This window comes from Burkholderia cenocepacia (assembly GCF_014211915.1).
GTDB classification, from domain to species: domain Bacteria; phylum Pseudomonadota; class Gammaproteobacteria; order Burkholderiales; family Burkholderiaceae; genus Burkholderia; species Burkholderia orbicola.
Genome location: NZ_CP060039.1, coordinates 2,397,391 through 2,511,136, shown reverse-complemented (window position 1 = coordinate 2,511,136; position 113,746 = coordinate 2,397,391). Strand labels below are relative to the sequence as shown.

Below are 113,746 nucleotides of genomic sequence, written 5' to 3'. Positions count from 1 at the left end.
GTGGTTCGACGTGATGGCGATCCCGAAGGATGCGAAGAACAAGGAAGCCGCGCTGCAGTGGATCAACTACATCGAGGATCCGAAGGTGCACGCGGCGATCACCAACGCGGTGTACTACCCGAGCGCCAACGCCGAGGCACGCAAGTACGTGCGGCCCGACGTCGCGAACGATCCGGCCGTCTACCCGCCGGCCGACGTCGTGAAGACGCTGTTCCTGCTCAAGCCGCTGCCGCCCGAAATCCAGCGTCTGCAGACGCGTCTGTGGACCGAGCTGAAGTCGGGCCGCTGACGCGAGCCGAAGTGAATCAGCAGTCATGAAGCCCCTGGTGCCCCGGGGGCTTTGTTCGTCTAACGCAGGAGAGAAGCAGCACATCATGAATAGCCAGTCGGGCGCGCCGGTCGCGGGCGCGCCGTTCTCCGTTTCCTCCTCCGGCGCCGATGCGCGCGCCGAGAACTTTGTCCAGATCGTCGACGTCGTCAAGAAATTCGGCGACACCGAAGCCGTGCGCAGCGTCAACCTGACCGTGCGCCAGGGCGAGCTGTTCGCGCTGCTCGGCAGCTCGGGCTGCGGCAAGTCGACGTTGCTGCGGATGCTCGCGGGCCTCGAGACGGTCACGTCGGGCAAGATCCTGATCGACGGCGAGGACCTCGCGCAGATGCCGCCGTACAAGCGGCCCGTGAACATGATGTTCCAGTCGTATGCGCTGTTCCCGCACATGTCGGTCGAGTCGAACGTCGCGTTCGGGCTGAAGCAGGAAGGCACGCCGAAGGCCGAGCTGAAGGCGCGCGTCGCATCCGCGCTCGAACTCGTGCAGATGGGCAAGTACGCAAAGCGCAAGCCGCATCAACTCTCCGGCGGCCAGCAGCAGCGTGTTGCGTTGGCCCGCTCGCTGGTCAAGCGCCCGAAGCTGCTGCTGCTCGACGAGCCGATGTCCGCGCTCGACAAGCAGATTCGCCAGCGCACGCAGATCGAACTCGTCAACATCCTGAACAAGGTCGGCGTCACCTGCATCATGGTTACGCACGACCAGGAAGAGGCGATGACGATGGCGAACCGCCTGGCGGTGATGAGCGAAGGCCAGATCGTGCAGATCGGCTCGCCGAACGAAGTGTACGAATACCCGAACAGCCGCTTCTCGGCCGAATTCATCGGCTCGACGAACCTGTTCGACGGCGTGACGGTCGAGGACGAGCCCGATCACGTGTACATCGAATCGCCGGAACTGCCGAGCCGGCTGTACGTGAGCCACGGGATCTCGGGCCCGCTCGGGATGCCGGTCACCGTGTCGGTGCGCCCCGAGCGGATCGCGCTCACGCGCAAGCCGCCCGAAGGCGCGTTCAACTGGGCGCGCGGCCGGATCAGCAATGTCGCGTACATGGGCGGCTATTCGCTGTATCACGTGAAGCTCGACGGCGGCAAGACGGTGATCGCGAACGTGTCGAGCCTCGCGATTTCCGAACTCGACACGCCGGCGCTCGGCGACGAGATCTACGTGCGCTGGAGCGCGACCGCCGGCGTGGTGCTGACGTCATGAACGCGTTCAAGTCCCTGCTCGAGTGGCCGGTGCGGCGCTTCAACCTGACGGGCGCCACGGCGGTCGTGGCCGGGCCGTTCACGTGGCTCGTGCTGTTCTTCCTCGTGCCGTTCGTGCTGGTCGTGAAGATCAGCTTCGCGGAGCTGCAGCTCGGTATCCCGCCGTATACGGAGCTCGCGTCGTACGCGGACGGCGTCGTGCACATCGCGCTGAACCTGTCGCACTACGCGTTCCTGTTCACGGACAGCCTGTATTTCGCGACCTACGTGAACTCGGTGTGGGTCGCCGCGATCACGACGTTGCTGTGCTTGCTGCTCGGCTACCCGATGGCGTACTACATCGCACGCTCGAACCCGGCCACCCGCAACCTGCTGATGATGGGCGTGATGCTGCCGTTCTGGACGTCGTTCCTGATCCGCGTATATGCGTGGATCGGCATCCTGAAGAACAACGGGCTCCTGAACAACTTCCTGATGTGGATCGGGCTCACGCATACGCCGATCGAGCTGTACCGCACGAATTACGCGGTGTACATCGGGATGGTGTATTCGTACCTGCCGTTCCTCGTGATGCCGCTCTATGCGCACCTCGTGAAGATGGACCTGCGCCTGCTCGAAGCCGCTTACGACCTCGGCGCGAAGCCGTGGAAGGCGTTCGTGCAGATCACGCTGCCGCTGTCGAAGAACGGCATCATCGCGGGTAGCCTGCTGGTGTTCATCCCGGCGGTCGGCGAGTACGTGATTCCGGAGCTGCTCGGCGGCGCGAATACGCTGATGATCGGCCGCGTGATGTGGAACGAGTTCTTCAACAACGCGGACTGGCCGATGGCGTCTGCCGTGACCTGCGCGATGGTGCTGCTGCTGCTCGTGCCGATGGCGATGTTCCAGCACTTCCAGGCGAAGGAACAGGGAGGCCGTCGATGAAGCCGAATCGCTACCTGCAGTTCGCGGCGCTGTTCGTCGGCTTTGCGTTCCTGTACATCCCGATCATCAGCCTGATCGTCTATTCGTTCAACGAGTCGAAGCTCGTCACCGTGTGGTCGGGCTTCTCGTTCCGCTGGTACGCGGCGCTCGTCGAGGACGACGAGCTGCTGACGGCCGCGTGGCTGTCGCTGAAGATCGGCGTGCTGACCGCGTTCGCGTCGGTGTTCATCGGCACGTGGGCCGGCTTCGTGCTCGCGCGGATGGGGCGCTTTCGCGGCTTCGCACTGTTCAGCGGGATGATCAACGCGCCGCTCGTGATTCCCGAGGTGATCCAGGGGATCTCGCTGCTGCTGCTGTTCATCGAGCTGGCGAAGTGGATCGGCTGGCCGGCCGAGCGCGGCGTGTTCACGATCTGGCTCGGCCACGTGATGCTGTGCATCTCGTACGTCGCGATCATCGTGCAGTCGCGCGTGCGCGAGCTGAACCCGTCGCTGGAAGAAGCCGCGCTCGATCTCGGCGCGACACCGCTGAAGGTGTTCTTCACGATCACGCTGCCGCTGATCTCGCAGGCGCTGATCGCGGGCTGGCTGCTGTCGTTCACGCTGTCGATCGACGACCTCGTGCTGTCGGCGTTCCTGTCGGGCCCCGGCTCGACGACGCTGCCGCTCGTCGTGTTCTCGCGCGTGCGCCTCGGCCTGAACCCGGAGATGAACGCGCTCGCGACGCTGTTCATCATCGCGGTGACGGCCGGCGTCGTGATCGCGAACTTCGTGATGCTGCGTCAGGAGCGCAAGCGGCTGGCGGGGTTCGCGGCCTGACACGCCGATTGCGGCCATCATGAAAAACGCCCGGTGCCGACGACGAGTCGGCCCGGGCGTTTTGTTTTGGCGGCGCGTAACGATCGCCGGCGCGTCGCCGTCGTTCATGCGCCGAACGCCGCCTTGGCCAGCAAGCCGAGCGCGACACACACGAGCACGGCCGCGAAACCGGCCTGCACATGCCGTGCGGCGAGGTGGCGCGACGCACCGCGGCCGGCGGCCATGCCGAGCGCGGTCGCGACGGTGAACCACAGCGTCACGTCGAGCGGCGCGCGCGTGCCCGACACGAGCGTTGCAAGCACGCCGCCGGTGCCGACCAGCGCGATCACCATCAGCGACGTCGCGACCACGCCATGCATCGACACGTTCGTGAACTTGCGCAGCATCGGCACGATCACGAAGCCGCCGCCGACGCCGAGCAACCCCGTCATCAAGCCCGTGACCGCGCCGGTCGACGCCAGCGCGATGCCCACGGGCCACGACCACACGAGCCGGCCCGTATCGGGATTCACGCGGCCGACGCATAGCGGCGACGCGTCCGTATCGGCCGCCTGCCGCCGCAGTGCCTGTCGCAGCAGGCGAGCGGCGACGACCAGCATCGTCAGCGCGAACAGCGTGAGCAGCAGGCGCTGCGGCAGCACGTGCGCGAGCCGCACGCCGAGCGTGGTCAGCGGCACGCCGGCCACGGCCATCAGCAGCGCCGCGCGGTAGCGCACGAGCCCGCGGCGAAAACCTTCGAGCGCGCCGAGCGCGGCGCTGCCCGCCACCGCGACGAGCGCGACCGGCGTGGCCTGCTGCATCGGCCAGCTCATCCCGACGACGAGCGCGGGCACCGCGAGAATGCCGCCGCCGGCGCCGGTCAAACCGAGCACGGCGCCGACGAAGCCGCCGAGTACGAGGGAAATCAGCATGACGTCATCGTGCTCCGGTCAACGGGCGATCGCGGGCTTCGCGAGCCATTCGCGGCCCTTGAGCATCGCCTTCCAGTAGAGCGGCGGCAGCACGCGCTCCTTGAGCAGCCACGCGAGCCGCGACGGGCGTTTGCCGTCGATGAGCCACGCGGGGAAGGTCGGCGCGACCTTGCCGCCGTAGAGGAATTCGGCGAGCACGATCTTGCCGCGCTCGACGGTGAGCGGGCACGAGCCGTAGCCGTCGTAGGCGGCGTCGCCGTACGCGCGGCCGAGCGATGCGAGCAGGTTGTGCGCGACGACGGGCGCCTGCTTGCGGGCAGCCGCGGCCGTTTTCGCATTGGTCGTGTTGGTGACGTCGCCGAGCGCGTAGATGTCCTCGAACTGCTTGTGGCGCAGCGTCGCCGGATCGACGTCGATCCAGCCGGCCGCGTCGGCGAGCGGGCTCGCACGCACGAAATCGGGCGCCTTCTGCGGCGGCACGACGTGGATCATGTCGAACGAACGCTCGACGGTTTCCTTGCCGCCGTTGGGCAGCGCGTGCGAGAACGTCGCACGGCGCGCGGGCCCGTCGATCGCGACGAGGTTGTGGCCGAACGACAGCGCGATGTCGTAGCTTTCCACGTACTCCATCAGCGCGGGTACGTAATCGGCGACGCCGAACAACGCGCCGCCCGCATTCAGGAATTCGACGTTCGCGGCGTCGAGGCGCCCCGTGCGCCGCCAGTGATCGCACGACAGGTACATCGCCTTTTGCGGCGCGCCCGCGCACTTGATCGGCATCGGCGGCTGCGTGAAGAGCGCATTGCCGCCGCGGAACGCGCGCACGAGCTCCCACGTGTACGGCGCGAGATCGTAGCGATAGTTCGACGTGACGCCGTTGTGGCCGAGCGTGTCGGCGAGGCCGTCGATCGCGTGCCAGTCGAGCTTGAGCCCCGGGCATACGACGAGCTTGCGATAACCGATGCGCCGGCAGCCGTCGAGCACCACGACGTGCGCGTCGGGCTCGAAGCCCGCGACGGCGGCCCGGATGCGGTGCACGCCGCGCGGCAGCACGTCGGTCATCGGCCGCGCGGTAGTGCCGGGCTGGAACACGCCCGCGCCGACCATCGTCCAGCCGGGCTGGTAATAGTGGACGTCGGCGGGATCGATCACCGCGATGTCGAGCGACGCGTCGCGCGCGAGCAGGCTCGACGCGACGGCGATGCCGGCCGCACCGGCGCCGACGATCACGATGTCGTGCCGTGCGTCGACGGCCGGCGCCGTGTGGCGGCTGTTTTGCGTGACACGCGATGCAAGCGCGCTCAGGTCGTAGCCGGCTGCGCCGGCGGTGGCGACGAGGTGGTCCAGCGGACGCAGCCCCGCCTGCGACAGCGCCCACAGCGTGGCCGAGCGCGTGCCGCTGCGGCAGTACGCGAGTACAGGCCCGTCGAGCGACGCGACGAGCGCGCCGAACCGCGCGGCCTGGTCGTCGGTCACCTTGCCGGTATCGACCGGCAGGTAATGCACGTCGATGCCGAGCGGCGTGGCGGCCGCGCGGATTTCGGTGACGGTCGGCTGGTCGGCGCCTTCGCCGTCGGGCCGGTTGCAGATGATCGCGCGGATGCCCGCCGCGTGAAGCGCGGGCAGGTCGGCCGCCGCGATCTGCGGCGAGACCGACAGCGTGTCGGTCAGCTTGCGGATGGTGGTCATGTCGGGGTTCTCGGTGGGGTGCAGCACTCAGATCGCGTCGAGCGGAATCTTCAGGTAGCGCACGCCGTTGTTCTCGGGTTCGGGCAGGTGGCCGGCGCGCATGTTGACCTGCACGGACGGCAACATCAGCACCGGCATGTCGAGCGTCGCGTCGCGCGCGGTGCGCATCGCGACGAAATCGTCCTCGCTCACGCCGTCCTTCACGTGCACGTTCGCGCGGCGCTGCTCGGCGACGGTCGTCACGAACTGCACGTCGCGGCCGCCCGGCTGGTAGTCGTGGCACAGGAACAGGCGCGTGTCGGTGGGCAGCGCGAGCACGCGCGCGATCGAGCGGTACAGCGTGCGCGCGTCGCCGCCGGGGAAGTCGCAGCGGGCCGTGCCGTAGTCGGGCATGAACAGCGTGTCGCCGACGAACGCCACGCGCTGCGTCGCGTCGTCCACGCAGTAGGTCATGCACGCGGGCGTGTGGCCCGGCGTGTGCAGCGCGCGGATCGTCAGCGCGCCGAGCGCGAGCGTGTCGCCGTCGTCGACGAGCCGGTCGAACTGGCGGCCGTCTTCCGCGAAGCCCGGCCCCGCGTTGAACAGCGTGCCGAACACGTGCTGCACGCGGCGCACGTGCGAACCGATCGCGATCTGGCCGCCGACCCGTGCTTTCAGGTAGGGCGCGGCCGACAGGTGGTCGGCATGGACGTGCGTCTCCAGCAGCCAGTGCACGGTCGCGCCGAGTTCGGCGACGCGCGCGATCAGCCGGTCGGCGCTGGCGGTGCGCGTGCGGCCGGATTTCGGGTCGTAGTCGAGCACGCTGTCGATCAGCGCGCACGCGCGGCTCGCCGTATCGAGCAGGAGATAGCTGACGGTGTGGGTGGCCGGGTCGAAAAAACCTTCGACCGACAGGGCGGGGGCGTTGCTCACGGGGTGTCCTCGATCGGGTTCTGCATCTGCAATCGCGGTCTTTGTCTCAAGAAGCGTGCCAGTCTGCGACGCAGCATCTGCCGATGTGGCAGGGGCTTGATTCAGCACGGATTTTCGGGGCGTCGGCGGCCCTGAGGAAGTGGCGGCGACATCCGGCGGCAGACGAGGACTGCCACAACTGGCAGTGTCGTGGCAGAATTGGCAGCCAGCCTGGCAGTCCGTCCGGGCGCCCCTTCGCCGAGCGAGCCGCCGCATGAATCCGCACGACACCATTCCGATCGTCCCTGTTCCGCGCCGCGCCGCGATGCCGGACGTCCGCGCGCTCGTCGCGTATCTCGAGCAGGATCCGCAGCCGATGATCGTGGTCGATCCCGACTACCGGATCCTCGCGGCGAACGATGCGTACCGGCGCCAGTTCGGCGTGGCCGGCGTCGAGCATGTGGGCCGGCACTGTTTCCAGGTGTCGCACCACTACGACGTGCCGTGCGACCAGGCCGGCGAGCATTGCCCGATGAAGCAGGCGCTCGAGTCGCGCGGGCTGAACCGCGTGCTGCACATCCATCACACGCCGCGCGGCCCCGAGCATGTCGACGTCGAGCTGCGGCCGATCTTCGATGCACACGGCAACGTGATCGCGTACGTCGAGCGGCTGACGACGGTGCGTAGCGCGTCCGCGCAGCCGAGCGCGGAAGGGCTCGTCGGCGGCTCCGATGCATTCAACGCGGCGCTCGGCGCGCTGCAGCGCGTGGCACCCTCGACGCTGCCGGTGCTGCTGCTCGGCGAATCGGGCACCGGCAAGGAGTTGTTCGCCCGCGCGCTGCACGAGGCGAGCGACCGCGCGATGGGGCCGTTCGTCGTCGTCGATTGCTCGGGGATCGCCGAGACGCTGTTCGAGAGCGAACTGTTCGGCTACGAGAAGGGCGCGTTCACCGGCGCGAACCAGCGCAAGCCGGGCCTCGTCGAAACCGCGCAGGGCGGCACGCTGTTTCTCGACGAGATCGGCGACGTGCCGCTGCCGATGCAGGTGAAGCTGCTGCGGCTGATCGAATCGGGCACGTTCCGGCGCGTGGGCGGCGTCGAGGCGCTGCGTGCGGATTTCCGGCTGGTCGCGGCCACGCACAAGCCGCTGCGCGAGATGATCGACGACGGCCGGTTCCGGCAGGATCTTTACTACCGGATCAACGCGTTTCCGATTCCGCTGCCGGCGCTGCGCGAACGGCAGGGCGACGTCGCGCTGCTGGCCGAATCGATCCTGCGGCGGATCGCGAACACGCGCGGCAACGCGGGCGACGCGAATGCGCGGCCATTCACGCTGACCGAGCGCGCGCGGGCGTGCCTCGATGCATATGCGTGGCCCGGCAACATCCGCGAGCTGCGCAACGTGCTCGAACGCGCGTGCCTGTTCGCCGACGACGGGACGATCCGCGTCGAGCATCTGCCGGCCGAACTCGTCGCGGCAGCGGCGGCGCCGCACGCGCAGGCGGCGGACGCGCGCGGCGTGTCGGATGCCGAGCTGGTTCGTATCGCGCGCACGTTCGACGGCACGCGCAAGGCGCTGGCCGAGCAGCTCGGATTGAGCGAGCGGACGCTGTACCGGCGGATGAAGGCGCTCGGCCTCGGCTCGCGCGAGCGCTGAACGGGCGGGGCGCGCGCGGCTGGCGGCGGCACGCGGCTTTGTCGATAATGGCGCGTTCGATTTCAGCGCTTTCGCTCCCACCGATGAAAAGACATGCCCTTTCGCGTTGCCTGTGGCTCGCAGTCGCAGCGCTGGCCAGCCCGGCGCACGCCGCCGACTACACGTGGACCGATGCGGCCGGCGCACACGCGGTGACGCTCGCCAGAACCGCGGCCGGCGACGACGTCGAGCTCAAGGTGTCCGCGACGCTCGACGGCCACCCCGACTGGACGGTGCGCGACTACGTGAAGGATTGCCCGGTCGACGTGATTCTCGACGTCGTGCCGAAGTCGATCGAAATGCGCGACCTGCTCGGCAACGGCCGCAAGCAGTTCCTGTTCGCGTACAAGATCGGTTGCCGGGGAGACGTGAGCGCCGATCAGGTGAAGTACTTCCTGATCGACGCGGGCACCAAATACGTGCTGCGCGGCGAGGAAACCGTCATGGTCAACGGCAAGTTCGTCGACGGCGGCGCGGCGCCCGTGCCGAATGCAGATCTGAAGGCGCAGCCCGAGTTTCTGCGTCACATGATGAAGCGCTGGCGCGCGGTCAGCTTGCGCAACGACTAGGCGGGCGCCCGGCCGTCGTGCGCGCGATACCGGCTGCCCATGGTGAAACGGGCGGCACACGGGAACCCCGCCTGACGCCCGCCCGTCATGCGATCAACGCGCCGGCGCCAACTGCGCCATCGCTTCGCGCACGAAACCGAGCAGCGTGTCGTCGGTCCACGAATCCTTCGTCAGCGCCGGCTCGTTCATCAGCGCGTGGCGGAATTTCGCGTGCGTGGCCGGATCGTGGCCCGCGTAGCTGCAGAACAGCTCGAGCCAGCGCTGCGCGAGCGCGCGGCCTTGCGGCGAATCGGGCTGCGCGCCCGCATCGATCGCGTCGCGCACGTCGGCCATCAGTTGCGGCCATTCCATCGCGCGTTCGGCGTAGTGCGCCCGCATGAAGCGGACCTCGTCCGGCTCCAGATACTTCTCGAAGAGCCGCATCTTCGTTTCCGATGAAGCGCGCAGCACATAGTCGCGCAACGCGGTCGAAATGCCGATCTTCGACTGCATCGACGGTTCGTGCTCGTGCATCAGGTTCAGCTTCGCGAGCAGGCGCGGATCATTGTTCGTGTCGCGCACCAGTTGCGCCATCCAGCGCGAGGCGAGCGCACGGACGCGCTCGTCCTCGGCGGGCACGCCCGCCTCGTGCAGCGCGCGCACTTCGGCAACGAGCGCGGTCCATTCCGCGTCGCCCGCCTGGCTCTTCTGGTACATCGGCAGGCGCGCGAGTTCTTCCTCGGAGAAATATTTGTCGTACACGGTCATCAACTCCAGTGTGGTGAGCCAATCGGCCAGTTCCGGCTCGGTGCCCGCCGCGAGCTGCGCATGCAGGCTCGCGAGCCGCTCGCGCAGCTGTGCGGTTTGCGCGAGCTGGCGGTCGAGCGACGCGATCTGCTTCGCGACGAGATCGACGAGCGGGGTACCGGGCTGGTTCAAGTAATCGCCGATTTCGGCGAGCGACAGTCCGAAGCGACGCAGGGCCTGGATCTGGTGAAGCCGGGCGATGTCGTCGCGGTCGTACAGCCGGTAGCCGTTGTCGGCGCGCGCCGAAGGCGTCAGCAGACCGATTGCGTGATAGTGATGAAGCGTGCGGACGGTCAGCCCGCTGCGTTTCGCCAGGTCTCCCACTTTCAGCCGCATTCGTTCCTCCGTTCGGTGCGCACACTGGAGTCTCGAACGTTACGCTACGTGAGGGTCAAGCGGAAGATCGGCGATCGGACGCGCGTGTCGGGAATCCGTACGCGCGTCCGATCGAAGGGGCTGGTTATTGCGCCGAAGGGACGGCGGCGTCGGGCGTGGCGGCGCGTGCTTGCGTGCCGGCCGTGCCGTCGCCGGCCGCGTGGCCGGTTTTAACGGACTTGTCGCCGGTGTCGGCCGGCGGCGTGCCCATCGCCTGGTAAAGCCGCGCGGTATCCGCGAACCGTGCGCCGGTCGCGCGAATCTCGTCGAGCCGCGCATTGCGGTACTGCAGCTCGCTCGCGCGCGCCGCCGACGGCGGCAACGCACCGAGCCGCACGCGGGCGGCCGCGTCGTCGTACGCGCCCCGTGCGGACAGCGCGGCGCGCGACGATGCATCGAGCGCCTCCGCGTCGTGCTCGAGCGCCGCGAGCGAATCGGCGACGTTCTGGAACGCGCCGAGCACCGCCTGCTTGTACTGGTCGACCGCGGCCTCGTAGGTCGCTTTCGCCGCGCGGCGCTGGGCGAGCAGCGCGCCGCCATGGAAGATCGGCTGGCTCAGCGACGCGCCGACGTTCCAGATCGCGCCGGCGCCCGACAGCATCGCCGGCCAGCTGAAGCCGCCTTTGCCCATCGCCGCCGACAGCGACAGTTGCGGAAACATCTGCGCGGTCGCGAGGCCGACTTCGGCGGCGGCGGCCTTCAGCCCCGCGTCGGCGGCCTGGATGTCGGGGCGGCTTTGCAGCAGGTCCGACGGCACGACGACGGGCACCTGCTCGGGCAGGTGCAGATCGGTGAGCGCGAGATCGGCCGGCGGCCGGTCGGGCGTGCGGCCGACCAGCACCGCGAGCGCGTGACGCGCCGAGTCGCGCTGCTGGCGTAGCGCGGGCAGGCTCGCGGCGAACGTGTCGGCGCTTTGCCGGGCGTTCAACGCGTCGCTGCGCGAGGCCGAACCGAGCGCATGGCGGCGCTCCGCGTCATGCGCCTGGTCGTTCGCGAGCGCGACGAGCCGCTCGGTCGTGTCGATCTGCGCATTGAGCACCGACACGGTGATCGATGCGGTGACGATGTTCGCGGCCAGCGCGCGCCGCGCGGATTCGAGCTGGAACGCGCTGACGTCGACGCGTTTCGCGAGCGCGCGGTTCGCGAAGCGCGACACGCCGAACAGGTCGACCGTGTAGCTCGCCTGCAGTTGCCCGACGAACGTGTCGTACAGCAGCGTCGGCGCGCCGAGCGCGGGAATCGGCACGCCGAGCGCGCGCTGGCGCGTGGCCTGGCCGCCCGCGTCGATCGACGGCAGCATCGAGCTGCCGATCTGACCGCGCAACTGTTCGCGCGCGGCATCCAGCGAATGCGACGCCGCGCTCAGCGTCGGGCTGTTGCGCAGCCCTTCGTCGACGAGCGCGTTCAGCGCATCGGAACGGTACTGTTTCCACCAGTCCGGCACCGGCTGCGCGCCGACCTCGAACTGCTGCGCGACGCCGTGCGCGGACACGGTCTGCTCGACTTGCGGCGCGGCGCCGTAGTGCGCGGGCGACGGCATCGCGGGCGGCTCGCCGCTCGGCGCGAACCACGCGCAGCCCGCGAGCGGGCCGGCCAGGCTCGCCACCGTGAGCGCCCGCACGGCTTTCGTTTTCAGGGTCATCGATCGATCCATGGTCAGGCTCCCGACGGCGCGGCAGGCGTGCCGCCGGGCGGCGGGCCGTCCTGCGGGTCGCGTTCGTCGCGCTTCACGCGGAACCACGTCGCGTACAGCGCGGGCAGGTAGAACAGCGTCAGCACGGTCGCGCTCGTGATGCCGCCCATCAGCGCGGTCGCCATCGGCCCGAAGAAGTTCGAGCGCAGCAGCGGGATCAGCGCGAGCACCGCGGCCGCGGCCGTCAGCGTGATCGGCCGGAAGCGCCGCACGGTCGCGCCGATGATCGCGTCGACACGGCCGTGGCCGGCCGCGATGTCCTGCTCGATCTGGTCGACCAGGATCACCGAGTTGCGCATGATGATCCCGAACATCGCGATCACGCCGAGCATCGCGACGAAACCGAACGGCTGGCCGAACAGCAGCAGCGTCGCGACCACGCCGATCAGCCCGAGCGGCGCGGTCAGCACGACCATCAGCACGCGCGAGAAGCTCTGGAGCTGGATCATCAGCAGCGTGAACACGGCGATCGCCATCAGCGGCATCTGCGCGTTGATCGACTTCTGCGCCTTCGCGCTTTCCTCGACCGAGCCGCCGATGTTGATCTGATAGCCGACCGGCAACTGCGCGCGCAGCGCATTCAGCTTCGCGTCGACCGCATGCGTGACGTCGATGCCCTGGGCGCCGGCGCGCACGTCCGACTGCACGGTGATGGTCGGCTGGCGGTCGCGCTCCCACACGACGCCGTATTCGAGCGTCGGCGTGAAGCGGCCGAGCGAGCCGAGCGGCACGGGGCCGTTCGGCGTCGGCAGCGCGAGGCCCGCGAGCTTGGCCGGATCGACGCGGTCGGCGCGCGGCGCGCGCAGGTCGACGGCGATCAGCTTGTCGCGCTCGCGATACTGCGTGACGGTCGTACCGGACAGCGTCATCGCGAGGAAGCTCGACACGTCCTGCGACGTGACGTTCAGCTCGCGCGCCTTCTTCTGGTCGAGCTCGAAGCGCACCGAGCGCTCGGCGGGCTCGTCCCAGTCGAACTGCACGTTGACCGTGCGCGCATCGCCGCGCATCGTCGCCGCGACCTTCTCGGCGATCGAGCGGACCGTCGCGATGCTGTCGCCGCTCACGCGGAACTGCACCGGATAGCCGACCGGCGGGCCGTTCTCGAGCCGCGACAGGCGCCAGCGCACGGCCGGGAACGTGTCGCGCAGCGTGGTTTCGAGCCAGGTCGCGAGTTTCTCGCGATCCTCGACCGATTTCGCGGTGATCACGAACTGCGCGAAGTTCGGCAGTTGCAGCTGCTGGTCGAGCGGCAGGTAGAAGCGCGGCGCGCCGCTGCCGACGAAGTTCACCGCATGGTCGATCTCGGGCCGCTTGGCGATCACTTTCTCGAGACGCTCGGTCTCGCGCAGCGTCGCCGCGAACGACGCGCCTTCGGGCAGCCGCAGGTCGACCAGCAGCTCGGGCCGGTCGGAGCTCGGGAAGAACTGCTGCGGCACCAGCGAGAAGCCCATCATCGCGACGACGAAGAGGGCGCCCGTGATCAGCAGCACGACGAAGCGCCGCTCGATGCACCAGTCGATCCAGCCGCGCAGCCGCCGGTAGAAGCGCGTGTCGTAGATGTCGTGCTCGTGATCGTCGGGCAGGTGCGCCTCGTGCGCGTGCCGCTTGCGCTCGGGCAGCAGGTGGAAGCCGAGCAGCGGGATCAGCACGACGGCCGCGAACCACGACGCGACCAGCGCGATCGCCGACACCTCGAAGATCGAGCGCGTGTATTCGCCGGTGCTCGATTTCGCGAGCGCGATCGGCAGGAAGCCCGATACCGTGACGAGCGTGCCCGTCAGCATCGGGAACGCGGTGCTGGTGTACGCGAACGCGGCGGCGCGCGCGCGGGTGTAGCCCTGTTCGAGCTTCACGGCCATCATCTCGACCGCGATGATCGCGTCGTCGACGAGCAGCCCGAGCGCGAGCACGAGCGTGCCGAGCGACACCTTGTGCAGCCCGATGTCGAACAGGTACATGAACAGCGCGGTGACCGCGAGCACGACCGGAATCGAGATCACGACGACCATCCCGGTGCGCAGCCCCAGCGACACGAGGCTCACGACCAGCACGATCGCCACCGCCTCGGCGACGGCTTCGAGGAAGTCGTCGACCGAATGCGAGACCGCGTGCGGCATGCTCGACACCAGCGTCAGCTTGAGGCCGGCCGGCAGTTGCGCCTGCAGGTCCTTCGATTCGGCGTCGAGCGCCTTGCCGAGCCGGATCACGTCGCCGCCCGGCTGCATCGTCACGCCGATGCCGAGCACGGCATGGCCGTTGGTTCGCATCTGCGTGACTTGAGGATCGTCGTAGCCGCGTTTCACGGTGGCGAGATCGCCGAGCCGGAACGTGCGGCCGTTGATGCGGATCAGCGTATTGGCGATCGCATCGACGTTGTCGAACTGGCCGCTCGGCCGCACGAACACGCGATCGTCGGCGGTCGTCAGCACGCCGGCCGACGAGATGTCGTTCTGCGCGTTGATTGCCTGGCCGAGCTGCTGCGGCGAGATGCCGAGGCGCGTGAGCTGCGCGTTGTTGACCTCGATGAAGATCCGCTGGTCGGGGTCGCCGAAATAGTCGACCTTGCCGACGCCCGGCACGCGCAGCAGCACGGTGCGCAACTGGTCCGCGTAGTCGTGCAGTTGCGCGGGCGTGAAGCCGTCGCCCTCGAGCGTCCAGATGTTGGTGTAGACGTCGCCGAATTCGTCGTTGAAGAACGGGCCCTGCACGCCGGGCGGCAGCGTATAGCCGATGTCGCCCACCTTCTTGCGGATCTGGTACCAGGTTTCGGGCACGTCCTTCACGGGCGCCGAATCCTTCATCGTGAAGAAGATCAGCGATTCGCCGGGGCGCGAATAGCTGCGCAGGAAGTCGATGGCCGGCGTTTCCTGCAGCTTGCGGCCGATCCGGTCGGTCACCTGTTCCTGCACCTGTCGCGCGCTCGCGCCGGGCCAGAAGGTGCGGATCACCATCACGCGGAACGTGAACGGCGGGTCTTCGGATTGCGCGAGCCGCGTATAGGCGAGGATGCCCGCGAGCGTCGCGAGCGCGATCAGGTAGACGACCAGCGCCTGGTGGCGCAGCGCCCACGCGGACAGGTTGAAGCGGCCTTCTTCGTGGGAGACGCTCACGATGCGAAGTCCTCCGGGTGCAGCGGCGCGATCGCGCGCACCTTCTCGCCCGCGCTGACCGTATGCACGCCCTGCAGCACGACGCGCTCGCCCGGCTGCAGCCCGTGCGAGACGGTGACGGTGCGCTCGTTGAAGCGCGCGACGTCGACCCGTCGCAACTCGAGCGTGTCGTCCTTGGTGCGCACGATCCACACGGCCGGATGCGGGCCGTCGTGGAACAGCGCGGTCGCGGGCAGCGTGATCGGCTGCGCGTCGCCGGCGGCCGGCGCGCCGTCGAACGCGACGTCCGCGGTCATGCCGAGCCGGATCGCCGGATCGGGCGTGCCGAGCGTGAGCTTCACGCGGTAGGTGCGGCTTTGCGGATCGGCGGCCGGCGCGATTTCGCGCACCTTCGCGGCGAATTGTCGGCCCGGCAGCGACGGCAGCGTGACGGTGGCCGCATGACCGGGCGCGAGCGACGCGAGCGCGGCCTCGGGCACGTCGCTGACCACGTCGACGTCGCCCGACCACGCGAGCTGGTAGACCGGCTGGCCGGCCGACACGTTCTGGCCGGTATCGGCCTGTTCGGCGGTGATGGTGCCCGCATGATCGGCGACGAGCGTCGCGTAGCGCAGCTGGTTCTTCGCGAGCGCGAGCTGCTGCTGCGCCTGGTCGCGCTGCGCGAGCGCCGACGTGTAGCTGTTCTGGGTCTGTTCGAGCTGCGCGGTCGCGATCAGGTTTTCGCGGGCCTGCGCACGATCGCGATCGAGCTGTTGCTTCGCGAACGCGAGGCTGTGCGACGCGGCATCGAATTGCGCCTGCGCACTCGCGGCGTTCTTCTCGACGTCGGACGGATCGAGGAGCGCGACGACCTGGCCGACTTTCACCGTGTCGCCGAGCCGAACCTTGCGCTCGATGATCTTGCCGGCGATGCGGAACGACAGCGGCGTTGCATAGCGCGGCTGGATGTCGCCGGGCAGCGTGCGCGCGACCGCGGCGGTGTCGGCCCGCGCGGGCAGCGCGACGACGGGGCGCGGGGCGGGTGGTGCGGATTCTTTCGGATGACAGGCGGCAAGGACGAGCGCGGCGCCGATCAGCAGCGCGGCGCGGGAACCGGAGCGATTCACGAAACCCCCAGGTGAGGTGGAGCGGAACGAAGCCGGCAAGCGCGGCAGGCGCTTGCCCCAAGCGGCGCCGGCAGCGGCGCACACGGACAGACGAACGACATCGTCAGAAACTGTGGCGAATTCTAATACACACCTGTATCTGAATGCAAAGATGAATCTGAAAGGGAAGGGATGCTAGACTGCGCGGCATGAAACCACAGCGCTTAACTCGCGAGCAGAGCAGGGACCAGACGCGCGAACGTCTGCTGAAAGCCGCGCATCGCATTTTTCTGAAGAAAGGGTATGTGGCCGCGAGCGTCGAGGACATCGCGGCGGCCGCCGGCTACACGCGCGGCGCGTTCTACTCGAATTTCCGCAGCAAGTCCGACCTGTTGCTGGAATTGCTGGAGCGCAACCACGAGGAGGTGCAGGCCGACTTCGTCGCGATTTTCGAAGGGGGCGGCACGCGCGAGCAGATGGAATCGATGTCGCTCGCGTACTACCGGACGCTGTTTCGCGACGACGAGTACTCGCTGCTGTGGGGCGAGGCGAAGCTGCAGGCGGCGCGCGACGCGAAGTTCCGCGTGCGCTTCAACCAGTTCCTGCACGGCAAGCGCGTGCAGATGGCCGAATTCATCCAGCGCTTCGCCGAGCGCTCTGGCACGCCGCTGCTGCTGCCGGCCGATACGCTCGCGTTCGGGCTGATGTGCCTGTGCGACGGCGTGCAGTCGTACTACACCGCCGATCCGCAGCACGTGTCGGCCGACGTGGCCGAGTCGGTGCTTGGCGGGTTCTTCGCGCGGGTCGTGCTGGGGCGTGCGCCGGACTGACCAGCGCGGGCGGTGCGAGTGGAGCGGCGACGCGCGTCAGCGTTCGCCGGTCATCCGCCGGTACGCGTCGAGCAGCGACGTCTTGTAGACCACGCCCGCGAGCGTCGGCTCGGCTTCGCTCTCGATCACCGGCAGGCGTTCGCCCTGGAATGCCATGAAGCGCTGGAGCGCGGTCGCGAGCGGCATGTCGGGCGTGAGCAGCGGAAACGGCGTGTGCGCGTAGTGCGCGGCCGTCTTGTCGGTCGTGTCGCGCTTGTCGAGCAAATCGGACGTGATGTCCTTCAACGCGACCGCGCCGCGAAAGCGCCCGGCATCGTCGGTCACGTACAGATACTTCACCGGATATTCGAGAAACACGCGCGTCATGTCGGCGACGCTCGCGGTGAGCGGCACGACCGTCTGCGCGGGCTGGATCAGCTCGCGCATCTGCGTGGTACGCAGCCGCTGTCGCTCCTGCGCGTCCTGGTAGTGGTGCTGCGTGATTTCGTACATCGACGTCGTGCCGGTCGCGCGCGCGACGAAATACGCGAACACGCACGACACCAGCAGCGGCAGCACGACCTGATAGCTCAGCGTCATCTCGAAGATCATCAGGATCGCCATCAGCGGCGCCTGCGTGGCGCCCGCCATGAACGCGCCCATCCCGACGATCGCGTACGCGAAATACGCGGACGTATGGCCGGGCCACAGCGCGTCCATCGCGAGCCCGAACAGCGAGCCGAACACGGCGCCGACGAACAGCGTCGGCGTGAATACGCCGCCGATCGCGCCCGAGCCGGCCGTCGCGGCGGTCGCGATTACCTTGAACACGAGGACCGCGACGAGCGCCTGCCAGGTCCACGGCGCATGGAGGATGTGGTTCACGACGCTGTAGCCGTTGCCCCACACGTCCGGAATCCACACCGAGATCACGCCGACGACCAGGCCGCCGAGCGCGAGCCGCACGGGCAACGGCACGGGCAGCCGCTTGAACTGCGTCTTCGACGCGTCGAGCAGGTGCAGGAACTGCGGCGCGAGCACGCCGCACAGCGCGCCGAGCACGACGAACGGCAGCACCTCGGCGCCGGTCACGGCCGGAAACACCGGCATCTCGTACGGCGGCCGATAGCCGGCGAATTCGCGCATCACGATGTTCGCGACGACCGACGCGACGACCATCGGCCCGAAGCTCTCCATCGCGATCGTGCCGAGCACGATTTCCGACACGAAAAAGGCGCCGGCGATCGGCGCGTTGTACGCGGACGTGATGCCGGCCGCCGCCCCGCACGCGACCAGCAGGCGCAGGCGCGGCGGGTCGAAGTGCGCGAAGCGGCCGACGAGCGACGCGGCGAGCGCCGCGAGCTGCACCATCGGGCCTTCGCGGCCGATCGAGCCGCCGCTGCCGATCGTCAGCAGCGACGACACGCTGCGCCACAGGCTCTGCCGTACCGGCACGACGCCGTTGCCGAGCGCGACCGACTCCATGTAGTCGGTCTTGGCGGCCTCCTTGTCGCCGCGCGTCGCGAGCAGCAGCACGCAGCCGGCGAGGAAGCCGCCCGCGGCCGGCATCCAGAACCGCAGGTACCACGGCAGGCTCTTCGCCATCTGCACGAAGCTGCCGCTGTGCCCCGAGATCAACCGCTGCATCAGGTCGATGCCTTCGCGAAACGCCATCGTCGCAAAGGCGCCGCCGACGCCGACGATGGCCGACCAGATCAGCATCGTATGGGCGTCCGACAGGCGGAACAGCGTTCGGGCGCGAGTGCGCAGCTTCAGCAGGAACGAGAGCACGGCTGAAAGGGGGCGATGGAAAACGACGCGAAGCATAGCACTGCGCCGCGCCCGCGGGACCGCCTCGTGGGGCTTCCCGTCGGGCGCGGCGCGCGAACCGTCGCGGACGTGCGGCTCAGCCAAGCCAGTGCTGCACGGCCCAGGTGATCCCGTAGCCGCCGGCGATCAGCCACACGTTCAGGATCAGGCCGGTCATCAGTGCACGCGGGCCGGCTGCGCGGATCTGCGCGACGCGCGTCTCGATGCCGAGTGCGGTCATGGCCATCGTCAGCGCGAAGGTGTCGAGCACGTTCAGCGTATGCGTGACGTCCGCGGGCAATACGTTCAGCGAATTGACGATCACGAAGCCGAGGAAGCCGAGCGCGAACCAGGGCACCGCCACCTTGCGCTGGCGTTGCGTGCCGCCGGCCGTGTCGTGAGCCGCGCGCGCGGAACGGGACGAACGGGCGAGCCACCAGCCGAGCGCGAGCAGCACGGGCACCAGCAGCATCACGCGCGTCATCTTCACGATCGTCGCGACGTGCACGACCTCCGGGCTGATGTCGCTCGCCGCGCCGACCACCTGCGCGACTTCGTGGATCGTGCCGCCGAAGAACAGGCCGAGGCCGGCCGGATCGAGGTTCAGCAGCCCGGCGTGGTAGGCGAGCGGATACAGGAACATCGACAGCGTGCCGAACAGCACGACGCTGCCCACCGCCATCGCGCTCTGGTGCGGCTTCGACTGCAGCGTCGACTCGAACGCGAGCACCGCGGCCGCGCCGCAGATCGCGCTGCCGGCGGCGGTCAGCAGCGCGGCGTCGCGGTCGAGCTTCATCAGCTTCATGCCGACCCAGGTGCCGATCGCGAGCGTGCTGACGACGATCAGTACCGACACCGCGAGGCCCGGCAGCCCGACCTGCGCGATCTCCTGCAGGCTCACGCGCAAGCCGAAGAACGCGACCGCGATGCGCAGCAGCTTGCGGGCGGAGAAATTGACGCCGGCCGCCCAGCTGGCCGGCATGCCGTCGCGCAGTGCGTTGCCGTACAGCGCGCCGGCGACGATGCCGACGATCAGCGGCGACAGGCCGAGCCCCGCGATCGCGGGAAGCTCGGACAGGCTCGTGACGGCGGCGGCGAATAGCGCGACGAACAGCACGCCGTTCAACTGGCCGCGCATCGACGGCGCGGCGTGGCTGAGAGGGGGAGTCGGAGCAGTGGACATGGAGCACCGTGATGGAGCGTGTGGCGATGGTGTAATCCTAATTTCGTTATATCGATATGAAAAATTGTGATTTGTGACATAAACTATCCGGAAAGCCGATAATTCATACCCATGACCCCGGATCAACTGATAACGTTCGCCGCCGTCGCCGAGCATCTGAACATCAGCCGCGCCGCCGTGGCGCTGCATCTGTCGCAGCCGGCCGTGTCGGGCCAGTTGCGGCTGCTGCAGGATGAGTTCGGCGAGTCGCTGTACCAGCGCGACGGCCGCGGCATCCGCCTGACGCCGGTCGGCGAACAGCTCGCGCAATACGCGAAGGCGCAGCGCGACACGTTCGCGCAGGCGCGTGCGTTTCGCGACGCGGTGCGCGGGCTGGAAGCCGGCACGCTGCGCATCGGCGCGAGCACGACGCCCGCGAGCTACCTGCTGCCGTACCTGATCGCGGCGTTCCAGCCGCACGCGCCGCGCGTGTCGATCCAGACGATGAGCGGCAATACGGCCGACGTGGTCGCGGCGCTGCCGTCGCTCGACATCGCGCTGATCGAAGGGCCGCCCGGCGAGGCGCTGCCGCCGGGCACGGCCGTGCACGCGTGGCACGAGGACGAGATCGTCGCGATCGTGCCGGCCGGCCATCCGCTCGCGGCGCCCGGCTACGACGCGGGCGTGACGCTCGACGCGCTGGCCGCGCATCCGCTCGTGCTGCGCGAGGCGGGCTCCGCGGTGCGGCAGCTCGTCGAACGCGCGTTCGCGCATGGCGGCGCGCCGATGCGTGTCGCGTTCGAGATCGCGGGGGTCGAGGCGGTGAAGGAGGCCGTGCGCGCGGGGATGGGTGTCGGGTTCGTGTCCGCGATGTCGCTGCGTCACGAGGATGCGGCGCTCGTGCCGCGCTCGCTGGCGCCCGCGCCGCTCACGCGGCATTTCTCGATTCTCGTGCCGCATGGCGGCGCGCCGTCGCGGGTCGCCGCGCAATTCCTCGAAATGAGTCTCGCGCAGGACCTCGCATAGGCGCCGACACCGTGCCGGGAACGCGCGTTGCGCGCTGGCGGACGCGTATTCATGGGACAACCGGGCCTTAGGGATTTCCTCTATGGCGTGGGTCCGAAGCGAAGCGCACCATCCGTCTCAAGCAAATGGAACCGGTTCCATTCCGGTGAAAAAGGGCAACATGGCAGACATCGTGATCGTGGCGAGCGCATTCGGGATGGACCGGGTGCGCCAAGAGGGCCACAGTGCATTCATCGCGACCGTGGCGGCATCCGGCGCGACCGGTTTCGAGGTGCGGCGCGAACTGTTCGCGTCGGACGACGATACGGCGCCCGGCGCGCTGGCCGCGCTCGGTGCGCAGATCGCCGGCCACGGACTGTGGTCGGTCTATTCGACCCCCGACTCGCTGTATACCCAAACGGGTGCGCTCGACGTCGACGCCTTGCGCGACGCACTCGCGCAAGCCGACGCGCTCGGCGCGCGCTTCGTGAAATTCCAGCTCGGCGGCTTCGCCGGCGACGCGCATGCGGCCGAGATCGTCGCGCTGTCGCGCGGGGCGCGGGCTCGCGTGGTGGTCGAGAACGGCCAGCCCGAGATCGGCGGCGCGTTCGCGCAGTTCCGCGGGCTGTTCGACGCGCTCGCCGATGCCGGCCTGCCCGATGCGCTCGGGATGACCTTCGACATCGGCAACTGGCAGTGGCGCGGTGAAGCGCCGCTCGACTGCGCGCAGGTGCTCGCGCCGCACGTGGAATACATTCATTGCAAGACCATCGAAGGCGAGGGCGCGCGTCGTTTCGCCGTTGCGCCGGCGCCGAACGATCCGCTCGTGACCGGCGTGCTCGCGGCGCTGCCGCAGCACGCGCCGCGCGGCATCGAGTTCCCGTTCGACGCGGCCGACCTGGCGGGCGATGCCTGCCGGCGGGTCGCGTGGCTCGCGACCGCGTGACCACGTGACCGCAGCAGGATTCTGAGGAGTTCAGTCATGAAAGCAGCACTCGATGTCGTGACCTACGGCGAAGCGATGGCGATGTTCGTCGCGACGGAGCCCGGCCATCTCGCGCACGCCGGGCAATTCGCGAAGCGGATCGCCGGCGCCGACCTGAATGTCGCGATCGGCCTGTCGCGGCTCGGTTTCCGGGTCGGCTGGATGAGCCGGGTCGGCCGCGATTCGTTCGGCCGCTACGTGCTTGACACGCTGGCGCGCGAGGGCATCGACGCGTCGTGCGTGACCGTCGACCCGCGCTACCCGACCGGTTTCCAGCTGAAGTCGCGCAACGACGACGGTAGCGACCCGACCGTCGAATATTTCCGCAAGGGTTCGGCGGCGAGCCACCTGTCGTGCGACGACTACGTGGCCGACTACGTGCTCGGCGCGCGCCACCTGCACCTGACCGGCGTCGCGCCGGCGATCTCGGCGACGTCGTGCGAACTCGCGTTCCGGCTCGCGCGCGAGATGCGTGCGGCCGGCAAGACGATCTCGTTCGACCCGAACCTGCGCCCGACGCTGTGGCCGTCCGCGGACGTGATGGCGAAGACGCTGAATGCGCTCGCGACGCTCGCCGACTGGGTGCTGCCGGGCCTCGCCGAAGGGCGGCAACTCACCGGGCACGACAGGCCGGCCGACATCGCGGGCTTCTATCTCGCGCAGGGCGTGCGCGGCGTCGTGATCAAGCTCGGCGAGCAGGGCGCGTATTTCCGCACGGCCGACGGCCGCGAAGGCACGGTCGCCGGCGAGCGCGTCGACAAGGTCGTCGATACGGTCGGCGCCGGCGACGGCTTCGCGGTCGGCGTGGTCAGCGCGCTGCTCGAAGGGCGCAGCGTCGAGCAGGCGGTCGCACGCGGCAACCGGATCGGTGCGCTCGCGATCCAGGTGATCGGCGATTCGGAAGGATTGCCGACGCGCGACGCGCTCGACCGACTCGAAAAGGTCAGCAATCACGCCGATCGCTTAGAGGAAACCGTCACCGCGCAATGAGAGGCCGGACACGGCACAATCCGCGGATCCATTTCGTGCGCGACGCACAGTAGTTTTGTTCGAGGCCGGGCAGGCGCCAGCGCGCCCACTCCGGTCCATATACGGAGACACTCTCATGGCAGCCAATCTCGCAGCCCGTCGGTGGTGGACGATCATGCCGATCGTCTTCATCACCTACAGCCTCGCTTACCTCGATCGCGCGAACTACGGGTTCGCGGCGGCGGCCGGCATCAACCAGGATCTCGGCATCAGCAAGGGCCTGTCGTCGCTGATCGGCGCGCTGTTCTTCCTCGGCTACTTCTTCTTCCAGATTCCCGGCGCGATCTACGCGGAACGCCGCAGCGTGAAGAAGCTCGTGTTCGTCAGCCTCGTGCTGTGGGGCGGCTGCGCGGCGCTGACCGGCGTGGTCAGCAACATCCCGTCGCTGATGGCGATCCGCTTCGTGCTGGGCGTCGTCGAGGCGGCCGTGATGCCGGCGATGCTGATCTACATCAGCAACTGGTTCACGAAGAACGAGCGCTCGCGCGCGAACACGTTCCTGATCCTCGGCAACCCGGTCACCGTGCTGTGGATGTCGATCGTGTCGGGCTATCTCGTGCATGAATTCGGCTGGCGCCACATGTTCATCGCCGAAGGCGTGCCGGCCGTCATCTGGGCCGTGTGCTGGTGGTTCCTCGTGCAGGACAAGCCGGCCGATTCGCCGTGGTTGAGCGCGCAGGAAAAGCGCGACCTCGACGCCGCGCTCGCGGCCGAGCAGGCGGCGATCAAGCCCGTGCGCAACTATGGCGAGGCGTTCCGTTCGCCGGCCGTGATCAAGCTGTGCGCGCAGTATTTTTGCTGGAGCATCGGCGTGTACGGCTTCGTGCTGTGGCTGCCGTCGATCGTGAAGAACGGTTCCGATCTCGGGATGGTCGCGACCGGCTGGCTGTCCGCGCTGCCGTACCTCGCGGCGACGATCGCGATGCTCGCCGCTTCGTGGGCATCCGACAAGGTTGGCTCGCGCCGCGGCTTCGTGTGGCCGTTCCTGCTGGTCGGCGCGGCCGCGTTCGCCGCGTCGTATGCGCTCGGTTCGTCGCATTTCTGGATTTCGTACGCGCTGCTGGTCGTCGCGGGCGCCGCGATGTATGCGCCGTACGGCCCGTTCTTCGCGATCGTGCCGGAACTGCTGCCGAAGAACGTCGCCGGCGGCGCGATGGCGCTGATCAACAGCATGGGCGCGCTCGGCTCGTTCGTCGGCTCGTACTTCGTCGGCTACCTGAACGGTGCGACCGGGTCGCCCGTCGCGTCGTACGCATTCATGAGCGCCGCGCTCGTCGCCGCGGTGATCCTCACGCTGTCCGTCAAACCCCAGGCGCGCGATGCGCATCCGCTCGCGGCGCCGCTGCAAGGAAAATGAAACGATGAAGCCCCGTATCGTCGCGTACAAGCCGCTGCCCGATGACGTTCTCGCGTACCTGCGCGAGCATGCGGACGTCGTGCAGGCCGACGGCGCCGACGCGCTCGCCGCCGCGCTCGGCGACGCGGACGGCGCGATCGGCGCGAGCCTGAAGGTCACGCCGCAGATGCTCGATCGCGCGCCGCGGCTGAAGGCGTGGTCGACGATCTCGGTCGGTTACGACAACTTCGACGTCGCCGATTTCACGCGGCGCGGCATCGTGCTCGCGCATACGCCGGACGTGCTGACCGAGTCGACGGCCGATACGGTGTTTTCGCTGATCCTGGCCTCCGCGCGGCGCGTGGTCGAACTGGCCGAATGGGTGAAGGCCGGCAACTGGCATCGCAGCATCGGCCCGGACCTGTACGGCACCGACGTGCAGGGCAAGACGCTCGGCATCGTCGGGCTCGGGCGGATCGGCGGCGCGGTCGCGCGCCGCGCGGCGCTCGGCTTCCGGATGCAGGTGTTGTACGCGAACCGGTCCGCGCATGCCGAGGCCGAGACGCAGTACGGCGCCCGGCGCGTGACGCTCGACGAGTTGCTCGCGCAGTCCGATTTCGTGTGCCTGCAGGTGCCGCTGTCGCCCGACACGCGCCACCTGATCGGCGCGCCCGAATTCGCGAAGATGAAACGCGGCGCGATCCTGATCAATGCATCGCGCGGGCCCGTGGTCGACGAAGCCGCGCTGGTCGACGCGCTGCGCGCGGGGACGATCCGCGGCGCGGGGCTCGACGTGTTCGAGAAGGAGCCGCTGCCGGCGGATTCGCCGCTGCTGCAGATGAAGAACGTCGTCGCGCTGCCGCATATCGGCTCGGCGACGCACGAGACGCGCCATGCGATGGCGCGCTGCGCCGCGGAAAACCTCGTCGGCGCGCTGGCCGGCACGCTGCGCACGAATCTCGTCAATCCGGATGCGCTGGCGCACGCCTGAGCCGCCCGAGGCAACCGGCCGGCACGGTGCCGGCACCGTTAGAGTCGATGATCTTGGTGCCGAAGGGCTGGCTGCGTTATGATCGCCCGCGCTCGTCGTATCGACGGCCGGCCACGCGGCCGGCGGCGTCGCGCGACGGGCATCCGCGCCAGCTCCGGTGCGGCCGACTGCCGTAGCACGCTGCTGGCGGGCGCGGCTCGACCGCGCAGCACCGGGCCAGCGCAGGCGCCGACGCGCCAGGACAGGGGAGGCCGCCGGTTGGCTTACGTTTCCAACAACAAAGGTCCGTCTGCTCACGAAGCGGCGCGGATCGTACGTCGCGAGGCACGACAGTGACCGATACGCAACCTTCCACGACGCGTCCGGCGACGATCAGCGACGTCGCGCGCGAGGCCGGCACGGGCAAGACCAGCGTTTCGCGCTATCTGAACGGCGAGACGCACGTGCTGTCCGTCGATCTGCGCCAGCGGATCGAGGCGGCCATCGCGCGCCTCAACTACCGGCCGAACCAGATGGCGCGCGGGCTCAAGCGCGGCCGTAACCGGCTGCTCGGCATGCTCGCGGCCGACCTGACCAATCCTTACACCGTCGAAGTGCTGCAGGGCGTCGAGGCCGCGTGCCATGCGCTCGGCTACATGCCGCTCATCTGTCACGCGGCGAACGAAGTCGAGATGGAGCGCCGCTTCCTGCAGCTGCTCACGACCTACCGCGTCGAAGGGCTGATCGTCAACGCGCTCGGCGCCGAGGAAGACGTGCTGCGCCCGCTGCGCGGCGCCGGCATTCCGGCGGTGCTCGTCGACCGCACGGTCGAGGGCTTCGAGGCCGACCTGATCGGCCTCGACAACACCGACGCGATCGAGACGGCGCTCGCGCATCTGGTCGAGCACGGTTTCGACGCGATCCACTTCGTCGTGCAGCCGTTCGAGCAGGTCAGCTCGCGGCGCGTGCGCGAGGCCGCGTTCCGCGCGGCGCTGGCCGCACGCGGGCTGCCGGTGCCGCCGACGGTCGTGCTCGACCTGAACGAACCCGCCGCGGCCGCGGCGGCGCTCGCCGACGTCGATGCCCGCATCGACGATGCAGCCCGGCGCGGCGTGCGCGCGGCGCTGTTCGCCGCGAACGCGCCGGTCGCGCTGGCGATCGCGCGCCACCTGCGCGCGCGCTTCGGCGCCGCGTGGCAGCAAAAGGCGGCGCTGCTGTCGATCGACGATCCGGAATGGGCCGAGCTGATCGGCATTACGACGATCCGTCAGCCGACCTACGAAATCGGCTACAAGGCCGTCGAATTCGTGCACGAGCGGATCGACGGCGCGGCGGGCGACGTGCGCGTCGCGATGCTGCCCGGCGAGTTGATTGCGCGCGCGTCGACCGCAAGCTGAGTATCATTCGGGGCACGCGGCGTGTCAGGTGCGCTGCTTCGAACCAAGGAAATACATGACTGTCGCTCCCGTCACGCTGGCCGCGCTGATCGCCGCCACGCTGATCATCGCGCTGCTGCCGCTCGTCCTCTACCGCATCCTGCGCAAGCCGCTTGCGCTCAACCGCCGCGACACGATCGTCGGCGTCACCGTCTTCACGCTGTTCGCGATGATCCTCGAGCGCGCGTTCCACGGGCTCGTGCTGAGCCACACGCCCGAGGACGGCTGGCTGACGCAGCCGCTCGCGTTCGTCGCGTACAGCGCGCTCGCGACCGCCGTATTCGAGGAAGTCGGCCGCTATGTCGGGATGCGTTTTCTGGACCGCCGCTATGGCGCATCGGCCGGCGACGGTCGCGGGATCGGCTACGGCATCGGTCACGGCGGCGCCGAAGCGTGGTTCGTCGGCGTGCTCGTCTGGGGCCAGTGGTCGTATCTCGCGTGGCTCGCGAGCCGCGGCCAGCTCGAGACGCAGTTGTCCGACCTGCCGGTCGACACCGTGGTGCGGCTGCACATGATGCTCGCGACGCTGTCGGCCCAGTCGATCCTGCTGTTGCTGCTCGAGCGCTGCGCGGCGTTCGCGGTGCAACTGGCGCTGTCGGTGCTGGTGTGGCGCGGCGTGCGGGCCGGCCGGATGGCCGTGTTGCCGCTCGCGATCGTGCTGCATGCGCTCGCGGCGACGCCGACGCTGCTGTACCAGGTGCGCGTGCTGCCGGCCGCGTGGGTCGAGGCCGCGTATGTCGTGCTGGTCGCGATCCTGGTGATCGCGCTGGTGAAGGCGTGCCGGCCGTCGCGTGCGGCGGCCTGACGGGAGAGCGCAATGGACGACTATCTGATCGAATGCCAGAGCGCGGAATTCGACGCGCTGGCACGCGTGATCTGCGATCTCTTTCCGGAGCAAACACGCTTCGCCGAAAGCAGCGACGAACGCGGGCGCTTCCTGTCCGTGCACTGGCTGGCGATGCGGTTCGGCGCGACGCCGAAGCGGATGACGCTCGACATCCGGATCGTGCCGGCCGCGCTCGCGCGCTACCTGGCGCTCAAGCCGATGCAGCGCGCGCGCAGCCATGCGGTGCTGCATGCGTATACGGAAGCGATGCTCGGCTCGCTCGAAGAGCGGCACGCGGCCGGCGAGGCCGTCGAGCGCGACGCGGAACTCGAACTCGACGAAGACTTTGCGTGAGCCGTGGCGCCGGCCTCGGCCGGCGCGGTGCGTCAGGCGTTACGCGTCGCGGTAGACCTGCGCGAAGCGCTGCGCCTGCACGACGCCGTAGTCGCCGGGCGCGTATTGCATTACCCAGTCGCCGGCGGCGCCGCGCAGCGTGTCGCCGTTTTCCGAGCGGGCGATCGTAAACGCCTCGTCCATCCGGCGCGCGAGCACGACGGCCGGCCGGTTGCGGTAGGCGCCCGGCGTGCCGTGCGCGAGTGCCGGATCGGCGGGCAGGTATTTGGCGTCGAAGCGCGCGCGCGACACGACCCAGCGGTCGCCGGTCGAGCCGGTGATCAGCGCGTCGCCCGCGACATAACGGTTCGGGCCTTCGAGGCTCATCAGTTCGCCGTCGGCGTCCGCGAAGGACACGGCGACGGTTTCGTCCTTGACGACGCGACGGGCCTGCGGATCGGTACGCAGATCGAGTTGCTTGAGTTCGAGCATGGCGGGGAAGGGCGGGAAAGCGGGAAAAGCCGGGAGCTTATCCCGAATTCGGCGCGCCGTGTGACGCGCCGATCGCCGATCGCGGCGCGGCGCCGTTCGGCCCCGGGCGGGCCGGCACGGCGCCGGCGGGGAGGGTCAGGGCTGCGCGGGTGCGCTTGCGGCCGGCGCGGCGGCTGCCTTGCCGTCCTTGCCCTTCGTCTTGCCCTTGCCGCGGTGCTCGCCGCCGTGGTGCAGCCAGCTGCGGAACGTCGTGTCGGCCAGCACCTTCTGCTCGGCCGGGAAGCTCTCGTACAGCGGCGCGAACGCGTCGGCGAGCTTCTTCGCGCCATCGGCGTTCGCCTGCGACAGTTCCGCGTACTGCTTCATGTCGTCGAGCGCGGACACGTCGTGCTTCGCCATCCGTTCGCCATAGAGGCGGCCCATCGTTGCGCCGTTGTCGCGCATCGTGTCGGCGAACGTCTTCCATTGCGGTTCCTGCGCCGACGTGATCTTCAACTGGTCGTGCAGGTACTTGATGCGCTGCTCGATGCGCGCCTCGTGGCGGGCCGCGCGCTGCTCTGCGCTCGGGCCGATGCCGCGGCCGCCGTGGCCGGTGCCTGGGCGGGCGCTTGCGGCTGCGCCGGGGTCTGCGCGAATGCGCTGGCTGCAACGACGAGCGTAGCGAGGGTGAGCGAGATTTTCTTCATGGTTGGCTCTCCGGGGTGGTGTCTGGCGAGCGGGCGCGGCGGCCATCGCCGCCGGCGCGCCTGTCGCGTCGCCCGCTATTAGTAGCACGTTGCATGCAGCGCGGCAGGGAATGCGACACTTGCTTACATCCGATACGAATCGAAATCGAAGCTGCGAATCCGGGCCGTGCCGGTTGGGCGCGCCGGCGATCGGCGCTATCATCGCGTCACTTTCCACTCCGCCGGCACATGCGTACCGGCCCAGCGTCATGCGCCCACCCCGCCTCGACCAACTCGACGATCTCGACCGGCAACTCGTCGCGCTGCTGCAAGCCGATGCGCGCGCCAGCGTCGCGGATCTCGCGCGCCAGCTCGACGTGGCGCGCACGACGGTCGTCGCGCGCATCGCGCGGCTCGAACGCACGAACGTGATCGCCGGGTACAGCGTGCGGCTCGGGCAGGACGTGCTGGACGCCAGCATCTATGCGTACGTCGGCATCATCCTCACGCCGAAATTCGGCAAGGACGTCTTGCGCAAGCTCGACCGGATGCCGGAAGTCCAGCTGTTGTGCGCGGTGAGCGGCGAGTACGACTACGTCGCGTGGCTGCGCGCCGATTCGCCGGAACGGCTCAACGACCTGCTCGACCAGATCGGCACGCTCGAAGGCGTCGAGCGCACGACGACGTCGATCATCCTGTCGCGCAAGATCGACCGCGGGACGATCGGCGGCTGACCCGTTGCATGCGGCACCGCGCATGACGGACGGCGCAAGCGCATGGCGGCGCCGGTTTCGCTGCGTCACGGGTGTCTGGATTAACGGCGGGTAGATGCCCGGCCGCCTTCGTATCGGCTTCGTTGTACCTCATGATCGGCATGAGTGCCCGTCGCCATCCTTCCGCGCACTTCGCGCGTCTCTCTCCCGACTCTCCTTTCCGTATTCCGCTTCGACCGGCGTGTAGGCCGTGACGCATGTGCAGTTCGTGTGTCGGGAACCATGCCGTGCGTCCTCGTCTTCGTCGTTGCAATGCGCAACCGCCAACGGCCGGGTTGCGACAGCGCCGTTACGCGATTTTTAGATGAATTGGTCGTTTCGGCGAAAAGTGTCGTCATAACGTTGAAACTATCGGTCGTTTCGCATCATTCTTCGTCTTGGAACTGATTTTGAGCGCCCCTAAACTGTGTTCATGGCTCGACGCCGTACACCAACACGAAACCCATCATCAGGAGATAAGCGCATGAAAATCGCCATCGTCGGCGCAGGTCTGATCGGCCACACCATTGCTCACATGCTGCGCGAAACGGGCGACTACGAAGTCGTCGCGTTCGACCGCGATGCGGATGCGCTCGCGAAGCTGTCGCGCGAAGGCATCGCGACGCAACGGGTCGATTCGGCCGACGCGAATGCGATCCGCGAAGCAGTGAAGGGCTTCGATGCGCTCGTCAACGCGCTGCCTTACTACCTCGCGGTCAACGTGGCCGCGGCCGCGAAGGCGGCCGGCGTTCACTACTTCGACCTGACCGAAGACGTGCGCGCCACCCACGCGATCCGCGAACTGGCCGACGGCTCCGACCGCGCGTTCATGCCGCAGTGCGGCCTCGCGCCGGGCTTCATCGGCATCGCCGCGCACGAGCTCGTGAACGGCTTCAGCGAAGTGCGCGACGTGAAGATGCGCGTCGGCGCGCTGCCCGAATATCCGACCAACGCGCTGAAGTACAACCTGACGTGGAGCGTCGACGGCCTGATCAACGAATACTGCCAGCCGTGCGAAGCGATCCGCGACGGCCGCAAGCAGTGGGTGCAGCCGCTCGAGGGCCTCGAACACTTCTCGCTCGACGGCACCGAATACGAAGCGTTCAACACGTCGGGCGGCCTGGGCACGCTGTGCGAGACGCTGTCGGGCAAGGTCGAGACGCTCGACTACAAGTCGGTGCGCTATCCGGGCCACCGCGAGCTCGTCCAGTTTCTGCTGGAAGACCTGCGTCTGTCGACCGATCGCGACACGCTGAAGTCGATCATGCGCCGCGCGGTGCCGTCGACGAAGCAGGACGTCGTGCTCGTGTTCGTCACGGTGACGGGCGTGAAGGACGGCCAGCTGGTGCAGGACGTGTTCACGCGCAAGATCTTCGCGAAGGACGTGTGCGGGATGCACATGAGCGCGATCCAGATCACGACGGCCGGCGCGATGTGCGCGGTGCTGGATCTGTTCCGCGAGAAGAAGCTGCCGCAGAGCGGTTTTATCCCGCAGGAAAAGGTGTCGCTGAAGGCGTTCCTGTCGAACCGCTTCGGCAAGCTGTACGACGGCGGCACGATGGAGCGCGTGCACGCGGTCGCCTGATCGTCATTGCAAGACCATTCGCCAGCCACTGGCACGAGGGCCGTACGACGCCGGGAGCGCAGCAGCGCTTCCGGCGTTGTTTTTTGCGGGAAGGGAAAGGGCGCCGGGCGGCGCGATCAGGCCGGCAGCGGCGGGACGATCGTTGCCGGTTGCGGCGGCGGCACGATGCGAGACAGCAGCGCGTCGAGGTCCGCGTCGGACGGCGCGGTGTTGTCGAACATCACGATGCCGTCGCATTCGTGGCCGGTCGGCACGAAGCGGCGCTGCCGGTATTCGTCCCAGTGCGCGAGCTTGTACGCGTCGTTCGGGTTGGCGCGCGCGACGATCCGCTGGTGCGCGACGTCTTCCGATGTGTGGACCCACACGACCGTCAGCGTGACGTCCGGCGCGATGCCGAGCCACGTGCGATCGAGGATGCGCCGGTCGCGCACTTCACGCGACAGCGGGCCGACGACGAGCGCACCGATGCCGAGCGAGAGATTGTCGCGGGCCGTGTCGAGCAGCCCCTGGTATTCGGGATCGCGAAGATGTTTCAGGTAGAGCGGGCTGTCACGGTCGTTCGGATCGTCCGTGAGCGCGCCCATCGCGGCCGCGCTGTAGCGGCCGTACAGCGTGTCCTTGTCGAGCAGGCAGAACGCTTCGCCGGTCGCACGCATCAGCGGCCCGATGAGCCGCTTCGCGAGCGTGGTCTTGCCGGTGCCGGCGTGACCGCAGAAGAACACCAGGTGCGTCACGAATGCCCGCTCCCCGACCGCCGGCCCGACGTATCGCCGCGCTGGTCGCCGCGCGAGAATACTTCCGCTTCCAGCCACATCGCGTTGATGATGCCGAAGCCGAGCGCCACGCCGATGCCGAGTATCCACGAGAAATACCACATAGGTCTGTCTCCTTGACGGTTGGGCCGCACGGCCGTTGTGCATCGCGCAACGCAGGCCCGGCGGGCCTGTAGAAGTGCCTCGACGCGCATGCTGCGGCGCACGCAGCCCGATCATGACCAATATCGGCGTGCCGCGCAAGCCGGGCCGTTCATGCAGCAAACCGGTAAACTGATGCGCAAACCGCAACGTCACGAATACCATGCTGATCAACTGTGCTGCTTACCAGGACGGCCGCAAGCTGGCCGATATCGACATCGACGCCATCAGCGATTACGTGTCGAAGCCCGAATGCTTCGTGTGGGTCGCGCTGAAGGACCCGACGCCCGAGGAAATCGACCTGATGGGCGAGGAGTTCGGCTTGCACGAGCTGGCGCTCGAGGATGCCCGCAAAGGCCATCAGCGGCCGAAGATCGAGGAATACGGCGATTCGCTGTTCGCGGTGCTGCACACGGTCGAACTCGACGAGGACGACGAATTCAAGGTCGGCGAATTGAACGTATTCGTCGGCCCGAATTACGTGCTGTCGATCCGCAACCATACCGAGCACGATTTCCGCGACGTGCGCAAGCGTTGCGAGCGCGAGCCGCACTTGTTGCGGGAGGGTTCGGCGTTCGTGTTCTACGCGTTGATGGATCAGGTCGTCGACCGGTATTTCCCGATCCTCGAAACGCTCGGAGCGGAACTCGAGGAGCTCGAGGACCGCATCTTCGCGAAGGCGACGCCGGCGTCGTCGCGCGCGATCATCGAGGATCTCTATTCTCTGAAGCGCCGGCTCGTGCTGCTGTACCAGCACACGGCACCGCTGATGGAGCCGCTCGCGAAGCTCACCGGCGGGCGCGTGCCGCAGGTGTGCAGCGGGATGGCGGCTTACTTCCGCGACGTGTATGACCATCTGCAGCGGATCGTGAAGACGATCGAAGGGCGGCGCGAGATGGTCGTCACGGCGATCCAGGTCAACCTCGGGATGATTTCGCTCGCGGAGAACGAGGTGACCAAGCGGCTCGGCTCGTTCGCCGCGCTGTTCGCGATACCGACGATGATCGCCGGCATCTACGGGATGAACTTCGCGAACATGCCCGAGCTGCACCTGAAATACGGGTTCTACGGCTGCATCGCGGTGATGGCCATCGCCGACCTCGCGCTGTGGTGGCGTTTCAAGCGGGCGGGGTGGCTGTAGCCAGGCCTTACGCCGGACGCGGCGCGTGCTTGCCGACCACGACGCGCCACGGCCGCACGCGCCACGATTTCACGAGGCCGTTCTGCACGTACGGATCGGCGCGCGCGAACGATTCGGCCGCTTCTGGCGAATCGCCTTCGAACACGAGCACCGCCTGATCGGCCGGGTCCGCCAGCGCGCCGGCGAGCACCAGTTCGCCGCGTTCGGTCGCGGCCTGCGCGAGCGCCAGATGTTCCGCACGGAACGGCTCGCGCCGCGACAGGTAATCGTCGACGAGTTCGTAGATCAACTGGTAATGCATGATTGCTCCGGGAGTCGGTTTCCGCCGCGGGAGGTGGCGGCCGGCTCAGTATAGGACACCGGGAAAGCCGTTGGCGGCGCGGGTTTGCCGGCGTGATGGCGAGCGTTCGCGAGTTCGCTCTTTGAACGACGCCATCGCCGATGGCATCTCGTTGCCTCTCTTCAAACGCAACTAACGGTCTAGTATTTCGACATTGGCCAATTGTCGGGCTCCTTCACGTTTGTTTAGCCCCTGCGCCTCATTCGTCTACACGAAATGAGGGCTGCCAAGCGTATTCCGGGGCCGGATTTCGCATGCCGGCGAGGGCGGACGAACGGCTTGAAAGCGACCGGGGCGGCTGCCGGGGCCATGGGGAAGGGGGCTGCGCGAGGGCATTTCCATTGGGCCGGAATGCGACCTATGCTGAACGAATCCGGAGCGAACGCCGTTCGCCCTATTCGTCCGATTCGCCCAGACGAGGTGCGCCATGCCGGTCTCAGCCACCCTGCAGGATTGCCTGCGCCAGAAGTCATCGCGGTACGAAGTCGTGTACCACCCCTATAGTCATACGAGCATGGAGACGGCCGCCGCCGCGCATATTCCCGGCGATCGTCTCGCGAAAACCGTGCTTCTCGAGGACGCCGAAGGCTACGTCGCCGCTGTATTGCCGACGACGCACGCCGTGCGCCTGTCGGATCTCTGGGTGAAGACGGGGCGCCATCTCGTGCTCGCCCGGGAGGTCGAGTTGCGCGAGCTGTTCAAGGATTGCGACATGGGCGCGCTGCCGCCGGTCTGCATGGCGTACGGGATGAAGACGTTTCTCGAGGAACACCTCGCGCAGCAGCCGGAAGTCTATTTCGAGGCCGGCGATCATCAAGCGCTGATTCACATGATGCAGGACGAATTCCTGATGCTGATGGAGACGGCCGAGCGCGCGCATTTCTCGCACCGGATGCAGGGGATGATGCTGTCCTGAGCGATGCGGGTCGTGTGTCGATGAAGCATGCGCGGGCATTTTCCCGCCGGGCTCGGTGAGGTGGGGATGCCCGTGCGTGCAGAGGGGCGGGCAACGAATTCCCGTGGCCCCGGCTTTATCCGTCGTCGGAAGATACGTTCGTTATGCAGATCATTGTGAGAATTGGATCGTTGGAGAAGGTTTCCATATTTTGATTTGCAATCCTATTAAAAGTAACGAAGATCGACCGTACGGATATCGCCTGAACAGGACGCCGCCTGCATGAAAGCGGTCAATCGGCATCCATCCATGCATCGGACAATGAGCGCATCCGGCATTGCTCATTCCGGAGTGCACCGATTCGGTGTGCTGGCACTAAATTGGTGATTATTTGGGGTGGGCACTGAATTAGTGCGATAACCATACAAACCAATTACTGAATTAATGGAAAATGGTTGGCGAAGCTTACTAACTCGTTATTCGAGTAAGACCTCCAAACTTTGTATTCAAGTATCAAATAAAGTTTGACGCCCGGATTTTTTCCTTGCTATCTTCTGCACCCAAGACGAACGGCCTGGCTGACATCAGCGTGTAACGAAGATCCAATCGTCATACGAGAAATGTGCCTGTGTCGACGCAGCTGACAATTGCCTGACCACGCTGGTGCGGGATAGACGCCGGATAGGGCGGCTATCCCGTTGCGGTTGAAACGATTCCTTGAAATTGAATAAACGGGATCCGAAATCTATGCTTTCAATTCGGATTGCCAATTGAATTAAAAATGAAATTTCGAGTTGAGGCGGAGACGGAACCGACCCGGTTCCGGCGCCGGCCATCATCGCGAAACTGGGCGATTCGCTTGGGGGAAGGATAGTGGGCATGAAAGTCGAAGAGCATCTGGTTGCTTCGAACAGCGGTCTGGCCACGCTGGGCCGTCCGCGGGAATTCGGCAAGAAGCAGCAGAATCCGGTGCGCCGTTTCGGCGGCATCGCAGTCGTCCTCCTGTTGCATGCAGTGCTGATCTACGCATTGCTCAATGGCCTCGCGACCAAGGTCGTGCAGGTGATCCAGCATCCGATCGAAACCCGCATCATCGAGCCGGTGAAGCCGCCGCCGCCCCCGCCGATGCCGGTCGTCAAGCTTCCGCCGCCGAAGTTCGCGCCGCCGCCGCCGCCGTTCGTGCCGCCGCCCGAAGTGCCGGTGCAGGCACCCCCGCAGCAGGCGACCATCACGCACCAGTCGGCACCGGTGCCGTCCGCGCCGGCCGTGCAGGCGCCGGTCGTCGCACCGCCCGCGCCGGCCAAGCCGGTCAGTCACGAAGTGGGTGTCGTCTGCCCGAATTCGGACTCGATGCGCGCGTCGATGCAGTACCCGAAGGAAGCGCAGGAAAACAACATCACGGGTGACGTGACGATCGAGTTCGTCGTGGATGCGGAAGGGAACATCACGAACGAACGCGTGGCCCAGTCGGCCGACCCCGTGCTCGATCGTGCGGCCTACAACACCGTGAAGCGGTTCAAATGCGTGGCGCAAGGCCAGGCGGTACGGGTGCAGGTGCCGTTCTCGTTCAACCTGAATTGATGCAGTGGGCGGTCCGGCGGGAGCCGGACCGGTGAAAACCGGCTTGAACCTAAATCGTAAGTTCAACGAAAGAATTGGAGTGGGGTATGACGAAGCGTTCTCTGGCCGCGCTGGCGGCAAGCCTGTTGATGTCCGTCGCCGCAATCGACGGGCTCGTTGCACCGCAACTCGCTTACGCGCAAGCGAGCGGAACCGCGGCGACATCCGACGCGTCGACGCAGGCCGCGGCGCCGACGCAGGCGCCCGCTGCCGCCGAGCCGGCCCCGCCGCCGGCGCCGGCCACGACCGAAGCGGTCGAGAATCCGTACGGGCTCGGGGCGCTCTGGAAGAACGGCGACTTCGTCGCGCGCTTCGTGCTGATCCTGCTCGTGATCATGTCGATGGGCAGCTGGTACATCATGATCTCGAAGTTCGTCGAACAGTTGCGGGCGAACCGCCGCGCGAAACTCGCCGACGCGCAGCTCTGGAGCGCGCCGTCGCTGGCCGAGGGCGCGAAGCTGCTCGACGAGGCGTCGCCGTTCCGCTTCATCGCCGAAACGGCGATCGAGGCGGGCGAGCATCACGACGAGGCGCTGCTCGAAGCCGTGGACCGCAACACGTGGATCGACGTGTCCGTCGAGCGTTCGATCACGAACGTGTCGAACCGCATGCAGGACGGGCTCGCGTTCCTCGCGACGGTCGGCTCGACCGCGCCGTTCGTCGGGCTGTTCGGCACGGTCTGGGGAATCTATCACGCGCTGACGGCGATCGGGATCGCGGGCCAGGCGTCGATCGACAAGGTCGCGGGCCCGGTGGGCGAGGCGCTCATCATGACGGCGATCGGCCTGGCGGTCGCGGTGCCGGCCGTACTCGGCTACAACTTCCTGGTCCGGCGCAACAAGTCGGTGATGGAGCGGGTCCGCAACTTCGGCGCCCAGCTGCATACCGTGCTGCTGGCCGGCAGCAAGCGTCCCGCTCGCGTGCCGTCGCCCGCCGCGTCGCTCGTGAACTGACCGGCCGACGGAGGCGCGCGATGGGCATGAACGTCGGGCAGGACGAAAGCGACGAGGTGATCGCGAACATCAACACGACGCCGCTCGTCGACGTGATGCTGGTGTTGCTGATCATCTTCCTGATCACGATTCCGGTCGTCACGCACACGATCCAGCTGCAGTTGCCGAAGGAGGTCGTGCAGCCGCTGCAGACCACGCCGAAGAGCGTCGAGATCGCGGTGAACCGCGACGGCGATTTCTTCTGGGGCGAGCAATTGGTGGACGCAGCGACGTTGCTCGCGAAGCTGAAGGGCGTGTCGCAGCAGCAGCCGCAACCGAGCGTGCACGTGCGGGGCGACCAGAACACGCGCTACGAGTTCATCGGCAGGGTCATCACGATGTGCGAGCGGGCGGGTATCGCGAAGGTGTCGTTCATCACGGAACCGCCGGCGCGGGGTGGTTAGCGTTGCATGGGAGCGGCACACGCGCCGGTTCTGATTGATGGCGAAGCATGGGATCTAAGTAAGCACTAAAGCGCTAACTCAGATCGACCGCTATGCATGGGACCAGAGTAAGCGCTAAAGCGCCAACTCTGGTCGACCGCGAAGCATGGGATCTGAGCAAGCGCTAAAGCGCTAACTCAGATCGACAGGAGCAGACGATGGGAATGAACGTGCCTTCGGGCGGGAGCAGCAGCGAGCCGGACGTGATGGTCGACATCAACACCACGCCGCTGATCGACGTGATGCTGGTGCTGCTGATCATGTTGATCATCACGATCCCGATCCAGATGCATTCGGTGAAGATGGACCTGCCGGTGGGGAACCCACCGCCGCCCGCGACACAGCCGGAAGTCGTGCAGATCGACATCGACTTCGACGGCACGACGACGTGGAACGGCACGCCGGTGCCGGATCGCGCGGCGCTCGAGGCGAAGCTGACACAGGTCGCGCACGAGCCTGTGCAGGCGGAGATCCATCTGCGGCCGAACAAGCTGGCGCCATACAAGGACGTGGCGGCCGTCCTGGCGTCCGCGCAGCGCGTGGGCGCGACGAAGATCGGCCTGATCGGCAACGAACAGTTCATGCAATGACGGGACAGGCCAACCGATGAACCAGCGACGATGGAAACGGATGGTGGCGCTGACGGCGCTCGGTGCGGCCTGCGCGCTCGGCCGGCCGGCGTGGGCAGCCGACGCGTTGCGGCCCGATGTGGCGAAGCCGCTGGCGGCGGCGCAGGACCTGTATCGCGCCCACAAGTATCGCGACGCGCTCGGCAAGATCGCGCAGGCGGCCGCCGTGCCGAATCGCACGCCGTATGAAACCTACATGGTGGAGGCGACGCGCGGCGCGGCGGCGATGGCGGCCGGCGATACGGGCGTGGCCGCGCAGGCCTACGAAACCGTCCTGAACTCGGGGCGCCTGTCGGGCGAGGACGAGCAGCGGACGACGGCGGCGCTCGCGGGGATCTACTTCCAGCAGAAGAACTATCCGCAGGCGATCCGCGTCGCGCAGTGCTACCTGAAGGCGGGCGGCACGGACCCGGAAATGCGCACGCTGCTTACGCAGTCGTATTACCTGTCGAACGATTGCGGCCAGGTCGTGAGCCAGTTGAAGGCCAGCGCGGACGCACAGGTGAAGGCCGGCCACGCGCCGGACGAAGGGCAGTTGCAGATGCTGGCGACCTGCGCGCAAAAGAGCAAGGATGCCGGCGCCTATCGCAGCGCGCTCGCCATGCTGGTGGCTTATCACCCGAGCCCCGCGTACTGGGAGGAAATGGTCTCGGCGATTCGCGGCAGCCCCGGTTACCTGTCGTCGCTCGACCTCGACATCTACCGGTTGCGCCGGGTGACGGGCTCGCTGACGACGGCAGACGCCTATATGGAGATGACGCAGCTCGCGCTGGTGGCGGGCACGCCGGCCGAAGGCCGGCAGGTGATCGACCAGGGGTTCGCGTCCGGCGTGCTGGGCAAGGATGCGCAGGCGGACCGCGAGAAACGGCTGCGGGTGCTGGCCGACAAGCGCGCACGGTCAGGCGCGGACGCTGCCGATCCGGTGGCGCCGATCGACGCGGGCATGAATCTGGTGTTCGCGGGCCACGCGGCGCAGGGGCTGTCGATGATGGAGCAGGCGATCGCGAAGGGCGGGCTCGAGCATCCCGATGCGGCGCGGCTGCGGCTCGGCGAGGCGTACTACGTGGCCGGCCAGAAGGCGCACGCGGTCCAGGTGCTGCGGACGGTGAAGGGCGCCGACGGATCGGGGGATCTGGCGAAGCTCTGGACGGTCGTGGCGTCGCGGTAACGACGGAGGGGGAAGCAGGCGCGCGATGCGGGATGGGCGCCCTGCCGCATACACGTGGTATTGCGGCTACTTGAAGGCGGGGAAGTCTGTCTGGGCGAAGAAAAGGGGCAGTCTTGTTAATTAGCAAACCGAATGAAATGAACGTGCATCGCGCGACCACGAAGCCGGAATCCCGCTTCGCGGCACGTGCGACGTGCGCCCGGCGGCGAAGGGGAGCAGAGTGTCGCGCCGTGGCGGCAGCCTCATGGCATCGGGGAAGGCCTGCCGACATCAAACCGATTTCGACTGAGAGGTTCCGTTCTTCCATGGTCTTGCCTCCCGATGAATCGGTGCTCGTCGCGGTTTCGCTCGGCAACAAGATCCGCGCGCTTCGGCAGCGGCTGAAACTCACGCTCGACGAAGCGGCCACGACGGCAGGAATCTCGAAGCCGTTCCTGTCGCAGGTCGAGCGTGGGCGCGCGACGCCGTCGATCACGTCGCTGGTGAGAATCGCGAAGGCGCTCGGTGTGACGATGCAATACTTCATCGACACGCCAACCGAGGCGCGCTCGGTGTGCCGCGGCGACGCATTGCAGTATTTCCAGTTCGCGAACTCAGCCAGTTCCTTTGCCCGGCTGACGAATCTCGTGGACGGTCGCAAGCTCGATGCGATTCTCGTCAGGATACCGGCGGGGCAGTCGCCGTCGGAAGTGACGACGCATGCCGGGGAGGAGTTTCTCTACGTGATGCGCGGAAAGGTCGTGCTCACGCTGGAGGATTGCACGTTCATGCTGGGTGCGGGCGACACCGCGCACTACGAGTCGACGACGCCGCATGCGTGGCAGAACACGGACGACGAAGAGGCGGTGATCGTATGGGTCGGTACGCCGCGGCTGTTCTAGCCCGTCGGACCGGAATCATTCGAAACAGAAAGCAAGCGGTTTTCTCGACGTAAGTAATCAGTATTACAAATTAAAAAAATACGAAAGGACCATGCGGCGTCTGCGTTGCGCGGTCGATCCGTGCGGATCGCGGTAGTTGGCAGGTCGGAAATGGCGGGCTCCGGCACACAGGTGCTCCGCAAGCGCGGCGGAATTCACAAGATTGGACGCGCAGCGGGTGGGGTCTTACTGACGAGCGAGAGGGAACAAGATGAAGCAGAGAGCACTAGCGTTGGCCATCAAACGAATAGTCTGGGCAGAACTGGCACTCACCGCGACGCTGGCGGTGCCGGCCTTCGCACAGAGCCAGCCGGCGCCTGGCGCCGTCGCCGTGGCGGATGCGGTCGCGACCAGCGCGCCTGCGGCCGCGACCGTCGCGCAGGCGAGCGGCACCGCAAGCACGCCCGCCGCAACCGGGGCGGCCGCACCCGACGTCGCACCCGGTGCGGCTGCGACGGGCGACACGGCGCCCGCCGCCCCGGCCGTGAACGGGCAGGGCAAGGTCGCACAGATCAAGCGTTTCGAGGTGACCGGCTCGCTGATCCGGCAATCCGACAAGACCGGCTTTCAGCAGGTACAGACCATCACGCCGAAGGAGATCCAGGCCAGCGGCGCGGTGACGGTGACCGACTTCCTGCGCAATGCGACGGCGAACTCGGCGAATAGCTGGGGCGAAGGGCAGTCGGGCAACTTCGCGGCCGGCGCGGCCGGCATCGCGCTGCGCGGCCTGTCCGAGAAATACACGCTCGTGCTGGTCGACGGCCAGCGCGTGGCGCCGTATGCGTTCTTCTCGAACAGCGTCGATTCGTTCTTCGACCTCAACACGCTGCCGCTCAACGACATCGAGCGCATCGAAATCGTGAAGACGGGCGCGGTGTCGCAATACGGATCGGACGCGATCGGCGGCGTCGTCAACATCATCACGAAACACAATTTCCGCGGGCTGCAGCTCGACGGCAGCATCGGCAGCGCGATCAACGCCGGCAACGGCGACGGCACGACGAAGTTCGGCGTGCTCGGCGGCTTCGGCGACCTGAACGCCGACCGCTTCAACGTGACGGCGGCGCTCAGCTACTACAAGTCGAACGGTTTCACGCTTGCCGATCGCGATTCGACTCGCAACCAGGACTTCACGGGCAAGCCGGGCGGCTTTTCGTTGCTCGGGCCGTCCTACTGGAACATGCCCGACGGCAGTGCGCAGGCGCTGAACGGCTGCCCGTTCGGCGGGGCGGTGCGCCAGGCCGCGACGAACTCGCTGTCGGCCGGCCTGCCGGGCACGATCTGCGCGTTCAACACGGCGGAAAGCACGTCGATCCTGCCGATGACCGAACGCCTGAACGCGAAGCTGCATGGCGACTTCAAGATCAACGACACGACGACGGCGTTCGCGGACTTCCTGGAAAGCTACAACACGACCACGACCAACGATGGCCTGTGGAACAACGTGATCGGCAACCCGCAGAACCCGGCGCTGGTGTGGAATCCGCAGACGCAGTTGCTGTCGCCGTTCAACACGGTCGTGCCGGTGACCAACCCGTACAACACGACGGGCGCGGCGACGCCGTTGACCTACGCGTTCCCGAACACGGTCGCGCAGAAGACCTGGGCGAACTACTGGCGCGCGGCGGCCGGCATCAAGGGCTCGTTCACGCTGCCGTACGGCGACTGGGACTGGGCGACGTCGGTCAGCCATTCGCAGAGCACGGTGTCGAACGTGTTTACGAACCAGCTGAACGTGAATGCGCTGAACAACATCTACCAGAACGGCACGCTGAATTTCGCGAACCCGGCCGCGACGCCGAACGCGTTCAACGGCCTGTACCAGGAAGCGAACAACCTCGGCATCTCGAAGCTCGATACGATCGACGCGACGCTATCGACACCGAACCTGTTCCACCTGCCGACCGGTGACGTCGGCATCGGCTTCGGTGCACAGTTCACGCACCAGAGCGAAACGCTGACGCCGGGCTCGGAATACATGAGCGGCGCGGTGGTCTCGCCCGATCTGCAGACAGTGAACGGCGCGCGCAATGTCGCGGCCGTCTATTACCAGGTCAACGTGCCGATCCTGGAGAACCTGACGTTCAGCCAGGCAGGTCGCTACGACCACTACACGGACGTGGGCGGGGCGTTCTCGCCGCGCTTCGCGCTGCGCTACCAGCCGATCAAGGCGCTCACGCTGTATACGTCGTACAACCGCGGGTTCCGCGCGCCGACCTTCGTCGAGGACAGCAAGTCGCAGACGCTCGGCATCCAGGTCGACCCGGCCACCGGTCAGAACTATACGTCGATCACGGTCGGCAACCCGAACCTCGCGCCGGAACGCACGCGCAACTTCAACATCGGCTTCCAGGTCTCGCCGGCCCGCTACACGGATATCGGCTTCGACTGGTACAAGATCCGCATCGACAACGTGATCGGCCAGGGCAAGCCGTCGCAGGTCGTGACCGATCCGACGACCGGCCAGTTGCTGTACAAGGTGATTCCGTACCAGAACCTTGGCTACCTCGACACGAACGGCTTCGAAGGCACGTTCCGCCAGGGTCTGCCGCTCAAGGGCTGGGGCATGCTCACGCTGTCGGGCGACTGGGCGTACATCAACAGCTACAAGATCGGCTTCCCGGGCAGCGCACCGGTGAACGGCGCGGGCAACAACTTCACGATCACGCAGCCGTTCGGCGGCAGCTTCCCGCGTTGGCGGGGCAACACGACGCTCGACTGGAACTATCGCAAGTTCGACGCGGCGCTGACGTGGCAGTTCACGGGCCCGTACGCGCAGAACCTGCTGCCGGAGCCGCCGAAAGTCGGTTCGTACAGCCAGTTCAACCTGATGCTGACGTACACGGGCTTCAAGAACTGGACGATCTACGGCGGCATCGACAACATCTTCAACCGCACACCGCCGTACGATCCGATCTTCGCGAACGGCACGCTGAGCCAGAGCGGGTACGACACGTCGGTGTATTCGTACATCGGTCGCTTCGCGCAGGTTGGTGCGACGTACAAGTTCTGACGCCGACACGCGCAAGACCGAACTGCTTGGACAGGCCGCTCCACGTCCACTACCCCTAATTCGGAGCGGCCTTTTTTAACCAGGCGCGATGACGGTACGGCCGGTTAGACCAGTATCGACAACGCATGAATCGACAGGCATTGATCGCGCGCGGGCATCGGGCCGGCACGCTACCGGGTTGACTGAACATGAGACTGTTGAAATGGCGGCGGATGCACACGCTGTTCGCGTGCGTAGCGCTGATCGTAACCGCCGCGGTCGTGCCGCAGGTCGCGCGCGCCGTGCCGGCCATCGCGCAATACGACCAGCCGAAATACCCGCCGGGCTTCACGCATTTCGATTATGCGGATCCGCAGGCGCCGGACACCGGCACGCTCAACTTCGAAAACTACGACGAAGCACAGAGCTACGACTCGCTGAACCCGTTTCTGACCCGCGGCTCGCCCGCGCCGGACATCAAGAACCTGATGTTCGACACGCTGATGCAGCGCAGCTGGGATGAACTCGCGTCCGAATACGCGCTGATCGCCGACGACGTCGAGGTGGCGGTCGACGGGCTGTCCGCGACGTTCCACATCAATCCGGCCGCGCGCTTTTCGAACGGCGACGCAATCACCGCGGCTGACGTCAAGTATTCGTTCGATACGCTGACGAGCCCGCAGGCGTCGCCGCTGTACAACGCGCAATTCTCGATCATCAAGCGCGCGGTGGTTGTCGACAGCCACACGATCCGCTTCGAGTTCAAGCACGCGGAGCGCGACGCCGCGCTGATCGCAGGCGACCTGCCGGTGTTCTCGCCGAAGTGGGGGCAGCGCGCGGACGGTACGCGGCCGGCGTTCGACCAGATCGCGAACGAGCCGCCGATCGCGAGCGGCGCGTACCTGATCGAGCAGCGCAGGAACGACAAGCAGATCGCGTACGTGCGCAACCCGCACTACTGGGCCGCGAATCTGCCGTCGCGGCGCGGGATGTTCCGTTTCGCGCGCGTGTCGTTCAAGCTGTACCTCGACCAGTACACGGCGCTCGAGGCGTTCAAGGCCGGCGATGTCGACGCGCGGATGGAGTACAGCTCGACGCAGTGGGCGCGCAAGTACGTCGGCAAGAATTTCAGCAACGGCATGCTGAAGAAGGGGGAATTCCCGGACGGCCCCGCGCAGATGCAGGGCTTCCTGATGAACCTGCGCAAACCGATGTTCCAGGACGTGCGCGTACGGCATGCGCTCGCGCTGGCGTTCGACTTCGACTGGATGAGCCGGATGATGTTCTACGGACAGTACCGCCGCACCAACAGCTTCTGGGACGCGAGCCCGTTCGCCGCGTCCGGCATGCCGAGCGCGAAGGAGCTCGCGCTGCTCGAACCGTACCGCTCGACGCTGCCGCCGGAGGTGTTCGGGCCGATGGTCAAGCAGCCGTCGACGCTGCCGCCGGGCTCGCTGCGCGCGAACCTCAGGCAAGCGCGCGACTTGCTCGCGCAGGCCGGTTGGCACTATCGCGACGGCGCGCTGCGCGACGCGAACGGCACGCCGATGACGATCGAGATCATCGACGACCAGCCCGGCATGGATCGCCTGATCCTGCCGTACACGCAAGCGCTCGCGACGCTCGGCATCCATGCGTACCTGCACGAGATCGACAGCGCGCTCTACCAGAAGCGGCTCGACAATTTCGAGTACGACATGACGACGTATATCTACTCGCCCGTGACGATTCCCGGCGCGGAGCTGACGCGCCGCTTCGGCAGCGCGGCTGCCTCGCAGCCCGGCTCGGAGAACTATCCGGGCGTGAAGTCGAAAGCCGTCGATGCGCTGATCCGCGCGGCGCTCGAGGCGAATACGCTCGACGATCTCGAGACGGCCACGCACGCCCTTGATCGCGTGCTGATCAACCTGTACGTACTGGTCCCGCAGTACTACATGCCGAACGCGCGGATCGCGTACAAGACGACGCTCGGTCATCCGGCGGTCGTGCCGGCTTCCTATCAGTACGAGGACTGGATCGTCGACTACTGGTACGGGAAGCGGCCGGCGGTCCAACCCGCTCCGGCGGCCTGACGGAGAACAACCATGCTGGCATACATACTCAGGCGCCTGCTGTTGATGATCCCGACGCTGATCGGCGTCGTGACGATCACGTTCGCCGTCACGCAGTTCGTGCCGGGCGGCCCGGTCGAACAGGTGCTCGCGCAATTGCGCCACGGCAGCGCGCGCGGCGGGGAGGCGGGCGGAGGCGCGGGCGGCTACCACGGCAGCCAGGGTGTCGACCCGCAGCAGATCGAGCAGATTCGCAAGCAGTTCGGCTTCGACAAGCCGCCGCTCGAACGCTACGTGCTGATGCTGAAAAGCTATGCGACGTTCGACCTCGGCCAGTCCTACTTCGCGCACCGCAGCGTGTGGGCGGTAATCCGCTCGAAGCTGCCGGTGTCGATCACGCTCGGGCTTTGGACGGTGATCCTCACGTATCTCGTGTCGGTGCCGCTCGGCATCGCGAAGGCGGTGCGCAACGGTTCGCGGTTCGACACCGTGACGAGCGTGCTGGTGCTGACCGGCTATGCCGTGCCGGGCTTCGTGCTCGGCGTGCTGCTGCTGATGCTGTTCGGCGGCGGCACGTTCTGGCAGGTATTCCCAATGCGCGGGCTCACGTCGGACAACTTCGACGACCTGACGCTGATCGGCAAGACGCTCGACTATCTGTGGCACATGGTGATGCCGGTCACCGCGTCGGTGATCGGCAATTTCGCGATCGTCACGATCCTGACGAAGAACACGTTCCTCGATGAAATCGGCCGGCAATACGTGCTGACCGCGCGCGCGAAAGGGGCGCCGGAGCGCGACGTGCTGTGGAAGCACGTGTTGCGCAATGCGGCGATCCCGCTGCTCACCGGGTTGCCGGCCGCGTTCGTCGGTGCATTCCTGAACGGCAACCTGCTGATCGAGACGCTGTTCTCGCTCGACGGGATGGGGCAACTGTCGTACGACTCGGTGATCCGCCGCGACTATCCGGTCGTGCTCGGCTCGCTGTTCCTGTTCACCCTGATCGGTCTGCTGACCAAGCTTATCGCGGATATCTGCTATGTCCTCGTCGACCCCCGTATCCAGTTCAGCCGCCTGGACCACTGATCCAGCGTGCGCGTCGTCGCCGTCGCCGTGGCGGCGCACGTGGCAGCGCTTTCGTGCGCAGCCGCTCGGCTATGCAAGCCTCGCGATCTTCGCGACGTTGTTCGTGCTCAGCCTGTGTGCCGACGGCCTGTCGAACGATCGGCCGCTGCTCGTGCGCTACGACGGGCACTATTACTTTCCGATCGTGAAGGACTATCCGGAGACCGAGTTCGGCGGCGACTTTCCGGCGAAGACCAACTATCTCGACCCGTACATTCGCGCGAAGCTCGAGACAGGCGGCAATTTCGCGATCTATCCGCCGAATCGCTACCGTTACGACACGATCGACTATTTCGCATCGCGGCCGTATCCGGCGCCGCCGTCGGCGAGCAACTGGCTCGGCACCGACCAGTTCGGCCGCGACGTGCTCGCGCGACTGCTGTACGGGTTCCGGCTGTCGGTGCTGATGGCGTTCGCGCTGACCGTGTCGGGGGTACTGGTCGGCGTGCTGACCGGCGCGCTGCAGGGCTTCTACGGCGGCCGCACCGACCTGATCGGGCAGCGCCTGATCGAGATCTGGAGTGCGTTGCCGGACCTGTACCTCTTGATCATCTTCGCATCGATCTTCACTCCTTCGCTGTGGTTGCTGTTCATCTTGCTGTCGATGTTCGGCTGGCTCGTGCTGTCCGACTACGTGCGCGCGGAGTTCCTGCGCAACCGCGCGCTCGACTACGTGAAGGCCGCGCGCACGATGGGGCTGTCGAACTGGCAGATCATGTGGCGGCACGTGCTGCCGAACAGCCTGACGCCGGTGATCACGTTCCTGCCGTTCCGGATGAGCGCGGCGATCCTGTCGCTGACGAGCCTCGACTTCCTCGGCCTCGGCGTGCAGCCGCCCACGCCGAGCCTCGGCGAGCTGCTGCAGGAAGGCAAGAACTACCTCGACGCGTGGTGGATCTCGATCTCCGCGTTCGCGGCGCTCGTCATCACGCTGCTGCTGCTGACCTTCATGGGCGACGCGCTGCGCAACGCGCTCGACACGCGCTCGCGCGGCTCGGCATTCGGCGGGGAGCGATGATGGCGAACGCGTTGCTTCAGATCGACGGGTTTTCGGCGCGCTTCGGCGCGAAGGCGGCCGTGCAGGACCTGAGCCTGTCGGTCGGCCGCGGCGAGCGCGTGGCGCTCGTCGGCGAATCGGGGTCGGGCAAGAGCGTGACGGCGCTGTCGATCCTGCGCCTCGCGCAGCAGGCGACGCTGTCGGGACGGATGCTGTTCGACGGCGAGGACCTGCTCGCGAAGACCGAACGGCAGATGCGCGGGATTCGCGGCGCCGACATCGCGATGGTGTTCCAGGAACCGATGACGGCGCTGAATCCGCTGTATACGATCGGCAAGCAGATCGCCGAGAGCCTGCGGCTGCACGAGGGGCTGCGGCCGGGCGATGCGCGCGAGCGGGGGATCGCGCTGCTGCGGCGCACCGGGATTCCGGAGCCGGAACGGCGCATCGACAGCTTTCCGCATCAGTTGTCGGGCGGGCAGCGGCAGCGCGCGATGATCGCGATGGCGCTGGCATGCCGGCCGCGGCTGTTGCTGGCCGACGAGCCGACGACGGCGCTCGACGTGACGGTGCGCCAGCAGATCGTCGACCTGCTGATCGAACTGCAGGAGCAAGAGGCGGCCGCGCGCGGGATGGCCGTGCTACTGATCACGCACGACCTGAATCTCGTGCGGCGTTTTGCGCAGCGCGTGGCCGTGATGGAGCAGGGCGTGCTCGTGGAGACGAACACGACCGACGCGCTGTTCGCCGCGCCGCAGCACGCCTATACGCGCCGGCTGCTCGACAGCGCCCCGCAGCGGGACGTCGAGCCGGTCGCGGCCGGCGCGCAGACGATTCTCGACGTGCAGGACCTCGCCGTCGATTACCGCATCGCGGCGAAGGGCTGGCGCGCGGTGCTCGGCAAGACGACGTTCCGCGCCGTGCACGATGTGAAGTTGAACCTGAGGCGCGGCGAAACGCTGGGAATCGTCGGCGAATCGGGCTCGGGAAAATCGACGCTGGCGGCGACGGTGCTCGGCCTGCAGCGGCCGGCCGCGGGCTCGATCGAAATCGACGGCATGCCGCTGGACGCGCTGCGGACGACGGGCGGCAGGCACGCGCTGTACGGCAGGATGCAGGTCGTGTTTCAGGATCCGTTCGGCTCGCTGTCGCCGCGGATGACGGTCGAGCAGATCGTCGGCGAGGGGCTCGCCGTGCACCGGCCGCAGGTTGCCGGCGCCGCGCGGCGCGCGCGGGTCGCCGCGCTGCTGCAGGAGGTCGGCCTGCCGGCCGAGGCGATGCTTCGCTATCCGCACGAATTTTCCGGCGGCCAGCGCCAGCGCATCGCGATCGCGCGCGCGCTGGCGGTGGAGCCGGAGCTGCTGGTGCTGGACGAGCCGACGAGCGCGCTCGACGTGTCCATCCAGAAGCAGGTGCTGAATCTGCTGACGAATCTGCAAAAGAAGTACAAGCTGAGCTACCTGTTCATCACGCACGATCTCGCGGTGATGCGTGCAATGGCCCACCGGGTCGTGGTGATGAAGGCGGGGCGGGTGGTCGAGGAGGGCGATACGCTCGACGTGCTGCAGGCGCCGTCCCATCCGTATACGCGCGCGCTGCTGGCGTCGTCGATGCTGGCGCCGGTGCGCGGTTCCCGAGAGAGAACCGATGATTGACGTGAACCGGGCGAAGTACGCCCAGGCCGCCCACACGCCGTGCGGCGGCGCCGGCGGTGATGCCGTTCCGCGGTCCCGCGCCGAAACGCCGGCGGTTCGCTGACGCATGCCGATGCCGTCGTTCTTCATCGATCGTCCCGTCTTTGCGTGGATCGTTGCGCTCGCAATCGTCGTCGCGGGCGTGCTCGCCATTCCGCAGCTTCCGATCGCGCAGTATCCGCGGCTTGCGCCGCCGCGGGTCGTGATCACGGCCGCGTATCCGGGCGCGTCGACCGAGACGGTCGACGGCGACGTCGGCAGCATCATCGAGGAAAGCCTCGACGGCGCCGACGGGCTTCTGTATTACGCGACGAGCAGCGACGGTCACGGCAATCTCGAGATCGACGTCACGTTTTCGCCCGGCACCGATCCGGACATCGCGCTCGTCGACGTGAACAACCGGCTGAAGCAGGTCGAGCCGCGGTTGCCGCAGCAGGTCGTCCAGCAGGGGATCGGCGTATTCAAGGCAGCGAACACGTTCCTGATGCTCGTCACGCTGACGTCGACCGACGGCACGCGCGATTCCGCGCAACTCGGCGATTACCTGAACCGCTACGTGCTGCGCGAACTGAAGCGTGCGCCGGGCGTCGGCGCGGCCGAGCTGTGGGACGCCGGCGAGGCGCTGAGGGTCTGGCTCGATCCGAACAAATTGCGTGAATACGACCTCGGCGCCGACGACGTGATCGCGGCGATCGGCGTGCAGAACGCGACGGTGACGGCCGGTGCGATCGGCGATGCGCCGTTCGAGCGCGGCCAGCAGCTCACCGCGACGATCGTCGTCAAGGGACAGCTGACGTCGCCGGAGGAGTTCGGCCGGATCGTGCTGAAGTCGAAGCAGGACGGTTCGGTGGTGCGCGTCGCCGACGTCGCGCGTGTCGAAATCGGCCGCGACGACTATTCGTTCTATTCGCGGCTGAACGGCCGGCCGGCGGCCACCGTCGGCATTCAGCTCGGCCCGCGCGGCAACGCGCTCGAAACGTCGAACGCGATCCGTGCGCGGCTTGCCGAACTGTCGAGGGTATTGCCGCCGGGCGTGGCGATGGAGATTCCGTTCGATGGCGCCCATTTCGTGACGATCGCGATCCGGGAGGTCGTGCTGACGCTCGTCGAGGCGGTCGTGCTGGTGTTTTGCGTGATGTGGCTGTTCCTGCGCGATCTGCGTTACACGCTGGTGCCGACCGTCGTGATTCCCGTCACGCTGATGGGTGCGTTCGTCGCGATGTGGGCGTTCGGACTGTCGATCAACGTGTTCACGATGTTCGGTCTCGTGCTGGCGATCGGCATCCTTGTCGACGATGCGATCGTCGTCGTCGAGAGCGTGCACCGGGTGATGGAGGAGGGCGTGTCGCCGCGCGACGCCACGCGCCGCGCAATGAAGCGGATCGGCGGTGCGATCGTCGGGGTGACCGCGGTGCTGACCGCCGTATTCGTGCCGATGGCGTTTTTTCCGGGCGCCGTCGGCGGCATCTACCGGCAGTTCGCGGTGGCGATGATCGCTTCGATGCTGGTGTCGTCGTTCATGGCGCTGTCGCTCACGCCCGCGCTGTGCGCGAACCTGCTGAAGCCGGTCGCGCGACACGACGGCGGAATCGGCCACGCGCGGCGACGTGGCATCGGCACGCATCTGGCCACCTGCTTCGGTACGTTCTTCGCGCGCGTCGAATCCGGTTATCGCCGTCTCGCGGTGCTCGCCGTGCGCCGCACCGGCATGGTCGTGGCGGTCTACGCGGTGCTCGTGATCGCATGCGGGCTGCTGTACTGGATGATGCCGGGCGGCTTCCTGCCGACCGAGGACCAGGGGCAACTGCAGGTGATGATCCAGTTGCCGGCGGGCGCCACGCAGGCGCGCACGCTCGCGGTCGTCGAGCGTGTCGAGGCGATCCTGCGCGGGGAGCGGGCGATCGCGAACGTGACGAGCGTGATCGGCTGGAGTTTCGCGGGCAGCGGGCAGAACGTCGGGATGGCGTTCGTGGAGCTGAAGGACTGGGCGCGGCGCGACGTCGACGCGATGGCGTTGCGCGACCGGCTCAACGGGCGTTTCGGCACGATCCTCGACGGCGACGTCGAGGCGTCGCTGCCGCCGTCGGTGCGCGGCATCGGGCATTCCGACGGATTCACGTTCCGGCTCGAGGATCGCGGCGGCGTCGGGCTCGACGCGTTGAAGGCGGCTCGCGAGCAGTTGTCCGGACGAGCGAAAGCGGATCCGTTGCTCGCCGCCGTGCATTTCGAAGACCTGCCGGACGCGCCGCGCATCGAACTCGATGTCGATCGTGCGAAGGCGTATGCGCTCGGCGTGCCGTTCGAGCGAATCGCGGGCCTTCTGGGCGGCACGTTCGGCTCGAACTACATCAACGATTTTCCGGCATCGGGCCGAATGCGGCGGGTGATCATCGAGGCCGACCCGGCCGCGCGCACGACCGATGCGCAACTGATGGCGCTGACGGTGCCGAACCGCACCGGCGACATGGTTCCGTTGTCGGCCATCGCCGCGCCGCACTGGACGGTCGGCCCGGTGATGCTGAATCGCTACAACGGCTATCCGTCGCTCGACATCAGCGGCCGCGCGGCGACCGGCACGAGTTCGGGCGCGGCGATGGCGGAGATGGAGCGGCTCGCCGGCGCACTGCCGGTCGGGATCGGCTTCGACTGGGTCGATGCGGCGCGCGAGGAGCAGGTTGCCGCGAGGCAAACGCCGCTGCTCGTCGGGCTGTCCGTGCTCGCGGTTTTCATGGCGCTTGCCGCGCTGTACGAAAGCTGGACGGTCCCGCTGTCCGTGCTGACGATCGTGCCGCTCGGCATGATCGGCGCGATCGCGGCGGCGCTCGCGCGCGGGATGCCGAACGATGTGTATTTCAAGGTCGGGATGATCACGGTGGTCGGGCTGGCGGCGAAGAATGCGATCCTGATCGTGCAGTACGCGCGCGATCTGGCCGGGAGCGGCGTGCCGCTGCGGCAGGCGGTGATCGACGCGGCCGCCGCGCGATTCCGGCCGATCATGATGACGTCGATGGCGTTCCTGCTGGGCGTCGTGCCGCTCGTGCTGGCGACCGGCGCGGGTGCGGAAAGCCGGCGATCGATCGGCACGGGTGCGTTCGGGGGCGTGCTCGCTGCGACGATGTTCGGGCTCGTGTTCGCGCCGGTGGCGTTTCGGGTGGTGGTATCCGCAGGCCGGCGCGGGCGGCATGCGGCGGTGACGAAGCGCGACGCGCAGCGCGTGGAAACAGCTGAAAATCTGGAGATCGATTGATGGTCGCGACGGGACGTTGGCGGTGCGATCACGGGATGACGGGTGCGCGACGCCTAGCACGTGCTCGAATGGCTGTGCTATCAGGAGTCCGATCTGTTGATCGCGGAACGCTACACGACGGGATTCATGGATCACACGTTCGGACTGTTTCCATGCCAAGGATTCGTGTCTCCTCTCTGGTAAACAAAAAAGTTCGGTCTGACGAGTACCGGTCGCGTGCTCCATTGCGGCGCATGCGCGAGCGGGTGGAAAAGGCAGTCGCACAAGGAAGACAGAACAACGGTAGCGGCGGATGAGCCATATCGATTTTTATTCGGCACCAACCGAGTGCATCTATTGCACCTAAACAAAGTTATGTGGCATCAAATATTTTTTGACGCATCGATTCTGTCCTGCTATGTTCGCGTCCAACGTAAAACTTTGGTAGTGAACGGTAATGAAGATGCCGTGCATTAAGACTTTAAAAGTGAAGACGTAAAGCAGCCCTTCAACGAGCGACTGCCTTTCCTGGCAACACATGCGCGCTAATTGACGAAGCGCCATGGTGCGAATGTTCCAGGGGCATCTTGTATGCGGTCGTTCGATGCACGGAAAGATCGATCCATGTAATTAGGTTTCCTAACTCTATAGGAATGCCGTTTCTTTTATTTCAAATTCATTCCACTCTTCAGTGGAAGAAATAAATTTGAAAGGAATGAGCGGACGGACGGAATGGTTTTTTGATTGCCAGACGACGAATCAGGAACGCGGGGCAACGCTATTTAAAGGCCGGCGAATCTCCGTGCATACAAAAAGGTGAGGCCTTGCGACGACAGAGGGGTGTTATGAAACCAACGGCTTTGGGATCGGCAATACGCAGCATCGTATGGGCTGAAGTCGCGTTGACGGCGGCTTTGGGTACCTCCGCTTACGCGCAGACAACGCCTGTCGACGGGAGCGTCGCCGCCGAGCAAACCGGCAGCACGGCCGCCGCCGCGCCCGCGCCGGCATCGGGCACCGCCGCGGGCGGGCAGACCGTGAAAAAGCTCGACAAGTTCGAAGTGACGGGCTCGCTGATCCGTACATCCGACAAGGTCGGTCACACCGAGGTGCAGGTCATCACCGCGAAGGAAATCCAGCAAAGCGGATACACGACGGTTGCCGATTTCCTGCGTTCGACCTCGGCCAATTCCGCAAGCAGCTGGGGCCAGACGACGATGAACAGCTCGGCCCCCGGCGGCGCCGGCATGGCGTTGCGCGGGCTCAGCGAGAAATACACGCTCGTGCTCGTCGATGGCCAGCGCGTCGCGAACTATGCGCAGTCGGTGAACTTCACCGACACGTTCTTCGATGTCAACGCGATCCCGTTGAACATGGTCGAGCGCGTCGAGATCGTCAAGACCGGCGCGGTATCCGTCTACGGCTCGGACGCGATCGCGGGCGTCGTCAACATCATTACGAAGAAGAACTTTCAGGGCCTGCAGATCGACGGCCAACTCGGCAAGGCGCAGCATCCGGGTGACGGGCAGGGCAACTTCAGTGTACTGGCCGGCTTCGGCGACCTGAATTCGGATCGCTTCAACGTCACCGCGGCCGCCAGCTATTACCGCGATTCGGGCTCGACGCTCGGCGATCGCGACATGACGTCGGCGCAAGACTTCACGCAATATCCCGGCGGGCTGGCAGCGCCGCTCGGGCCGAACCAGCAATCGTACTGGTCGCTGGCGGACGGCTCCAGGGTGCCGCTCTCGCCGTGCCCGCCGGGCAGCAAGACGAGCGCGACCAATTGCACGTATAACCCGGCCGCATCGACATCGCTCGTTCCGTCCACGACGCGCCTGAACGCGAAGGTGCGCGCCACCTTCAAGATCGACGACAACACGCAGGCCTATGCGGGCTTCTGGGTGAGCCGCGATGAAACCGTCCAGTTGCAGGGACCGGCCTCGATCTCGAGCACGACGAACGTCTACAACCCGTCGACCGGGTCCGTTTCGCCGCTGCCGCGCACCGTACCGGTGAGCAACCCCTATAACCCGTTCGGCGTGCCGACGGCGATCAACCTGACCTTCCCGGGCAACGTAGTAGGGGCGGACACGGTATCGACGTTCTGGATGGCGAACACGGGCGTCAAAGGTTCGTTCGACACGGGCAGATTCGGCGCGTGGGACTGGTCGGCCGATTACGGCCACTCGCAGAGCACCGTCGATACGACGTATCGCAACCGGATCAACGTCGCGGGCCTCGAGAACATGCTCGCGAACGGCACCTACAACTTCTCGAACCCGGCCGCCACGCCAAACGGCCTGAACGGCGTTTTCACGGACGACGATCAGCAGGCCATCTCGAAGGTCGACAGCGTGACAGCCAAGGCCTCGACGTCGAATCTCTTCACGCTGCCCGGGGGCCCGGTCGGCCTGGGCCTGGGCACCGAGTTCCGTCACGAATCGTCGACGATCAACCCGCAGACGCTCGCGTCGCAGGGCGTATCCGCACCCGCGAACGTGCAGACGGTGGAGGGTTCGCGCAACGTCGCCGCCGCGTTCTACCAGGTCGACATTCCGATCCTGCGCAACCTGACGTTCACGCAGGCGGGCCGCTACGATCACTACAGCGACTTCGGCGGGGCGTTTTCGCCGAGTTTTGCGCTGCGTTTCCAGCCGGTGCAAATGCTGACGACGTATGCATCGTACAGTCGTGGCTTCCGCGCGCCGACCCTCGTCGAAAACTCGCAGGCCGTCTATCTCTCTCACCAGAACCTCGTCGATCCGAACGATCCGAGCGGTGTGCCGACCAAGCACTTCACGACGGAGCAAGTCGCGGGCAATCCGAATCTTCAGCCCGAGCACACGAAGAACTACAACATCGGCTTCCAGCTTTCACCCGATGCGATGACCGATATCGGTGCGGCGTTCTACAAGGTCCGCATCGACGGCGTCATCGGCACCGACGATCCGAACGCGGTGCTCGTCGCCAACGATCCCTCCCGTGTCGTGCGCAACGCCGACGGGTCGGTGCGTTACCTCGTTCAGCATTTCGTGAACCTAGGTGCGCTCGACACTGATGGCTTCGATCTCAATTTCCGCAAAGCGCTGCGTACCAAGTACGGCACGTTCACGCTCGCAGGCGACTGGACTTATGTGTGGCACTTCAAGCTGCACAGCCCCGGAACCGCACCGCAGGACTTCGCCGGCAACAACCTTGCGCTGCTGCAGCCGTTCGGCGCGAGCAATCCGCGCTGGAAGGGCAATACGAGCGTGAGCTGGGACTACCGGCAACTGACTACCACGCTGACCTGGCAATACACGGGGCCATATACGAACGCCGTGGCCGCGGAATTCGGCGACGGCGGTACGGGATCGGTGGCGTCGTACAGCCAGTTCAACCTCATGTTCAACTATCGCGGCTTCAAGCATTGGACGATTTACGGCGGCATCACGAACCTCTTCGACAAGAAGCCGCCGTTCGACGTCGAGTGGCAAGCCGTGCCCGACATCACTGGCTATGACCAGTCGCTCTACACGAACCTTGGTCGTTTCTTCCAGGTCGGGGCGACGTACCGGTTCTGACAGGGAGGAAGCCGCCAGGCGGCAACCGGTCCCGGCGCGCGGCCCGCGGCCCGCGCCGGGACGACGAAGAACGAGCTGGACCGGGAGCCGGCCTCAGGTCAAGTGCAGAGATGCAGGGTTTGAACGCGAGGACGCTTGGCCAGCAGCGCCTCGCTGCCGTCGATTTCTCTTATTTGACATAATCAACATTATCGACATAACTGGCGGCACGACAGATGCGCCGGTTGGTCGCCCGGTTACGGGAGCGCGGTCCAGCCGGTTTTGTTCAACAGAATGCGCGGGCGCAGAAGAACGAGCGCCTAGAAGTTTCGCGCCACGCCAACCATGAACATGTCCTGATCCTTGTCGTTGCCGGTTGCGACACGATTGAAGCGCAGGCTCGCCGCCCAATCGTTCGTCACCTGATAGGCCACTTGCGCGCTGAGCAACGCATTGAGTCGCGTCCTGCCCGAGCCGTCGTTCCGATCCCGCGAGAGATACGGACCGACGCCCGCCGACAGCGTCCATTTGCTCTTGATCGGCGCGACGTACCAGAGTTGCGCGGCCACGCCGCGTCGGCCGGCCACGCCATTGTTGCCTTCGTAGACGAAGCTCGCCGAATAGGCCCACGCATTGCCGAGCGGCCGCTTGACTTCGACCATGTACCCCCTTTCGATCGGCACTTGAGGACGGTTCGTCTGAGACGTCCCGGCCCAAACGCCGATCTGCGTCTTGCCGTCCGAAAACGCAGGGCCAGGGTCGCCGCCGAAATCCGAGCCGATGCCGAAGAGCACCGCGTCGGAATTGAATCCGCCGATCATCTGGACGTGGTTGTACTGCACCTTGAGAAAGAAGCGCTTGGGAACGACGTAATATCGCACCGCTGCCGACGCGCGCACGCCCCAGCGCTTGTCATTGCGTGGCTGGCCGTCGACATGGGTCGTGTCCATGCTGAAGTACGGGCCCGCCGAAAATTCGAGCGCCAGGCGACTGCCGACCGGCCAACGAAACGAACCCAGGGCGGCAAAACCGTCACGATGGTGATTCAACGGATGCCCTTCGTTCATGTACGCGAGGTAGACCGACAGGTAATCGTTCAAGACGTCACCGAAGCCGACTTCGTACGCACGCCAATGCATATCGCCACCCTCGGTCGCTCGTCCGTCGCCGTACACCGCATAGGCGTTGAGCGTTCTCTCCGATGATTCGAACCCGCTCGGCGAACTACTCGAAGGACCATCCTCGGCGTGCGCGTGTACCGGGCACGCCAGCATTGTCAGGCCGGCGATCGAGCTTGTGAGGACGAAGCGCGAACAGATGTAACGGCACTCTCCCATTTGGCCCCCTCACCTTGGTAAGCGCGTTTTCCTGGAAAAGTTGATACCGATTATAGGCGGCGGACAGCAGGCGTCGAACACGCGTTTACGGCAATTCCCCCTGCCCTGATGGCGAGCATGTTCGGTATCAGGGCATAAGAGTGCGTCGGGTCGGGCGCGTTTCAATGGACGCCAGTTTGGATTTTCAATGAACCTATTATGATAAGAAAAGTTATCCGAATAGTGGTATCGCTTGATCGAACTGCATGTTCCGAGGCAGAAGGTTCAGGCCATCAAATCACCAGAAAATCGGCTCCCTCGCTGAGATCGCGCCATGCTTCGATCTTCGCGCGGCGCGTCGAGGCGCCTGGACGCAACGTCGGGCACCGCTTTGCCGAACAGCGGACGCAACGTCGGCGTATCCGGCTCCAGCGCGGCGAGCACCTGCCGAGCATCTGAAGAACCCCCATCGGCGAGACGGCACCGTCGGACCGGCAACAGCGGGATTAATCAGGTCTGGATCGTCTGAAAGCCCTGCCCTGCAAGGCATGACACGATCCAGATACATTGAAATACAAAATATCGTATGCGATTTAATCGAATACGCTTGACTCAGGTGGGCATCAGGCGGAAACTGCGTCGCATGCGATCGAATCGCATCTGAAACAAACCTCAACCGACGGAGTAAATGATGAGCAAGATCGACAAAGTGCTGTACACGGGCAAGACGCATACGACTTCCGGCGGCCGCGACGGCGCCGCGCGCAGTTCCGATGGCCGCCTCGACATCCAGTTGTCGTCGCCGGGCAGCGCGGGCACCGGCACCAACCCGGAACAGCTGTTCGCGGCCGGCTGGTCGGCCTGCTTCATCGGCGCGATGCAGCTTGCGGCGCGTGCTGCGAAGGTGACGCTGCCGGCCGATCTCGCGGTCGACGCCGAAGTGGACCTCGGCACGGCGGGCAACGCGTACTTCCTGCAAGCCCGGCTGAACGTGAGCGTGCCGGGGCTCGAGCGCGACGTCGCGCAACGCATCGTCGACGCCGCGCACCAGACTTGCCCGTATTCGAAGGCGACGCGCGGCAACATCGACGTCGAGATCCGGATCGCCTGAACGTTGCACCGGGCGGCCGAGCGCCCCCTCCCGAATTCCCGATTCCTTTTCCATCGAGGTGAAACATGAAAACCCAATTGATCGCTGCCCTGTTCGTCGCTGTTTCGGCTGCCGTAGCCGCTCCCGCGTTTGCCAATGAAGCCACCGTGACGCGTGCGCAGGTGCGCGCCGAACTCGCGCAGCTTCAACACGTCGGCTATCCGCTGAACCGCGCGACGGATGCCACCTACCCCAACGATCTGCAGGCCGCATTGACGCAGATCCACGCCGACGACGCCGTCGCGGCCAACGCACCGGCTTCCGGCTACGGCGGCAACGGCGACACCGCGACGCAATCCGGCCGCCGGTATGTCGCAAGCGTGGCCGAGCGCTCGGTGTACTTCGGTCACTGAGCACCACGCCCGGTACGTGAACCCTGATCCCTGTTTATTCCTGATTCGATTTTGTCGAGGTGAATGATGAAGACCCAACTGATTTCCGCCCTTCTCGTTGCCGTGTCGGCCTCCGTCGCCGCACCGGTTTTTGCCGGCGAAAGCACTGTCACACGTGCGCAGGTGCGTGCGGAACTGGCCGCGTTGCAGCAAGCCGGCTACCAGCCGAACCGCCCCAACGATCCGAACTACCCGACCAATATCCAGGCGGCGCTGAAACGGATTCGCGACGACGGCGCCGTCGCGGCCGATACGCAGGCAGCCGGTTACGGCAGCGATGCCGGCGGTGCCGCGCAGTCCGGCAGCCGAAACACGCTGCGCACCGCCGAGCGCTCGATTTATTTCGGGCATTGAGCGCGGCACGGCGAATTCGGCCACTGAAGTCCGCCATATAAAGCGCATGCGATGTAATCGCGTGCGCTTTTCTATTGGGGTTGCCCGGGTCTGCGTTCGCGATGCTATCCGCCCGCCCCCATCCGGGATTATTCTGTGCGGCACCCACCTTCCACCAAGGAGCCGCCAATGCCGGACGCCATGACCGGAAACGCGACAACCGATGCGCACGTGCTCGACCGGGTCGTCTGGAATGCGCTCACGGGCAGGCAGCGCCGCTTTGCGCTCGGCGATGGTCGTGCGGTGCGGTTCCCGACGGCCATCGCGCCATTTGCCGCGATCGACGACACGAGCCCGGCGTCGTTCGACGCGCTGTGCGGGCTGATCGCCGCACACGGGCCGGCGGCGCTCGTCACGCCGGACGAGATCGAGCCGCCGGCAGCTTTGTCGGTGATTCGGCGAGCGACGTTACTTCAAATGACCTGGCAAGGAACCTTGGACACGACGCACGAAGCGGAGCCTGTTCCGCTCGGGGAAGCCGACGTGCCTGACATGCTCGCGCTGACCGCCGCCGCGCAGCCGGGTCCGTTCGGCCCGCGTACGTTCGAGCTTGGCCACTACATCGGCGTGCGCAGTGAAGGCCGACTGGCCGCGATGGCCGGCCAGCGGATGCAGGTCGACGGCTATACCGAGATCAGCGCCGTCTGCGTGGATGCCGCGTTTCGCCGGCAAGGGCTTGCCGCGCGGCTGATCCGGTCGTTGATCGCGACGATCGGCGCGCGTGCGGAAACGCCGTTCCTGCACGTCCTCACGACGAACCGGGTGGCGATCGAACGTTATCTCGCACTCGGTTTCGTGGTCCGTCGCGAGATGCACCTGATGGTGCTGGGCGATGCGCACGCATGACAATGCGGCCGGCGCGATTTCCGCGTCGGCCGCTTGTCGTGCCTGAGTGCTTTCAGGCTTCGGTCGACCGGATCAGGTTGCCGCGCAGCGTGACGATCGCCTTCTGTACCTTGGCGAACTCGTCCGGTTTCAGCCCGGTGGCTTCGACCAGGTTCATGTCGAGCCCCTTCTCGCGCACGCGTCGGCCGCTTTTCGTCAGGCTGACGAGCACCTGGCGTTCGTCGGACGGATCGCGGTGCCGCTCCAGGTAGCCCATTGCCTCGAGCTTCTTCAGGATCGGCGTCAGCGTATTGGATTCGAGAAACAGCTTCTCGCCGAGCTGGCCGACGGTCTGGTTGTCCTGCTCCCACAGCGCAATGATCGTGATGTATTGCGTATACGTGAGGCCGAGCTCGTCGAGGATCGGCTTGTACGCCTTGCCGAACGCGAGGTTCGCCGAGTAGATCGCAAAGCACAGGAACTCGGACAGCTTCGGTGCGGCGGACGACGGGGTTTCGGTCGGTTTCATGGACTTCCTCCAGCGACGCGAACGGTCGCAGATAACCGCATTATATATCGCATGCGATCTTATCGGAAGCATGATAATTGGTGTCGATCGGCTGACGCGCGCCGCGCTCGTTCAGCCCGGCTCGCGGCGCTTGCCGGTTGGCTGACGGCTGATCGACAGCAGCGTGCACTGCACCGGATGCGCGATTTCGGTCGCGAGCCCGCCCGCGGCAAACAGCAGGATCATCAGCCAGCGCTTCATGCTTCCTCCACGACCGAAAGGCTCGCGCCATCGAGGACCGTCGCGTCGAGCGCGGTCGGATCGACGCCGTCGAGGCAACCGAGATTGACGCGCCAGCATGCCGGGTCCTTGCGGGTCTGGTGGAACGGATAGACGCCGCACCGGCTGCAGAAATAGTGGCGTGCGGTGTGCGTGTTGAAGTGATAGCACGTCAGCGCGTCCTCGCCTTCGACGATCGTCAGGTGGGCGGCGGCGAACATCGGGCTCATCAGCGCGCCGCGCCGACGGCACAGGCTGCAGTTGCAGCGGACGGCCGGTGCAATGGCCGCGATGACTTCGAATTTGACGGCCCCGCAATGGCAGGACCCTTTGAACCAGGTGGCAGACATGACGGGCTCCGAAAGAGGTCATGCCTGCTTTATAGCGAACCCGCGCGCGGGCGTTGTATCGCACTGTATCCGCGTTCGGCGCAGATACAGGACATTGCACATCCGCGGCGCGCGCGATCTGGCCGGCGACGGTTGTGTTGGCGCCCACACAGCAGGCGTCATGGTTTTCCCGCCCCGCGGGATGGCGCGGATGCGCATCGTTTTCGATACGCCCCTCCGCCACGCAGGCTGCACTGGCCTGCCAGGCGAATACGGGCCGCCACGCGCGCCCTACCCTTTCTGCTCAGGAAAGGACGCTTGAAACATCCGCAATTATCACGTGCCGCCGATTTGCCCACCATGTATCGGACGATCGGCGCAGCCCGCACGGGCGGCGCTTGCACGCGCCCGGCGATGCCTGCCGTCGCGTCGCGTGGCCGGCGCGTTACACCGGTCGCGAACGCCAGGCCCCGCGCCACGGCATATCGATAATCAGGAGACACGATGAACAGCCAATCCCTCGACCTAGGCGGCCATGCCGGCGGCCCTGAATCCGCCCGGCCGCCGGCCGCTTCAGCAGGCGCCGGCGCCGATGCGGCAGCCCTTCCCGGCCGCCGCGTCACGCTCGGCGATTTCATGGACGATCTGCCGGTCGGCGCATTGCATCGATTCGTCGTCTGGGTAATCGGCGTCGGGCTGTTCTTCGACATGTACGAGATTTTTCTCGTCAGTACGATCGGCTCCGCGTTGCAGCACGAATACGGGCTGAGCCGGCAAAGCGCCGATTTCAAGCTATTGCTGGCGTCGGCGTTCATCGGCATGTTCGTCGGCGCGATGTGCCTCGGCAGCCTGGCCGACCGCATCGGCCGACGCAAGGCGTTCCTGCTCACGCTCGGGTGGTACAGCGCGTTCTCGCTGGTCGGTGCGTTTTCCGTGAACGCCGACATGCTCGTGGCATGCCGGTTCCTGACGGGCATCGGCGTCGGCGCGATCTATCCGGTCGCCGACAGCTTCCTGTCCGAAATCCTGCCGAAGGACAAGCGCGGGCGGCTCGCCGCGTGGGCCTACACGACTTCGTATGTCGCGGTGCCGCTCGTCGGCTTTCTCGCGCTGTGGCTGAATCCGTTGCAGGTGGCGGGCGTCGCCGGCTGGCGCATCATCCTCGCGATCGGCAGTCTCGGCGCCGTGTACGTGCTGCTCGTCCAGCACCGGCTGCCGGAAAGCCCGCGCTGGCTGCTCGCGCAAGGCCGCACGGCCGATGCGCACGCGGCGCTGCGGCGTTTCGCGGAAAGCGCCGGCGTGCGCGTGCCCGAACATTTCGCGGAACCCGTCGAGCCGCAGCGGCCGCTCGGGCTCGGCGAGCGCATCGCGCTGCTGCGCCGCCAACCGTACGGCGCGCGCTATGTGATGCTGGCGATCTTTCACCTGTTGCAGGGCTTCGGTTACTACGGGTTCGGCACGCTCGCCGGCACGGTCGTGAAAAGCCGCGGCTTCGACGTGACGGACAGCACGCTGTTCATCGCGCTGTCGTTCATCGGCTATCCGATCGGCTCGCTGCTGTCGATTCCGCTGCTCAACTGGATCGAGCGCCGTACGCTCGTGATCGTGTCGATCCTGTCGATCGCGGTGTTCGGGCTGTGCTTCGCCTATTCGGGCAATACGGTGCTGATCGTCGGCTTCGGGTTCCTGACGACCTGTGCGTCGAACGTGTTCAGCAACGCGTATCACGTGTATCAGGCCGAGATCTTCCCGGCGCGCGTGCGCTCGACGGCGATCGGCAGTACCTATGCGCTGTCGCGCATCGTGAGCGGCGCGCTGCCGTTCGTGTTGCTGCCGGTGCTCGGCCACTACGGCGCGGGCGCGATGTTCGGCGTGATCTCGGCCGCACTCGGCATCGTCGCCGTCACGCTGCGCGTGCTCGGGCCGCTGACCACGCGGCGCAGCCAGGACGAGATCAATCCGGTTTGACGCGGCGATCGGCACGCGGCGTGCGGAGCCGCACCCCGTGCGTCGCGTTCCATCGCATTCACCGCGCCGACATGAAATCGAACAGCTTCGCGACGTCGGTCGTCAGCACGCTGCCCGCCTTCACGCCGACCCACAGCGTGCGCGTCGCCCACGCGTCGTCGAGCGTCACGACACCGAGCCGCGCCGCGCGCTCGCCGGTCACCGCATCGCGCGGCAGCACGCCGATGCCGAGTCCGGCCTCGATCATCCGGCTCACCCCGTCGAAATTCGATACCTGGATTCGCAGCTTCAGCGAGCGCTCGGCCGCGAACGCCGCGTCGGTCATCCGCGCGAGCAGCGAACTGCCGTCGCTCAAGCCCACGTAGTCCTCGTCGAGCGTATCCGCGAAGCGGATGCGCTCGCGCGCGGCGAACCGGTGCGTGCGTGGCACGAGCAGCACGAGCTCGTCGCGCCGGTACAGCCGCCGTTCGATGCCGGGCGCCGGCACGTTGTCGGCGAATACGCCGAGATCGGCCTTGCCCGACGCGAGCGCGTCGACGATCTCGTGACTCAGCCGCTCCTCGAGGCTGACCTTGATGCCGGGGTTGTCGGTGAGGAACGCGGCGAGATCGGCGGGCAGGAACTGGACGATCGCGGACGTGTTGGTCCAGACGTGGATATGGCCGCGCACGCCGGCGACGTAGTCGCTCATCTCGTGCGCCATCCGGTTGACCTGTTCGATCACCTTCGCCGCATGATCGAGCAGCGCGCGGCCCGCGGGCGTCAGCTCGACACCGCGCGCATGCCGGACGAAGAGTGCGCTGCCGGTCACGCTTTCGAGTTCGGCGATGCGCTTGCTGACCGCGGACAACGTGAGCTGGCCGTGTTCGGCGGCCTTCGTCAGACTGCCGTGCTCGGCGACGAGCGCGAACACGCGCAGCGACTGCAGATCGAAATGAAGCGGGTTCACCATGTCGTGGGGTCCTGGAAGGCCGTGCGGGGTACGCCGTCATCGCGCCGGCCTGACGCCGATCATACGCCCGGCCATGCGCGCGCGATACGGCGCGGCTAGCGCGGCGCGATCGCGTGCAATGCGGCGAGCATCGCGCCGTCGGGCGTCGCGAGATCGTCGAGCACCGCGAAGTGCTGCATGCCGGGCAGCCACGTGCGGGCGATTCGCTCGCCGGCGGCTTCGCACGCCGTCGCGTATTCGTCTGCCTGCCGGATGAGTTCGGGCAGTTCCGCATCGCCGACCGCCACGACGGTCGGGGCGCCGGGCTCGATGTGATGCAGCGGACTGTATGCGTCGACCTCGTGTGCGGTGAGCTGCAGTTTGTCGTTCAGGCAGCACAGCGCGATCGGTTCGAGATCGACGAGCGGGCTGATCGCAAGCGCCGATGCGACGGCCGGATGTGCGCGGTGCATCGCCGTCAGATGGCCGCCCGCGGAGTGGCCGCTCAGATGAATCGGCCGCCCCGCGATCCCGAGGCCGTCGCGGTCGGCCGCGAGATGGTCGAGCAGCGCGCCGATCTCGCCGACGATATCGGTCATCGTCGCGACCGGCGCGAGCGTGTATTCGGCGAGCACGACGTCGTAGCCGCGCGCGAGCGGCCCGCTCGCCGCATACGCGAAATCCTCTTTCGTGCAGTGCTGCCAGTAGCCGCCGTGGATGAACACGAACAGCGGCGCATCGCGCCGCCCGCACGGCAGCCAGTCGAATCGCTGCGCGGGTTGCGCGCCGTAGCGCAGGTCGCGGCGGCCGGGCGTCGCGGCATACAGCGCCGCGCTGCGCGCCTGGCATGACGCGAGCAACGCGGGGAAATCGGGAACAGCCTTCGTGTTCAGGTACGCGGCGTCGAGCGCCGCGCGGTCCATGCCGCGATAGAGGATCGTCATTGGGGAATCGCCCGGATCAGGTTGCGGATGCGCGCGGCGGGTTGGCGCCGTGCGCGCGGCGAAGGCGGCGGCCGGGCCGACGCCGTTGCGCCATTATCCGCAGTGCGGTCGCGCACGGCTATCCGGAATCGGCGGGCGCGGCGCGTGCCTGTCCGCTTTCGGCGAAGGACTGTGGCGCCGGGCGCGCAGCGTGCGGGTGCCCGCGCGGGCGACTGCACCCGGCACGTCAGATCAGCTCGGAGATTTCGATCAGGTTCAGGTCGGGATCGCGCACGTAGACCGAGCGGATTTTCTGCGTCGCGCCCGTGCGTTCGACGGGCCCTTCCACGATCGGCCAGTCGACGCGTCGCAGGTGCGCGATCACGTCGTCGAGCGGAACCGACGCGATGAAGCACAGGTCGAGCGCGCCCGGCACCGGCACATGCGCTTTCGGCTCGAATTCCGCGCCGCGCACGTGGAGGTTGATCTTCTGGTTGCCGAAACGGAACGCGAGCCGGCCCGCGCCGAAGGTTTCGAGCTGCATCTGCAGCACCTCGGTGTAGAAATGCTTCGTCCGTTCCGGATCGACGCAGGTCAGCACGAGATGATCGAGATGGTCGATCAGCGTCATGGAATTCGCTCCTGTTTCTGTTGGGGTTCACGATTCACGAGAAAGCGCGTTGCGCGGGCATGTCGCCGGCGTCGGCGCGCGGCGGCGGATGAAGGTCGGAGCGGAGGCCGGCCTTCAGGATCTGGCTCGGCACGTCGTGCCCGATCAGCGCGGGCAGCCGCGCCGATGCGGCGAGCACGGCCGCCAGATCGATGCCCGTATCGTAGCCGTCGAGCTCGAGCATGTGCACCAGTTCCTCGGTGCACGCGTTGCCGGTCGCACCCGGCGCATACGGGCAGCCGCCGAGCCCGCCGAGCGACGCGTCGAAGCGGTCGATGCCGGCGTCGAGCGCCGCGAGCGTGTTGGCAAGCGCCATCCCGCGCGTGTTGTGGAAGTGCAGCGTGAGCTGCAACGCGCCGAAGCGCTCGCGTGCGCGGCGCGACAGATTGCGCACTTGCGACGGAAACGCCATGCCGGTCGTGTCGCACAGCGTGAAGCCGTGCACGCCGAGATCCGCGAAGCGCTGCATCCACGCGAGCACCGTTTCTGCCGACACGTCGCCTTCCATCGGGCAGCCCATCGCGGTCGACAGCGACACGTTGATCGCGACACCCGTGCCGCGCACCGTGTCGATCACGTCGCGCAACTGCGCGAACGACTGCTCGCGCGTCATCCGCAGGTTCGCGCGGTTGTGGCTCTCGCTCATCGACATCACGAGGTTCACCTCGTCGACGCCGCATGACAGCGCGCGCTCGGCGCCGCGCACGTTCGGCACGAGCACCGTATAGACGACGCCCGGCGCGCGCACGATGCCGTGCATCACGGCTTCCGCGTCGCGCAGCGCGGGAATTGCCTTCGGCGACGTGAACGACGTGACCTCGATCTTCGCGTAGCCGCAGGCGCTCAGCGCGTCGACGAGCGCGATCTTGTCGTCGGTGTCGACGAACGCGGCCTCGTTCTGGAAACCGTCGCGGGTCGCGACTTCGTGGATATGGAGTCGTTGCGGATGCCGGTTCATGGGTTCGTCCCGATGGTTGTTTCAGATCACGCCGCGCGTACGCCAGTCGTCGCGCGTCGCCGCATCGATGCCGAGCGATTCGAGTACCGCATCGGTATCGGCGCCGAGCGCGGGCGCCGGCCGCTCGATGCGCCCGGGCGTCGCGTCGAGTTTCGGCACGATGCCCGGCACCAGCACGGGCGTGCCGTCGGGCAGCGCGGCGTCGACGATCATGTCGCGCGCACGGTAGTGCGGGTCGGCCGCGATGTCGGCTACGTCGTAGATGCGTCCGGACGGAATGCGCGCGTCGTTCAGCGCGGCGAGCACGTCGTCGAGGTCGTGGCGGGCGCTCCATTCGCCGATCGCCGCATCGATGCGCGCGACCTGCGCGACGCGCCCGTCGTTGTGGGCGAGCGCCGGATCGTTGCCCAGATCGGGGCGACCGATCAGTTCCATCAGGCGCCGGAAGATGCTGTCGCCGTTGCCGGCGATCAGCGCGTACTTGCCGTCGCGGCAACGGTACGCGTTGGTCGGCGCGATGCCCGGCAGGCTGCTGCCGGCCGGCTCGCGCACCGCGCCGAACGCCGCATATTCGGGCAGCAGGCTTTCCATCATGTTGAACACCGATTCGTACAGCGCGACGTCGACGACCTGCCCCTTGCCGCCCTGCTGCTCGCGATGCCGCAACGCCAGCAGCACGCCGATCACGCCGTGCAGCGCCGACAGCGAATCGCCGAGCGAGATGCCGACGCGCACCGGCGTGCGGCCCGGTTCGCCGGTCAGGTGGCGCAGGCCGCCCATCGCCTCGGCGATCACGCCGAAGCCGGGCCGGTCGCGATACGGGCCCGTCTGCCCGAAGCCCGACACGCGCAGCATCACGAGCCCCGGATTGATTGCGGACAGTGCGTCCCAGCCGAGCCCCCAGCCTTCGAGCGTGCCGGGCCGGAAGTTTTCGATCAGCACGTCGGTGTCGGCGACGAGGCGGCGCACGACGTCCTGCCCTTCGGGCGTGCGCAGGTCGAGCGTGAGCGAGGTCTTGTTGCGCGACTGCGCGGCCCACCAGACCGACGTGCCGTCGTGCAGCAGCCGCCATTTGCGCAGCGGATCGCCGACGCCCGGCGGCTCGACCTTGATGACCTCCGCGCCGAATTCGGCGAGCATCCGGCCCGCGAACGGCCCGGCGATCAGTTGGCCAAGCTCCAGCACGCGGATGCCGTCCAGGGGCGTGTCATGACTGTCTCCGATGAAAGCGTGTTGTCGATGACGGCGATCATGACGGCGTTCGCGCCCGGCGAAAATCGATCGATGCTCAACCCGCCTTTCCGAAACGGAAAGTCGGTCGTCGGTGCGAGCATGGTGTCGATCACGTAGCGAGCCTCTGCCTTTCCTTGCAGGAAAGCCCGCTCGCGCAACGATCAAACGATGGCGCACGCGCCGCCGGCAGAATCGAAGCCGTTCCGCGCCACCGGGCGCCTGCCAGCGAGACCCGCCATGTTTTCCGTTTCCGCTCCCGCGAAGATCGTGTTCCTCGACCGCGCGACGCTGTCGCCGCAGACCGGGCTGAAGCCGTTTCCGTTCCCGCACGTAGTGCAGATATTCGACCGGACAGCCGCGCACGAGGTCGCGGCGCGCATCCGCGACGCGGACATCGTCGTGACCAACAAGGTGCGGCTCGACGCGGCGGCCCTCGCCGCCGCGCGGCCGTTGCGGATGATCGCGATCGCGGCGACCGGCACGGACATCGTCGATCTCGATACCTGTGCGGCACGCGGGATCGTCGTGAGCAATATTCGCGGCTATGCGGTGCGCACGGTGCCCGAGCATACGTTCGCGCTGATCTTCGCGCTGCGGCGCAGCCTCGTCGCTTATCGCGACGCGGTGCGCGCGGGGCGCTGGCTCGACAGCGGGCAGTTCTGCTTCTTCGACCACCCGATTCGCGACCTGGCCGGTTCGACGCTCGGGATCGTCGGCGACGGCGTGCTCGGGCGCGCGGTGGCCGCCATCGCGCGTGCGCTCGACATGCGGGTGCTGTTCGCGGCGCACGGCGACACATCGGGCGACGGTCATGCGCCGCTCGACACGCTGCTGCGCGACAGCGACGTGATCACGCTGCACTGCCCGCTCACGCCGGCCACTCGGCACCTGATCGACGCACACGCGTTTGCGCGGATGGCGCGCCGGCCGCTGCTGATCAATACCGCGCGCGGCGGGCTCGTGGACGAAAGCGCACTCGTCGATGCGTTGCAGTCGGGGCAGATCGCGGGCGCGGGGTTCGACGTGGTCACGCAGGAGCCGTTGCCGGCCGCGCATCCGTTTCACGCGATCCTGTCGCATCCGGCGTTCATCCTGACGCCGCACGTCGCGTGGGCGAGCGACGAGGCGATGCAGGCGCTCGCCGATCAGCTCGTGGACAACATCGCCGCGTTCGTCGGTGGTGAACCGCGGCACGTCGTGTGACACGCACCAACAGAACGGCCCCGCTCGATTGCTCGAAGCGGGGCCGGCTGAATGCGGGGCTGCTTACGCCAGCGACTCGGCACGTAACGGGTTCGTGCGTCCGCCCTATCTTGCGGCCGGTTTCTGAATACCTGATGAACGCGACTTTAAGGCATTCAGGCCGGCAGTGATGTAGGGCAAGTCCGAAAGGCGGAAAAGTCGCTCAGTCAGGCCGCTCAGTAGGCGGACATCTCGACGCAAGGATCGACCTTGGACGGCGAGCAGATGACCGAGTACTTGGCGCTCTCGCGCATCAGCGCTTCGCCTTCGTGCAGCGCGATCTTGATCTCGGGGTGACGCTCGTACGCAAGGAAGGCCGAGCACACGATGGCGGACATCACGACGAGGGAAAACACAAATTTTTCAAGGGTTTGGAAACGTTCAGGCATGGTTGGGACCTTTCTCTCTCGCCGTAATTATACCTTGAGATAAGGGTTTTCCCTATAACTCTGCCCGCATACCGAGGATGGGGTCAAACGAGATAAGACAAGTGCTTGCGCCCTTTTATCGAAAAAGCGGGCGGCGCGGCCCGTACGAACGGGGCCGTCTGCACCAGGAACGGAACGAGGGCTTGCCGGTGGCCGGCGCGTCACTGGCCCACCGCGTCACTCCGGCGCCGACGCGCCACTCGCCGCATTGCCCGGCCAGGCCTTGCCGATATGGTCGATCAGCGACTTCGCGGTGCCCGTCACGAGCGCCGCGTCGACGCCCGACGTCTGCCACGCGCCGTCGGCCGCCTTCACGAAGGTCAGGTTCGCGCGCGACGGCGAGTAATCGGCATTGCGCCACGTGACCACGACGTCGCACGAATACGTGCGATCGCCGAGCTTCTTGCAGTCGCCGTCGGGTTTCGCCGACACGACGTCGGCCGACACGGGCAACGGCTGGCCGAACAGCGCGTTCAGCCCGCCGTGGTTTTCCGCTTCGAGCGCGCGGCGCACGGCGGCGTCGACGTCGCTCGATCCGGGACCGTCGTGAAGCAGATTGCAGGCGGCCAGCAGCGTCGAAGCGCCGGCGAGTGTCAGCAGCGTGTGAAACTTCATGGATATCCGTCGATCGGGTGAACGCCGCGTAGTCTGCAACGTCCGCGTGTCGTGCGCGGTATCCATTTGTAACCAATTGCACGGCTACCTACAGCCTGGCGACCCGGTGCGATCGTGCGATGCTCTCGCCTATTGCCGCTCCTGCTTCACGCGGCTCACGAGCTGCGTCGGACTGACGAACTGCAGCGCGATCACGACCCACACGAGCGTGATGGCCATGTAGATCATCGCCATCGCGTCGATCGACTGCGGCGCTCGCACGCCGGTCGAGAACACCGCGTAATACAGCGCGACGACGAGCGTCTGCGTGCTCGGGCCCGCGGTGAAGAACGTCAGCTCGAACATCCCGATCGTGCGCACCAGCACGAGCAGCCCGGCCGCGAGCATGCCGGGCACCAGCAACGGCAGCAGCACGTAGCGGAAATAGCGCCACGTGTTCGCGCCGAAGATGCGCGCGGCCGCTTCGAGGTTCGGATCGATCTGTTCGATGAACGGCGTCATCACGAGGATCACGAACGGCAGCGCCGGCACGAGGTTCGCGAGGATCACGCCCGGCAGCGTGCCCGCGAGCCCGATCTTGTACATCACCGTCGCCATCGGAATCCCGTACGTGACGGGCGGCACCATCAGCGGCAGCAGGAACACCAGCAGCGCGAAGCGCTTGCCGCGGAACTGCACGCGCGCGAGCGCATACGCGGCCGGCACGCCGAGCGCGATCGACAGCAGCACGACCGCGCCGACGACCTCGACGGTCACCCACAGCACGCTCGCGAGCTGGAAGTCGTCCCACGCCTTCGCATACCAGTGCAACGTGAAGCCCTGCGGCAACGGCGTGCCGAACCAGCGCGTCGCGACCGAGTTCACCGCGACGGTCGCGATCAGCAGCATCACGTTCAACAGGAAGAACGCCATCAGCCCCCAGACGAGCGCCTTCCATGCGCGGCCAGCGAGATTGCTTTTCATCCGGTGCGGTTTCCTTGCATCGACGGGCCGCGCATCGGGTGCGTCGTGCTTCGGCGGCCACGTGCGGGCGGCATGATCGTCGGTTGCCATCAGCCCTTGCCTCCCGTCACCGCGCCCGTATAGAAGAAGCGGCGCGCGCCGAGCATCGACGCAACCACCAGCAACTGCACGAAGCCCATCACGATCGCGATCGCCGACGCGAGCGAATAGTCGTAGCTTTCGAACGCGGCCTCGGCCGCCGCGATCGAGATCACGCGGGTCGGGCCGGCCGGCGCGCCGAGCAGCACGGCCGACGGAAACACCGAGAACGCCTGCACGAACGACAGGCAAGCGGCCATCGTGAGCCCCGGCACGAGCAGCGGCAGGTAGATCTGGCGAAACTGCTGCCACGGGTTCGCGCCGAGGGTGGCGGCCGCGCGCGCGAGGGTCGGGTCGATGCCGCTGATGTACGACAGCATCAACAGGAACGCGAACGGAAAACCCGACACGATCAGCGACAGCAGCACGCCCCAGTAGTTGTGCGTGAGGCGCACTTCGTCGGTGTACAGGTGCAGCCCCTGCAGCGCCTGCGGAAACCAGCCGTTCGGCCCGAAATACGTGAGCATCCCGTCGGCGACGAGCACCGTGCCGAGCGTGACCGGAATCACGAGCAGCGTCGTGACGAACTTCTGGTACGGCGAGTTGCGGCGCAGCGCGAACGCGACGGGCACCGCGATGCCGACGTTGAGCAGCGTCGCCGGCACCGCGAGCTTCAGCGTGACGAGCACGGTCGGCCACATCGCGGTGTCGGTGAAGAACTGCACGTAGTTCGCAAGCGCGCCGCCGCCGTTCGCCGCGTTCGTCGGCTGGAACGACAGCACGAGGCCGTACGCGAACGGATAGATGAACAGCGCGGCGATGAACGCGAGCGCCGGCGTGACGAGCCAGGCTTTCGCGTCGCGCGTCGCGCCGCCGGTCGCGAGCGTGCTCATGCGGCCTCCGGGCGGGATGCCGCCGCGCATGCCGGGTTGCGCGGGCCGTTCATTGCGCCTCTCCCGCATAGACGAGCGTGCGCGCGGGCGCCACGCGCAGCCGCAAGCGCTCGCCTTGCGTGAACTCGCCGGCCACGCGGGCCCAGATCGAACCGAACGGCGTGATCGCGCGAATCAGCGAATCGCGGCCGCCATACTCGACCGTCTCGACGGTCGCGTCGAACGCATTGTCGGCACCCGCTTCCGCGCGTTCGATGTCGTCGGGGCGCAGCGCGACCACGACCTCCTTCGCGTCGAAGCCGGCCATCGGCACGCCGATGAGGCGCACGCCGCCCGACGTGACGTTCACGTAATCGCCGGCCATCCCTTCGAGCGTAAACGCCAGCACGTTGCGATAGCCCATGAAGCGCGCGACATGCAGATTGTGCGGGCGCGTGTAGACATCCTTCGGCGACGCGACCTGCTGCACGACGCCCTCCTTCATCACGACGATGCGGTCGGCCATCGACAGTGCCTCGTCCTGGTCGTGCGTCACGTAGATCGTCGCGCGTTCGAGCTGCGTGTGGATGCGGCGGATTTCCGCGCGCATCTCGATGCGCAGCTTGGTGTCGAGGTTCGACAGCGGCTCGTCCATCAGCACGAGCGGCGGCTCGATCACGATCGCGCGCGCGATCGCGACGCGCTGCTGCTGCCCGCCCGACAGTTGCCCGGGCAGCTTGCCTTCATGACCGACGAGCTGCACGAGTTCGAGCGCCTGCTGCGCGCGCCGCCGCGTTTCGTGCTTCGCCACGCCGCGCATCTTGAGGCCGAAGCCGACGTTCTCGAGCACCGACATGTGCGGAAACAGCGCGTAGTTCTGGAACACCATCCCGAAGCCACGACGCTCGGGCGGCAGCACGTCGATGCGCACGTCGTCGAGCCAGATGCCGCCGCGCGTGAGCGGCTGCAATCCCGCGATGCAATTCAGCGCGGTCGATTTGCCGCAGCCCGACGGGCCGAGCAGCGCGATGAATTCGCCGCGCCGGATCTCGAGGTCGAGCCCGTTCAGCGCGGCGACCTGTGCGCCTTGCGCATTGGTGAAACTGCGGCACACGCCGTCGAGCCGCAACCGTTCGAAACTGTGCTTCATTCCTCGAGCTCCATCGACGCGGGCGCCGCGGCGCCCGCCGGTTCAGCCGTCACTTCGATTTCTGCGAACCGATCTCGCGATCCCATTTCTGGAACGCGGCGACCATCGCCTGCGCGTTGAGCGGCTGCACGTGCGGACGATCGGCGAGCAGCTTCGCGTATTCGGGGCGGCCGAATTTCCTGATCACTTCCTGGCTGTGCGCGGGCGCCATCTCGAGCGTCACGCCCTTCACCGCCGGGCCCGGGTAGAAGTAGCCGTCGTCGTAGGTCATCGCCTGCTGCGCCGGTTCGAGCAGGAAGTTCATCAGCTTGAACAGCACGTCGAGCTTTTCCTTCGGCACGCCCTTCGGGATCACCATGTAGTGCGCGTCGTTGACCCACGTCATGTTGTCGAACGCCTGGATCTTGAATTCGGCCGGCACGATGCCGAGCGCGCGCGGGTTGAGGTCCCAGCCGGTGACGGTCACGGTCATGTCGCGCGTGCCTTCGCCGAGCTCCTTCATCACCGCCGACGTCCCGCCCGGGTAGTACGGCACGCATTCGTTCAACTGTTTCAGGAATGCCCAGGTCTTGTCCCAGCCGTTGATCGGGTCCTGCGGATTCTTGTCGCCGAGCACGTACGGCAGCCCCATCAGGAACGTGCGGCCGGGGCCCGAGTTCGCGGGGCGCGCATAGATCAGCTTGTTAGGATGCGCCTTGCACCACGCGAGCAACTGGTCGGGCGTCTTCGGCGGGTCGCTGACCTTCGCCGGGTTGTATTCGAGCAGCGGGCCGGCCGGCATGTAGGTCACTTCGAGGCCGAAGCCCTGCGCGAGATCCTGCATCTTGCGCGGGCCGGGCGCGTACTTGTCGAGCACGCCGGGGAGCGCGGCCGCGTTGTCGGGCAGGAGCTTCTGCCACAGGTTCTGCTCGATGCCGGCGGCTAGCGCGTCGGTGCCGGTCAGCACGAGGTCGATGTCGGAACGCCCCGCTGCCTGCATCGCCTTGATCTTGCCCGGCAACTGCGGCGCGGGTGCGTTCGTGAACGTGACGTTCGCGACGAGACCCGGGTTCTTCTCCTTGAACGCCTCGATGGCCTTCTGCGTGAGCTGCAGGTTGCCGGCGACGTCGACGATGTTCAGCGATACGGGGGCTGCCATGGCCGCGGCGGCCGACAGCGTGAAGCCCAGTGCGAGTGCGATCCGGCGGACACGGCGAGCGATCGGGGTGGTGTTCATGTCTCCTCACTTCGGTCGGTGGATGGGACCTTTCTTGTCAGGAAATCATGACGGCGTTATACGATGTCGGTCAACAAAAAACCACGGAATGCGGGGCGGGACTTTCCCTGACAAAAAGCTTCCGTTTGTTGACGAATTGCGCGGTGGCCGAATATGTCGGCCGTGGCGGAGCCGCTTGGCGCGGCGTGTTAGGACGTCGTATCTCAAGGGGGGCGCAACGCGTCGGGCAGTATGCGGTTCGGCGGCCGCCGGAGACACGTTGCCCGCTGTGTCTTGCGGTACCGTGAGCCGCGCTGAACACGGCGATCGCGCCGAACCACCGGCGGCCGGCCGACCCCTGCATCGATTCTCCGGATCGGCTACAGTGGGCGCTTTCGGCGCGCTCCGCCCTGCCGCCGCGCCGCGAACCGTGCGCGAGCGCGGCGGCACGGGCGGAGCGCGGATCATTCACTTCGACGAGCGAACCTTCATGCCCGATCTGTCCGTCTTCCCGATCACGCAAAAGTGGCCGGCCCAGCATCCCGACCGTCTCCAGCTCTATTCGCTGCCGACGCCGAACGGCGTCAAGGTGTCGATCATGCTCGAGGAAACCGGCCTGCCGTACGAGCCGCACCTCGTGCGCTTCGACACGAACGACCAGTTCTCGCCCGAATTCCTGTCGCTGAACCCGAACAACAAGATCCCCGCGATCATCGATCCGAACGGCCCCGACGGCCAGCCGCTGCCGCTGTTCGAATCGGGCGCGATCCTGATCTATCTGGCGGACAAGACGGGCCAGCTGATCCCGAAGGATCTCGCGGGCCGCTACGAGACGATCCAGTGGGTGATGTTCCAGATGGGCGGCATCGGGCCTATGTTCGGGCAGCTCGGCTTCTTCCACAAGTTCGCCGGGCGCGATTATGAGGACAAGCGTCCGCGTGACCGTTATGTCGCCGAATCGAAGCGCCTGCTCGGCGTGCTCGACGCGCATCTCGCGAACCGCCAGTGGGTGATGGGCGATACCTACACGATCGCCGATATCGCGATCTTTCCGTGGGTGCGCAATCTGGTCGGATTCTATGAGGCGGGCGATCTGGTCGGGTTCGGCGAATTCCGGAACGTCAAGCGGGTGCTTGACGCGTTTGTTGCGCGGCCGGCTGTTGCGCGGGGGCTCAATATTCCGGCGCGAGGCTGAGTGACCGGGCGGCAGCGGGCACATCGTCCGCGGCCCGCGCTACGCTCGAGTCAGGCCCACCGCAATGCGCGGTGGGCATTTTTTTGCTCATCACGAATTTTGGGGAATGCTGGGAAGACTGTCGGTGTTCGGCCAATTTCCGCCATTCGCGACCGTCCGCCGTCGAGTCGACATTATGAGTACTCCAGTATGTCGAGTCGCCCACGCGCTGCGGGAAAACGAGTCTGACCAGGCCGCGCTTCACGTACTAGTCTTCTGGCATACGGAGCGGGTGCCTCACACTCACCAGCGGCTCTTGTGCAACCTTGGCCGAGCCTATGACGAAGCGCCACCACATCCGCTCAAGAACGTTGTTCGATACGGCGGACTGGACAAAGCCGCCGCAACTCTGAAAATCGGACGTAGATACGCCGTCAGGCCCAGAGGCTATTCAAGACAGCGTACCTATTTCAGGGGGAAAGAGCGATCGGCGTGCGGAACAGCACGGCATTTAGCGGTTGGAGATAGCGCTATGAACGGGAAAACTCTCTTTACCTGTACTTTGCTGTTGGCTGGATGGTTCTGCTTCGCGTCGCCTGCTTTTTCCCAGTCCTCTCCCCCGACGTCCGAAACCGCAAAACAGACCGAAGCGCTGGTAGACAAAGCTGCGGAGCTGATTGACAGAAAAGGCAAGGAGGCATTCTCTGAGTTCAGAGTGAATGGCAGCGAGTGGTTCCACGGGGATACCTATGTGTTCGTTTACGATCTGAAGGCGAATGTCCTGTTGAATCCGGCGATCCCATCACGCGAGGGACCAACGTAAGCGGCCAGAAAGATACCAACGGCAAGCTGTTTCACGATGCCATGATTGAGACGGCCGAAACGAGGGGATCGGGCTGGGTTGACTACATGTTCATGAGGCCCGGGCAAACTCATCCGTCGCATAAATGGACGTATGTGAAGGCAGTGAAGATCGATGGGGTTCCGGGCCTGGTGGCGTCGGGCTTCTATTCGGAGTAGGTTCTGGCTAGCCCCAGTCGACCCACCACAGAGGCGGACGAATCCGTTTTGGCCGGTGGCCCTCCCGTGAATTCTCATGAGCAGCGGTTTGCCAGCCTTATCTGCTAGAACACTTTCACGTGGAGTTCACTTCCTTCGGCGATGTGGGCTGTTTTGAACATTGAACGTTGAACGTTGAACGTCCGCTTTCGGCCTTCGAATTCGAGACTTTGTATTTCCGCTTCGGGTCGACTACAGCCGAACGCGTCGGGCGGCATACGGCCAGATGCGGTCGTTCGACCGGGGCCAACGCGCATGCCGGAGCGGCGCTTGATGTCCGTACTCCGGTCACGTGCCCGTCGCGCGCTCGCCTATTGACCCATGCTCCAGAGATTGATAGGATGGCCTCACTTTCAAAACGCCCTCCCGGTCCGCCGGGAGGGCGTTTCGTTTTGGTTCCTGCAACCAAAATGGAACCCTGGAATGAAAGCCTCTCTTGAAATCCGATCTGGCTCGGATGCCGGTCTCGGGTATGTGCAGTATGGCAATGGTCCAATTCGCGTGCTGGTCATGCACGACTGGCTCGGCGACCATTCCAGCTACGATGCAGTCATGCCTTGGCTCGATGGCCATTCGTTTAGCTACGTTTTCGTCGATTTGCGCGGCTACGGGCAATCCATCAACCTGGACGGTGAATTCACGGTCCAGGAGATTGCAGCCGATTGCCTCATGCTCGCTGACCGACTGGGTTGGACGCACTTCCATATCGTCGGCCACTCGATGACCGGAATGGTCACGCAACGTATTTCGGCGGACGCGCCGTCCCGCGTCATAAGCGCGATCGCCGTATGTCCCGTTTCCGCAGCTGGAAATCGGTTGAGTCCTGATGCACTGGCTTTCTTTGCCAGCACCATGCAAGACGACGATGCCCTTCGGCGGTTGTTTCGCTTCGTCACCGGAGGACTTTCCGATTCGTGGGCTGAACGCAAGGTCCGACAAAGCCGCGACACAGTCTCACCTGCCTGCCGGGCCAGATACCTCGAAATGCTCGTCACGGCAGACTTCGTCGATGACGTTCGGGGTCTTGAAACACCGTATTTGGTCATCGTTGGAGATAAGGATCCCGGACTGGATTCGGAGGCAATGGCGCACACTTTTCTCGCATGGCATCCGAACGCAGAACTGCAAGTTATCCCCAACTGCGGTCATTACCCGATGCAGGAGTGTCCGCCATATTTCGCAACCGTTATCGAAGGCTTCTTGAAACGCGGCGCCATTTGACTTGACTGGCCGAAAGAAAGCTGTAAGCGGACATATTCGGGCACGGGCCTGGATTGTCCGCAACGGGTCGGCAAGCGACGTCCACGAAAAAATTCACGAAGAATTTTTTTGCACGCCGCGTACGCTTTCATCACGCATTCTTCAACGCCGCGTCCCTTCCTCCCCTTCCGGCGTTGGATCTTCCAGCCCCGCCAGCAGCTTTCCGAGCAGTTCCGACAACTGCGCCTGTTCCGTCGCCGACAACGCAGCCAGCAGCGCACGCTGATTCTCGATGTGCGCAACAACCGCTTCATCGATCAGCGCCCGCCCCGCATCCGTCAGCGCGACGAGCGTGCCGCGCCCGTCGGCCGGGTTCGGCCGGCGCTCGACCCACCCTGCCTTCTGCAACCGGTCGATGCGCGCGGTCATCCCGCCCGACGACATCATCAGCGCGTCGTACAGCGCGGTCGGCGTCAGCGCGTACGGGGCGCCGCTGCGCCGCAGCGTCGCGAGCACGTCGAATTCACCCGGCTGCATGCCGTAGCGCGCGAACAGCGGATTGAGACGGTCGCGCGCGATCACGAGCGCAGCTTCCTGCAACCGCCCCACCACCACCATCGACGTTGCGTCGAGATCCGGACGCTCGGCGCGCCATTGCGCGAGCGCATGCTCGGCTCGATCCATTAACCCTCCTCGGCCTGCCAGTTATCTTGACGTCGAGACAAATCACCATTTATCTTGATGTCGAGATACTTTACCTGAAAGGGGTCGCCTCAGAAAACGGAAAATAAAGCACGCTAAGCCGGTTGCAGCGGTCGTAGCGGCCTGAACTTGCCCGCGCCGATCTTGGCGCTGCTGCGCCAGAGGTAATCGCCGGTGAGGTTGATGTGCTCCCAACCGAGCGGCGACAGGTACTGCAACAGCGCGTCATCAACGGCATGGCCGTTGCCACGCAGCGCGTGCGCAGCCCGTTCCAGATAGACCGTGTTCCACAACACGACGGCAGCCGTTACCAGATTGAGGCCGCTAGCCCGGTAGCGCTGCTGCTCGAAACTGCGGTCGCGGATTTCACCCAGGCGGTTGAAAAACACTGCCCTGGCCAGCGCATTGCGCGCCTCGCCCTTGTTCAGGCCGGCATGCACGCGGCGGCGCAGTTCCACGCTTTGCAGCCAGTCCAGGATGAACAGCGTGCGCTCGATGCGGCCCAGCTCGCGGAGCGCCACGGCCAGGCCGTTCTGGCGTGGGTAGCTGCCGAGCTTTCGGAGCATCAGGGAGGCCGTCACCGTGCCCTGCTTGATCGAGGTGGCCAGCCGCAGGATTTCGTCCCAATGGGCGCGGACGTGCTTGATGTTGAGCGTGCCGCCGATCATGGGTTTCAGCGCGTCATAGGCGGCGTCGCCCTTCGGGATGTAGAGCTTGGTGTCGCCCAGGTCGCGGATGCGCGGCGCGAAGCGGAAGCCCAGGAGGTGCATCAGGGCGAAGACGTGATCGGTGAAGCCCGCCGTGTCGGTGTAATGCTCCTCGATCCGCAAGTCGGACTCGTGGTACAGCAGGCCGTCGAGCACGTAGGTCGAATCGCGCACGCCGACGTTCACGACCTTGGTGTGAAATGGCGCGTACTGGTCAGAAATGTGGGTGTAGAACGTCCGCCCTGGGCTGCTCCCGTATTTCGGGTTGATGTGGCCGGTGCTCTCGGCCTTGCTGCCGGTGCGGAAGTTCTGGCCGTCCGACGATGAGGTGGTGCCGTCGCCCCAGTGCTCGGCGAAGGGATGGCGGAACTGTGCGTTGACCAGATCGGCCAGCGCCGCCCCGTAGGTTTCGTCGCGGATGTGCCAGGCTTGCAGCCAAGCCAGCTTGGCGTAGGTCGTGCCGGGGCAAGACTCCGCCATCTTGGTCAGGCCCAGGTTGATCGCGTCGGCGAGGATCGTGGTCAGCAACAGGTTCTTGTCTTTGGCCGGGTCGCCCGATTTCAGATGCGCGAAATGCCGAGTGAAGCCCGTCCATTCGTCCACCTCCAGCAGCAGTTCGGTGATCTTGACGTGCGGCAGGATCATTGCCGTCTGGTCGATCAGCGCTTGGGCGGTGTCGGGTACCGCCGCGTCGAGCGGCGTGATCTTCAAGCCTGACTCGGTGATGATGGCGTCCGGCAGCTCGTTGGCCGTCGCCATACGGTTGACGGTGGCAAGCTGTGTTTCCAGCAGCGTCAGCCGGTCGTTCAGGTACCGGTTGCAGTCGGTGGCCACGGCCAGCGGCAATTCGCTGGCCTGCTTGAGGCTGGCGAATTTCGCGGGCGGCACCAGGTAGTCCTCGAAGTCCTTGAACTGGCGCGACCCCTGCACCCAGATGTCGCCGGAACGCAACGCGTTCTTCATCTCCGACAGCGCGCACAGTTCGTAGTAGCGCCGGTCGATGCCGGTGTCGATCATGACCAGCTTCTGCCAGCGCGGCTTGATGAACTCGGTCGGCGCGTCGGCGGGCACCTTGCGGGCGTTGTCGCTGTTCATGCCGCGCAGCACCTCGATGGCGTCGAGCACGTCCTTCGCGGCGGGAGCGGCCCGCAGCTTGAGCACGGCAAGGAATTCCGGCGCGTAGCGGCGCAGCGTGGCGTAGCTTTCGCCGATGCGGTGCAGGAAATCGAAGTCCTCGGGCTGCGCAAGCTTCTGCGCTTCGGTGACGCTCTCGGCGAAGGCATCCCAGGACATGACGGCCTCGATGGCGGCGAACGGATCGCGGCCCGCCTGCTTGGCCTCGATCAGCGCCTGGCCGATGCGGCCGAACAGCCGCACCTTGGCGTTGATCGCCTTGCCGGACGCCTGGAATTGCTGCTGATGCTTGTTCTTGGCGGCGTTGAACAGCTTGCCCAGGATGCGGTCGTGCAGGTCGATGATTTCGTCGGTGACGGTGGCCATGCCCTCGATGGCAAGCGCCACCAGGGTGGCATAGCGTCGCTGCGCCTCGAACTTGGCCAGGTCGGCGGGCGTCATCTGGCCACCCTCACGGGCGATCTTGAGCAGGCGGTTCTGGTGCACCGACCGCTCGATGCCAGAAGGCAGGTCGAGCGCCTGCCACGCTTTGAGGCGTTCGATGTGTTCCAGCATGTGCCGCGAATTCGGTTTGACGGGCGATTGGCGCAGCCAGGCCAGCCAGGTCGTTTTGCCGTTGTCCCGACGCTTGAGCAGATCGTCGAGGCGGCGGCGATGCGCGTCCGACAGCGGTTCGGCCAAGGCATCGTAGATGCGCCGGTTGGCGCGGGTGATTGCTTCGGCGCTCGCCCGCTCGACGGCGTTGAGGGCAGGCAGAATGACCGACTGCTGCCGCAGGTGCTCGATCAAGGTGCTGGCCAGCACGATGCCCTTGTCGGTCTGCAAGGCCATCTCGGTCAGCAACTGGACGGCCTGCCGGTAGTGGCCCATGGTAAAGGGCTGGAAGCCGAACACCGTTTGCAGTTCGACCAGGTGCTCGCGCCGGGTCTGCTCCCGCTGCCCGTATTCGTCCCAGCTTTCGACGCTGACCTTGAGCTGGTCGGCGACCAGTTTCAACAAGGGCGGAAACGGCGGCTCATCGACGCCCAGGATGACACCAGGAAAGCGCAGGTAACAGAGCTGCACGGCGAAGCCCAGCCGGTTGGCCGGGCCGCGCCGCTGCCGGATGATGGAGAGGTCGGTTTCGCTGAACGTGTAGTGACGGATCAACTCATCCTTGGTGTCCGGCAACGCCAGCAGGCTTTCGCGCTCGGCGGCGGACAGGATTGAACGACGTGGCATATTTACTGATCCGTTCTCAAGTATTGATACAGGGTTTCGCGACTGATTCCGAATTCACGAGCCAGCTTGGTCTTTTGCTCGCCAGCCTCGACACGTTGGCGCAGTTCGGCAATACGCTCAGACGACAGGGATTTCTTCCTGCCACGGTAGGCCCCGCGCTGCTTGGCGAGCGCGATGCCCTCGCGCTGCCGCTCGCGGATCAAGGCGCGTTCGAACTCGGCGAACGCGCCCATTACCGACAGCATCAGGTTCGCCATCGGCGAGTCCTCGCCGGTGAAGGTCAAATGCTCCTTAAGGAACTCGATGCGTACGCCGCGCTGGGTGAGGCCCTGCACCAGGCGGCGCAGGTCGTCGAGGTTGCGCGCCAGACGATCCATGCTGTGCACCACGACCGTGTCGCCTTCGCGCACGAAGGCGAGCAGCCGTTCCAGTTCGGGCCGCCGTGTGTCCTTGCCCGACGCCTTGTCGGTGAACACTTTATCCACCTGGATCTGTTCGAGCTGCCGTTCTGGGTTCTGGTCGAAGCTGCTGACGCGGACGTAACCGATGCGCTGACCGTGCAAGGTATCCTCCTGAGGGAAATGTGTCAGGAAGAAATCTATGACCCTTGACGGCGTATGTCAATCAATTCGGAAGGCAACTCTATTCTGACGATTTAGCGCCGGATGGTCTGACGCCAAGTTAGGGTATGCCTCAATCTGACGGTAGCGAGTCGCAGGCGTTCGGATCGGCATCGGTTTCGTTCCCTGTCTTGGCACGCGCTTCGAAGCGTTGATAACACTCCAACCCGCAGAAGTGCTCGACGTATTCCGCGCCTTCCGGGGTGAAGGCGGCATCGAGCGGGATTTCCTTGCAGCACACGCAGCAACTGGTGGTGGTCGAGTCACTTGCATTCATGGTGGCACCCCTCCATTGACTGACGAAGACGGCGAATGCCGCCGCCGGCATTGGCTTCGCGAACAGGAAGCCTTGTCCTGTGTCGCAGTCCGCTTGTCGCAATAGATCAAGACTCGCCGATGTTTCCACGCCTTCAGCCACCACATCCATGCCCAGCCCGTGCGCAAGCTGAATCACGGTGTGCACGATGGTTTGGTCGCGGCGGTCGTTGGCGAGCCCGGCGACAAACGATTGGTCGATCTTGAGCGTGCTGATTGGGCAGCACTTCAGATGTTGCAGACAGGAATACCCCGTCCCGAAGTCATCGGCGGCGAAGCGCACACCGATCTGCCGCAAGGCGTCCAGGGCGGGGAAGATCGCCGGATCACCAAACGCGACCGATTCGGTCAGCTCGATTTCGAGATACTCGGCGGGCAACTCGGCATCAGCCAGCACGCCCTTTACCCACCCGTCGAAGTCCGGTCCCACTTGGCTCGCCGAAACATTGACGGCCAGCCGGAACGGTCGCCATGCCAGCATTCGCCAGTCACGCATCTGGCGGCAGGCTTCGCCCAGCACCCAAGCGCCGATTTCAGGCATCAGGCCGGACGATTCGACCACGGGCAGGAACTGGCCCGGTGGCAATAGTCCAAGCGTCGGATGACGCCAGCGCAACAGGGCTTCCGCGCCGACAATCCCACCACTGCGCAGATCGACGACGGGCTGGTAGTGCAGTTCAAGCTGCCCGCGCTCGACCGCTTGGGCCAGTTCCGGCGTCGTCCATCCATCCGGCCGGAAAGCGCTCATTCTCTTTCCCTGAATGCCCGCAACGCCCGCGACAGGGACAGAAGGAACAGGCCGGTCAAACCGAGCGCCGCGATGACCCAATGCTCGCCGAGGAAAGCACCGGCGGTTGTGCCGGCCAGCACGACAGCGAGGATGGGCAGGTGGCAGGGGCAAGTCAGCACAGCCAGTCCGCCCCACAGGTAGCCGGTGATCGGTTTGTGCGTCTCGGACGGCAAGCGCTCGGGGTTGTTCATGGCAGACTCTCCGCGTGCTGTGCCGGCTCGGTCGGCAGGGTGGCCAACTGCACTTCCAGATCGGCCAACGCTTCGCGCCGACGCTCGACGAACTGACGCAGCAGGGCAAGCTGCGCGGCCGCTTCGTCGCCGTCCGCCGCATCCAGCGCCCGGCACAGCCGCGCCAGCGCGTCGAGGCCGATGCCCGCCTCGAAGGCCGCCCGCACGAAGCACAGCCGTTGCAAGGCGGCGTCATCGAACAAGCCGTAGCCGCCTGGTGTGCACGCCACCGGGCGCAGCAATCCGCGCAGCAGGTAGTCGCGCACGATATGCACGCTCACCCCGGCATCAAGAGCCAGCCGGGACACCGTGTAGGCGTTCATTGAACACCTCCTTTTTCTCACCCGGCGCAGCAGGAAAGCTGCTTCACATCCTTGTTGAAGGTCTGCGCCGCGAGCTTCAACCCCTCGACCATCGTCAGGTAGGGGAACAACTGGTCGGCCAGTTCCTGCACCGTCATGCGGTTGCGAATGGCCAGAGCCGCCGTCTGGATCAGTTCACCCGCTTCCGGCGCGACCGCCTGTACGCCGATCAGCCGATGGCTGCCTTCCTCGATAACCAACTTGATGAAGCCGCGTGTGTCGAAGTTGGCGAGCGCACGCGGCACGTTGTCCAAGGTCAAGGTGCGGCTGTCGGTCTCGATCCCGTCGTGGTGGGCTTCCGCCTCGCTGTAGCCCACGGTCGCCACTTGCGGATCGGTGAACACCACGGCCGGCATTGCGGTCAGGTCGAGCGCCGCATCGCCGCCGGTCATGTTGATCGCGGCACGGGTGCCGGCCGCTGCCGCCACATAGACGAACTGCGGCTGGTCGGTGCAGTCGCCGGCCGCGTAGATGTTCGGGTTGCTCGTGCGCATGCCTTGGTCGATGACGATGGCACCTTGCGCATTGACAGTGACCCCCGCTGCGTCCAGCGCGAGGCTGCGCGTGTTCGGTGTCCGACCGGTGGCAACCAGCAGTTTGTCGGCGCGCAATTCACCGTGCGTGGTGGTCAGCACGAATTCACCGTCCATATGGGCGACCTGGCTGGCTTGCGTGTGCTCCAGCACCTCGATGCCCTCGGCACGGAAAGCGGCTGTCACCGCCTCGCCGATGGCCGGGTCTTCACGGAAGAACAAGGTATTGCGCGCCAGGACCGTGACCTTGCTGCCCAGCCGGGCAAAGGCTTGCGCCAGCTCCAGCGCCACCACCGACGAGCCGATTACGGCAAGGCGTTCGGGAATGGTGTCGCTCGCCAGGGCCTCGGTGGAAGTCCAGTAGGGTGACTCTTTCAAGCCCGGAATCGGCGGGACCGCCGGGCTGGCACCCGTGGCGACCAGGCAGCGGTCGAACATCACGACGCGCTCGCCACCCTCGTTCAAACGGACGGTAAGGCTCTGGTCGTCCTTGAAGCGCGCCTCACCGTGCACAACGGTGATGGCCGGATTACCGCCCAGGATGCCTTCGTACTTGGCGTGCCGCAGTTCGTCGACGCGGGCCTGCTGCTGGGCCAGCAGCTTACTGCGGTCAATCGTAGGCACAGTTGCCGCAATACCGCCATCGAACGGGCTTTCCCGGCGCAGATGGGCGATGTGGGCGGCGCGGATCATGATCTTGGACGGCACACAGCCGACATTGACGCAGGTGCCGCCGATGGTGCCGCGCTCGATCAGCGTGACCTGCGCGCCTTGCTCGACGGCCTTCAGCGCCGCCGCCATCGCGGCTCCACCGCTGCCAATGACCGCTACCTGCACCGGGGGCTCGTTGCCACTGTGCTTTTCGGCGGCGGCCATCCATCCCCGCACCTTGTCGAGCAGTCCGACGCGGTTGTCCGCCAGTGGCGCATCGGCTAGCGTTGCCTTGTAGCCCAGTCCGGCCACGGCGGCAGTCAGCGCGTCCGGCGATGTGCCCGGCACGATGGCGAGTTGCGCTGTGCCCTTCGGATAGGACACCAGCGCCGACTGCACGCCTGGCACTTTTTCCAGCGCTTCCTTGACGTGCGCCGCGCACGAGTCGCAAGTCATGCCGGTGATTTTTAGATGGGTCATGCAACAGATCCTTTATCGTTTGTGGCGCCAGACAATGACGTCCGTTGTGCTGCGGTGCCGTTTTCAGTGACTCACTGCTTGACGCTGGACGGATAGCCCGCGTCTGCGGTTGCCTTGGTCAGCTTCTGCACGCTGGTCTTGGCATCGTCGAAGGTGACGACCGCTTGGCGTGTCTCGAAAGTCACGTCAACTTTGCTGACGCCTTCGACCTTGGAAATCGCCTTCTTGACAGTGATCGGGCAGGCGGAGCAGGTCATGCCCGGTACGGACAGCGTGACGGTCTGGGTGGCGGCCCAGACGGGGGCAACAACGGCGGCGAGGGCGAGGGAGGCAAACAGTTTCTTCATGGTGAACTCCGATCAGTAGAAAAATGGCATGACGTAGGGAAATCCGAGCGCGACCAGAACCAGCGCGGCCACGATCCAGAAAATGAGCTTGTAAGTAGCTCGCACTTGGGGAATCGCGCAGACCTCACCCGGTTTGCAGGCCGCTGCCTGCCGGTAGATGCGCCGCCAGGCGAAGAACAACGCCACCAGCGCCACGCCGATAAAGATGGGGCGATAGGGTTCCAACACCGCCAAGTTGCCGATCCAAGCGCCGCTGAACCCCAAGGCGATCAGAACCAACGGCCCGAGGCAGCAAGCCGAGGCGAGGATGGCGGCAAGCCCTCCAGTGAAGAGCGCGCCGCGCCCGGTTTTTGGTTCAGACATGCGCTTGTCCTTTCGAATTGAAATTGGATAGCGTAACCTTACTTCCGTACTCATGTACGGAGTCAAGCGATATGGAAAACAATTTGGAGAACCTGACCATTGGCGTTTTCGCCAAGGCGGCCGGGGTCAATGTGGAGACCATCCGTTTCTATCAGCGCAAGGGCTTGTTGCTGGAGCCTGACAAGCCCTATGGCAGCATCCGCCGCTATGGCGAGGCGGATGTAACGCGGGTGCGCTTCGTGAAATCAGCCCAGCGGCTGGGCTTCAGCCTGGATGAGATCGCCGAGCTGCTGCGGCTGGAGGATGGCACCCATTGCGAGGAAGCCAGCAGTCTGGCCGAGCACAAGCTCAAGGACGTGCGCGAGAAAATGGCTGACCTGGCGCGCATGGAGGCCGTGCTGTCTGAGTTGGTGTGCGCCTGCCATGCGCGAAGGGGGAACGTTTCCTGCCCGCTGATCGCGTCACTACAGGGTGGAGCAAGCTTGGCAGGTTCGGCTATGCCTTAGCGTGCTTTATTTTCCGTTTTCTGAGACGACCCCTGAAAAACGCGCGGCGCCTCGCTGGCAGCCGCGCACCGATATCGAGGGCCTTGCGATGAATCGCTTCACTTCCCCCGGATGGCGGCTCGCCGCGATCGTGCTGGTCGGGCTGAACCTGCGGCCGGCGCTTGCCGCGGTCGGCCCGCTGCTCGACATGATCCAGCGCGCGACGGATATCGGCGACGGCGCGGCCAGCCTGCTGACGACGATCCCGATCCTGCTGATGGGGCTCGGTGCGCTGAGCGCACGGCGCCTGCAGCGCATCACCGGGATCGCGGGCGGCGTATGGCTCGGCGTCGCGTTGATCGGGCTGGCCTGCGCATCGCGCGCCGGTGCGCAGCACGCATGGCTGCTGCTCGCGAGCGCGTGCTGCGCGGGTGTCGGGATCGCGATGGTGCAGGCGCTGTTGCCCGGCTTCGTTAAGGCGCATTTCGCGACGCGCATCGGCGGCGCGATGGGCGTCTATTCGACGTCGATCATGGGCGGCGCGGTACTCGCGAGCGTCATCGCGCCATTCGCCGCGGCGCGCTGGGGCTGGCTCGCCGCGCTCGCCGGCTGGGCGCTGCCGGCGGCGCTCGCCGCATTGGCGTGGCCGCTGGCCAGCCGTGGGAGCGACGCGCTTTCCGCCGGGCCGGTGTCGGTATCGAATGCACGGCCGTCGCGTTCGCCGCGCGCCTGGCGACTCGCGCTGTTCTTTGGCATCGCGACGGGCGCCTACACGCTCGTGCTCGCATGGCTGCCGCCGTACTACATGCGGCTCGGCTGGTCGCCGACCGCGGCGGGCAGCCTGCTCGGCGGCGTGACGCTCGCGGAAGTCGTCGCGGGGCTGACGATCTCCGCGACGATCGATCGCCTCCCCGATCGCCGGCCCGCGCTGCACGCGGCGATCGCGTCGCTATGCGTCGGGTTGCTGGTGATGCTGGCCGCGCCCGACGCGCTCGCGCTGCCGGCCGCGCTGCTGCTCGGCGCGGGAATCGGCGCGCTGTTTCCGCTGTCGCTGATCGTCACGGTCGACCATGCGGCCACGCCGGCCGATGCTGCGTCGTTGACGGGGTTCGTGCAGGGTGTCGGTTATTTGATCGCCGGGCTATTCCCGTTCGCGGCCGGCATCGTGCGCCAGCAACTCGCGGACCTGACGCCCGCGTGGATCGCGATGGCGTGCCTCTGTGTCGTGCTGTTCGCGCTCGCGGCCGGGCTTGCGCCGAAGCTGGCGCGGCACGTCGCGCAGGCCTGAGCGACGCCGCGGGCCAGCGGCCCGGGCGCCTGCCTGCCCGGTGTCGTCCCGGCGTGCTCGCACCAGCAATATCCTCGCGGCCCGTCCAGATACTCGGCTCCACGGCGCGATGCGTTCAGCCTGCGCTCGCGTACAGCGTCGAATCCGCGAACCCTTCGGCGTCGAGCACGCGCCCGATCAGGATCAACGCGGTGCGCTCGATCTGCGTGCCCTGCACCTTGCCGACGATGTCGGCCAGCGTGCCCGTCACGCGTTCCTCGTCGGGCCAGCTTGCGCGATAGATCACCGCCACCGGGCAATCGGCGCCGTAATGCGGCAGCACTTCGTCGACGATACGCGCGAGATGGCGCACGCCGAGATGGATCGCGAGCGTCGCACGATGCGCGGCGAGCGCGCCGAGCGCTTCGCCTTCCGGCATCGTCGTCTTGCCCGCGAAACGCGTGAGGATCACCGTCTGCGCGACGCCCGGCAGCGTGAGCTCGACGCCGAGCGTGGCCGCGCATGCGGCCGTGGCCGTCACGCCCGGCACGATTTCGTACGGAATCCCAAGTGCTTTCAGGCGGCGGATCTGCTCGCCGATCGCACCATACAGCGACGGGTCGCCCGAATGTACGCGCGCGACGTCCCGACCTTTCGCGTGTGCGGCCGCGAGCAGCGCGACGATCGCGTCGAGATCGAGTTCGGCCGTGTTGACGACCTGCTCCGCGCGATGACCGTCGAGCACGGCGGCCGGCACGAGCGAACCCGCATACAGGATCACCGGGCATGTGCGCACGAGGCGCTGGCCTTTCACCGTGATCAGCTCCGGGTCGCCTGGGCCCGCGCCGATGAAATACACCGTCATCGAAATTTCTCCGTCAATTCGTTGGGTGGCCGCTGCGTCGCGTCAGGCGCGCGCGGCCGGACCGAGTGCGTCGATGAGTGCCGTGACCGAGTCGAACGCGCGGTCGGCATCGGGCAGCGGCGGCCGGCGCAGCATCACGACCGGCAGTCTGCGTTCGCGCGCGACGTCGAGCTTAGCCTCGGTGGCCGCGCCGCCGCTGTTCTTGCTGACGACGACGTCGATGCCCGCCAGCGCGAACAGCGCGCGCTCGCCTTCGGGCGTGAATGGCCCGCGCGCGGCGACGACCTGCGCACGGGCGTTGCCGGGATGCGCATCGAGGCAGCGCACGAGCCAGAACTGGTGCGGCGGAATCGTGTCGAGATGCGCGAGCGGTTCGCGGCCGAGCGTGAACAGCGGGCGCCTGAACGGCGCGAGCGCGGCCTCGATGCCTGCCCAATCGTCGACCATGCGCCAGTCGTCGCCGGGTTGAGGCGTCCACGGTGCGCGGCGCAGCGCCCATAAAGGCACGCCCGTGTCGCGCGTCGCCGCCGCGGCGTTCGCGCTGATTCGCGCGGCATACGGATGGGTTGCGTCGATCACGAGGCCGATGCCCGCGTCGCGCAGATACGCGGTAAGCCCGGCTGCGCCGCCGAAACCGCCGACGCGCACGTCGCAGCGCAGATCGTCGGGCGTCTTGCCGAGTCCGGCGAGACTGTAGACATGATGCGGGCCGAGCGCGCGCGCGATTTTCAGCGCATCGCCGGTGCCGCCGAGCAGCAGGATGCGCGGGCTCATCGCGCCGCCCCGACGAAGCGGCCCTGCCGGTCGATCGCGAACATCTCGACCGCGACCGACGGCGGCACGATGTCGCGCGCCACCCGCAGCGCATGCGCGCAGACGAGATCGCCGAGCGGCACGCCGTCGGCCTGCGCCAGTTTCAACGCTTCCTGGCTCGTGTTGGCCGCGCGCATCGCGGCCTGCAGCGCCTCGTTCGCGCCGGCTTCGGCCGCCCACTGCGCGAGCAGCGGCAGGTCGATGCTCGAATGGCGGCTGTGCAGGTCGAGATGGCCGGCCGCGAGTTTGCTCAGCTTGCCGAAGCCGCCGCACATCGACAGGCGCGCGACGGGCGCGCGCCGCAGGTGCTTGAGCACCGCGCCCGCGAAATCGCCCATCTCGATCAGCGCCATGTCGGGCAGGTGGTAGTGCGCGCGCATCGCGTCCTCGCTGGCGTTGCCCGTGCAGGCGGCGATATGCGCGATGCCATTCGCCCGTGCGACGTCGATGCCCTGGTGAATCGACGCGATATAGGCCGAACACGAGAACGGCCGCACGATGCCGGTCGTGCCGAGGATCGACAGCCCGCCGACGATGCCCAGGCGCGGGTTCATCGTCTTCAGCGCGAGCATCTCGCCGCCTTCGACGCCGATCGTCACGTCGAAGCCACCCGCGTAGCCGTGCTCGGCCGCAAGCGCCTCCAGATGCGAGGTCATCATCTGGCGCGGCACCGGATTGATCGCCGGTTCGCCGACCGGCAACGTCAGCCCCGCGCGCGTGACCGTGCCGACGCCCGGCCCGGCATGAAAGCGCACGCCGGGCGCCGCCGCGAGCGCGACGCGCGCGAAGATCAGCGCGCCATGCGTGACGTCCGGATCGTCGCCGGCATCCTTGATCGTGCCGGCTTCGGCGCCGTCGGCCGTCGCGCGGCAGAATTCGAGCCGCATCATCACGCGCTGCCCCTTCGGCAGCACGATCTCGACCGCGTCGTCCGCGTGACCCACGAGCAGCAGCCGCGCGGCCGCGAGCGACGTCGCGGTCGCGCAGCTGCCGGTCGTGTAGCCGAAGCGCAGCGGCGCGGGTTGTTCGGGGGTTTCGTCGCGCATCACGCGTCCGTTGCGTTCGACGAATTCGACGAGTCGGCCGTGTCGGTCGCGTCTGCCGTGTCGGGCTTGCGCACGTCGTACAGCGTGACCGGCAACGGCTGTCGCCACGTGTCGAAGCGGCCGAGCGGTTCGGCATGCGCGAACGACACGCGCGTGAGCGTGCCGCGATGCGCGTCGCGCCACGCGGCGAGCGCCATCTCGCCCTGCAGCGTAACCGCGTTGGCGACCAGCCGGCCGCCGGGTTTCAACGACGCCCAGCACGCGTCGAGCACGCCGGGCGCCGTCGCGCCGCCGCCGATGAAGATCGCGTCGGGCGCGGCGAGCCCCGCGAGCGCATCGGGCGCACGGCCCGCGACGAGTTGCAGGCCCGGCACGCCGAGCGTATCGCGGTTGTGTTCGATGAAGCGCTGCCGCTCCGCATGCGCTTCGATCGCGATGGCCTGGCAGGATGGATGCGCGCGCATCCATTCGATGCCGATCGAGCCGCTGCCCGCGCCGACGTCCCACAGCAGTTCGCCGGGCGCGGGCGCGAGACGCCCGAGCGTCATCGCGCGCAGGTCGCGCTTGGTGAGCTGGCCGTCGTGGCGGTACGCATCGTCGGGCAGGCCGGGCGTGAGCGCGCGGCGCGGTGCGTCGGGGCCCGCCCGGCAATCGAGCGCGACGAGGTTGAGCGCGGCGGTTTCGTCGACGTGCCAGTCTTGCGCGAGGCCATCGATCCGTCGCTCGAGCGGGCCGCCGAGGTGTTCGAACACGCTGACGCGCGTCGGCCCGAAGCCGCGGGCGGCGAGTTCGGCCGCGACGGCGGCCGGCGTGCGGCCGTCGGCGCTCAGCACGAACAGGCGCCGGCCCGGCAGCAGATGGCGGGCCAGCGTCGCGAGCGGACGCCCGACGAGCGAAACCGCGCCGACGTCCTGCAGCGCCCAGCCGAGACGCGCCGCGGCGAGCGACAGCGACGACGGCGCGGGCAGTACGCGCCATTCGTCGGGAGAAAGCTGGCGGGCGAGCGTCGCGCCGACGCCGAACAGCATCGGGTCGCCACTCGCGAGCACGCACACGGGCGCGCCGCGGCGGGCGAGCAGCCCCGACAGGTCGAACGGCGACGGCCATGCTTCGCGCGTCGCCCGCAACCGCGCGGGCAGCATGTCGAGATGCCGGGTCGCGCCGACCACGTGCGTCGCGTCGAGCAGCGCGCGCCGCGCGTGGCGTCCGAGCCCTGCGTAACCGTCGTCGCCGATGCCCACTACCGTCAGCCACGCCGTCATGCACCCTTCCCCATCGTTCGATTCCATCGTGTCGCCGCGCGGCCGCGAAAGCGCCGGTGCAGCCGTCCGCATTGCGAAAAACGGCATGGTACCGTGTTCCACCCGGTGTTTCACCTGCCGGCCCGCCCGCACCCGATCGTTGCCCGACCGCTGCCCGCTTCGCCTGCCGCGAACGGCCGACCGGTCGCGAATCGCGGCCGAAATCGGGTATCCTACGGCCGTTCGTTCGCCGGTGCCCTTCGGGGCCGAAGAGGGAACACAGGGCGCCCCCGCGCCGCTGTGGCTGCCCCCGCAACTGTAGACAGCGAGCCGAGCTCCCCCTCATGCCACTGGTTTCACCGGGAAGGCCGGGAGCCGGCGCCGACCTGTCAGCCAGGAGACCTGCCGGCCAGAAAGTGCGTGCGTGCCAGTCGGCGTCGGGCGGGGTGTACCGATGCGTTGGCCGCGGCGCCACACACTGTCCCGGTATCCCGTTGAATTCCGCCCCCGCTTCGATTCCTGCGTCGCCCGTCGTGCGCCCGTCGGCCTGCCCGGGGCTCGTGCGCGTGGTCGCGGCCGCCGACGGCAGGCTGTGCCGGATCAAGCTGCCGGGCGGCCGGCTCGACGCGCGCCAGGCGCACGCGATCGCCGCCGCCGCGCGCCGGTACGGGTCCGGCGCGATCGATGCGACCAATCGCGCGAATCTCCAGTTGCGCGGCATTCGCGACGACGCGGCCGATGCGCTCGCGCACGCGTTGCTCGACGCGGGGCTCGGCCCGCGCGCAAGCGCCGACAATGCCGCCTTCGATGCGGCCGCGCTCGCGGCGAGCGACGACGTGCGCAACGTGCTGCTCAGCCCGCTCGCCGGGCACGACCCGGGCGCGCTCGTCGATAGCCACGCACTCGCCGTGCCGCTGCTCGACATGCTGGCGAGCGAGCCGCGTCGCGGCGAACTGTCGCCGAAATTCTCGATCCAGCTCGACGGCGGCGAAGCAGTCGCGGCGCTCGATCATCCGCACGACATCTGGCTGGCCGCATGGCGCCGTGGCGACGGCGCGGTACGTCTCGCGGCGGGGCTGGCCGGCTGTCCGCCGGTTGCGTGCGGCGACCGGCCCGCTGCGGTCGACGTGTCGCCGGAACAGGGCCCCGCACTGGTGCGCGCGCTGCTGCTCGCGTTCCTCGATCTCGCGCCGGCCGACGTCACGCGGATGCGCGCGTTGCTGGCGACGTGCGACGAACGCACGCTGCTCGCGCGCGCCGCGCACTACCTGCCCTTCCCGCTCGCGGCCGATCCGGCGCTTGCCGACTGGCGGCGCACGCGTACCGCCCCCGCCTTGCGTTTCGGCGCGGTTCCGTCGCGCGACGCGGCGCGCTGCAGCGTCGGCGCGCAATTCGCGCTCGGGCGGCTCGACGCGGCGCAACTGGAGCGGCTTGCCGCGCTGGCCGAGGCCGACGGCGACGGCACGCTGTCGATGACGCCGTGGCAAGGCGTGTTCATGCACGGCGTGCCGAACGAACGCGCGGCGGCGATGCGCGAAGCACTCGCGTCGCTCGGCCTCGTGTGCGCGGCGTCCGATCCGCTCGCGACACTCGTCGCCTGCACCGGCAGCGCCGGCTGCGCGAAAGCGCGCGCCGATACGAAACACGATGCGCTCGCGCTCGCCGCGCGCGTCGGCCATCCGCTCGACGTGCACCTGACCGGTTGCGAGCGCCACTGCGCGCTGCCGCATCCCGCCGCGCATACGCTCGTCGCGGTGGCGCCCGCGCACTACGACCTTTACCGGCGCGACGCGGCCGCGGGCCTCGGCGCCCCGCTCGCGCGCCATCTGACGATTGACCAGGCCGCGGTCCGACTCATGGACGCGCGGCACAGCCAGGACACCACCGATGCTTGACTACATTCGCGACGGGCAGGAAATCTACCGCCAGTCGTTCGCGACGATCCGCGCCGAGGCCGACCTGTCGCAGGTTCCGCCCGATCTCGAGAAACTCGCGGTGCGCGTGATCCACGCGTGCGGGATGGTCGACGTCGTGTACGACCTGCGCTTCTCGGCCGGCGCCGGCACGGCCGGCCGCACGGCGCTCGCGGCCGGCGCGCCGATCCTGTGCGACGCGAGGATGGTCGCCGAAGGCATCACGCGTGCGCGGCTGCCGGCGGCCAACCGCGTGATCTGCACGCTCGGCGAGCCGGAGGTGCCCGACCTCGCGCGCGACCTCGGCAACACGCGCTCGGCCGCCGCGCTCGAACTGTGGCGCCCGCATCTCGCGGGCAGCGTCGTCGTGATCGGCAATGCGCCGACCGCGCTGTTCCACCTGCTCGACATGATCGATGCGGGCGCGCCGCGGCCCGCGCTGATCCTCGGTTTCCCGGTCGGCTTCATCGGCGCGGCCGAATCGAAGGCGATGCTCGACGCCGACAGCCGCGGCGTGCCGTACGTCGCGCTGCTCGGCCGGCGCGGCGGCAGCGCGATGGCCGCCGCCGCGGTCAATGCGCTTGCAACGGAGGTCGAATGACGAGCGTGCGCGGACGGCTGTTCGGGGTCGGCGTCGGCCCCGGCGATCCCGAGCTGATGACGATCAAGGCGCTGCGCGTGCTGCAGGCGGCGCCCGTGGTCGCGTATTTCGTCGCGAAGGGCAAGAAAGGCAACGCGTACGGCATCGTCGAAGCGCACCTGCTCGACGGGCAGACGCAGCTGCCGCTGGTCTACCCGGTGACGACCGAGGCGCTGCCGCCGCCGCTCTGCTACGAGACGGTGATCGCCGATTTCTACGACACCGCGGCCGAGATCGTCGCGGCGCACCTCGATGCGGGCCGCGACGTCGCGGTGATCTGCGAAGGCGATCCGTTCTTCTACGGTTCGTACATGTACCTGCACGACCGCCTCGCACCGCGTTACGACACCGAGGTGATCCCCGGCGTATGCGCGATGCTCGGCGGCACGGCCGTGCTCGGCCAGCCGCTCGTCTATCGCAACCAAAGCCTGTCGGTGCTGTCGGGCGTGCTGCCCGAGCATGAACTGCGCGAGCGGCTCGCGCGGGCCGACGCGGCCGTCGTGATGAAGCTCGGCCGCAATTTCGACAAGGTGCGGCGCGTGCTCGACGAACTCGGGCTCGCGAAGCGCGCGCTGTACGTCGAGCGCGCGACGATGGCGAACCAGCGCATCGTGCCGCTCGACGAGGTCGATCCGATGGCGTCGCCGTATTTCTCGCTGCTCGTCGTGCCGGGGGAAAAATGGCAAGGATGACGACCCCGCCCGCGATCGTGATCCTCGGCGCGGGCGCGCTCGATACCGCGCGACGCATTCAGGCGCGTTACCCGGGCGCCCGTGTGCACGGTCTCGCGTCGCGCGTCGACGCCGACGTGCCGTTCGACGAACTCGGCGCGCACCTGCGCGAACTCTATGCGCGCGGCCTGCCGATCGTCGCGCTGTGCGCGGCCGGCATCGTGATCCGCTGCCTCGCGCCCGCGCTCGCCGACAAGGGCGTCGAGCCGCCGGTGCTCGCGGTCGCGGAGGACGGCTCGGCCGTCGTGCCGCTGCTCGGCGGGCTGACCGGCGTCAACGTGATCGCGCGCGAAATCGCCGAATGCGTCGGCGTCGCGCCGGCGATCACGACGAGCGGCGAACTGCGCTTCGGCGCGTGCGTGCTCAATCCGCCGGAAGGCTATGCGCTCGCCGATCTCGCGCAGGGCAAGCGCTTCGTGTCCGACCTGCTCGCGGGCGCGTCGACGCGCGTCGACGGCGCGGCGCCGTGGCTCGACGACGTCGCGCTGCCGCGTGATACCGCGGCTGCGCACGCGATTCGCGTGACGCCCGATGCGTGGCGCGGCGCGCGCGACGAGCTCGTGATTCATCCGCGCAGCGTGGTGGTCGGTGTTGCCGCGGATGCCGTGCATGCAGGCGAAGCGCTTGCCGCGCGCATCGAAGCCATGCTCGACGCACAGGGCCTCGCACGGCTGGCGCTCGCGGCCATCGTCGCGCCGGCGTCGGCGATCGGCGAACCCGCATTGGAAGAAGCGGCGAGCACGCTCGACGTGCCGCTGCGTTTCGTCGATGGCGATTTCGTCGATAGCGACCGCTCCGTGCCCGCCGACGCCGCCACGCTGCTCGGCCGTGCACTGCGCGTCACCCACACGATGCGCGCGGCATCGCACGGTCTCGCGTGCGCGGTCGCATCGCAGCCGGTCGACCCCGCCGCGCTCGGCCGCGCGCGCGGCCGCCTGACGGTGCTCGGTCTCGGCCCGGGCAGCGCCGCATGGCTCACGCCGGCCGCGCGCGCGGCGCTCGCGGACGCGACCGACATCCTCGGTTATACGACTTACGTGAACATGGCCGGCCCGTTTCGGGCGGACCAGCGCGTGCACGGCACCGACAATCGCGAGGAAATGCAGCGCGCGCGCCATGCGTTCGAACTGGCGGCCGAGGGCCGGCGCGTCGCGGTCGTATCGTCGGGCGACCCCGGCGTCTTCGCGATGGCCGCGGCCGTGCTCGAAGCGCTCGACGAGGCGCGCGACCCGCAATGGGCCGCGGTCGACCTGCGCGTGGAGCCCGGCATCTCGGCGTCGCTCGCCACGGCCGCGCAGGCCGGCGCGCCGCTCGGCCACGATTTCTGCGCAATCTCGCTGTCGGACAACCTGAAGCCGTGGGACGTGATCGAGACGCGCCTGCAACACGCGGCGCAAGCCGATCTCGTGATGGCGTTCTACAACCCGATTTCGCGCGCGCGGCCGTGGCAGCTCGACCGTGCGCTCGACATCGTGCGCGCGCATCGCGCGGCCGATACGGTGGTCGTGCTCGGCCGCGACATCGGCCGGCCGGGCGCGACGCTTTCGACGACGACCCTCGGCGCGCTGCGCGGCGACCAGGTCGACATGCGCACGATGGTGATCGTCGGCTCGTCGACGACGCGGCGTTTCGCGATCGGCAACGCACGCGAATGGGTCTATACGCCGCGCTGGTATCGCTGAACGCCGCGGCGCGCGTATCGAATTCGGCGGTGCTCACGTGAATGCGCGATGCGCGCGAGCCGTCAATCGGCGTGCCGGTGTATCACCGGCGCGTCGGAACCGGTCCATCCGCGCGCCATGGCGCGAGCAGCCGGAAAAAGTGCCCGCTCCGCGTTTCGCAACGCGACCGAATCGGCAAGATCGTTACGTATCGGGAATCGAATAACAAAAAGAAGTATCCCTAAATTCCCTATTCGACGCGAATACTCCAAGATAGGCACGCCGCCGACGGGACAGGTGCCTGCCCATCGGCGGCGATACGCAGGCCAGCGTATCCCTCTTCCACTTGGAGAACACAGAATGAACAACAATGTGTTGCCGCGTTTCGTTCCGCGTGCGTTTGCCGCGGGTTGTCTGCTCGCGATGGCGAGCGTGTCGCACGGTGCCGGCGTGTATGCACCCTATGTCGACGTGACGCTCTATCCGACACCGTTGGTCGACCAGATCGGCGTGCGCCAGGGCATCCAGCAGTTCACGCTCGCGTTCGTGGTCGCGGGCAACGGCTGCGTGCCGTCGTGGGGCGGCGTGCAGCCGATCGGCAACGGCGCGAGCGGCGGCCTGCTGACCGCACTGTCGACGTCGATCGCGAGCTACCGCGCGAAAGGCGGCGAAGTCGCCGTGTCGTTCGGCGGGGCGAACGGCACGCCGCTGATGCAGGCGTGCTCGACGGTTCCCGCGCTGAAGAGCGCATACCAGACGGTGATCGACACGTACGGCCTCACGCATATCGACTTCGACATCGAAGGCGCGTCGCAGCAGGACACGGCGGCGGTCGCGCGCAACTTCCAGGCGGTCGCGCAACTGCAGGCCGACTACGCGGCGAAAGGCAAGCCGCTGCACGTGACGCTGACGCTGCCGACGATGCCGACCGGGCTCACGCAGGACGGCGTGAACGTCGTCAACGCGGCCATCGCGAACAAGACCACGTTCGATGCGGTGAACGTGATGGCGATGGATTACGGCCCGGCGAACATCGACATGAGCGCCGCCGCGATCAGCGCCGCGCAGGCGCTCTACTCGCAGCTCGACACGGCGTTCAAGTCGGCTGGCCAGCCGAAGACCAACGCGCAGCTGTGGCAGATGGTCGGCGTCACGCCGATGATCGGCGTGAACGACGTGCAAGGCGAAACGTTCACGCTCGCGAATGCGCAGACCGTGCTGAACGCGGCAATTGCGAACGGCTACGGTTTCTTCGGCAACTGGTCGGTCGGCCGTGATCAGGCGTGCCCGTCCGGCGGCACGTATGCGTCGCCGACCTGCTCGGGCGTCGCGCAGCAGCCGTACGCGTTCGCGGCGATCTTCAAGAAGCTCGACGGCAAGTGGGGCGCGGGCGTCACGCAGGACCCGAACTACGGCGGCGGCTCGGACAGCGGCACGCCGCAGCCGGGCGCACCGTGGGCGGCCGGCCAGGTCTATACGGCCGGCGCGACGGTCACCTACCAGGGCACGACGTATCAGGCGCAGTGGTGGACGCAGGGCGACGTGCCCGGCCAGGCGGCCGTGTGGAAGCCGATCGGCGGCGGCACGCCCGCATGGTCGGCGACGACCGCCTACCAGGGCGGCACGTGCGTGACGTACCAGGGTGCGAAGTATTGCGCGAAATGGTGGACGCAGGGCGACAACCCGAGCGCGGGCGGCGTGTGGGTGAAGTCGTGACGTTGCGACGCGCTCGCGCGTGACGCGCGGCGGGCCGTTTCCGGCGTGGCAGGACCGAACGCCGGGTCGGCCCGCTGCCGACGCCGGCGCGCGCCGTTGCCCTACCCGCGCGCGTGCTCGGCCAGCAGCCGTGCCTTCGCGTCGACGAGCAGCGCCGCGTGCTTGTCGCGATGCTGGCGAATCCGCTCGGTCGGCCCGACGACCGACAGCCCGTACCAGTCGCCGTCGAGCGTCAGCGCCACCGCGAGCGCCGACAGCTCGGGCGCGCTCTCGCCGAAGTTCTCGGCCCAGCCGAGTTCGCGAAACCGCGCGGTCTGTGCGACGAGCGCCGCGAGGTCGGCCACCGTCGCATCGGTGAAGCGTTCGAACGACAGCTGCGCGCCGAGCGCCTGCTGCGCCTCGCTCGCGAGTTCCGCGAAGATCGCCTTGCCGATCGAGTTCGCGTGCAGCGGGCGCAGCTCGCCCGGCTGGCGCGTATAGCGGATCGCCTGCTCCGATTCGACGACGTCGAGATACGTGACCGACACACCCTGGATCTTGCCGAGCACGGCGGTTTCGCGGCTCGCGTCGCGCAGCGCGACGAGGTGCGGACGCACGATGTCGACGACCGGATCGGTCGCGTCGATCGCGGCGGCCACCGTCTGCAGGCGCCGCGTCGGGTAGTAGCCGCCGCGCTTACGCACTTCGTACAGGTAGCCGCGGCTCACGAGCGTGCGCGCCATCGCGAGGCAGCTCGACGCCGGCACGTCGAGCAGGCGCGCGAGTTCGGTGAGCGGCAGCGGCCGCCGTTCGGCGGCGAACAGCTCGAACAGGTCGAGCGTGCGGGCAACGAGTTTGACGTCCATGACGAGCGCTTGATTCGGAACGGGAAACCGCGCGCCGGGCGGGCCGCCGGGTCGCTACGGTCAGTACGACTTCGGCAGCCCGAGCACCTTCTCCGCGATGTAGCACAGGATCAGTTGCGGACTCACGGGCGCGAGCCTCGGAATCATACACTCGCGCAGATAGCGCTCGACATGATATTCCTTCGCGTACCCCATCCCGCCGTGCGTCGCGATCGCCGTCTGGCAGGCCTGGAACGCGGCTTCCGCGCCGAGGTATTTCGCCGCGTTCGCCTCCGCGCCGCACGATTGACCCGCGTCGTAGCGCGTCGCGGCCTTCATCACCATCAGCCACGCCGCCTCGAGCTGCATCCACGCCTGCGCGAGCGGATGCTGGATCGACTGGTTCTGCCCGATCGGCCGGCCGAACACCACGCGCTCGCACGCATACTGCGTCGCGCGGCGCAGCGCGGCCTGCCCGAGCCCGATCGCCTCCGCGGCGATCAGGATGCGTTCCGGGTTCAGCCCGTGCAGCAGATAGCGGAAGCCGTCGCCTTCGTTGCCGATCAGGTCGTCGCGCGACACGCGCAGGTTGTCGATGAACAGCATGTTCGAATCGACCGCCTTGCGGCCCATCTTCTCGATCTCGCGCACCTCGACGCGTGAACGGTCGAGGTCGGTATAGAACAGGCTCAGCCCGTCGGTCGGCTTCGCGACCTGGTCGAGCGGCGTCGTGCGCGCGATGATCAGCATCTTGTTCGCCACCTGCGCGGTCGAGATCCAGATCTTGCGCCCGCTCAGCACGTAGTGATCGCCGTCGCGGCGCGCCTGCGTGGTCAGGTGCGTGGTGTCGAGCCCGGCGTCGGGTTCCGTCACCGCGAAGCACGCCTTGTCGCGCCCGGCGATCAACGGCGGCAGGAAGCGCGCCTTCTGCGCGTCGTTGCCGAACACCTGCACCGGATTCAACCCGAAGATGTTCATGTGGACGGCCGACGCGCCGGACAAGCCGGCGCCCGACGCGCTGATCGTGCGCATCATCAGCGCCGCCTCGGTCATCCCGAGCCCGGCGCCGCCGTAGGCCGGGTCCATCGCGATGCCGAGCCAGCCGGCCTCGGCGAGCGCCGCGTGGAAGTCGGCCGGAAATCCGCCCGCGCGATCGCGTTCGAGCCAGTAGTCGTCGCCGAAGCGCTCGCAGATTTTCTCGATCGCACTTTCGATCGCGCGCTGGTCGTCGGTCAGGTCGAACTGCATGGACTGCTCTCCCGAAAAAGCGTGAACGGCCGCGCCGCTCACAATGGAAACACGCCCGTCGCGACCGCGGCGAAGACCATCAGCACGGTGGCGGCGAACAGGAACGGAATCGTGAACTTCTGGTGCTCGGCGAGCTCGACGCCGGTCAGCCCGACGATCAGGAACGTCGCGGGCGTGAGCGGGCTCACCGGAAAACCGGTCGTCATCTGGCCGAGCAGCGCGGCCTGCGCCATCTGGATCGGCGGCACGCCGAGCAGCTTGCCGCTCTCCGCGAGCACCGGCAGCACGCCGAAGTAGAACGAATCGGGATCGAACAGCAGGCTGAGCGGCATCGACAGCAGCCCGAGCACGAACGGCATGTGGCGCGCATGCTCGACGGGCACGTGCGCGACGACGACCTCGGCCATCGCCTTCAGCATCCCGGTGCCGGACATGATGCCGGTGAACGCGCCGGCCGCGAGCAGCACGCTCGCCATCATCAGCGCGGCCTTCGCATGCGCGTCGATCCGTTCGCGCTGCGCCTGCACGTCCGGGTAATTGATCACGAGCGCGGCGACCGTGCCGAGCATGAACATCACCATCGGGTCGACGATGCCGGACACCAGCGTGACGAGCACGACGAGCGTGAGCGCGACGTTGATCCCGAAGCGGCCCGGCCGGCGCAACGCGCGTTCGGCGTCGGTCAGCTCGCGCGGCGCGATCGCGAGCGCGGCCGCGCCGGCGCGGTCGAGCCCGAGCCGTTTCGCCTCGCGCACGCCAAGCACCCAGGCGGTGCCGAACACGAACGCGAGCCCGACGATCTGCACCGGAATCATCGGCGTGAAGATCGCCGAGCCGGGAATGTGCAGCGCCGCCGACGCGCGCAGCATCGGCCCGACCCATGGCAGGAAGTTGACGCCGGCCGCCATCGATGCGACGCACGCGAGAATGCGGCGATCCATCCCGAGTCGCGTATAGAGCGGCATCATCGCGGGCAGCGTGACGAGAAACGTGACGGCGCCCGAGCCGTCGAGATGGATCAGCAGCGCGAGCAGCGCCGAGCCCATCACGATGCGCGGCGGATGGCAGCCGATCACGCGCAGCACGCCGGCGATGATCGGGTCGAGCATCCCCGCGTCGGTGAGGATTCCGAAAAATAGAATCGCAAAAACGAACATCCCGGCGATCGGGCCGATGTTCTGTACGCCGTGCACGACGAACTTGCCGGTCTGCAGCCCGAAACCGGCCGCGAGCGACGCAGCGACCGGCACGACGATCAGCGCGACGAGTGGCGACAGCCGCTTCGTGATGATCAGGCCGAACAGCGCGACGATGGCGACCGCGCCGATCCATGCGAGCATGATGCGTCTCCTCTTCAGCCGGCGCGCATCGAGCGGCGTGTCGATGCGCGGGCCGGCGTGATGTCCGAATGATGGTGTGCGCGGCGCGTGGCCGGGCGCCGCAATGCGGCACGGTCGGCAGCCGCGATGCCGGTCAGGTCCGGCGGTTGTCGTTGTCGTCGTGGTCGTCCGCGAACACCTGCGCCGCATGTTCGTTCAGCGCGGGCGGTGGACGCCGGTACGTAGCCGGCGTGCGGCCGAGCTTGATCGGCGACGCGATGCCGCGATGCCGGCCCAGCTCGACCTTCATCCGCCGATGCGCGACATGCGGGTGGTCGAGCGCCGCATCGAGCGCGAGCACGGGCGCGCACGGCACGCCGCGGCGCATCAGTCGTTCGGCGAGCGTCGCGCCGTCGTGCGCGGCCAGCGCCGTTTCGAGCAGCGTGCGCAGCGCGGCGCGGTGCTGGCTGCGCGCGCGGTTGTCCGCGAAACGCGGATCGTCGAGCCAGTCGCGCGTGCCGAGCACGTCGCACAGCGCGGCGAACTGCCCGTTGTTGCCGACCGCCAGGAAGATGTCGACGCCCGCGGTCGGAAAGCTGTCGTACGGCGTGATGTTCGGATGCGCGTTGCCGGTGCGCACGGGCGCGTTGCCCGAATGGAAGAAGTTCGGCGTATGCGGATGCAGGATCGACAGCGCGCAGTCGAACAGCGTCGATTCGACGAACTGGCCGCGGCCGCTGGCGTCGCGTTCGCGCAGCGCCATCAGCACGCCGAGCGCCGCGTTCAACCCCGTGACGAGATCGACGATCGGCACGCCGACCCGCAGCGGCGCGCCACCGGCTTCGCCGTTGACGCTCATCAGCCCGGCGAGCGCTTGCACGGCCGCGTCGTAGCCCGGCAGCCCGCCGAGCGGGCCGTCCGCGCCGAAACCCGACACGCGGCAATAGACGAGGCGCGGAAACCGCGCATGCAGCGCGTCGAAGCCGAGCCCCCAGCGCTCCATCGTGCCGATCTTGAAGTTCTCGACGAGCGCGTCCGCGTGTTCGAGCAGCCCGAGCAGCCGCTCGCGATCGGCCGGCTGCGTCAGGTCGAGCGCGACGCCGAGCTTGTTGCGGTTCACGCCGAGGAAGTACGACGCGGTGTCGCCGTCGAATGGCGGGCCCCATGTGCGCGTCTCGTCGCCGGACGGCGGTTCGACCTTGATCACCTCCGCGCCGTGATCGGCGAGGATCTGGGTCGCGTACGGGCCGCCCAGCACCCGCGACAGATCGATGATGCGCAATCCCGCCAGCGCGCCCTGCTGCTCGTGTTCCGCCATGCGTCTCGCTCCTGGTTCCGGTTGATCGGACTGCCGGTTCCGGCGGCCCGGCGCTTGCACGCGGCTTCCCGGATTCGACGAATAATTCTTGTGTGTGAATTTATATTCACACCGAGGAATTGTGTTGTCAAGCCCGGACGGACCCGGCCGCCGCGCGGAGAACGTCGCCGCGCGCAAGCGGGGACGACATCGAACACGGGCCGGTTGCGGTCGCGCCCCGCCGTTCGCTAAGCTGGCGGCACGGTTCATCCCCATCAATGACAAGGCGAAATATTCATGAAACGGTTGTGGCTGGCGGCCTTCGTACTCGCATCGACGCTGGGCGTCGCGCACGCGCAAAACCAGACTTTCCACTTCGGTGAAGGACAAACCGGGGTATCGGGCGCGGCGCCGCACGCTGCCGCGCCCACCGCCCGGCCCGCGCCTGCACGCCGGCACGTCACCGCGCCGTCGCCGCATCACCGGCGTGCCGTTCACAAGCGTCGTCATTCGCGCCACGCGAAGCCGGCGCGCAGCGGAATCTATACGCACGCGTGAGCCGTCGTCCGTGGCACGACCGCGGTGCACGGAACTGTCACGAACGGCCGGTAACATCGGCGCGGCGGCCTGCATGCCGTCGCCGTCTGCTGCCGGCCCCCGCATGGCCGGCGCCGGTTTTTCTCCACGATTCAGCACCTGTTTTGCCGAACATGAGCACCGGGCCGGATACCCTCGCCGTCATCAAGGAACGCGCCACGATCGTGTGCCGCCAGCGCAGCAGCGTGCTGCTGGTCGCGCGCACCGCGGCGCGCTGGTCGCTGCCCGGCGGCACGATCCGGCGCGGCGAGACGCCGCTTGAGGCCGCGCAGCGGGAACTCGCGGAGGAAACGCAGCTGGAGGGGCTCGCGCTCGACTACGCGGTGCAGTTCGGCGGACTGACGAAGCTGCATCACGTGTTCGTGGCCGACGTGCCGGCGCACCTGACACCGCGTGCCAGCAACGAGATCGCCCGCTGCAAGTGGTTCACCGTCGACCGGCTCGACACGCTGCAGGCCAGCGTGCCGACGCGCAAGATCATCGAGCTCCTGCGGCTCGACTGTTTTTCTGCGTTCGCGAGCGGGCCGCTGCGCTGAGATCAATGTCGGCTCGGGCACCGATTGCGGCGATTACGCGCGCAGGAACGGGCCTGCCTTGCGTTCGAGCAGGGCGACGAGTTCGGGCTGCATGAATGCGTAGCGGTCGGGAATGTCGAGGCAGACGATCTTCCGGTGCTTCAGATGCGCGCCGAATTGCGCCGACAGCCTGGCCCGGTGCGCGCGCTCCATCACGAACACGATGTCCGCCCAGTCGAGTTGCTCGACGGAGAGCCGCACGTCCGCGTCGGGCGCGAGGCCCGCGGAGTCGGTTTGGATGCCGGGCCACGCGGCGAACACGGCTTCGGCCGTCGGGCTGCGCAGCCGGTTGCGGCTGCAGATGAACAGTGCGCGTGTCATGTCGCTGCGCGGCGCCCGAGGGGCTCAACCTTGCGGAATCGTGCCCGGCCGCACGTACGCGAGCATGTGCGGCACGTAATCGGCCTTGCCGAGTTCGACGCCGTGATGGCGCAGGATCGCGTACGCGGCGATCGCGTGGAAGTAGAACTGCGGCAGCGCCCAGTCGCGCGCATACTGTTCGCCCGTCATGTCGAACGCGATCCCGTTCGGCAGTTCGAGCGCGATCGGCAGCGCGGCGCCGCCGTCGAGCGCATCGGGGGCAAGTTCGCCGAGAAAGGCGAGCGTGCCGGCGATGATCGCTTGCGCATCGGCCGGCGAACCGGGTTGCGCATCCGCGTTCCAGCCCGCCTCGCGCAAGGCCAGCAACGCCGCCGGCAGCGGTTCGCCGCGCAGCCGGTAAACCGGCTCCATCGCCTGGAAACACGAGAAGCGAACCTGGGCGGAGAGCGGATACATGTCGGGGGCGAGCCTCAGCGTCATCGCCGCGTCGGGTTCGTCGCCCGCGGCCCGCCGATGGGCGACCGCCTTGTCGAGCCACGCGGACTGCGCGCGCAACATCTGGGTGTAGGTCGGAACGAGAAGTTGGGTGGGTGACACGCATGCGCTCCTGTGTTGGGGTTCTCGCCCCACGATAGCAGCGTCGGCGCGAACCTGCATCCTGGCCGGGCGCCGACGTGTGCCGTTACGGCTTGCCGTGCCGCGCCAGGAAGCGGTCTAGCTGCGACGCGAACGTCTTGCCGTCGCGCGCGCTGAACGGCGCCGGCCCGCCCGTATCGATGCCCGCGCTGCGCAACTGCTCCATCATCGCGCGCGTCGACAGGCGCTCCTCGATGTTCTCGCGGCTGAACCAGTTGCCGCGCGGGTCGAGCGCATGCGCGCCCTTGTCGAGCACGGCGGCGGCCAGCGGGATGTCGGCGGTGATCACGAGATCGCCGGGCTCCGCCAGCTCGACGATGCGCGCGTCGGCCACGTCGAAACCGGCCGGCACCTGCACGGCCTTGATGAACGGCGACGGCGGCGTGCGTAGAAACTGGTTCGCGACCAGCGTCACGCAGATCTCGGCACGACGCGCGGCGCGGAACAGCATGTCCTTGATGACGGCGGGACACGCGTCGGCATCGACCAGTACTTGCATGACGGGGGTTTCCAGTGAGCGGAAGCAGAAGCGGCGATCATAGCGCACCGCCGGCCGGCCATCAGCCGGCGAGATCGGTGCGAAGCGCGTCGGCCGTCATCCACTGCGCGCCCCACGCCGCGGCGAGCCGCGCGCCCTGCCCGATCCGCACGGCCGCGTCGTCGAAGTCGACGAACACGACGTGATCGGCCGCCGCCGGTCTGGCCGGCATCTCGCGCGTGCGCCCGTCGGACAGCACCCACAGCCAGCGCTGCTTGCCCGGCTCGCGGCGCGCAGCGCTGGCCAGCAAGCGTGCGGCGGCCGCGATGCCGTCCGCGAGCGGCGTGCCGCCGCCGCCGTCGACCGGTTCTAGCCAGCGCGCGTTCCACCAGCGCGGCACGGCGGGGCCGAAGCGCCGCGCGGCGCCTTGGCCGCCGAAGCAAATCAGCGCGGTTTCGACCCGCTCACGCGCGGCCTGATCGAAATACGCGACGATCAGCCCCTTCGCGAGCGCGAGCCGGTCGTGCGACAACATCGACGCCGAACAGTCGAGCACGAAGCAATGCAGCGCACGCGGCGTGCCCGCGCGTTTCCCGAAGCGCAGATGCCCGCGATGCAGCGGGCCGCCGCGTTTCGCGGCGAGCGTCGCCGGCCACGCGACGGCCGTGCCGGCGCGCACCGTGCCCTGCACGCGCGCGGCCGCGCCTGACTGCCATCGAGGACCGCGAATCGCGTTCGCGGCGGCGCCGGCTCGATGGCTCAGCGTTTTTTTAGCGGCAGCGGTACCACGCTTTTCACGTCGCGCAGCCCCGCCGGTTCGGGCGGCAAGTAGCCCCAGTCGCCCTGCGATGCGGACGCGTCGGCCTTCGTGTCGTCCTGTCGCTTGTCAGGCTGCCGTGGTGTGTCCGACCGCGAACGATCGTCGCGTTCGCCACCGTGTTGCGACGACGACTGCGACGGCGGCGGCCCCGCGTGGCGCCGGTGCCGCAGCACGGCTTCGGCCACGCGCGCCACATGCGATACCGTCACCGCGTCGTCCTGTTCCAGTGCGGCCAGCGCACGCGCGGCGCGCAGCATCACGAGATCGGCCCGCAACCCGTCGACGGCCGCGTCGATGCACAGTGCGCTGACGTGCGCATGGACCGCATCGTCGAAATCGAGCGCCGGCAGCCGCGCGCGCGCCGCATGAATGCGGTCCGCGAGTTCCTGCTGGGCCGCCGCATGACGCGCGCGAAACGCATCCGGATCGAGATCGAACGCGAGTCGCGCCTTCACGATCCGCTCGCGCTGGGCGGCGTCGAAGCAGTTCTCCAGCTCGACCATCAGCCCGAAGCGGTCCAGCAACTGCGGGCGCAACTCGCCCTCCTCGGGGTTCATCGTGCCGACCAGCACGAAACGCGCATCGTGCGCATGCGACACGCCATCGCGCTCGACGATGTTCACGCCGCTCGCGGCGACGTCGAGCAGCGTATCGACGAGCCCGTCGGCAAGCAGGTTCACTTCGTCGACGTACAGCACGCCGAGATGCGCGCGCGCCAGCAGGCCGGGCCGAAAACGCACGCCGTTTTCGGCCAGCGCATGCGCGAGATCGAGCGTGCCCGTCACCTGCTCGTCGCTCGCCGACAGCGGCAGCGTGACGAACTGCCCTTCCGGCAGCAGCTCCGCCAGGCCGCGCGCGGCCGTCGATTTCGCGGTGCCGCGCGGGCCGCTGACGAGCACGCCGCCGAGCGACGGATCGATCGCGGCAAGCAGCAGCGCCTGCTGCAACGCGTCCTGCGCGACGAGCGCCGCAAACGGAAAAACCGCGCGGGCGCGGTGCGTGGTCGGATCGGTCATGGCCGTCCTCCTTCCTGGCGTTGTTCGCTGGCGAGCCACACCGCTTCGATCCGCTCGCGATAGGGGCCGGGCTGCTGCCACAGCCCGCGCTGCATCGCTTCGACGAAGCGTTCGCAGATGCCGTGCAGCGCCTTCGGGTTGTGCCGTTCGAGGAACGCGCGGGTGGCGTCGTCGAACAGGTACGCGTCGGCGACGAGCGCGTACTGGTGATCGGACAGCACGCGCGCGGTCGCGTCATAGCCGTACAGGTAGTCGACGGTCGCGGCCAGCTCGGCCGCGCCCTTGTAGCCGTGACGCTTCACGCCGTCGAGCCATTTCGGATTGACGACGCGCGAGCGGATCACGCGGGCGATCTCCTCGCGCAGCGTGCGCATCTTCGGCGCGACCGGGTTCGCATGGTCGCCGTGGTAGATGCTCGGCTGCTGCCCGGACAGGTGCCGCACGGCCGCCGTCATCCCGCCCTGGAACTGGTAGTAGTCGTTCGAATCGAGGATGTCGTGCTCGCGGCTGTCCTGGTTCTGCACGACGACGTCGATCGTCGCGAGCCTTTCGCCGAACACGTCGGGCGCTGCATCGCCCGCGCTGTTCTGCGCGTACGCATGGCCGCCCCATTGACGGTAGGCATCCGCGAGATCGGCGTCGGTCTGCCAGCGGCGCTGATCGATCAGGTCCTGCAGGCCGGCGCCGTAGCTGCCCGGCCGTGCGCCGAACACGCGCCAGCCGGCGCGCCGGCGCGCTTCGTCGGGCGCCACGCCCTGCGCGATCCACTTCTCCCGTTCGCGCTCGATGCGTGCGCGAATCGGATTCAGCTCTTCGGGCTCGTCGAGCGCGGCGACGGCCTGCACGGCCGCGTCGAACAGGTGCATCAGGTTCGGGAACGCGTCGCGGAAGAAACCCGACACGCGCAGCGTCACGTCGATGCGTGGCCGGTCGAAGATCTCGATCGGCAGGATCTCGAAGTCGGTCACGCGATGGCTGCCGTGCGCCCATTTCGGCCGCACGCCGATCAGCGCGAACGCCTGCGCGATGTCGTCGCCGCCGGTGCGCATCGTGGCCGTCCCCCACACCGACAGCCCGATCGCGCGCGGATAGTCGCCGTGATCCTGCAGATGGCGTTCGATCAGTTGTTGCGCGGATTTCAGGCCGAGCGACCACGCGGCCTGCGTCGGCACCGCGCGCGTATCGACCGAGTAGAAGTTGCGGCCCGTGGGCAGCACGTCGGGACGGCCGCGCGACGGCGAGCCGCTCGCCCCCGGGGTACGAAGCGGCCGTCGAGCCCGCGCAGCAGCTGACGCATTTCCTCACCGCCGCACGCATCGAGTGCGGGCAACAGCGTCGAACGCACGCGTTCCAGCACCGCGAGCGTATGCGGCCATGCGCCGGGCGGCGGCATGTCGATGCCGAGTTCGTCTGAAGCGCCGCCGCACACGGCGTCCAGCCAGTGCTGCGCAAGCCGTTCGAGCCGCTCGCGCGTATCGCCGGCATGACGCCACGGCGACGCGTCGAGCGCCTGCAGCACGGCCGGCCGCGGCCCGGTCCACGGCGCGGCCCAGTCGGCTGCGAGCGGATCGAAAGCGTCGCCGAGCGCGAGGTCACGCGCGAGTGCGCCGATCAGCCCGGCCCGTTCGCCCTTGCCGTCGCCGACCGGAAAACGAGCCAACGCGAGCAGCGTGTCGCGCCGCTGGCGCTCGACCGGCGACGCGCCGAACACGTGCAGCCCGTCGCGAATCTGTGCTTCCTTCAATTCGCACAGCCACGCGTCGACGCGCGTGAGCAGCGCATCCTCGTCGCCCGCATCGCGCGGCGGCGACACGCTCAGCTCGTCGTGCAGCCGATGCTCGGCGATCGTCGCGAGGATTGTCTTGCGCAACAGCTTCGCGCGCCGCGCATCGACCATCAGCGCTTCGTAGTATTCGTCGACCTGCCGTTCGAGATCCTGCAGCGGGCCGTAGTTTTCCGCGCGCGTGAGCGGCGGCATCAGGTGATCGACGATTACGGCTTGCGCGCGGCGCTTCGCCTGGCTGCCCTCGCCCGGATCGTTGACGATGAACGGATACAGGTGCGGCAGCGGCCCGAGCGTCAGGTCGGGCCAGCACGCGTCGGACAGCGCGACGCTCTTGCCCGGCAGCCACTCGAGATTGCCGTGCTTGCCAAGATGGATGACCGCGTCGACGCGATACGCATCGCGCAGCCAGAAATAGAACGCGAGATACGCGTGCGGCGGCACGAGGTCGGCATCGTGGTAGCTCGCGTAGTCGTTCTCGCCGCGCGAACGCGACGGCTGGATGCCGACGAACACGTTGCCCGCGCGCCAGCCGGCGATCGTGAAACGCCGTTGCCGCAGCGTCGGGTCCGCTTCGGGCGGCCCCCAGCGTGCGTTCAGCGCGTCGCGTACGGCCGCCGGCAGCCGCGCGAAACGCGCGACGTAGTCGGCCAGCGCGTAACTCTGAAACGCGGGACGCAGCATGCGCACGGCGGGATCGTTGGTCACGCCTTCGGTGAGTCGCGCGATCAGCGCGTCGCCGTCGGGCGGCAGGTCGGCCACCGTGTAGCCAGCGTCGCGCAGCGCCGCGAGCACGCACAGCGCGGAGGCCGGCGTGTCGAGCCCGACGCCGTTGCCGATCCGCCCTTCGCTTTGCGGATAGTTGGCGAGAACCAGCGCGATGCGCTTGTCGGTGTTGTCCAGCGTACGCAGCCGGCACCAGCCGCGCGCGAGCGCCGCGACGAACGCGATCCGCTCCGCATCCGGCTGGTAGCGCACGACGTCGACCTCGGTATGCGGGCAGCGATACGCGAGCCCCTTGAAGCTCACCGCGCGCGTGACGATGCGCCCGTCGACTTCGGGCAGCGCGATATGCATCGCGATGTCGCGTGCGTGCAGGCCCTGGTTGTCGGCCACCCACGCATCGCGATTGCCGCCGGACAGGATCACCTGCAGCACCGGCGCGTCGCCCGCGAGCACGTCGTGCTCGGGGCTGTCGATCGCGCCGGCCGCGAACGCGGTGGTATTCAGCACGAGCGCGACGCCGTGCGTATCGCAGAGCTGCGTGATGACCTCGCGGCTCACCGCATCCTTCAGCGACGTCACCGCGATCGGGAGCGGGTTCAGCCCTTCGTCGATCAGTGCGTCGGCCAGCGCGTCGAACACGGCCGTGTTCGCGGCCTGCCAGTGCGCGCGATAGAACAGGATCGCGACGACCGGCGCGCCGGGCGTCCAGCGCGGTCGCCAGTCGTCGACGCTCGCGCGGTCGCGCGCCGGGTGATACAGCGCGGCGGCCGGCAGCGGGCGCGGCGGTTCGGGTTCGTCGCCGAAGCCGAACGTGTGAAACGCGATGCTGCGCAGCAGCGCGTCGGCGTTGTGCACGCCGCCTTCGCGCAGGTAGCGCCACCACAGTCGGCACAGCTCGGGCTTGACCGTGCTTTTCGCGACGAGATTCGGGTCTTCCTGCAGGTCGCCCGAGAACATCGCGAGCTGCTGCCCGCGCTTCGATGCGAGCGACACGGCCTGCTCGATCCCGTACGGCCAGTACGCTTCGCCGCCGAGATGATCGATCACGACCGTCTTCGCGTGGCGCAGCACGTCGTCGACGTAGAAATCGACCGACGCCGGCTGCCGCAGGAACGTGACGTTCGCGAGCCGCACGCTCGGGAACCCGGCGGGCAAGTGCGGCACGACGCTCGCGAGCAGCGACAGCGTCGTGTCGGCCGAACTCAGGATCACGATGTCGGCCGGCTGCTGGTCGATCCGGACGACGCCCTGCGTATCGTCGACGAAGCCGCCCGGCGTGGTGCGCAGCAGATGCATCGTGCGTTACGCCTGTTGCGGCTCGGCCGCGCACGCGGCGTCGAACGCACGTTGCAGCGCGGCCGCGTCGAGATCTTCGCCGATCAGCACGAAGCGGCTCGCGCGCGTTTCGCCGTCCTGCCAGCGGCGGTCGAAATAGCTGTCGAAGCGGCGGCCGACACCCTGGATCACGAGCCGCATCGGCGCGCCGGGCAGCGCGGCGAAGCCTTTCGCGCGATAGATCGTGTGCGCTTCGACCACGCACTGCAGCGCGGCGATCGTCGCTTCGCGCGTGCCCGCGTCGCCCGATACCACCACCGAGTCGAAATCGTCGTGATGGTGATCGTGATCGCCGTCGTCGGCCGAGCCGTGATGGTCGTGACGCAGGTGGATCGTTTCCTCCGATGCCGATTCCAGCCCGAGCAGCAGCGCGAGGTCGAGTTCGCCGCGCGTCGCGCGCACGATCTTCACCTGCGGCGGGATTTCTTCGCGGATCGCGGTTTCGATCCGCGCGAACTCGGCGTCACCGACGAGGTCGGCCTTGTTCACGATCACGAGATCGGCGGACGACAGTTGATCGGCGAACAGTTCGTGCAGCGGCGATTCGTGATCGAGGTTCGAATCGGCGCGGCGCTGCGCGTCGACGGCCTGCGGGTTTTCCGCGAACTGGCCGCTCGCGGCGGCCGGCCCGTCGACGACGGTCACGACCGCGTCGACCGTGAAGCTGTTGCGGATCGTCGGCCAGTTGAACGCCTGCACGAGCGGCTTCGGCAGCGCGAGGCCCGACGTCTCGATCAGCACGTGGTCGATGTCCGCGCGGCGCTCGACGAGCGCCTCCATCACCGGATAGAACTCTTCCTGCACGGTGCAGCACAGGCAGCCGTTCGCGAGTTCGTACAGTTGGCCCGATGCTTCGCCCTGCGCGCCGTCGGCATCGTCGCAACCGATGCCGCAGCCCTTGAGGATTTCGCCGTCGATGCCGAGCTCGCCGAATTCGTTGACGATCACCGCGATGCGGCGGCCTTCGGCGTGCTGCAGGATGTGGCGCATCAGCGTCGTCTTGCCGCTGCCGAGAAAGCCCGTGACGATCGTGACGGGAAGCTTGCGTAGGGTCATGGTAGGTCCGGTGTCGAAGAGGAAATCAGGACGGGATCGTCGCGTCGGCGGCGGCGCGGCAATTCAGCGGGCGGTACGCGGGAAGCTCGCCGCGTGATCCGCGCGGACTGCCGCACGGCGGGCGGAACAACAAATCGGACATGGTGCTTCCTTGCGAACGGTCGACATTGTGAATGCCAACACGGCTGCGGCGTGCCCCGCCCGTGCCGCGCCGTTCGCCGTGCCGGCCCGGGCGCGTTCGCGCGGAGGCAGATCGGAGGAGACAGCAGGAAACACCGGGCGTCGGGCCGGCTGCGGCCGTGGACGATGCGCCGCCTCCCCGCGGCGCTGAACCCCAACGTTTAGGCCGGTATCCGGGCTGACGAACACGCCGCTTCGCCTTCCCGGATACGCGCGGCATCCAGTGGCGGTCGTCCGCATGCGCGTGGCATGCGGCGAAGCGGCGGTGCGTGGCGCTTGCGCGCGACGCGTTCGCTTACCGTTGCGGGGGCAGCACAGGTTGGCTCGACTGCGGCGCAGGCGGGCTCCCTGTTTCCCGTTTAACTGCGCACGCCGGAGCGGCGCGCGCGAGCACCAAAACGCGTGCGAGTGTAGGCGGCAGGGCCGGGAGCGTCAAGGCGAGCGGCCGGCGATGAACGCGAATGATTGTCGTTTTCAACTTGGCGAGATAAACTTCGCTCGATAACGCAAACAACCGCGCAACGGCCATGTGAGGCAATCACTCAGTCATCCTCAAATTTCCATGTCGAAACGACAGATATCCGGGCGACGCTTTCCTGTGCTGGCCCTGTCGCTGTGCTCGATCGCCGGCGTTGCCTCCTTCCCTGCCCCGGCGGCCGAGTTCGACGACGAACTGCCCGCGGTCGAAGTACGCAGCCGCCGTCATCCGAACGATCCGCGCGTCGAGAGCGTGAGTACGGCGACGCGCACCGCGAGCGATCCGCGCGACGTACCGCAAACCATCGACAGCGTCCCGGTAGAGGAAACGCTGTCCTATGGCGGCCGCACGCTGGCCGACGCGTTGGCCGGCGTGCCCGGTGTGTCCAATACGTCGGACACGCGCT

At 67.2% G+C, this 113,746-nt stretch carries 104 protein-coding genes, 2 pseudogenes and 2 riboswitches (2 of these 108 running past the window's edge); of the genes and pseudogenes, 52 read left to right on the top strand and 54 right to left on the bottom strand.

Annotated elements, in window-relative coordinates; translation table 11 throughout:
* The 4 genes from SY91_RS11935 to SY91_RS11920 all read left to right on the top strand — a co-directional run.
* Window positions 1-289: the 3' portion of a polyamine ABC transporter substrate-binding protein gene (locus tag SY91_RS11935; protein WP_124477826.1), read on the top strand. Its footprint begins 806 nt before the window's first position; 289 of the gene's 1,095 nt are visible here — the last part of the coding sequence; its start codon lies beyond the left edge, outside the window; it ends in the stop codon at window positions 287-289.
* Window positions 290-374: 85 nt separating this feature from the next.
* On the top strand, window positions 375-1,535 hold the full coding sequence (locus SY91_RS11930) for an ABC transporter ATP-binding protein (RefSeq protein ID WP_006488129.1): 1,161 nt from the start codon (window positions 375-377) through the stop codon (window positions 1,533-1,535).
* Entirely contained in the window at window positions 1,532-2,458 is a 927-nt protein-coding gene (locus tag SY91_RS11925) for an ABC transporter permease subunit (protein ID WP_006475947.1), read from the top strand. Before SY91_RS11930 ends, SY91_RS11925 begins: the two co-directional genes overlap by 4 nt.
* The gene (locus tag SY91_RS11920) at window positions 2,455-3,276 is read left to right on the top strand and encodes an ABC transporter permease subunit (protein WP_006475948.1); all 822 of its coding nucleotides are present in this window, start codon (window positions 2,455-2,457) and stop codon (window positions 3,274-3,276) included. Before SY91_RS11925 ends, SY91_RS11920 begins: the two co-directional genes overlap by 4 nt.
* Before the next feature lie 104 nt (window positions 3,277-3,380).
* Here the strand turns inward: SY91_RS11920 and SY91_RS11915 are convergent, their stop codons facing one another.
* The 3 genes from SY91_RS11915 to SY91_RS11905 are packed head-to-tail and all read right to left on the bottom strand — an operon-like array spanning window position 3,381 to window position 6,788.
* Window positions 3,381-4,187: a sulfite exporter TauE/SafE family protein gene (locus SY91_RS11915; RefSeq protein WP_006475949.1), complete on the bottom strand. Its 807-nt coding sequence runs from the start codon at window positions 4,185-4,187 to the stop codon at window positions 3,381-3,383.
* Window positions 4,188-4,205: 18 nt separating this feature from the next.
* Window positions 4,206-5,876, bottom strand: a complete 1,671-nt coding sequence (locus SY91_RS11910; protein ID WP_185921154.1) for a bifunctional protein tyrosine phosphatase family protein/NAD(P)/FAD-dependent oxidoreductase — start codon at window positions 5,874-5,876, stop codon at window positions 4,206-4,208.
* Window positions 5,877-5,903: 27 nt separating this feature from the next.
* Window positions 5,904-6,788, bottom strand: coding sequence for an MBL fold metallo-hydrolase (locus tag SY91_RS11905; RefSeq protein WP_185920929.1), 885 nt, complete (start codon window positions 6,786-6,788; stop codon window positions 5,904-5,906).
* 253 nt (window positions 6,789-7,041) lie between these two features.
* Here SY91_RS11905 and SY91_RS11900 point away from each other — a divergent pair, with 253 nt between their 5' ends.
* Window positions 7,042-8,424 (top strand): sigma-54 interaction domain-containing protein, encoded by a 1,383-nt coding sequence (locus tag SY91_RS11900; protein WP_185920928.1) that lies wholly within the window; start codon window positions 7,042-7,044, stop codon window positions 8,422-8,424.
* 83 nt (window positions 8,425-8,507) lie between these two features.
* Window positions 8,508-9,032: a M949_RS01915 family surface polysaccharide biosynthesis protein gene (locus tag SY91_RS11895; RefSeq protein WP_185920927.1), complete on the top strand. Its 525-nt coding sequence runs from the start codon at window positions 8,508-8,510 to the stop codon at window positions 9,030-9,032.
* 93 nt (window positions 9,033-9,125) lie between these two features.
* Here the strand turns inward: SY91_RS11895 and SY91_RS11890 are convergent, their stop codons facing one another.
* The 4 genes from SY91_RS11890 to SY91_RS11875 all read right to left on the bottom strand — a co-directional run bounded on the left by SY91_RS11890 (window position 9,126) and on the right by SY91_RS11875 (window position 16,102).
* Window positions 9,126-10,154, bottom strand: a complete 1,029-nt coding sequence (locus SY91_RS11890) for a MerR family transcriptional regulator (RefSeq protein WP_006475954.1) — start codon at window positions 10,152-10,154, stop codon at window positions 9,126-9,128.
* 124 nt (window positions 10,155-10,278) lie between these two features.
* A complete protein-coding gene (locus tag SY91_RS11885; RefSeq protein ID WP_185920926.1) occupies window positions 10,279-11,847 on the bottom strand; it encodes an efflux transporter outer membrane subunit in 1,569 nt (522 codons plus the stop codon).
* Between the two features lie 2 nt (window positions 11,848-11,849).
* The gene (locus tag SY91_RS11880) at window positions 11,850-14,996 is read right to left on the bottom strand and encodes an efflux RND transporter permease subunit (protein WP_006475956.1); all 3,147 of its coding nucleotides are present in this window, start codon (window positions 14,994-14,996) and stop codon (window positions 11,850-11,852) included.
* Entirely contained in the window at window positions 14,993-16,102 is a 1,110-nt protein-coding gene (locus SY91_RS11875) for an efflux RND transporter periplasmic adaptor subunit (protein ID WP_185920925.1), read from the bottom strand. The genes SY91_RS11880 and SY91_RS11875 overlap by 4 nt, the downstream gene beginning before the upstream one ends.
* A 188-nt stretch (window positions 16,103-16,290) precedes the next feature.
* Between SY91_RS11875 and SY91_RS11870 the strand changes: the two genes are divergently transcribed.
* Window positions 16,291-16,911, top strand: a complete 621-nt coding sequence (locus SY91_RS11870; RefSeq protein WP_006475958.1) for a TetR/AcrR family transcriptional regulator — start codon at window positions 16,291-16,293, stop codon at window positions 16,909-16,911.
* A gap of 36 nt (window positions 16,912-16,947) precedes the next feature.
* On the opposite strand, the gene SY91_RS11865 is transcribed toward SY91_RS11870, so the two are convergent.
* Window positions 16,948-18,681: a ClcB-like voltage-gated chloride channel protein gene (locus SY91_RS11865; protein WP_034174115.1), complete on the bottom strand. Its 1,734-nt coding sequence runs from the start codon at window positions 18,679-18,681 to the stop codon at window positions 16,948-16,950.
* A gap of 115 nt (window positions 18,682-18,796) precedes the next feature.
* Complete coding sequence (locus tag SY91_RS11860; protein ID WP_027814158.1) at window positions 18,797-19,882, bottom strand: YeiH family protein; 1,086 nt, start codon at window positions 19,880-19,882, stop codon at window positions 18,797-18,799.
* Between the two features lie 111 nt (window positions 19,883-19,993).
* Here SY91_RS11860 and SY91_RS11855 point away from each other — a divergent pair, with 111 nt between their 5' ends.
* From SY91_RS11855 to SY91_RS11820, 8 genes are all read left to right on the top strand, one after another.
* Window positions 19,994-20,887: a LysR family transcriptional regulator gene (locus SY91_RS11855; RefSeq protein ID WP_006475961.1), complete on the top strand. Its 894-nt coding sequence runs from the start codon at window positions 19,994-19,996 to the stop codon at window positions 20,885-20,887.
* Window positions 20,888-21,047: 160 nt separating this feature from the next.
* Window positions 21,048-21,812 (top strand): sugar phosphate isomerase/epimerase family protein, encoded by a 765-nt coding sequence (locus SY91_RS11850; RefSeq protein ID WP_034174117.1) that lies wholly within the window; start codon window positions 21,048-21,050, stop codon window positions 21,810-21,812.
* A gap of 36 nt (window positions 21,813-21,848) precedes the next feature.
* Window positions 21,849-22,841: a sugar kinase gene (locus SY91_RS11845; RefSeq protein ID WP_124477818.1), complete on the top strand. Its 993-nt coding sequence runs from the start codon at window positions 21,849-21,851 to the stop codon at window positions 22,839-22,841.
* A gap of 115 nt (window positions 22,842-22,956) precedes the next feature.
* Complete coding sequence (locus SY91_RS11840) at window positions 22,957-24,237, top strand: MFS transporter (protein WP_006475964.1); 1,281 nt, start codon at window positions 22,957-22,959, stop codon at window positions 24,235-24,237.
* A 4-nt stretch (window positions 24,238-24,241) separates the two neighbouring features.
* Complete coding sequence (locus SY91_RS11835; protein WP_077218648.1) at window positions 24,242-25,207, top strand: 2-hydroxyacid dehydrogenase; 966 nt, start codon at window positions 24,242-24,244, stop codon at window positions 25,205-25,207.
* A gap of 332 nt (window positions 25,208-25,539) precedes the next feature.
* Complete coding sequence (locus tag SY91_RS11830; protein ID WP_006475966.1) at window positions 25,540-26,583, top strand: LacI family DNA-binding transcriptional regulator; 1,044 nt, start codon at window positions 25,540-25,542, stop codon at window positions 26,581-26,583.
* Between the two features lie 55 nt (window positions 26,584-26,638).
* A complete protein-coding gene (locus SY91_RS11825; protein ID WP_011549758.1) occupies window positions 26,639-27,427 on the top strand; it encodes a YhfC family intramembrane metalloprotease in 789 nt (262 codons plus the stop codon).
* A 12-nt stretch (window positions 27,428-27,439) separates the two neighbouring features.
* Window positions 27,440-27,802, top strand: coding sequence for a DUF3022 domain-containing protein (locus SY91_RS11820; RefSeq protein ID WP_006475968.1), 363 nt, complete (start codon window positions 27,440-27,442; stop codon window positions 27,800-27,802).
* A gap of 39 nt (window positions 27,803-27,841) precedes the next feature.
* On the opposite strand, the gene SY91_RS11815 is transcribed toward SY91_RS11820, so the two are convergent.
* Window positions 27,842-28,273: a PGDYG domain-containing protein gene (locus SY91_RS11815; RefSeq protein WP_006475969.1), complete on the bottom strand. Its 432-nt coding sequence runs from the start codon at window positions 28,271-28,273 to the stop codon at window positions 27,842-27,844.
* Window positions 28,274-28,408: 135 nt separating this feature from the next.
* Window positions 28,409-28,959, bottom strand: a pseudogene (locus SY91_RS11810) (Spy/CpxP family protein refolding chaperone).
* Window positions 28,960-29,207: 248 nt separating this feature from the next.
* Here SY91_RS11810 and SY91_RS11805 point away from each other — a divergent pair.
* Both SY91_RS11805 and SY91_RS11800 read left to right on the top strand, forming a co-directional pair.
* On the top strand, window positions 29,208-29,672 hold the full coding sequence (locus SY91_RS11805) for an Lrp/AsnC family transcriptional regulator (protein WP_006481526.1): 465 nt from the start codon (window positions 29,208-29,210) through the stop codon (window positions 29,670-29,672).
* Window positions 29,673-30,174: 502 nt separating this feature from the next.
* Window positions 30,175-31,275: a saccharopine dehydrogenase family protein gene (locus tag SY91_RS11800; protein ID WP_006481527.1), complete on the top strand. Its 1,101-nt coding sequence runs from the start codon at window positions 30,175-30,177 to the stop codon at window positions 31,273-31,275.
* A 116-nt stretch (window positions 31,276-31,391) separates the two neighbouring features.
* Here SY91_RS11800 and SY91_RS11795 read toward each other — a convergent pair whose 3' ends face one another.
* Window positions 31,392-32,009 carry an AAA family ATPase gene (locus SY91_RS11795; RefSeq protein WP_011694291.1) on the bottom strand — a complete coding sequence of 206 codons (618 nt, stop codon included), beginning with the start codon at window positions 32,007-32,009 and terminating at the stop codon, window positions 31,392-31,394.
* The gene (gene cydX, locus SY91_RS11790; protein WP_124477817.1) at window positions 32,006-32,152 is read right to left on the bottom strand and encodes a cytochrome bd-I oxidase subunit CydX; all 147 of its coding nucleotides are present in this window, start codon (window positions 32,150-32,152) and stop codon (window positions 32,006-32,008) included. Before cydX ends, SY91_RS11795 begins: the two co-directional genes overlap by 4 nt.
* 200 nt (window positions 32,153-32,352) lie before the next feature.
* Here cydX and corA point away from each other — a divergent pair, with 200 nt between their 5' ends.
* Window positions 32,353-33,330 (top strand): magnesium/cobalt transporter CorA, encoded by a 978-nt coding sequence (gene corA / locus SY91_RS11785; protein WP_006475972.1) that lies wholly within the window; start codon window positions 32,353-32,355, stop codon window positions 33,328-33,330.
* 7 nt (window positions 33,331-33,337) lie between these two features.
* Here the strand turns inward: corA and SY91_RS11780 are convergent, their stop codons facing one another.
* The gene (locus tag SY91_RS11780) at window positions 33,338-33,631 is read right to left on the bottom strand and encodes a YciI-like protein (RefSeq protein ID WP_006475974.1); all 294 of its coding nucleotides are present in this window, start codon (window positions 33,629-33,631) and stop codon (window positions 33,338-33,340) included.
* Window positions 33,632-34,097: 466 nt separating this feature from the next.
* Between SY91_RS11780 and SY91_RS11775 the strand changes: the two genes are divergently transcribed.
* The 14 genes from SY91_RS11775 to SY91_RS11710 all read left to right on the top strand — a co-directional run bounded on the left by SY91_RS11775 (window position 34,098) and on the right by SY91_RS11710 (window position 55,988).
* Complete coding sequence (locus SY91_RS11775; RefSeq protein WP_006475975.1) at window positions 34,098-34,586, top strand: aminoacyl-tRNA deacylase; 489 nt, start codon at window positions 34,098-34,100, stop codon at window positions 34,584-34,586.
* Window positions 34,587-35,444: 858 nt separating this feature from the next.
* Entirely contained in the window at window positions 35,445-36,146 is a 702-nt protein-coding gene (locus tag SY91_RS11770; RefSeq protein ID WP_006481523.1) for an energy transducer TonB, read from the top strand.
* An 86-nt stretch (window positions 36,147-36,232) separates the two neighbouring features.
* The gene (locus SY91_RS11765; RefSeq protein WP_006475977.1) at window positions 36,233-37,138 is read left to right on the top strand and encodes a MotA/TolQ/ExbB proton channel family protein; all 906 of its coding nucleotides are present in this window, start codon (window positions 36,233-36,235) and stop codon (window positions 37,136-37,138) included.
* A gap of 20 nt (window positions 37,139-37,158) precedes the next feature.
* A complete protein-coding gene (locus SY91_RS11760) occupies window positions 37,159-37,581 on the top strand; it encodes an ExbD/TolR family protein (RefSeq protein ID WP_006475978.1) in 423 nt (140 codons plus the stop codon).
* Window positions 37,582-37,778: 197 nt separating this feature from the next.
* Complete coding sequence (locus tag SY91_RS11755) at window positions 37,779-38,210, top strand: ExbD/TolR family protein (RefSeq protein WP_006475979.1); 432 nt, start codon at window positions 37,779-37,781, stop codon at window positions 38,208-38,210.
* Window positions 38,211-38,226: 16 nt separating this feature from the next.
* Complete coding sequence (locus tag SY91_RS11750; RefSeq protein WP_185920924.1) at window positions 38,227-39,417, top strand: tetratricopeptide repeat protein; 1,191 nt, start codon at window positions 38,227-38,229, stop codon at window positions 39,415-39,417.
* A 305-nt stretch (window positions 39,418-39,722) separates the two neighbouring features.
* A complete protein-coding gene (locus SY91_RS11745; RefSeq protein WP_027812802.1) occupies window positions 39,723-40,298 on the top strand; it encodes a helix-turn-helix domain-containing protein in 576 nt (191 codons plus the stop codon).
* A 250-nt stretch (window positions 40,299-40,548) separates the two neighbouring features.
* Window positions 40,549-43,350: a TonB-dependent receptor gene (locus tag SY91_RS11740; protein ID WP_185920923.1), complete on the top strand. Its 2,802-nt coding sequence runs from the start codon at window positions 40,549-40,551 to the stop codon at window positions 43,348-43,350.
* A gap of 188 nt (window positions 43,351-43,538) precedes the next feature.
* Window positions 43,539-45,401, top strand: a complete 1,863-nt coding sequence (locus SY91_RS11735; RefSeq protein WP_185920922.1) for an extracellular solute-binding protein — start codon at window positions 43,539-43,541, stop codon at window positions 45,399-45,401.
* Between the two features lie 12 nt (window positions 45,402-45,413).
* On the top strand, window positions 45,414-46,466 hold the full coding sequence (locus SY91_RS11730) for a microcin C ABC transporter permease YejB (RefSeq protein WP_011549770.1): 1,053 nt from the start codon (window positions 45,414-45,416) through the stop codon (window positions 46,464-46,466).
* Entirely contained in the window at window positions 46,420-47,523 is a 1,104-nt protein-coding gene (locus tag SY91_RS11725; RefSeq protein WP_006475985.1) for an ABC transporter permease, read from the top strand. The genes SY91_RS11730 and SY91_RS11725 overlap by 47 nt, the downstream gene beginning before the upstream one ends.
* The gene (locus SY91_RS11720) at window positions 47,523-49,157 is read left to right on the top strand and encodes an ABC transporter ATP-binding protein (RefSeq protein WP_023475940.1); all 1,635 of its coding nucleotides are present in this window, start codon (window positions 47,523-47,525) and stop codon (window positions 49,155-49,157) included. Before SY91_RS11725 ends, SY91_RS11720 begins: the two co-directional genes overlap by 1 nt.
* 112 nt (window positions 49,158-49,269) lie before the next feature.
* A complete protein-coding gene (locus tag SY91_RS11715; RefSeq protein ID WP_043887399.1) occupies window positions 49,270-52,443 on the top strand; it encodes a multidrug efflux RND transporter permease subunit in 3,174 nt (1,057 codons plus the stop codon).
* Between the two features lie 824 nt (window positions 52,444-53,267).
* Window positions 53,268-55,988: a TonB-dependent receptor plug domain-containing protein gene (locus SY91_RS11710; protein ID WP_006475988.1), complete on the top strand. Its 2,721-nt coding sequence runs from the start codon at window positions 53,268-53,270 to the stop codon at window positions 55,986-55,988.
* A 299-nt stretch (window positions 55,989-56,287) separates the two neighbouring features.
* Here SY91_RS11710 and SY91_RS11705 read toward each other — a convergent pair whose 3' ends face one another.
* On the bottom strand, window positions 56,288-57,304 hold the full coding sequence (locus SY91_RS11705; RefSeq protein WP_043887394.1) for a hypothetical protein: 1,017 nt from the start codon (window positions 57,302-57,304) through the stop codon (window positions 56,288-56,290).
* Between the two features lie 670 nt (window positions 57,305-57,974).
* Between SY91_RS11705 and SY91_RS11700 the strand changes: the two genes are divergently transcribed.
* From SY91_RS11700 to SY91_RS11685, 4 genes are all read left to right on the top strand, one after another.
* On the top strand, window positions 57,975-58,394 hold the full coding sequence (locus SY91_RS11700) for an organic hydroperoxide resistance protein (protein WP_011545433.1): 420 nt from the start codon (window positions 57,975-57,977) through the stop codon (window positions 58,392-58,394).
* Window positions 58,395-58,459: 65 nt separating this feature from the next.
* Window positions 58,460-58,786, top strand: a complete 327-nt coding sequence (locus SY91_RS11695) for a DUF4148 domain-containing protein (RefSeq protein WP_006475993.1) — start codon at window positions 58,460-58,462, stop codon at window positions 58,784-58,786.
* Between the two features lie 63 nt (window positions 58,787-58,849).
* Complete coding sequence (locus SY91_RS11690; RefSeq protein WP_023475944.1) at window positions 58,850-59,179, top strand: DUF4148 domain-containing protein; 330 nt, start codon at window positions 58,850-58,852, stop codon at window positions 59,177-59,179.
* 168 nt (window positions 59,180-59,347) lie between these two features.
* Complete coding sequence (locus SY91_RS11685; protein WP_023475945.1) at window positions 59,348-60,064, top strand: GNAT family N-acetyltransferase; 717 nt, start codon at window positions 59,348-59,350, stop codon at window positions 60,062-60,064.
* 52 nt (window positions 60,065-60,116) lie between these two features.
* Here the strand turns inward: SY91_RS11685 and SY91_RS11680 are convergent, their stop codons facing one another.
* The 3 genes from SY91_RS11680 to SY91_RS11675 form a co-directional block, all read right to left on the bottom strand.
* Window positions 60,117-60,572 (bottom strand): MarR family winged helix-turn-helix transcriptional regulator, encoded by a 456-nt coding sequence (locus SY91_RS11680; RefSeq protein ID WP_012328506.1) that lies wholly within the window; start codon window positions 60,570-60,572, stop codon window positions 60,117-60,119.
* 111 nt (window positions 60,573-60,683) lie between these two features.
* Window positions 60,684-60,812, bottom strand: coding sequence for a hypothetical protein (locus SY91_RS35030; RefSeq protein WP_012328505.1), 129 nt, complete (start codon window positions 60,810-60,812; stop codon window positions 60,684-60,686).
* Window positions 60,809-61,180 (bottom strand): GFA family protein, encoded by a 372-nt coding sequence (locus tag SY91_RS11675; RefSeq protein WP_023475946.1) that lies wholly within the window; start codon window positions 61,178-61,180, stop codon window positions 60,809-60,811. The genes SY91_RS35030 and SY91_RS11675 overlap by 4 nt, the downstream gene beginning before the upstream one ends.
* Before the next feature lie 483 nt (window positions 61,181-61,663).
* Here SY91_RS11675 and SY91_RS11670 point away from each other — a divergent pair, with 483 nt between their 5' ends.
* Window positions 61,664-63,127 (top strand): MFS transporter, encoded by a 1,464-nt coding sequence (locus tag SY91_RS11670; protein ID WP_023475947.1) that lies wholly within the window; start codon window positions 61,664-61,666, stop codon window positions 63,125-63,127.
* Between the two features lie 58 nt (window positions 63,128-63,185).
* Here SY91_RS11670 and SY91_RS11665 read toward each other — a convergent pair whose 3' ends face one another.
* The 6 genes from SY91_RS11665 to SY91_RS11640 form a co-directional block, all read right to left on the bottom strand.
* Entirely contained in the window at window positions 63,186-64,079 is an 894-nt protein-coding gene (locus SY91_RS11665) for a LysR family transcriptional regulator (protein ID WP_006475999.1), read from the bottom strand.
* Between the two features lie 95 nt (window positions 64,080-64,174).
* A complete protein-coding gene (locus SY91_RS11660) occupies window positions 64,175-65,002 on the bottom strand; it encodes an alpha/beta hydrolase (RefSeq protein WP_023475948.1) in 828 nt (275 codons plus the stop codon).
* A 226-nt stretch (window positions 65,003-65,228) separates the two neighbouring features.
* Window positions 65,229-65,612 carry a VOC family protein gene (locus SY91_RS11655; protein WP_023475950.1) on the bottom strand — a complete coding sequence of 128 codons (384 nt, stop codon included), beginning with the start codon at window positions 65,610-65,612 and terminating at the stop codon, window positions 65,229-65,231.
* A 34-nt stretch (window positions 65,613-65,646) separates the two neighbouring features.
* A complete protein-coding gene (locus SY91_RS11650) occupies window positions 65,647-66,609 on the bottom strand; it encodes a hydroxymethylglutaryl-CoA lyase (RefSeq protein WP_043887397.1) in 963 nt (320 codons plus the stop codon).
* 21 nt (window positions 66,610-66,630) lie between these two features.
* A complete protein-coding gene (locus SY91_RS11645; protein WP_185921153.1) occupies window positions 66,631-67,833 on the bottom strand; it encodes a CaiB/BaiF CoA transferase family protein in 1,203 nt (400 codons plus the stop codon).
* Window positions 67,773-67,955 carry a hypothetical protein gene (locus tag SY91_RS11640; protein WP_185921162.1) on the bottom strand — a complete coding sequence of 61 codons (183 nt, stop codon included), beginning with the start codon at window positions 67,953-67,955 and terminating at the stop codon, window positions 67,773-67,775. Before SY91_RS11640 ends, SY91_RS11645 begins: the two co-directional genes overlap by 61 nt.
* A 124-nt stretch (window positions 67,956-68,079) precedes the next feature.
* Here SY91_RS11640 and SY91_RS11635 point away from each other — a divergent pair, with 124 nt between their 5' ends.
* Window positions 68,080-69,045, top strand: coding sequence for a D-2-hydroxyacid dehydrogenase (locus SY91_RS11635; protein WP_043887411.1), 966 nt, complete (start codon window positions 68,080-68,082; stop codon window positions 69,043-69,045).
* A 215-nt stretch (window positions 69,046-69,260) separates the two neighbouring features.
* Here SY91_RS11635 and SY91_RS11630 read toward each other — a convergent pair whose 3' ends face one another.
* The 6 genes from SY91_RS11630 to SY91_RS11605 form a co-directional block, all read right to left on the bottom strand.
* A complete protein-coding gene (locus SY91_RS11630) occupies window positions 69,261-69,473 on the bottom strand; it encodes a hypothetical protein (RefSeq protein WP_043887401.1) in 213 nt (70 codons plus the stop codon).
* Window positions 69,474-69,689: 216 nt separating this feature from the next.
* The gene (locus tag SY91_RS11625) at window positions 69,690-70,127 is read right to left on the bottom strand and encodes a hypothetical protein (protein ID WP_023475953.1); all 438 of its coding nucleotides are present in this window, start codon (window positions 70,125-70,127) and stop codon (window positions 69,690-69,692) included.
* A gap of 129 nt (window positions 70,128-70,256) precedes the next feature.
* A complete protein-coding gene (locus tag SY91_RS11620) occupies window positions 70,257-71,180 on the bottom strand; it encodes an ABC transporter permease (protein WP_006476007.1) in 924 nt (307 codons plus the stop codon).
* Window positions 71,180-72,061: an ABC transporter permease gene (locus tag SY91_RS11615; RefSeq protein WP_023475954.1), complete on the bottom strand. Its 882-nt coding sequence runs from the start codon at window positions 72,059-72,061 to the stop codon at window positions 71,180-71,182. Before SY91_RS11615 ends, SY91_RS11620 begins: the two co-directional genes overlap by 1 nt.
* Window positions 72,062-72,110: 49 nt before the next feature.
* Window positions 72,111-73,190 (bottom strand): ABC transporter ATP-binding protein, encoded by a 1,080-nt coding sequence (locus SY91_RS11610; protein WP_023475955.1) that lies wholly within the window; start codon window positions 73,188-73,190, stop codon window positions 72,111-72,113.
* Between the two features lie 49 nt (window positions 73,191-73,239).
* On the bottom strand, window positions 73,240-74,406 hold the full coding sequence (locus SY91_RS11605) for an ABC transporter substrate-binding protein (RefSeq protein ID WP_006476009.1): 1,167 nt from the start codon (window positions 74,404-74,406) through the stop codon (window positions 73,240-73,242).
* 469 nt (window positions 74,407-74,875) lie between these two features.
* On the opposite strand from SY91_RS11605, the gene SY91_RS11600 reads away from it, so the two are divergent.
* The 4 genes from SY91_RS11600 (at window position 74,876) to SY91_RS11590 (ending at window position 77,839) form a co-directional block, all read left to right on the top strand.
* Window positions 74,876-75,580 carry a glutathione S-transferase N-terminal domain-containing protein gene (locus SY91_RS11600; protein WP_043887413.1) on the top strand — a complete coding sequence of 235 codons (705 nt, stop codon included), beginning with the start codon at window positions 74,876-74,878 and terminating at the stop codon, window positions 75,578-75,580.
* A 511-nt stretch (window positions 75,581-76,091) separates the two neighbouring features.
* The gene (locus SY91_RS35025) at window positions 76,092-76,382 is read left to right on the top strand and encodes a hypothetical protein (RefSeq protein ID WP_260632434.1); all 291 of its coding nucleotides are present in this window, start codon (window positions 76,092-76,094) and stop codon (window positions 76,380-76,382) included.
* The gene (locus SY91_RS35020; protein WP_260632409.1) at window positions 76,289-76,579 is read left to right on the top strand and encodes a cache domain-containing protein; all 291 of its coding nucleotides are present in this window, start codon (window positions 76,289-76,291) and stop codon (window positions 76,577-76,579) included. Before SY91_RS35025 ends, SY91_RS35020 begins: the two co-directional genes overlap by 94 nt.
* 462 nt (window positions 76,580-77,041) lie before the next feature.
* Window positions 77,042-77,839: an alpha/beta fold hydrolase gene (locus SY91_RS11590; RefSeq protein ID WP_043887407.1), complete on the top strand. Its 798-nt coding sequence runs from the start codon at window positions 77,042-77,044 to the stop codon at window positions 77,837-77,839.
* A 141-nt stretch (window positions 77,840-77,980) separates the two neighbouring features.
* On the opposite strand, the gene SY91_RS11585 is transcribed toward SY91_RS11590, so the two are convergent.
* From SY91_RS11585 to merT, 9 genes are all read right to left on the bottom strand, one after another.
* Window positions 77,981-78,502, bottom strand: a complete 522-nt coding sequence (locus tag SY91_RS11585; protein WP_006476012.1) for a MarR family winged helix-turn-helix transcriptional regulator — start codon at window positions 78,500-78,502, stop codon at window positions 77,981-77,983.
* A 113-nt stretch (window positions 78,503-78,615) separates the two neighbouring features.
* Complete coding sequence (locus SY91_RS11580; RefSeq protein WP_023478010.1) at window positions 78,616-81,582, bottom strand: Tn3 family transposase; 2,967 nt, start codon at window positions 81,580-81,582, stop codon at window positions 78,616-78,618.
* 2 nt (window positions 81,583-81,584) lie between these two features.
* Window positions 81,585-82,145, bottom strand: coding sequence for a recombinase family protein (locus SY91_RS11575; protein WP_003124096.1), 561 nt, complete (start codon window positions 82,143-82,145; stop codon window positions 81,585-81,587).
* A 130-nt stretch (window positions 82,146-82,275) separates the two neighbouring features.
* Entirely contained in the window at window positions 82,276-83,265 is a 990-nt protein-coding gene (locus tag SY91_RS11570; RefSeq protein WP_003132006.1) for a DUF3330 domain-containing protein, read from the bottom strand.
* Window positions 83,262-83,498: a broad-spectrum mercury transporter MerE gene (gene merE, locus SY91_RS11565; RefSeq protein ID WP_003132004.1), complete on the bottom strand. Its 237-nt coding sequence runs from the start codon at window positions 83,496-83,498 to the stop codon at window positions 83,262-83,264. The genes SY91_RS11570 and merE overlap by 4 nt, the downstream gene beginning before the upstream one ends.
* On the bottom strand, window positions 83,495-83,860 hold the full coding sequence (merD, locus tag SY91_RS11560; RefSeq protein ID WP_000995360.1) for a mercury resistance co-regulator MerD: 366 nt from the start codon (window positions 83,858-83,860) through the stop codon (window positions 83,495-83,497). Before merD ends, merE begins: the two co-directional genes overlap by 4 nt.
* A gap of 17 nt (window positions 83,861-83,877) precedes the next feature.
* Complete coding sequence (gene merA, locus SY91_RS11555; RefSeq protein ID WP_003156770.1) at window positions 83,878-85,563, bottom strand: mercury(II) reductase; 1,686 nt, start codon at window positions 85,561-85,563, stop codon at window positions 83,878-83,880.
* A gap of 71 nt (window positions 85,564-85,634) precedes the next feature.
* Window positions 85,635-85,910, bottom strand: a complete 276-nt coding sequence (gene merP / locus SY91_RS11550; RefSeq protein ID WP_003131987.1) for a mercury resistance system periplasmic binding protein MerP — start codon at window positions 85,908-85,910, stop codon at window positions 85,635-85,637.
* A gap of 12 nt (window positions 85,911-85,922) precedes the next feature.
* On the bottom strand, window positions 85,923-86,273 hold the full coding sequence (merT, locus tag SY91_RS11545) for a mercuric ion transporter MerT (RefSeq protein ID WP_003131974.1): 351 nt from the start codon (window positions 86,271-86,273) through the stop codon (window positions 85,923-85,925).
* A gap of 71 nt (window positions 86,274-86,344) precedes the next feature.
* On the opposite strand from merT, the gene SY91_RS11540 reads away from it, so the two are divergent.
* Entirely contained in the window at window positions 86,345-86,779 is a 435-nt protein-coding gene (locus SY91_RS11540) for a mercury resistance transcriptional regulator MerR (protein ID WP_003131969.1), read from the top strand.
* 88 nt (window positions 86,780-86,867) lie between these two features.
* Window positions 86,868-88,046, top strand: coding sequence for an MFS transporter (locus SY91_RS11535; RefSeq protein ID WP_043888678.1), 1,179 nt, complete (start codon window positions 86,868-86,870; stop codon window positions 88,044-88,046).
* A gap of 115 nt (window positions 88,047-88,161) precedes the next feature.
* Here SY91_RS11535 and cobM read toward each other — a convergent pair whose 3' ends face one another.
* Genes cobM through SY91_RS11515 form a run of 4 tightly spaced genes read right to left on the bottom strand, consistent with a single transcriptional unit; the run spans window position 88,162 to window position 92,011 of the window.
* Complete coding sequence (gene cobM / locus SY91_RS11530) at window positions 88,162-88,890, bottom strand: precorrin-4 C(11)-methyltransferase (RefSeq protein WP_023478073.1); 729 nt, start codon at window positions 88,888-88,890, stop codon at window positions 88,162-88,164.
* A gap of 42 nt (window positions 88,891-88,932) precedes the next feature.
* Window positions 88,933-89,664 (bottom strand): cobalt-precorrin-6A reductase, encoded by a 732-nt coding sequence (locus SY91_RS11525; protein WP_023478072.1) that lies wholly within the window; start codon window positions 89,662-89,664, stop codon window positions 88,933-88,935.
* Window positions 89,661-90,749 carry a cobalt-precorrin-5B (C(1))-methyltransferase gene (locus SY91_RS11520; RefSeq protein WP_023478071.1) on the bottom strand — a complete coding sequence of 363 codons (1,089 nt, stop codon included), beginning with the start codon at window positions 90,747-90,749 and terminating at the stop codon, window positions 89,661-89,663. Before SY91_RS11520 ends, SY91_RS11525 begins: the two co-directional genes overlap by 4 nt.
* Window positions 90,749-92,011, bottom strand: coding sequence for a bifunctional cobalt-precorrin-7 (C(5))-methyltransferase/cobalt-precorrin-6B (C(15))-methyltransferase (locus SY91_RS11515; protein WP_043888679.1), 1,263 nt, complete (start codon window positions 92,009-92,011; stop codon window positions 90,749-90,751). Before SY91_RS11515 ends, SY91_RS11520 begins: the two co-directional genes overlap by 1 nt.
* Before the next feature lie 213 nt (window positions 92,012-92,224).
* A riboswitch (cobalamin riboswitch) is annotated at window positions 92,225-92,415 on the top strand.
* Window positions 92,416-92,484: 69 nt separating this feature from the next.
* On the opposite strand from SY91_RS11515, the gene cobG reads away from it, so the two are divergent.
* The 5 genes from cobG (at window position 92,485) to SY91_RS11490 (ending at window position 98,651) form a co-directional block, all read left to right on the top strand.
* Window positions 92,485-93,885, top strand: a complete 1,401-nt coding sequence (gene cobG / locus SY91_RS11510; protein ID WP_185920921.1) for a precorrin-3B synthase — start codon at window positions 92,485-92,487, stop codon at window positions 93,883-93,885.
* Window positions 93,878-94,504, top strand: a complete 627-nt coding sequence (locus SY91_RS11505) for a precorrin-8X methylmutase (RefSeq protein ID WP_011545408.1) — start codon at window positions 93,878-93,880, stop codon at window positions 94,502-94,504. The genes cobG and SY91_RS11505 overlap by 8 nt, the downstream gene beginning before the upstream one ends.
* Window positions 94,501-95,235, top strand: a complete 735-nt coding sequence (locus SY91_RS11500; RefSeq protein WP_006476017.1) for a precorrin-2 C(20)-methyltransferase — start codon at window positions 94,501-94,503, stop codon at window positions 95,233-95,235. Before SY91_RS11505 ends, SY91_RS11500 begins: the two co-directional genes overlap by 4 nt.
* Complete coding sequence (gene cobJ, locus SY91_RS11495; RefSeq protein ID WP_105798377.1) at window positions 95,232-96,956, top strand: precorrin-3B C(17)-methyltransferase; 1,725 nt, start codon at window positions 95,232-95,234, stop codon at window positions 96,954-96,956. Before SY91_RS11500 ends, cobJ begins: the two co-directional genes overlap by 4 nt.
* Window positions 96,957-97,295: 339 nt before the next feature.
* Window positions 97,296-98,651, top strand: a complete 1,356-nt coding sequence (locus SY91_RS11490) for a chitinase (protein WP_185920920.1) — start codon at window positions 97,296-97,298, stop codon at window positions 98,649-98,651.
* Between the two features lie 101 nt (window positions 98,652-98,752).
* Here the strand turns inward: SY91_RS11490 and SY91_RS11485 are convergent, their stop codons facing one another.
* The 4 genes from SY91_RS11485 to SY91_RS11470 all read right to left on the bottom strand — a co-directional run bounded on the left by SY91_RS11485 (window position 98,753) and on the right by SY91_RS11470 (window position 103,360).
* On the bottom strand, window positions 98,753-99,496 hold the full coding sequence (locus tag SY91_RS11485; protein ID WP_006476021.1) for an IclR family transcriptional regulator: 744 nt from the start codon (window positions 99,494-99,496) through the stop codon (window positions 98,753-98,755).
* A 60-nt stretch (window positions 99,497-99,556) separates the two neighbouring features.
* Complete coding sequence (locus tag SY91_RS11480; RefSeq protein WP_027811168.1) at window positions 99,557-100,723, bottom strand: acyl-CoA dehydrogenase family protein; 1,167 nt, start codon at window positions 100,721-100,723, stop codon at window positions 99,557-99,559.
* 38 nt (window positions 100,724-100,761) lie between these two features.
* Window positions 100,762-102,063 (bottom strand): CitMHS family transporter, encoded by a 1,302-nt coding sequence (locus tag SY91_RS11475; RefSeq protein ID WP_006476023.1) that lies wholly within the window; start codon window positions 102,061-102,063, stop codon window positions 100,762-100,764.
* 133 nt (window positions 102,064-102,196) lie between these two features.
* On the bottom strand, window positions 102,197-103,360 hold the full coding sequence (locus SY91_RS11470; RefSeq protein WP_185920919.1) for a CaiB/BaiF CoA transferase family protein: 1,164 nt from the start codon (window positions 103,358-103,360) through the stop codon (window positions 102,197-102,199).
* Window positions 103,361-103,636: 276 nt separating this feature from the next.
* Between SY91_RS11470 and SY91_RS11465 the strand changes: the two genes are divergently transcribed.
* Both SY91_RS11465 and SY91_RS11460 read left to right on the top strand, forming a co-directional pair.
* Window positions 103,637-103,897 (top strand): hypothetical protein, encoded by a 261-nt coding sequence (locus SY91_RS11465; RefSeq protein WP_105797788.1) that lies wholly within the window; start codon window positions 103,637-103,639, stop codon window positions 103,895-103,897.
* 152 nt (window positions 103,898-104,049) lie between these two features.
* The gene (locus tag SY91_RS11460; RefSeq protein ID WP_185920918.1) at window positions 104,050-104,472 is read left to right on the top strand and encodes an NUDIX hydrolase; all 423 of its coding nucleotides are present in this window, start codon (window positions 104,050-104,052) and stop codon (window positions 104,470-104,472) included.
* Between the two features lie 33 nt (window positions 104,473-104,505).
* Here the strand turns inward: SY91_RS11460 and SY91_RS11455 are convergent, their stop codons facing one another.
* The 7 genes and pseudogenes from SY91_RS11455 to cobW form a co-directional block, all read right to left on the bottom strand.
* Window positions 104,506-104,832: a low molecular weight protein tyrosine phosphatase family protein gene (locus SY91_RS11455; RefSeq protein WP_124478102.1), complete on the bottom strand. Its 327-nt coding sequence runs from the start codon at window positions 104,830-104,832 to the stop codon at window positions 104,506-104,508.
* Window positions 104,833-104,856: 24 nt separating this feature from the next.
* Window positions 104,857-105,489, bottom strand: a complete 633-nt coding sequence (locus tag SY91_RS11450) for a DUF1993 family protein (protein WP_006476027.1) — start codon at window positions 105,487-105,489, stop codon at window positions 104,857-104,859.
* A gap of 25 nt (window positions 105,490-105,514) precedes the next feature.
* A complete protein-coding gene (locus SY91_RS11445) occupies window positions 105,515-105,967 on the bottom strand; it encodes a YaiI/YqxD family protein (RefSeq protein ID WP_124478103.1) in 453 nt (150 codons plus the stop codon).
* A 61-nt stretch (window positions 105,968-106,028) separates the two neighbouring features.
* Window positions 106,029-106,637, bottom strand: a complete 609-nt coding sequence (locus tag SY91_RS11440) for a VWA domain-containing protein (protein ID WP_185920917.1) — start codon at window positions 106,635-106,637, stop codon at window positions 106,029-106,031.
* Window positions 106,638-106,705: 68 nt separating this feature from the next.
* Window positions 106,706-107,782 (bottom strand): ATP-binding protein, encoded by a 1,077-nt coding sequence (locus tag SY91_RS11435; protein WP_105797786.1) that lies wholly within the window; start codon window positions 107,780-107,782, stop codon window positions 106,706-106,708.
* Window positions 107,779-111,587, bottom strand: a pseudogene (cobN, locus tag SY91_RS11430) (cobaltochelatase subunit CobN). The gene SY91_RS11435 and the pseudogene cobN overlap by 4 nt, the downstream one beginning before the upstream one ends.
* Window positions 111,588-111,593: 6 nt before the next feature.
* Window positions 111,594-112,682, bottom strand: a complete 1,089-nt coding sequence (gene cobW / locus SY91_RS11425) for a cobalamin biosynthesis protein CobW (protein WP_185920916.1) — start codon at window positions 112,680-112,682, stop codon at window positions 111,594-111,596.
* 326 nt (window positions 112,683-113,008) lie between these two features.
* Window positions 113,009-113,275: riboswitch (cobalamin riboswitch) on the bottom strand.
* Between the two features lie 149 nt (window positions 113,276-113,424).
* On the opposite strand from cobW, the gene SY91_RS11420 reads away from it, so the two are divergent.
* Window positions 113,425-113,746: the 5' end (the start) of a TonB-dependent siderophore receptor gene (locus tag SY91_RS11420; RefSeq protein WP_185920915.1), read on the top strand. The gene runs 1,817 nt beyond the window's last position; only the first 322 of its 2,139 coding nucleotides appear in the window; its start codon is at window positions 113,425-113,427; the stop codon falls past the right edge of the window.

Bases quoted from the DNA above. Each gene is read 5' to 3' on its own strand.
- SY91_RS11715 (WP_043887399.1), top strand. From the start codon at position 49,270: ATGCCGTCGTTCTTCATCGATCGTCCCGTCTTTGCGTGGATCGTTGCG.
- SY91_RS11705 (WP_043887394.1), bottom strand. From the start codon at position 57,304: ATGGGAGAGTGCCGTTACATCTGTTCGCGCTTCGTCCTCACAAGCTCG.
- SY91_RS11610 (WP_023475955.1), bottom strand. From the start codon at position 73,190: ATGAAGCACAGTTTCGAACGGTTGCGGCTCGACGGCGTGTGCCGCAGT.
- SY91_RS35025 (WP_260632434.1), top strand. From the start codon at position 76,092: ATGAACGGGAAAACTCTCTTTACCTGTACTTTGCTGTTGGCTGGATGG.
- SY91_RS11710 (WP_006475988.1), top strand. From the start codon at position 53,268: ATGAAACCAACGGCTTTGGGATCGGCAATACGCAGCATCGTATGGGCT.
- SY91_RS11825 (WP_011549758.1), top strand. From the start codon at position 26,639: ATGACTGTCGCTCCCGTCACGCTGGCCGCGCTGATCGCCGCCACGCTG.
- SY91_RS11885 (WP_185920926.1), bottom strand. From the start codon at position 11,847: ATGGATCGATCGATGACCCTGAAAACGAAAGCCGTGCGGGCGCTCACG.
- SY91_RS11780 (WP_006475974.1), bottom strand. From the start codon at position 33,631: ATGCATTACCAGTTGATCTACGAACTCGTCGACGATTACCTGTCGCGG.
- SY91_RS11815 (WP_006475969.1), bottom strand. From the start codon at position 28,273: ATGCTCGAACTCAAGCAACTCGATCTGCGTACCGATCCGCAGGCCCGT.
- SY91_RS11535 (WP_043888678.1), top strand. From the start codon at position 86,868: ATGAATCGCTTCACTTCCCCCGGATGGCGGCTCGCCGCGATCGTGCTG.
- SY91_RS11650 (WP_043887397.1), bottom strand. From the start codon at position 66,609: ATGAACCGGCATCCGCAACGACTCCATATCCACGAAGTCGCGACCCGC.
- corA (WP_006475972.1), top strand. From the start codon at position 32,353: ATGCTGATCAACTGTGCTGCTTACCAGGACGGCCGCAAGCTGGCCGAT.
- SY91_RS11455 (WP_124478102.1), bottom strand. From the start codon at position 104,832: ATGACACGCGCACTGTTCATCTGCAGCCGCAACCGGCTGCGCAGCCCG.
- SY91_RS11450 (WP_006476027.1), bottom strand. From the start codon at position 105,489: ATGCAGGTTCGCGCCGACGCTGCTATCGTGGGGCGAGAACCCCAACAC.
- SY91_RS11480 (WP_027811168.1), bottom strand. From the start codon at position 100,723: ATGCAGTTCGACCTGACCGACGACCAGCGCGCGATCGAAAGTGCGATC.
- cobJ (WP_105798377.1), top strand. From the start codon at position 95,232: ATGACGACCCCGCCCGCGATCGTGATCCTCGGCGCGGGCGCGCTCGAT.
- SY91_RS11585 (WP_006476012.1), bottom strand. From the start codon at position 78,502: ATGGATCGAGCCGAGCATGCGCTCGCGCAATGGCGCGCCGAGCGTCCG.
- SY91_RS11820 (WP_006475968.1), top strand. From the start codon at position 27,440: ATGGACGACTATCTGATCGAATGCCAGAGCGCGGAATTCGACGCGCTG.
- SY91_RS11660 (WP_023475948.1), bottom strand. From the start codon at position 65,002: ATGACGATCCTCTATCGCGGCATGGACCGCGCGGCGCTCGACGCCGCG.
- SY91_RS11800 (WP_006481527.1), top strand. From the start codon at position 30,175: ATGAAAATCGCCATCGTCGGCGCAGGTCTGATCGGCCACACCATTGCT.
- SY91_RS11745 (WP_027812802.1), top strand. From the start codon at position 39,723: ATGGTCTTGCCTCCCGATGAATCGGTGCTCGTCGCGGTTTCGCTCGGC.
- SY91_RS11720 (WP_023475940.1), top strand. From the start codon at position 47,523: ATGGCGAACGCGTTGCTTCAGATCGACGGGTTTTCGGCGCGCTTCGGC.
- SY91_RS11840 (WP_006475964.1), top strand. From the start codon at position 22,957: ATGGCAGCCAATCTCGCAGCCCGTCGGTGGTGGACGATCATGCCGATC.
- SY91_RS11915 (WP_006475949.1), bottom strand. From the start codon at position 4,187: ATGCTGATTTCCCTCGTACTCGGCGGCTTCGTCGGCGCCGTGCTCGGT.
- SY91_RS11675 (WP_023475946.1), bottom strand. From the start codon at position 61,180: ATGTCTGCCACCTGGTTCAAAGGGTCCTGCCATTGCGGGGCCGTCAAA.
- SY91_RS11465 (WP_105797788.1), top strand. From the start codon at position 103,637: ATGAAACGGTTGTGGCTGGCGGCCTTCGTACTCGCATCGACGCTGGGC.
- merD (WP_000995360.1), bottom strand. From the start codon at position 83,860: ATGAACGCCTACACGGTGTCCCGGCTGGCTCTTGATGCCGGGGTGAGC.
- SY91_RS11870 (WP_006475958.1), top strand. From the start codon at position 16,291: ATGAAACCACAGCGCTTAACTCGCGAGCAGAGCAGGGACCAGACGCGC.
- SY91_RS11470 (WP_185920919.1), bottom strand. From the start codon at position 103,360: ATGGCGGAACACGAGCAGCAGGGCGCGCTGGCGGGATTGCGCATCATC.
- cobM (WP_023478073.1), bottom strand. From the start codon at position 88,890: ATGACGGTGTATTTCATCGGCGCGGGCCCAGGCGACCCGGAGCTGATC.
- SY91_RS11525 (WP_023478072.1), bottom strand. From the start codon at position 89,664: ATGAGCCCGCGCATCCTGCTGCTCGGCGGCACCGGCGATGCGCTGAAA.
- SY91_RS11755 (WP_006475979.1), top strand. From the start codon at position 37,779: ATGGGAATGAACGTGCCTTCGGGCGGGAGCAGCAGCGAGCCGGACGTG.
- SY91_RS11620 (WP_006476007.1), bottom strand. From the start codon at position 71,180: ATGGCAACCGACGATCATGCCGCCCGCACGTGGCCGCCGAAGCACGAC.
- SY91_RS11615 (WP_023475954.1), bottom strand. From the start codon at position 72,061: ATGAGCACGCTCGCGACCGGCGGCGCGACGCGCGACGCGAAAGCCTGG.
- SY91_RS11740 (WP_185920923.1), top strand. From the start codon at position 40,549: ATGAAGCAGAGAGCACTAGCGTTGGCCATCAAACGAATAGTCTGGGCA.
- SY91_RS11475 (WP_006476023.1), bottom strand. From the start codon at position 102,063: ATGCTCGCATGGATCGGCGCGGTCGCCATCGTCGCGCTGTTCGGCCTG.
- SY91_RS11920 (WP_006475948.1), top strand. From the start codon at position 2,455: ATGAAGCCGAATCGCTACCTGCAGTTCGCGGCGCTGTTCGTCGGCTTT.
- SY91_RS35030 (WP_012328505.1), bottom strand. From the start codon at position 60,812: ATGAAGCGCTGGCTGATGATCCTGCTGTTTGCCGCGGGCGGGCTCGCG.
- SY91_RS11735 (WP_185920922.1), top strand. From the start codon at position 43,539: ATGAGACTGTTGAAATGGCGGCGGATGCACACGCTGTTCGCGTGCGTA.
- SY91_RS11775 (WP_006475975.1), top strand. From the start codon at position 34,098: ATGCCGGTCTCAGCCACCCTGCAGGATTGCCTGCGCCAGAAGTCATCG.
- SY91_RS11600 (WP_043887413.1), top strand. From the start codon at position 74,876: ATGCCCGATCTGTCCGTCTTCCCGATCACGCAAAAGTGGCCGGCCCAG.
- merT (WP_003131974.1), bottom strand. From the start codon at position 86,273: ATGTCTGAACCAAAAACCGGGCGCGGCGCGCTCTTCACTGGAGGGCTT.
- SY91_RS11930 (WP_006488129.1), top strand. From the start codon at position 375: ATGAATAGCCAGTCGGGCGCGCCGGTCGCGGGCGCGCCGTTCTCCGTT.
- SY91_RS11515 (WP_043888679.1), bottom strand. From the start codon at position 92,011: ATGACGGCGTGGCTGACGGTAGTGGGCATCGGCGACGACGGTTACGCA.
- SY91_RS11485 (WP_006476021.1), bottom strand. From the start codon at position 99,496: ATGGACGTCAAACTCGTTGCCCGCACGCTCGACCTGTTCGAGCTGTTC.
- SY91_RS11890 (WP_006475954.1), bottom strand. From the start codon at position 10,154: ATGCGGCTGAAAGTGGGAGACCTGGCGAAACGCAGCGGGCTGACCGTC.
- SY91_RS11570 (WP_003132006.1), bottom strand. From the start codon at position 83,265: ATGAGCGCTTTCCGGCCGGATGGATGGACGACGCCGGAACTGGCCCAA.
- SY91_RS11680 (WP_012328506.1), bottom strand. From the start codon at position 60,572: ATGAAACCGACCGAAACCCCGTCGTCCGCCGCACCGAAGCTGTCCGAG.
- merA (WP_003156770.1), bottom strand. From the start codon at position 85,563: ATGACCCATCTAAAAATCACCGGCATGACTTGCGACTCGTGCGCGGCG.
- SY91_RS11835 (WP_077218648.1), top strand. From the start codon at position 24,242: ATGAAGCCCCGTATCGTCGCGTACAAGCCGCTGCCCGATGACGTTCTC.
- SY91_RS11520 (WP_023478071.1), bottom strand. From the start codon at position 90,749: ATGCGCGACGAAACCCCCGAACAACCCGCGCCGCTGCGCTTCGGCTAC.
- SY91_RS11625 (WP_023475953.1), bottom strand. From the start codon at position 70,127: ATGAAGTTTCACACGCTGCTGACACTCGCCGGCGCTTCGACGCTGCTG.
- SY91_RS11460 (WP_185920918.1), top strand. From the start codon at position 104,050: ATGAGCACCGGGCCGGATACCCTCGCCGTCATCAAGGAACGCGCCACG.
- SY91_RS11910 (WP_185921154.1), bottom strand. From the start codon at position 5,876: ATGACCACCATCCGCAAGCTGACCGACACGCTGTCGGTCTCGCCGCAG.
- SY91_RS11685 (WP_023475945.1), top strand. From the start codon at position 59,348: ATGCCGGACGCCATGACCGGAAACGCGACAACCGATGCGCACGTGCTC.
- SY91_RS11665 (WP_006475999.1), bottom strand. From the start codon at position 64,079: ATGGTGAACCCGCTTCATTTCGATCTGCAGTCGCTGCGCGTGTTCGCG.
- SY91_RS11590 (WP_043887407.1), top strand. From the start codon at position 77,042: ATGAAAGCCTCTCTTGAAATCCGATCTGGCTCGGATGCCGGTCTCGGG.
- merP (WP_003131987.1), bottom strand. From the start codon at position 85,910: ATGAAGAAACTGTTTGCCTCCCTCGCCCTCGCCGCCGTTGTTGCCCCC.
- SY91_RS11670 (WP_023475947.1), top strand. From the start codon at position 61,664: ATGAACAGCCAATCCCTCGACCTAGGCGGCCATGCCGGCGGCCCTGAA.
- SY91_RS11540 (WP_003131969.1), top strand. From the start codon at position 86,345: ATGGAAAACAATTTGGAGAACCTGACCATTGGCGTTTTCGCCAAGGCG.
- SY91_RS11690 (WP_023475944.1), top strand. From the start codon at position 58,850: ATGATGAAGACCCAACTGATTTCCGCCCTTCTCGTTGCCGTGTCGGCC.
- SY91_RS11805 (WP_006481526.1), top strand. From the start codon at position 29,208: ATGCGCCCACCCCGCCTCGACCAACTCGACGATCTCGACCGGCAACTC.
- SY91_RS11695 (WP_006475993.1), top strand. From the start codon at position 58,460: ATGAAAACCCAATTGATCGCTGCCCTGTTCGTCGCTGTTTCGGCTGCC.
- SY91_RS11850 (WP_034174117.1), top strand. From the start codon at position 21,048: ATGGCAGACATCGTGATCGTGGCGAGCGCATTCGGGATGGACCGGGTG.
- SY91_RS11895 (WP_185920927.1), top strand. From the start codon at position 8,508: ATGAAAAGACATGCCCTTTCGCGTTGCCTGTGGCTCGCAGTCGCAGCG.
- SY91_RS11580 (WP_023478010.1), bottom strand. From the start codon at position 81,582: ATGCCACGTCGTTCAATCCTGTCCGCCGCCGAGCGCGAAAGCCTGCTG.
- SY91_RS11725 (WP_006475985.1), top strand. From the start codon at position 46,420: ATGTCCTCGTCGACCCCCGTATCCAGTTCAGCCGCCTGGACCACTGAT.
- cobW (WP_185920916.1), bottom strand. From the start codon at position 112,682: ATGACCCTACGCAAGCTTCCCGTCACGATCGTCACGGGCTTTCTCGGC.
- SY91_RS11925 (WP_006475947.1), top strand. From the start codon at position 1,532: ATGAACGCGTTCAAGTCCCTGCTCGAGTGGCCGGTGCGGCGCTTCAAC.
- SY91_RS11435 (WP_105797786.1), bottom strand. From the start codon at position 107,782: ATGACCGATCCGACCACGCACCGCGCCCGCGCGGTTTTTCCGTTTGCG.
- SY91_RS11445 (WP_124478103.1), bottom strand. From the start codon at position 105,967: ATGCAAGTACTGGTCGATGCCGACGCGTGTCCCGCCGTCATCAAGGAC.
- merE (WP_003132004.1), bottom strand. From the start codon at position 83,498: ATGAACAACCCCGAGCGCTTGCCGTCCGAGACGCACAAACCGATCACC.
- SY91_RS11730 (WP_011549770.1), top strand. From the start codon at position 45,414: ATGCTGGCATACATACTCAGGCGCCTGCTGTTGATGATCCCGACGCTG.
- SY91_RS11860 (WP_027814158.1), bottom strand. From the start codon at position 19,882: ATGTCCACTGCTCCGACTCCCCCTCTCAGCCACGCCGCGCCGTCGATG.
- SY91_RS11505 (WP_011545408.1), top strand. From the start codon at position 93,878: ATGCTTGACTACATTCGCGACGGGCAGGAAATCTACCGCCAGTCGTTC.
- SY91_RS11855 (WP_006475961.1), top strand. From the start codon at position 19,994: ATGACCCCGGATCAACTGATAACGTTCGCCGCCGTCGCCGAGCATCTG.
- SY91_RS11500 (WP_006476017.1), top strand. From the start codon at position 94,501: ATGACGAGCGTGCGCGGACGGCTGTTCGGGGTCGGCGTCGGCCCCGGC.
- SY91_RS11770 (WP_006481523.1), top strand. From the start codon at position 35,445: ATGAAAGTCGAAGAGCATCTGGTTGCTTCGAACAGCGGTCTGGCCACG.
- SY91_RS11750 (WP_185920924.1), top strand. From the start codon at position 38,227: ATGAACCAGCGACGATGGAAACGGATGGTGGCGCTGACGGCGCTCGGT.
- SY91_RS11900 (WP_185920928.1), top strand. From the start codon at position 7,042: ATGAATCCGCACGACACCATTCCGATCGTCCCTGTTCCGCGCCGCGCC.
- SY91_RS11635 (WP_043887411.1), top strand. From the start codon at position 68,080: ATGTTTTCCGTTTCCGCTCCCGCGAAGATCGTGTTCCTCGACCGCGCG.
- SY91_RS11760 (WP_006475978.1), top strand. From the start codon at position 37,159: ATGGGCATGAACGTCGGGCAGGACGAAAGCGACGAGGTGATCGCGAAC.
- SY91_RS11845 (WP_124477818.1), top strand. From the start codon at position 21,849: ATGAAAGCAGCACTCGATGTCGTGACCTACGGCGAAGCGATGGCGATG.
- SY91_RS11655 (WP_023475950.1), bottom strand. From the start codon at position 65,612: ATGACGCTGATCGACCATCTCGATCATCTCGTGCTGACCTGCGTCGAT.
- SY91_RS11605 (WP_006476009.1), bottom strand. From the start codon at position 74,406: ATGAACACCACCCCGATCGCTCGCCGTGTCCGCCGGATCGCACTCGCA.
- SY91_RS11490 (WP_185920920.1), top strand. From the start codon at position 97,296: ATGAACAACAATGTGTTGCCGCGTTTCGTTCCGCGTGCGTTTGCCGCG.
- SY91_RS11765 (WP_006475977.1), top strand. From the start codon at position 36,233: ATGACGAAGCGTTCTCTGGCCGCGCTGGCGGCAAGCCTGTTGATGTCC.
- SY91_RS11630 (WP_043887401.1), bottom strand. From the start codon at position 69,473: ATGCCTGAACGTTTCCAAACCCTTGAAAAATTTGTGTTTTCCCTCGTC.
- SY91_RS11700 (WP_011545433.1), top strand. From the start codon at position 57,975: ATGAGCAAGATCGACAAAGTGCTGTACACGGGCAAGACGCATACGACT.
- cydX (WP_124477817.1), bottom strand. From the start codon at position 32,152: ATGTGGTATTTCTCGTGGATACTCGGCATCGGCGTGGCGCTCGGCTTC.